Source organism: Pseudomonas sp. HP_08 (assembly GCF_055284095.1).
Genome location: NZ_JBTOQC010000052.1, coordinates 1 through 115,343, shown reverse-complemented (window position 1 = coordinate 115,343; position 115,343 = coordinate 1). Strand labels below are relative to the sequence as shown.

Annotated in this window: 86 protein-coding genes, 2 tRNA genes and 1 riboswitch (1 of these 89 running past the window's edge); of the genes, 59 read left to right on the top strand and 29 right to left on the bottom strand. The window is 62.4% G+C overall.

Annotated features, from left to right (window positions below):
* The 6 genes from ACYAS9_RS28305 to ACYAS9_RS28280 form a co-directional block, all read right to left on the bottom strand.
* Nucleotides 1–1,179 carry the 5' portion of a TldD/PmbA family protein gene (locus ACYAS9_RS28305; RefSeq protein ID WP_463571811.1) on the bottom strand. It extends 147 nt beyond the left edge of the window, so the window shows 1,179 of its 1,326 coding nt (coding positions 1–1,179); it begins with the start codon at nt 1,177–1,179; its stop codon lies off the left edge, out of view.
* Nucleotides 1,179–2,621 carry a TldD/PmbA family protein gene (locus tag ACYAS9_RS28300; protein WP_463571810.1) on the bottom strand — a complete coding sequence of 481 codons (1,443 nt, stop codon included), beginning with the start codon at nt 2,619–2,621 and terminating at the stop codon, nt 1,179–1,181. The genes ACYAS9_RS28305 and ACYAS9_RS28300 overlap by 1 nt, the downstream gene beginning before the upstream one ends.
* A gap of 34 nt (nt 2,622–2,655) precedes the next feature.
* Nucleotides 2,656–3,249 carry a transcriptional regulator BetI gene (gene betI / locus ACYAS9_RS28295; protein WP_463571809.1) on the bottom strand — a complete coding sequence of 198 codons (594 nt, stop codon included), beginning with the start codon at nt 3,247–3,249 and terminating at the stop codon, nt 2,656–2,658.
* A 244-nt stretch (nt 3,250–3,493) separates the two neighbouring features.
* Nucleotides 3,494–4,672: a choline ABC transporter ATP-binding protein gene (choV, locus tag ACYAS9_RS28290; RefSeq protein ID WP_463571808.1), complete on the bottom strand. Its 1,179-nt coding sequence runs from the start codon at nt 4,670–4,672 to the stop codon at nt 3,494–3,496.
* Nucleotides 4,669–5,517 (bottom strand): choline ABC transporter permease subunit, encoded by an 849-nt coding sequence (choW, locus tag ACYAS9_RS28285; RefSeq protein WP_463571952.1) that lies wholly within the window; start codon nt 5,515–5,517, stop codon nt 4,669–4,671. Before choW ends, choV begins: the two co-directional genes overlap by 4 nt.
* Before the next feature lie 63 nt (nt 5,518–5,580).
* Nucleotides 5,581–6,528, bottom strand: a complete 948-nt coding sequence (locus ACYAS9_RS28280; protein WP_463571807.1) for a choline ABC transporter substrate-binding protein — start codon at nt 6,526–6,528, stop codon at nt 5,581–5,583.
* Nucleotides 6,529–7,034: 506 nt separating this feature from the next.
* On the opposite strand from ACYAS9_RS28280, the gene ACYAS9_RS28275 reads away from it, so the two are divergent.
* Nucleotides 7,035–8,411, top strand: a complete 1,377-nt coding sequence (locus ACYAS9_RS28275; RefSeq protein WP_463571806.1) for an L-serine ammonia-lyase — start codon at nt 7,035–7,037, stop codon at nt 8,409–8,411.
* 381 nt (nt 8,412–8,792) lie between these two features.
* On the top strand, nt 8,793–9,896 hold the full coding sequence (gene gbdR, locus ACYAS9_RS28270; protein WP_463571805.1) for a choline metabolism transcriptional regulator GbdR: 1,104 nt from the start codon (nt 8,793–8,795) through the stop codon (nt 9,894–9,896).
* A 57-nt stretch (nt 9,897–9,953) separates the two neighbouring features.
* Here the strand turns inward: gbdR and ACYAS9_RS28265 are convergent, their stop codons facing one another.
* The gene (locus ACYAS9_RS28265) at nt 9,954–10,214 is read right to left on the bottom strand and encodes a hypothetical protein (RefSeq protein WP_463571804.1); all 261 of its coding nucleotides are present in this window, start codon (nt 10,212–10,214) and stop codon (nt 9,954–9,956) included.
* Nucleotides 10,215–10,490: 276 nt separating this feature from the next.
* Between ACYAS9_RS28265 and ACYAS9_RS28260 the strand changes: the two genes are divergently transcribed.
* Nucleotides 10,491–11,330, top strand: coding sequence for a 23S rRNA (adenine(2030)-N(6))-methyltransferase RlmJ (locus tag ACYAS9_RS28260; RefSeq protein WP_463571803.1), 840 nt, complete (start codon nt 10,491–10,493; stop codon nt 11,328–11,330).
* Between the two features lie 43 nt (nt 11,331–11,373).
* On the opposite strand, the gene msrA is transcribed toward ACYAS9_RS28260, so the two are convergent.
* From msrA to aceE, 4 genes are all read right to left on the bottom strand, one after another.
* Nucleotides 11,374–12,021 carry a peptide-methionine (S)-S-oxide reductase MsrA gene (gene msrA, locus ACYAS9_RS28255; protein WP_463571802.1) on the bottom strand — a complete coding sequence of 216 codons (648 nt, stop codon included), beginning with the start codon at nt 12,019–12,021 and terminating at the stop codon, nt 11,374–11,376.
* 101 nt (nt 12,022–12,122) lie between these two features.
* Entirely contained in the window at nt 12,123–14,810 is a 2,688-nt protein-coding gene (locus ACYAS9_RS28250) for a putative bifunctional diguanylate cyclase/phosphodiesterase (RefSeq protein ID WP_463571801.1), read from the bottom strand.
* A gap of 350 nt (nt 14,811–15,160) precedes the next feature.
* Nucleotides 15,161–16,819: a dihydrolipoyllysine-residue acetyltransferase gene (gene aceF, locus ACYAS9_RS28245; RefSeq protein WP_463571800.1), complete on the bottom strand. Its 1,659-nt coding sequence runs from the start codon at nt 16,817–16,819 to the stop codon at nt 15,161–15,163.
* A 119-nt stretch (nt 16,820–16,938) separates the two neighbouring features.
* On the bottom strand, nt 16,939–19,584 hold the full coding sequence (gene aceE, locus ACYAS9_RS28240; protein WP_463571799.1) for a pyruvate dehydrogenase (acetyl-transferring), homodimeric type: 2,646 nt from the start codon (nt 19,582–19,584) through the stop codon (nt 16,939–16,941).
* A 381-nt stretch (nt 19,585–19,965) separates the two neighbouring features.
* Here aceE and glnE point away from each other — a divergent pair, with 381 nt between their 5' ends.
* The 8 genes from glnE (at nt 19,966) to ACYAS9_RS28200 (ending at nt 30,048) form a co-directional block, all read left to right on the top strand.
* Nucleotides 19,966–22,920 carry a bifunctional [glutamate--ammonia ligase]-adenylyl-L-tyrosine phosphorylase/[glutamate--ammonia-ligase] adenylyltransferase gene (glnE, locus tag ACYAS9_RS28235; RefSeq protein WP_463571798.1) on the top strand — a complete coding sequence of 985 codons (2,955 nt, stop codon included), beginning with the start codon at nt 19,966–19,968 and terminating at the stop codon, nt 22,918–22,920.
* Between the two features lie 144 nt (nt 22,921–23,064).
* On the top strand, nt 23,065–24,099 hold the full coding sequence (gene waaF / locus ACYAS9_RS28230; protein ID WP_463571797.1) for a lipopolysaccharide heptosyltransferase II: 1,035 nt from the start codon (nt 23,065–23,067) through the stop codon (nt 24,097–24,099).
* 2 nt (nt 24,100–24,101) lie between these two features.
* Nucleotides 24,102–25,166 carry a lipopolysaccharide heptosyltransferase I gene (gene waaC, locus ACYAS9_RS28225; RefSeq protein WP_463571796.1) on the top strand — a complete coding sequence of 355 codons (1,065 nt, stop codon included), beginning with the start codon at nt 24,102–24,104 and terminating at the stop codon, nt 25,164–25,166.
* Nucleotides 25,166–26,290: a glycosyltransferase family 4 protein gene (locus tag ACYAS9_RS28220; RefSeq protein ID WP_463571795.1), complete on the top strand. Its 1,125-nt coding sequence runs from the start codon at nt 25,166–25,168 to the stop codon at nt 26,288–26,290. Before waaC ends, ACYAS9_RS28220 begins: the two co-directional genes overlap by 1 nt.
* Nucleotides 26,287–27,093: a lipopolysaccharide core heptose(I) kinase RfaP gene (gene rfaP / locus ACYAS9_RS28215; protein ID WP_463571794.1), complete on the top strand. Its 807-nt coding sequence runs from the start codon at nt 26,287–26,289 to the stop codon at nt 27,091–27,093. Before ACYAS9_RS28220 ends, rfaP begins: the two co-directional genes overlap by 4 nt.
* Entirely contained in the window at nt 27,093–27,827 is a 735-nt protein-coding gene (locus ACYAS9_RS28210; RefSeq protein ID WP_463571793.1) for a lipopolysaccharide kinase InaA family protein, read from the top strand. The genes rfaP and ACYAS9_RS28210 overlap by 1 nt, the downstream gene beginning before the upstream one ends.
* Nucleotides 27,824–28,600 (top strand): lipopolysaccharide kinase InaA family protein, encoded by a 777-nt coding sequence (locus ACYAS9_RS28205; protein WP_463571792.1) that lies wholly within the window; start codon nt 27,824–27,826, stop codon nt 28,598–28,600. Before ACYAS9_RS28210 ends, ACYAS9_RS28205 begins: the two co-directional genes overlap by 4 nt.
* Nucleotides 28,600–30,048, top strand: a complete 1,449-nt coding sequence (locus ACYAS9_RS28200; RefSeq protein ID WP_463571791.1) for a lipopolysaccharide kinase InaA family protein — start codon at nt 28,600–28,602, stop codon at nt 30,046–30,048. Before ACYAS9_RS28205 ends, ACYAS9_RS28200 begins: the two co-directional genes overlap by 1 nt.
* Here the strand turns inward: ACYAS9_RS28200 and ACYAS9_RS28195 are convergent.
* On the bottom strand, nt 30,045–36,107 hold the full coding sequence (locus ACYAS9_RS28195; RefSeq protein WP_463571790.1) for a dermonecrotic toxin domain-containing protein: 6,063 nt from the start codon (nt 36,105–36,107) through the stop codon (nt 30,045–30,047). The two genes, ACYAS9_RS28200 and ACYAS9_RS28195, sit on opposite strands and share 4 nt — an antisense overlap.
* A 279-nt stretch (nt 36,108–36,386) precedes the next feature.
* On the opposite strand from ACYAS9_RS28195, the gene ACYAS9_RS28190 reads away from it, so the two are divergent.
* The 7 genes from ACYAS9_RS28190 (at nt 36,387) to ACYAS9_RS28160 (ending at nt 44,666) form a co-directional block, all read left to right on the top strand.
* A complete protein-coding gene (locus ACYAS9_RS28190; RefSeq protein ID WP_463571789.1) occupies nt 36,387–38,141 on the top strand; it encodes a carbamoyltransferase family protein in 1,755 nt (584 codons plus the stop codon).
* 129 nt (nt 38,142–38,270) lie between these two features.
* Nucleotides 38,271–39,401, top strand: coding sequence for a glycosyltransferase (locus tag ACYAS9_RS28185; RefSeq protein ID WP_463571788.1), 1,131 nt, complete (start codon nt 38,271–38,273; stop codon nt 39,399–39,401).
* On the top strand, nt 39,401–40,297 hold the full coding sequence (locus ACYAS9_RS28180) for an antimicrobial resistance protein Mig-14 (protein ID WP_463571787.1): 897 nt from the start codon (nt 39,401–39,403) through the stop codon (nt 40,295–40,297). The genes ACYAS9_RS28185 and ACYAS9_RS28180 overlap by 1 nt, the downstream gene beginning before the upstream one ends.
* On the top strand, nt 40,294–41,700 hold the full coding sequence (locus ACYAS9_RS28175) for a PIG-L deacetylase family protein (RefSeq protein ID WP_463571786.1): 1,407 nt from the start codon (nt 40,294–40,296) through the stop codon (nt 41,698–41,700). The genes ACYAS9_RS28180 and ACYAS9_RS28175 overlap by 4 nt, the downstream gene beginning before the upstream one ends.
* Nucleotides 41,701–41,737: 37 nt before the next feature.
* Nucleotides 41,738–42,694: a glycosyltransferase family protein gene (locus ACYAS9_RS28170; RefSeq protein ID WP_463571785.1), complete on the top strand. Its 957-nt coding sequence runs from the start codon at nt 41,738–41,740 to the stop codon at nt 42,692–42,694.
* A 30-nt stretch (nt 42,695–42,724) separates the two neighbouring features.
* Nucleotides 42,725–43,498 carry a glycosyltransferase family 2 protein gene (locus ACYAS9_RS28165; RefSeq protein ID WP_463571784.1) on the top strand — a complete coding sequence of 258 codons (774 nt, stop codon included), beginning with the start codon at nt 42,725–42,727 and terminating at the stop codon, nt 43,496–43,498.
* Entirely contained in the window at nt 43,488–44,666 is a 1,179-nt protein-coding gene (locus ACYAS9_RS28160) for an O-antigen ligase domain-containing protein (RefSeq protein WP_463571783.1), read from the top strand. The genes ACYAS9_RS28165 and ACYAS9_RS28160 overlap by 11 nt, the downstream gene beginning before the upstream one ends.
* 12 nt (nt 44,667–44,678) lie before the next feature.
* On the opposite strand, the gene ACYAS9_RS28155 is transcribed toward ACYAS9_RS28160, so the two are convergent.
* Entirely contained in the window at nt 44,679–45,317 is a 639-nt protein-coding gene (locus ACYAS9_RS28155) for a phosphotransferase (protein ID WP_463571782.1), read from the bottom strand.
* A gap of 112 nt (nt 45,318–45,429) precedes the next feature.
* Here ACYAS9_RS28155 and msbA point away from each other — a divergent pair, with 112 nt between their 5' ends.
* The gene (msbA, locus tag ACYAS9_RS28150) at nt 45,430–47,232 is read left to right on the top strand and encodes a lipid A export permease/ATP-binding protein MsbA (RefSeq protein WP_463571781.1); all 1,803 of its coding nucleotides are present in this window, start codon (nt 45,430–45,432) and stop codon (nt 47,230–47,232) included.
* Between the two features lie 81 nt (nt 47,233–47,313).
* Nucleotides 47,314–48,735 carry a bifunctional D-glycero-beta-D-manno-heptose-7-phosphate kinase/D-glycero-beta-D-manno-heptose 1-phosphate adenylyltransferase HldE gene (gene hldE / locus ACYAS9_RS28145; protein WP_463571780.1) on the top strand — a complete coding sequence of 474 codons (1,422 nt, stop codon included), beginning with the start codon at nt 47,314–47,316 and terminating at the stop codon, nt 48,733–48,735.
* 266 nt (nt 48,736–49,001) lie between these two features.
* Here the strand turns inward: hldE and ACYAS9_RS28140 are convergent, their stop codons facing one another.
* The 4 genes from ACYAS9_RS28140 to ACYAS9_RS28125 form a co-directional block, all read right to left on the bottom strand.
* Nucleotides 49,002–49,964, bottom strand: a complete 963-nt coding sequence (locus ACYAS9_RS28140) for a metal ABC transporter ATPase (RefSeq protein ID WP_463571779.1) — start codon at nt 49,962–49,964, stop codon at nt 49,002–49,004.
* 36 nt (nt 49,965–50,000) lie between these two features.
* On the bottom strand, nt 50,001–50,816 hold the full coding sequence (locus tag ACYAS9_RS28135; protein ID WP_463571778.1) for an aldo/keto reductase: 816 nt from the start codon (nt 50,814–50,816) through the stop codon (nt 50,001–50,003).
* Nucleotides 50,813–51,988: an NAD(P)/FAD-dependent oxidoreductase gene (locus tag ACYAS9_RS28130; protein ID WP_463571777.1), complete on the bottom strand. Its 1,176-nt coding sequence runs from the start codon at nt 51,986–51,988 to the stop codon at nt 50,813–50,815. Before ACYAS9_RS28130 ends, ACYAS9_RS28135 begins: the two co-directional genes overlap by 4 nt.
* A gap of 216 nt (nt 51,989–52,204) precedes the next feature.
* The gene (locus ACYAS9_RS28125; protein ID WP_463571776.1) at nt 52,205–52,537 is read right to left on the bottom strand and encodes a DMT family transporter; all 333 of its coding nucleotides are present in this window, start codon (nt 52,535–52,537) and stop codon (nt 52,205–52,207) included.
* Between the two features lie 87 nt (nt 52,538–52,624).
* On the opposite strand from ACYAS9_RS28125, the gene ACYAS9_RS28120 reads away from it, so the two are divergent.
* Nucleotides 52,625–53,515 (top strand): LysR family transcriptional regulator, encoded by an 891-nt coding sequence (locus tag ACYAS9_RS28120; protein ID WP_463571951.1) that lies wholly within the window; start codon nt 52,625–52,627, stop codon nt 53,513–53,515.
* A gap of 37 nt (nt 53,516–53,552) precedes the next feature.
* Nucleotides 53,553–54,824 carry a lipid IV(A) 3-deoxy-D-manno-octulosonic acid transferase gene (waaA, locus tag ACYAS9_RS28115; protein ID WP_463571775.1) on the top strand — a complete coding sequence of 424 codons (1,272 nt, stop codon included), beginning with the start codon at nt 53,553–53,555 and terminating at the stop codon, nt 54,822–54,824.
* Nucleotides 54,825–54,927: 103 nt separating this feature from the next.
* On the opposite strand, the gene ACYAS9_RS28110 is transcribed toward waaA, so the two are convergent.
* A complete protein-coding gene (locus ACYAS9_RS28110; RefSeq protein ID WP_463571774.1) occupies nt 54,928–56,367 on the bottom strand; it encodes a TolC family outer membrane protein in 1,440 nt (479 codons plus the stop codon).
* Nucleotides 56,368–56,519: 152 nt separating this feature from the next.
* Nucleotides 56,520–56,624: riboswitch (TPP riboswitch) on the top strand.
* A 160-nt stretch (nt 56,625–56,784) separates the two neighbouring features.
* On the opposite strand from ACYAS9_RS28110, the gene thiC reads away from it, so the two are divergent.
* On the top strand, nt 56,785–58,674 hold the full coding sequence (gene thiC, locus ACYAS9_RS28105) for a phosphomethylpyrimidine synthase ThiC (protein WP_463571773.1): 1,890 nt from the start codon (nt 56,785–56,787) through the stop codon (nt 58,672–58,674).
* 182 nt (nt 58,675–58,856) lie between these two features.
* Nucleotides 58,857–60,146: a putative hydroxymethylpyrimidine transporter CytX gene (gene cytX, locus ACYAS9_RS28100; protein ID WP_463571772.1), complete on the top strand. Its 1,290-nt coding sequence runs from the start codon at nt 58,857–58,859 to the stop codon at nt 60,144–60,146.
* Here cytX and ACYAS9_RS28095 read toward each other — a convergent pair.
* Nucleotides 60,115–60,861 carry an RsiV family protein gene (locus ACYAS9_RS28095; protein WP_463571771.1) on the bottom strand — a complete coding sequence of 249 codons (747 nt, stop codon included), beginning with the start codon at nt 60,859–60,861 and terminating at the stop codon, nt 60,115–60,117. The genes cytX and ACYAS9_RS28095 overlap by 32 nt on opposite strands.
* Before the next feature lie 209 nt (nt 60,862–61,070).
* On the opposite strand from ACYAS9_RS28095, the gene ACYAS9_RS28090 reads away from it, so the two are divergent.
* The 9 genes from ACYAS9_RS28090 to ACYAS9_RS28050 all read left to right on the top strand — a co-directional run bounded on the left by ACYAS9_RS28090 (nt 61,071) and on the right by ACYAS9_RS28050 (nt 70,353).
* A complete protein-coding gene (locus tag ACYAS9_RS28090; protein ID WP_463571770.1) occupies nt 61,071–61,691 on the top strand; it encodes an NUDIX domain-containing protein in 621 nt (206 codons plus the stop codon).
* Complete coding sequence (locus tag ACYAS9_RS28085) at nt 61,682–62,134, top strand: DUF1249 domain-containing protein (RefSeq protein WP_463571769.1); 453 nt, start codon at nt 61,682–61,684, stop codon at nt 62,132–62,134. Before ACYAS9_RS28090 ends, ACYAS9_RS28085 begins: the two co-directional genes overlap by 10 nt.
* Before the next feature lie 109 nt (nt 62,135–62,243).
* On the top strand, nt 62,244–63,053 hold the full coding sequence (cpdA, locus tag ACYAS9_RS28080; protein ID WP_463571768.1) for a 3',5'-cyclic-AMP phosphodiesterase: 810 nt from the start codon (nt 62,244–62,246) through the stop codon (nt 63,051–63,053).
* A gap of 80 nt (nt 63,054–63,133) precedes the next feature.
* Nucleotides 63,134–63,751, top strand: a complete 618-nt coding sequence (locus tag ACYAS9_RS28075; protein ID WP_463571767.1) for a YqiA/YcfP family alpha/beta fold hydrolase — start codon at nt 63,134–63,136, stop codon at nt 63,749–63,751.
* Nucleotides 63,752–63,805: 54 nt separating this feature from the next.
* Nucleotides 63,806–65,710: a DNA topoisomerase IV subunit B gene (gene parE / locus ACYAS9_RS28070; RefSeq protein WP_463571766.1), complete on the top strand. Its 1,905-nt coding sequence runs from the start codon at nt 63,806–63,808 to the stop codon at nt 65,708–65,710.
* Nucleotides 65,707–66,678 carry an esterase-like activity of phytase family protein gene (locus tag ACYAS9_RS28065; protein ID WP_463571765.1) on the top strand — a complete coding sequence of 324 codons (972 nt, stop codon included), beginning with the start codon at nt 65,707–65,709 and terminating at the stop codon, nt 66,676–66,678. The genes parE and ACYAS9_RS28065 overlap by 4 nt, the downstream gene beginning before the upstream one ends.
* Complete coding sequence (locus tag ACYAS9_RS28060; RefSeq protein WP_463571764.1) at nt 66,675–67,196, top strand: retropepsin-like aspartic protease family protein; 522 nt, start codon at nt 66,675–66,677, stop codon at nt 67,194–67,196. Before ACYAS9_RS28065 ends, ACYAS9_RS28060 begins: the two co-directional genes overlap by 4 nt.
* A 13-nt stretch (nt 67,197–67,209) precedes the next feature.
* Nucleotides 67,210–69,465 (top strand): DNA topoisomerase IV subunit A, encoded by a 2,256-nt coding sequence (gene parC, locus ACYAS9_RS28055; RefSeq protein WP_463571763.1) that lies wholly within the window; start codon nt 67,210–67,212, stop codon nt 69,463–69,465.
* 183 nt (nt 69,466–69,648) lie between these two features.
* Complete coding sequence (locus ACYAS9_RS28050) at nt 69,649–70,353, top strand: PqiC family protein (protein WP_463571762.1); 705 nt, start codon at nt 69,649–69,651, stop codon at nt 70,351–70,353.
* A 54-nt stretch (nt 70,354–70,407) separates the two neighbouring features.
* On the opposite strand, the gene ACYAS9_RS28045 is transcribed toward ACYAS9_RS28050, so the two are convergent.
* Entirely contained in the window at nt 70,408–71,943 is a 1,536-nt protein-coding gene (locus ACYAS9_RS28045; RefSeq protein WP_463571761.1) for an AhpA/YtjB family protein, read from the bottom strand.
* Nucleotides 71,944–72,073: 130 nt separating this feature from the next.
* Between ACYAS9_RS28045 and serB the strand changes: the two genes are divergently transcribed.
* Nucleotides 72,074–73,288: a phosphoserine phosphatase SerB gene (gene serB / locus ACYAS9_RS28040; RefSeq protein ID WP_463571759.1), complete on the top strand. Its 1,215-nt coding sequence runs from the start codon at nt 72,074–72,076 to the stop codon at nt 73,286–73,288.
* On the opposite strand, the gene ACYAS9_RS28035 is transcribed toward serB, so the two are convergent.
* From ACYAS9_RS28035 to ACYAS9_RS28020, 4 genes are all read right to left on the bottom strand, one after another.
* Entirely contained in the window at nt 73,285–75,063 is a 1,779-nt protein-coding gene (locus ACYAS9_RS28035) for a molecular chaperone (RefSeq protein ID WP_463571757.1), read from the bottom strand. The genes serB and ACYAS9_RS28035 overlap by 4 nt on opposite strands.
* A 271-nt stretch (nt 75,064–75,334) precedes the next feature.
* Nucleotides 75,335–76,204, bottom strand: coding sequence for an archaetidylserine decarboxylase (gene asd / locus ACYAS9_RS28030; protein ID WP_463571950.1), 870 nt, complete (start codon nt 76,202–76,204; stop codon nt 75,335–75,337).
* Between the two features lie 49 nt (nt 76,205–76,253).
* Nucleotides 76,254–77,069 carry a rhodanese-like domain-containing protein gene (locus ACYAS9_RS28025; RefSeq protein WP_463571755.1) on the bottom strand — a complete coding sequence of 272 codons (816 nt, stop codon included), beginning with the start codon at nt 77,067–77,069 and terminating at the stop codon, nt 76,254–76,256.
* An 85-nt stretch (nt 77,070–77,154) separates the two neighbouring features.
* Complete coding sequence (locus ACYAS9_RS28020) at nt 77,155–78,684, bottom strand: HDOD domain-containing protein (protein ID WP_463571753.1); 1,530 nt, start codon at nt 78,682–78,684, stop codon at nt 77,155–77,157.
* A 216-nt stretch (nt 78,685–78,900) separates the two neighbouring features.
* Here ACYAS9_RS28020 and motA point away from each other — a divergent pair, with 216 nt between their 5' ends.
* Together motA and motB are read left to right on the top strand one after the other, a co-directional pair.
* Nucleotides 78,901–79,752, top strand: coding sequence for a flagellar motor stator protein MotA (motA, locus tag ACYAS9_RS28015; RefSeq protein ID WP_463571752.1), 852 nt, complete (start codon nt 78,901–78,903; stop codon nt 79,750–79,752).
* A gap of 3 nt (nt 79,753–79,755) precedes the next feature.
* Complete coding sequence (gene motB, locus ACYAS9_RS28010) at nt 79,756–80,769, top strand: flagellar motor protein MotB (RefSeq protein WP_463571750.1); 1,014 nt, start codon at nt 79,756–79,758, stop codon at nt 80,767–80,769.
* A gap of 36 nt (nt 80,770–80,805) precedes the next feature.
* On the opposite strand, the gene rsgA is transcribed toward motB, so the two are convergent.
* A complete protein-coding gene (rsgA, locus tag ACYAS9_RS28005) occupies nt 80,806–81,837 on the bottom strand; it encodes a small ribosomal subunit biogenesis GTPase RsgA (protein WP_463571748.1) in 1,032 nt (343 codons plus the stop codon).
* 140 nt (nt 81,838–81,977) lie between these two features.
* On the opposite strand from rsgA, the gene orn reads away from it, so the two are divergent.
* Together orn and ACYAS9_RS27995 are read left to right on the top strand one after the other, a co-directional pair.
* Entirely contained in the window at nt 81,978–82,511 is a 534-nt protein-coding gene (orn, locus tag ACYAS9_RS28000) for an oligoribonuclease (RefSeq protein WP_463571746.1), read from the top strand.
* A gap of 117 nt (nt 82,512–82,628) precedes the next feature.
* Nucleotides 82,629–83,240, top strand: coding sequence for a trimeric intracellular cation channel family protein (locus ACYAS9_RS27995; protein ID WP_463571745.1), 612 nt, complete (start codon nt 82,629–82,631; stop codon nt 83,238–83,240).
* A gap of 73 nt (nt 83,241–83,313) precedes the next feature.
* On the opposite strand, the gene queG is transcribed toward ACYAS9_RS27995, so the two are convergent.
* Nucleotides 83,314–84,435 carry a tRNA epoxyqueuosine(34) reductase QueG gene (queG, locus tag ACYAS9_RS27990; RefSeq protein ID WP_463571743.1) on the bottom strand — a complete coding sequence of 374 codons (1,122 nt, stop codon included), beginning with the start codon at nt 84,433–84,435 and terminating at the stop codon, nt 83,314–83,316.
* Between the two features lie 63 nt (nt 84,436–84,498).
* On the opposite strand from queG, the gene ACYAS9_RS27985 reads away from it, so the two are divergent.
* From ACYAS9_RS27985 to ACYAS9_RS27930, 12 genes are all read left to right on the top strand, one after another.
* Nucleotides 84,499–85,995 carry an NAD(P)H-hydrate dehydratase gene (locus ACYAS9_RS27985; protein ID WP_463571741.1) on the top strand — a complete coding sequence of 499 codons (1,497 nt, stop codon included), beginning with the start codon at nt 84,499–84,501 and terminating at the stop codon, nt 85,993–85,995.
* A complete protein-coding gene (tsaE, locus tag ACYAS9_RS27980; RefSeq protein WP_463571739.1) occupies nt 85,983–86,453 on the top strand; it encodes a tRNA (adenosine(37)-N6)-threonylcarbamoyltransferase complex ATPase subunit type 1 TsaE in 471 nt (156 codons plus the stop codon). The genes ACYAS9_RS27985 and tsaE overlap by 13 nt, the downstream gene beginning before the upstream one ends.
* A gap of 26 nt (nt 86,454–86,479) precedes the next feature.
* Nucleotides 86,480–87,901 (top strand): N-acetylmuramoyl-L-alanine amidase, encoded by a 1,422-nt coding sequence (locus ACYAS9_RS27975; protein ID WP_463571737.1) that lies wholly within the window; start codon nt 86,480–86,482, stop codon nt 87,899–87,901.
* Nucleotides 87,898–89,859, top strand: coding sequence for a DNA mismatch repair endonuclease MutL (mutL, locus tag ACYAS9_RS27970; RefSeq protein ID WP_463571735.1), 1,962 nt, complete (start codon nt 87,898–87,900; stop codon nt 89,857–89,859). Before ACYAS9_RS27975 ends, mutL begins: the two co-directional genes overlap by 4 nt.
* Nucleotides 89,860–90,831 (top strand): tRNA (adenosine(37)-N6)-dimethylallyltransferase MiaA, encoded by a 972-nt coding sequence (miaA, locus tag ACYAS9_RS27965; RefSeq protein WP_463571733.1) that lies wholly within the window; start codon nt 89,860–89,862, stop codon nt 90,829–90,831. It abuts the gene before it with no gap.
* A gap of 92 nt (nt 90,832–90,923) precedes the next feature.
* Entirely contained in the window at nt 90,924–91,184 is a 261-nt protein-coding gene (gene hfq, locus ACYAS9_RS27960) for an RNA chaperone Hfq (protein WP_056840661.1), read from the top strand.
* A 12-nt stretch (nt 91,185–91,196) separates the two neighbouring features.
* Entirely contained in the window at nt 91,197–92,498 is a 1,302-nt protein-coding gene (hflX, locus tag ACYAS9_RS27955; RefSeq protein ID WP_463571731.1) for a ribosome rescue GTPase HflX, read from the top strand.
* 96 nt (nt 92,499–92,594) lie between these two features.
* Nucleotides 92,595–93,782: an FtsH protease activity modulator HflK gene (hflK, locus tag ACYAS9_RS27950; protein WP_463571729.1), complete on the top strand. Its 1,188-nt coding sequence runs from the start codon at nt 92,595–92,597 to the stop codon at nt 93,780–93,782.
* On the top strand, nt 93,782–94,651 hold the full coding sequence (gene hflC / locus ACYAS9_RS27945) for a protease modulator HflC (RefSeq protein ID WP_463571727.1): 870 nt from the start codon (nt 93,782–93,784) through the stop codon (nt 94,649–94,651). The genes hflK and hflC overlap by 1 nt, the downstream gene beginning before the upstream one ends.
* Nucleotides 94,652–94,921: 270 nt before the next feature.
* Nucleotides 94,922–96,106 carry an ATP phosphoribosyltransferase regulatory subunit gene (locus ACYAS9_RS27940; RefSeq protein ID WP_463571725.1) on the top strand — a complete coding sequence of 395 codons (1,185 nt, stop codon included), beginning with the start codon at nt 94,922–94,924 and terminating at the stop codon, nt 96,104–96,106.
* 54 nt (nt 96,107–96,160) lie between these two features.
* Nucleotides 96,161–97,453: an adenylosuccinate synthase gene (locus tag ACYAS9_RS27935; RefSeq protein WP_463571724.1), complete on the top strand. Its 1,293-nt coding sequence runs from the start codon at nt 96,161–96,163 to the stop codon at nt 97,451–97,453.
* 151 nt (nt 97,454–97,604) lie between these two features.
* Nucleotides 97,605–99,539 carry a methyl-accepting chemotaxis protein gene (locus ACYAS9_RS27930; protein ID WP_463571722.1) on the top strand — a complete coding sequence of 645 codons (1,935 nt, stop codon included), beginning with the start codon at nt 97,605–97,607 and terminating at the stop codon, nt 99,537–99,539.
* A 131-nt stretch (nt 99,540–99,670) separates the two neighbouring features.
* Here the strand turns inward: ACYAS9_RS27930 and ACYAS9_RS27925 are convergent.
* Both ACYAS9_RS27925 and ACYAS9_RS27920 read right to left on the bottom strand, forming a co-directional pair.
* Nucleotides 99,671–99,757: transfer RNA gene (locus tag ACYAS9_RS27925), tRNA-Leu, on the bottom strand.
* A gap of 79 nt (nt 99,758–99,836) precedes the next feature.
* A tRNA-Leu gene (locus ACYAS9_RS27920) sits at nt 99,837–99,923 on the bottom strand.
* A gap of 226 nt (nt 99,924–100,149) precedes the next feature.
* Here ACYAS9_RS27920 and rnr point away from each other — a divergent pair.
* The 7 genes from rnr (at nt 100,150) to dnaB (ending at nt 107,331) form a co-directional block, all read left to right on the top strand.
* A complete protein-coding gene (gene rnr / locus ACYAS9_RS27915; RefSeq protein ID WP_463571720.1) occupies nt 100,150–102,762 on the top strand; it encodes a ribonuclease R in 2,613 nt (870 codons plus the stop codon).
* The gene (gene rlmB / locus ACYAS9_RS27910) at nt 102,759–103,517 is read left to right on the top strand and encodes a 23S rRNA (guanosine(2251)-2'-O)-methyltransferase RlmB (protein WP_463571718.1); all 759 of its coding nucleotides are present in this window, start codon (nt 102,759–102,761) and stop codon (nt 103,515–103,517) included. The genes rnr and rlmB overlap by 4 nt, the downstream gene beginning before the upstream one ends.
* Nucleotides 103,518–103,729: 212 nt before the next feature.
* Nucleotides 103,730–104,155 (top strand): 30S ribosomal protein S6, encoded by a 426-nt coding sequence (gene rpsF, locus ACYAS9_RS27905; RefSeq protein WP_109512918.1) that lies wholly within the window; start codon nt 103,730–103,732, stop codon nt 104,153–104,155.
* A gap of 28 nt (nt 104,156–104,183) precedes the next feature.
* Nucleotides 104,184–104,414: a 30S ribosomal protein S18 gene (gene rpsR, locus ACYAS9_RS27900; protein ID WP_002551829.1), complete on the top strand. Its 231-nt coding sequence runs from the start codon at nt 104,184–104,186 to the stop codon at nt 104,412–104,414.
* A gap of 39 nt (nt 104,415–104,453) precedes the next feature.
* Nucleotides 104,454–105,350, top strand: a complete 897-nt coding sequence (locus ACYAS9_RS27895; protein ID WP_463571717.1) for a YybS family protein — start codon at nt 104,454–104,456, stop codon at nt 105,348–105,350.
* An 18-nt stretch (nt 105,351–105,368) separates the two neighbouring features.
* Entirely contained in the window at nt 105,369–105,815 is a 447-nt protein-coding gene (rplI, locus tag ACYAS9_RS27890) for a 50S ribosomal protein L9 (protein WP_056840673.1), read from the top strand.
* Nucleotides 105,816–105,936: 121 nt separating this feature from the next.
* Entirely contained in the window at nt 105,937–107,331 is a 1,395-nt protein-coding gene (gene dnaB / locus ACYAS9_RS27885) for a replicative DNA helicase (protein ID WP_463571715.1), read from the top strand.
* Between the two features lie 36 nt (nt 107,332–107,367).
* Here the strand turns inward: dnaB and ACYAS9_RS27880 are convergent, their stop codons facing one another.
* Nucleotides 107,368–108,990 (bottom strand): ATP-binding cassette domain-containing protein, encoded by a 1,623-nt coding sequence (locus tag ACYAS9_RS27880; RefSeq protein ID WP_463571714.1) that lies wholly within the window; start codon nt 108,988–108,990, stop codon nt 107,368–107,370.
* Nucleotides 108,991–109,334: 344 nt separating this feature from the next.
* Here ACYAS9_RS27880 and ACYAS9_RS27875 point away from each other — a divergent pair, with 344 nt between their 5' ends.
* Both ACYAS9_RS27875 and ACYAS9_RS27870 read left to right on the top strand, forming a co-directional pair.
* Nucleotides 109,335–111,647 (top strand): YgiQ family radical SAM protein, encoded by a 2,313-nt coding sequence (locus ACYAS9_RS27875; RefSeq protein WP_463571713.1) that lies wholly within the window; start codon nt 109,335–109,337, stop codon nt 111,645–111,647.
* Between the two features lie 265 nt (nt 111,648–111,912).
* A complete protein-coding gene (locus tag ACYAS9_RS27870) occupies nt 111,913–115,182 on the top strand; it encodes a transglutaminase family protein (RefSeq protein WP_463571712.1) in 3,270 nt (1,089 codons plus the stop codon).
* The last annotated feature ends 161 nt before the right edge of the window (nt 115,183–115,343 follow it).

Sequence of the window (115,343 nt, the reverse complement as noted above, 5' to 3'; positions counted from 1 at the left end):
GTCGTCGAAGCGCATGGTGCTGACGGGCGCAACAATCCGACCGTCCTCGACCCAGAAGGTTGCGAAGCGGGTCATGCCGGTCATGCGCGCCGCCGGCATGTCGGAGAAGTTCAGGTACCAGAGGTTGCCGATGTACAGGCCGGTGCCGAGCCGCGCCAGAATCTGCTCATGTTCCAGGTCGCCACCGGCCATGCTCAGCGCGCTGGGCCATTCGCCGGCGTTGGCGCCGTTGGCCGGCAGGCGGTATTCGGCGGCGCTGCTGGAGTCGACCAGCCGCTCGCCGGCCTTGCCATGGGTGATCAGCGCCAGGTCGCGGCGCGGGTAGCCTTCGCCGGAAAATGCCGGTGACAACGAGCCGCTGACCTGTTCGTCCAGTGACACCGCGGCATTGAAGCGTGCCTCGCCGTCGTACAGGCGCTGTAACGGGCTGTGCTTGCTGGCAATCGCCTGCGCGGAAAAGCCGCCCCAACTGAGCATGCCGATAATCTCGTCCAGCGCGGCCGGCGCCAGATAGGCACGGTACTGCCCCGGCGCGAGGGTGATGGCGGGCCGGCCGAGGTATTCCAGCTGCTCGCGGGCCTGCTCGAACTGGCGCTGAAACGCCGCGTTGTCCCAGTGATGGCCGGCGTAGTTGGCTTTTACCGCCTGGCCGTTTTCGTGGAACAGGCTCCAGTCGAGGTTGAAACTATTGGCCTGGTGCCAGCCCAGCGCGCCCCATGAACTGGCAAAGCCGCGATAAATCGGGCCGGCGGCATAGATGCCGACCAGGTCCAGGTCGCGGGCACGCTCGCCGATCTGCGCCACCACATCGCTGCTGTCGGGCAGCGGCGGGGTTTGCCAGCTTTCGCTGTGCCAGGCTTCGTTGTTGGGCAGCAAATACGGGTCTTCAGGCAGCAACGGCAGGGCTTCACGCACCTGGCGCACAGCCTGTTGCAGGCGCAGGCGGTCTTCGTCCGGGTCGTCGGCCAGGGTCAGCGTCAGGTCGGCATGCCGGCCTGCGTCGATCAGTTTGAGGCTGACGCTGGCCTGCTGCACAGAGCCTGCCTGGCGCACCTGGCCGTGGTTGAAGCGAATGAAGTCCGAGGCTTCGGCGTCATAGGCCAAGGTGAACTGCTCGCCCGCCTGCAGGGCCGCCTTGAGTACGGCGACCAGCGTTTCAAACTGTTGTTGACGGTCCATCAGGCGTCTCCTCCGAACACATCCACCGCACTGAACACACAGGCCGGCGACGCATGCCCGACGCGCACCACCTGGTTGGGCTCGCCCTTGCCGCAATTGGGCGTGCCCAGCACTTCGACGGTACTGGCATTGCCGACCGCGCTGAGGTTGCGCCAGAACTGCGCCGACACGGCACGGTAGTTGGGGTTCTTGACCACGCCCTTGAGCTGGCCGTCTTCGATCAACTGGCCCCATTCGCAGCCGAACTGGAACTTGTTGCGCGCGTCATCGATGGACCACGAACGGTTGGTCGACATCAGGATGCCGCGCTCGATGCCGCCCACCAGTTGCTCGAACGACTGATCGCCGGCCTCGATATTGAGGTTGGCCATGCGGTCGATGGGCGCGCGGTTCCAGTTGCAGGCGCGGCTGTTGGCAACGCCCGGCAGGCCGCTGCGGTATTGCGACAACGCACCACCGAGCGGACGCTCCAGCAAGCCGTTGCGGATCAGGTAATGCTTGCTGGCGGGGCTGGCGTCGTCGTCATGGCTGTAGCTGGCCAGTTGTTCTGGAATGTCCGGGTCGAAGGTCACGTTAAGCAGCGCCGAGCCGTATTGCAGGGTGCCGAAGTCGGCGGCCTTGACGAAGCTGGTGCCGGCGTAATTGCGCTCGTCGCCCAGAATGCGGTCCAGTTCCAGCGGGTGGCCGATGGACTCGTGGATCTGCAGGGTCATCTGGTCGGGCATCAACAGCAGGTCGCGTGGCCCGCTCGGAGTATTGGGCGCCTGGATCAGTTGCAGCGCCTGATCGGCAATCTTCGGTGCCGCGCCGATCAGCCCGCAGCGCTCGATGACTTCTGCGCCGCCCTGCTGGCCGAAATTGCTGCCGCCCAGGCTGCGGATCTGGCTGTCGTGGCCGTCATAGGCGGTGACGCTCATGCCCGGATAGACGAAACGCTGGGCCTGGCGAATCTGCGCGCCGGCATTGTTGAGGTAAATCTGCTCGACCGTTTCCAGGCCCAGGCTGGTTTGCCAGTCGACCAGGCGTTCATCGCTGGGCACGGCGGCGGATTCGTCCTGCAGCAGTGTCAGCACATCGCCCAGGGACGGAAACGCGGCGTCCAGTTGCGGCGACAGGTAGTCGGCGCAGGCGCTGGACACCGGCTGCTCGCGCAGGTCCAGCAGCGCATGCGGCGCCAATTGCCGGGCCAGCGCTTCGGCGCGCTCCAGCGCCGTTTGCAGGCCGCGCTGCGACAGGTCGTGGGTTGCGGCGTAGGCTTCGACGCCATTCAGGCGCACGGTGATCATCGCGCCCTGATCGAGGCCTTGCGACAACGGCTGCGCCACATTGCGGCGCACCGACAGGTGCTGATGGGTACGGCGCACATGGCGTATGGAATAAAACGACGCTTCACTGCTGAGGGCTGCAAAGCGCTGTTTGAGCGTGGCATGGAAGTCGAACATGCGGGCGGGGCTCCTGGGCAGGGATAAAGGCTATTCAGCCCTGCGCCTTGGCCAATTGCAAATCGACATACTCCAGCGCAATACGCTGGGCCTGCTCGGTATCGAACGCATCCCCGGACAAGGCGCCGCGCAGCCACAGGCCGTCGACCAGTGCGGCAAGACCGCGTGCGGCGCTGCGGGCCTGTTGTTCAGGCAGCACGCGGCGGAACTGCCAGCACAGGTTCGAATACAGGCGGTGGTCGTTGATGCGTTGCAGGCGGTGCAGGGAAGGGTGGTGCATGCTGGTGGCCCAGAATGCCAGCCAGGTTTTCATCGCCGGGCCGTTGACCTGGCTGACGTCGAAGTTGCCCTCGATGATCACCCGCAAATGCGCGCGCGGGCTGTCGTCGGCCAGGGCCTGGCGGCGGCTGGCGGTGTTGCTGCTCAAGGCGCTCATCAAGTGACGCATGGTGGCCTCGATCAGGCCGTTCTTGTCTTTGAAATAGTGGCTGATGATGCCATTGGAAACGCCGGCCAGGCGGGCGATCAGGGCAATGCTGGCGTCGCCCATGCCGACTTGATCAATGGCACTCAAGGTGGCTTGAATCAGTTGCTGGCGACGAATGGGTTGCATACCGACCTTGGGCATGAAGCAGAGTCTCCTGACGTGCAATGGGCTAAAAACGGCCCAGCAGTCTAGGTTTTTTCGGCGGGTCGATAAAACAATAAAAAAATTAAGGACAAAGAAGCATGGGACACGGTAGGAGCGCGCTTGCCCGCGACTGAGTGCGCAGCGCTCACAGAAATCTGTGAAACGCTGACATTTTACGACTGCTACGCAGCCGGTCGCGGTGGTCCGGCATCCCGGCAAGCGCGCTCCTACAGCGGGGTTATCAGCCGTGATTCTTGCCCAGCAGTGCGTGGTACAGCTCGGTGTCGCCGAGAATGCCGACCACCCGGTTGCCGTCCTGCAACACCAGCTTGTTGCCGGTCTGGTAGCGGATCTGCAAGGCGTCGCGCATGCCGATGCCCGAGTCGACCAGTGTCGGACGACGTTCCAGGTGGCCGACGCCGTCGCCGGACTGCCAGTTCTGTAGCTGGATGGGCGCTACGCCCTGGCGGGCGCCCTTGATCACGTTGCCTTCGGCCAGGTCCAGCCACGAGTCGCCGCCCGGGTCCAGGCATACCGAGCCGTTGATGCGCTTGCAGTTGTCCAGCGTGCGCATCAGGCTGCGGCCGCACAGCACATTGAGCGGGTTGGTGTGGGCGACGAAGTTGCGCACGTACTCATCGGCCGGGTTGAGCACGATCTCTTCCGGCACGCTGTACTGGATGATCCGCCCGTCTTTCATGATCGCGATGCGCGTGCCCAGCTTGAGGGCCTCGTCCAGGTCGTGGCTGACGAAGACGATGGTCTTGCTGAGCTTTTGTTGCAGGCTCAGCAGTTCGTCCTGCAGGCCCTGGCGAATCAGCGGGTCGAGGGCCGAGAACGGTTCGTCCATCAGCAGGATATCGGCGTCCATGGCCAGCGCACGGGCCAGGCCCACACGCTGTTGCATGCCGCCCGACAGCTCGTCGGGCTTCTTGTTGCGCCACTGGGTCAGGCCCACCAGCTCAAGCTTTTCATCGACCAGCTTGCGCCGCTCTTTCTCCGGACGACCCTGCATTTCCAGGCCGAAGCTGATGTTCTCGCGTACGGTCAGCCACGGCATCAGCGCGAACTTCTGGAACACCATGGCGATGCGCTTGGTGCGCATCATCTTCAGTTCTGCCGCCGTGCAGTGGGCGATGTCGATCTGCGAGCCTTCGTGCTCGACGAACAACGAGCCACGGCTGACGGTGTTCAGGCCGTTGATGCAGCGCAGCAGGCTCGATTTGCCTGAGCCGGACAGGCCCATCAGCACGCAGATCTCGCCCTTGTTGATGTCCAGGTTGGCTTTTTCGACGCCGACGATCTGGCCGATCTGCTTGAGGATCTCGCCACGGCTCTTGCCCTGGTCCAGCAGCCTGAGCGCTTCGCGCGGGTCCTTGCTGAAGATCACGTCTACGTTTTCGAACTTGATGATACTCATGCGTCGGACCCTGCCTTGGCTTCAGGTTGTTTGCAGATACGGTCGAGCATGATTGCCAGCAACACGATGGCCAGACCGGCTTCGAAGCCCACCGAAATGTCGGCGGTGTTCAGTGCGTTGACCACTGGTTTCCCCAGGCCGTCGGCGCCGACCAGTGCGGCAATCACCACCATCGACAGCGACAGCATGATGCACTGGGTGATACCGGCGGCGATGCTTGGCATGGCGTAAGGCAGTTCGATACGGGTCAGCAACTGGCGTCGCGACGAGCCGAATGCCTTGCCGGCATCGAGCAGCTCCTGCGGCACATCGCGAATGCCCAGATAGGTCAGCCGCACCGGCGCTGCGATGGCGAAGACCACCGTGGAAATCAGCCCCGGCACCACGCCCAGGCCGAACAGGGTCAGGGTAGGGATCAGGTAGACGAAGGTCGGTACGGTCTGCATCAGGTCCAGGACCGGACGGATGCAGGTGTAGAACAGTGGCTTGTGCGCCGCGATGATGCCCAGCGGCACGCCGATGATTACGCACACCAGGGTGGCGAACAGCACCTGGGCGAGGGTTTCCAGGGTTTCCTGCCAGTAATGCAGATTGAGGATCAGCAAGAACGACAGGATGACGAAAAGGGTCAGGCCCCATTTGCGCTGGATGAAGTGCGTCAGCGCGGCAATCAGGCCGATCAGGACATACGGGTTGAACCATGCAAGGCCGGAAGTCAGGCCGTGAATCATCAATTCCAGGGAGTAGGCGATTGCATCGAAGTAGTTTGCGCCATGGCGTATCAGCCAGTCGACGAAGGCAGCAATGTAATCGCCCAAAGGGAGTTTGTGATCAGTGATCATGATGTCGGGTGTCCGCTTGCGGGGTAGGAAAGGATCGCAGGCGGAGGTTGGCCGCCTGCCATCGTGTTACTCAGCCAGTTTGGCTTTGGCCGCTTCCAGGCCCGGTTTACCGTCCACGGTAGTCACGCCGGCCAGCCAGGTGTCCAGCACCTGAGGGTTCTGCTTGAGCCAGGCGCGTGCGGCGGCGTCAGGCTTTTGTTTGTCGTCCAGCACTTTGCCCATCAGGGTGCTTTCCATTGCCAGCGTGAACGACAGGTTCTTCAGCAACTGTCCGACGTTGCTGCATTGCTCGCTGTAGCCCTTGCGGGTGTTGGTATAAATGGTCGCCTGGCCGAAGTTGGGGCCGAAGAACTCGTCGCCGCCGGTCAGGTATTGCAGCTTGAAGCGGGTGTTCATCGGGTGCGGTTCCCAGCCCAGGAACACCACGTCGGTGCCGCGGCGGCTGGAACGGTCGACCTGCGAGAGCATGCCGGCTTCGCTGGACTCGACGACCTTGAAGCCTGCGTCTTTCAGGCCGAAGGCGTTCTTGTCGATCATGCTCTGGATCAGGCGGTTGCCGTCGTTACCCGGCTCGATGCCGTAGATCTTGCCGTCCAGCTCTTTCTTGAATTTGACGATGTCCGAAAAATCTTTCAGGCCCTTGTCGTACAGGCTCTGGGGCACGGCCAGGGTGTACTTGGCGTTCTCCAGGTTGGCGCGCACGGTTTCGACGGTGCCGGCCTCGCGGTAGGACTTGATGTCGTTCTCCATGGTCGGCATCCAGTTACCCAGGAAAACGTCCATGTTCTTGCCTTCGGCCAGCGACTTGTAGGTCACGGGCACCGAAATCATTGTGGTCTTGGTCTTGTAGCCGAGCGCTTCGAGCACTTCGCTGGTCACCGCAGTGGTGACGGTGATGTCGGTCCAGCCGACATCGGAGAAGTTGACGGTGTGGCATGCCTGGGGTTCTACGGCCTGAGCCAGCAACGGCAAGCCGAGCATGGCGGCCAACAATAACGACTGTGAACCTTTCATGGGTAAGCTCCTGTGATTTTTCTTCTCATCGTCATCGTTCATGGGGATGACGCGGCTATATCGGCGAGGCTTGGGTAAGCCCATCACGGTGCCGTGCGAACTGTCTGTGGGCGACATGGATTCGATCATCTACCAGCCAAAATCAAACGCCTACAGGGGGAGTCGTATCCAGTACAGGAGGGGTCGTATCCAGTGTGCGCAAGGTCGTTTCCAGTTTCTTTTGGCCTGCGGTGCCCCTGTTCGGGTAGTGAAAGCGGCCCGGTTACGCCGTTTTACGGCGTGCAATTGCCCATTACAGACGGCGGCGTTGCTGAGCATGATTGCGTCGGTGTGGAGCGGCGCGCAGTGCCTGAAAACCCCGATGATGCCGGTATAACCGCGAACGGCGACGCACTGTTCGATCCCTGCCGGCCAGCATGTGCTGGCGCCGGGACAGATCCAGCGTAGCAGTTACGCCCATAAAAGCGCTGCAGTATGGCGCGACCTGATGATGGAGCTTTGCAGCAATGGCAATCAGCGTTTTCGACCTGTTCAAAATTGGTGTCGGCCCTTCCAGCTCGCACACCGTAGGCCCGATGCGCGCAGGCGCCCTGTTTGTCCAGGGCTTGCGCGACGCCGATCGGTTGCACAGCATCGAGCGCATCGAGGTGCGCCTGTACGGCTCGCTGTCGGCCACCGGCATCGGCCATGGCAGCGACAACGCGGTGATCATGGGCCTGATGGGCGAATGGCCCGACGCTATTGATCCGTCGAAGATCGATCCGGCCATCAAGACCCTGAAGGCGAGCGACACGCTGCTGCTCGACGGTGATCTGCCGATCTCGTTCGTCTGGTCGCGGGACATGCTGCTGCTCGACGAGAACCTGCCGTTCCACCCCAACGCCATGACCCTGATTGCCGAAGGCAAGAGTGGCGAAGTGTTCCGCGAGACCTATTACTCGATTGGTGGCGGTTTTGTGGTCGACGAGGCCCAGGCGCGCAGCGGCGAGCTGGACAGCGACAAGACCGTGCAGCCCTACGAATTTTCCAGTGCCAAAGAGCTGTTGCAGCTGTGCCGCCGGCACGGCCTGCGGGTGTCGCAATTGATGATGGCCAACGAAAAGGCCTGGCGCAGCGAGGCTGAAATCAATGCCGGCATCATGAAACTCTGGCGCGCCATGCAGGACTGTGTCGAAAGCGGCCTCAAGCACGAAGGCATTCTGCCCGGCGGGCTTAACGTACGCCGCCGCGCCGCCAGGCTGCACCGCAGCCTGCAAGAGCTGGGCAAGCCCAACGTGATCGGCTCGACCCTCAGCGCCATGGAATGGGTGAACCTGTTTGCCCTGGCCGTCAACGAAGAAAACGCCGCCGGCGGGCGCATGGTCACCGCGCCGACCAATGGCGCGGCGGGGATCATTCCGGCGGTGCTGCATTACTTCGTCAAGTTCAGCCCCGATGTCAGCGAGGCCAACGTCGTCGACTATTTTCTCGGCGCGGCGGCGGTGGGCATCCTGTGCAAGAAGAATGCGTCGATCTCCGGTGCCGAAGTCGGTTGCCAGGGCGAGGTCGGCTCGGCCTGTGCCATGGCCGCCGCCGGGCTGGCCGATATCCTCGGCGCGACGCCTGAACAACTGTGCAACGCCGCCGAAATCGGCCTGGAGCATAACCTGGGCCTGACCTGCGACCCGGTGGGCGGGCTGGTGCAGGTGCCGTGCATCGAGCGCAATGCGATTGCCGCCGTAAAAGCCATCAATGCCGCGCAAATGGCGTTGCGCGGCGACGGCGAACACTTCATCTCGCTGGACCGGGTGATCCGCACCATGCGCGACACCGGCGCCGACATGCACGACAAATACAAGGAAACCTCACGCGGAGGATTGGCGGTCAACGCCGTCGAGTGCTGACCCCGAGGGCGGCGCCGGTTGAACATGAGCCCGTGCCGCCCGCTTTTTGCTCACACCCTGTCCATTTCGCCTTTTTATGGCGCGCTTATTCCCCCGCCAATCGTGCTTGCAGTGACACCTCTTTCTGTAGGGTTGTTTCTTCAGCTGTCCGAGTGCTACCAAATTGCTCATTGCGACACCCCGGCGCGGCGGTTTGTCGCATTTGAATAAGCGGGTCGCTGTCGTGCGTACGCTCAGCGACGTCGTTTTTGGTTTTTTTGTAAGGGGATTTGATTTTCAGGCATGGGAATTGCGATGCAATGGCACAGCCCTAAGGATTACAGGGCAATAAAAAGAGCCTCGTTGCAGGCCACCCCCGCTTATGTGTGAGGAGATTCCGTGATGACATCGTTCAACCCAGGGGCCGGCCCCCAGAACCGCACGCCACAGTCCATCGGCTTCCTGCTGCTCGACAATTTCACGCTCATCTCTCTCGCCTCGGCGGTCGAACCCCTGCGCATGGCCAACCAGCTATCGGGCCGCGAGCTGTATCGCTGGACCACCCTGAGCCTGGACGGCAGCCAGGTCTGGGCCAGCGACGGCTTGCAGATCACCCCCGATGCCGCGATGCAGAAAGCCCCGGCGCTGGACACCGTGATCGTCTGCGGCGGCGTCGGCATCCAGCGTACCGTCACCCGTGAGCACGTCAGCTGGCTGCAATCGCAAGCCCGCCAGTCGCGTCGGCTGGGCGCGGTGTGCACCGGCAGTTGGGCGCTGGCCTGCGCCGGCCTGCTCGACGGCTTCGATTGCAGCGTGCACTGGGAATGCCTGGCCTCGATGCAGGAAGCCTTCCCGCGCGTCAGCATGAGCACCCGGCTGTTCACCCTCGACCGCAACCGTTTCACCAGCTCTGGCGGCACCGCGCCGCTGGACATGATGCTGCACCTGATCAGCCGCGATCACGGCCGTGAACTGTCGGCGGCGATTTCCGAGATGTTCGTCTACGAACGCATCCGCAACGAGCAGGACCACCAGCGCGTGCCGCTCAAGCACATGCTGGGCACCAACCAGCCCAAACTGCAGGAAATCGTCGCGCTGATGGAAGCCAACCTCGAAGAGCCGATCGATCTCGACGAACTGGCGGTGTATGTCGCGGTTTCGCGTCGTCAGCTGGAGCGACTGTTCCAGAAATACCTGCACTGTTCGCCGTCGCGCTACTACCTCAAGCTGCGCCTGATCCGTGCCCGGCAACTGCTCAAGCAGACGCCGATGTCGATCATCGAGGTGGCGTCGGTGTGCGGTTTTGTCTCCACGCCGCACTTCTCCAAGTGCTACCGCGAATACTTCGGCATTCCACCACGCGACGAGCGCGTCGGCTCCAATACCGCGCAACAGGTGGCCATGCTGCCGATTCCGCAGGCCATGGTCCTGGCCCCGCTGTCCGGGCCGTTGTCGGCACTGAATCAGGCCCGCAACGAGTCGACGTTTGCCAGCGTAAGGGTTTGATCGACCCGGCTTGCCTGGCCATGCGCAATTGCCCCCGCTCACGGGGGCGATTGCGTTTCAGGCATGGCTCTGTTTGTACGCCGCCAGCGCCGGCAACAGTTGCTGGTCGATGGCCTGGCGTACGGCCGGCAGAATCGTCGCGTTGCTGCCCAGCACACTGACCACCAGCCCCTTCAAGGCACTGGCGCGCTCTTCATTGAGGCCGCGCACCGCGTGTGAGCAAGCCTCTTCGGGGGTAGCGCCCGAAGGCGTCGAGAAGCCCAGCGCCCGGAGTTTGCCAATCAGGTCGTCCTGGTCAATCAGGTCTGCGTGCATCATGACGGTGTTCCTAAAAGAGGATTGGTCAGCCGATTCTGTAAGGGCTTCACAGCCCCCGCAATAGCCACTGTCGCAGATGGCAGGATTACCTAAGAACAGGTCGTTTTCGGCTAACCGCCGTGTGCAGCGCGCGGGCAGACTGGCCCTGCAAAATGTGTTGCCATGGTTTGGTCACCTTCGGTCGCACGGATGTTTCAGGCCCGGTTTTGTAACGGCTTTACCGGGCCTTTTCATGCCCACATTTTGTTAAACTGCGCGGCCTTGCCTGGAGCTGCCATGAATTACCGTCACGCCTTCCATGCCGGCAACCACGCCGACGTCTTGAAACACATCGTTCTGACTCGCCTGCTCGCCTTGATGTCGCGCAAGGAGCAGCCGTTCGCCTACCTCGATACCCATGCCGGCATCGGTCTGTATGACCTGCGCGGCGATGAAGCCTCGCGCACCGGTGAGTGGATCGACGGTATCGGCCGCCTGTGGGACGCCACCGACCTGCCGGCCGCTGCCGACGGTTACATGGAGGTGTTGCGCCACATGAACCGCAAGACCGGCGAGCTGCGCTATTACCCTGGCTCGCCGGAACTGGCGCGGCGCCTGAGTCGTGAACAGGACCGCGTGCTGCTCAACGAGAAGCACCCTGAAGACGGCCAGCTGCTCAAGGACAACATGAAATATGACCGCCGCGTGGCGGTGCACCTGGGTGAAGGCTGGCATGTGCCGCGTGCGCTGCTGCCGGTGGCTGAAAAGCGTGCGGTGATGCTGATCGACCCGCCGTTCGAGCAGCTCGACGAACTCAAGCGCTGCAGCGTGGCGCTTAAAGAGACCATCAGCCGCATGCGCCAGACCGTGGCGACCATCTGGTACCCGATCAAGGACCCGCGCCTGCTCAAGAGTTTCTATCAGGACCTGGCCGAAACCGGCGCGCCCAAGCTGCTGCGTGTCGAGCTGTACGTGCACCCGCTGGACACCCCGGCGAGCCTCAACGGCTCGGGCCTGGCGATTGCCAACCCGCCATGGGGTCTGGAAGAGGAGCTGCGTGAGCTGTTGCCGTACCTGGCCGAGAAACTCGGCCAGACCAGAGGCGACTGGAAAATGGACTGGCTGATCGCCGAATAACCGGACGCCGCGCCCGCAGGAGCCAGCGCAAGGCGTGCAGTCTTTACGCTGGCAGGCAAACGCCCGTACCGCCCAGCCCGCAATAGCCCTGCGGGTTCTTGGCCAGGTATTGCTGGTGGTAGGCCTCGGCAAAGTACACGGTCGGAGCCTGTTCGATTTCGGTGGTGATGGTGCCCAGCCCGGCTTTGTCCAGTTCGGCCTGGAAAGCTTTCTGGCTGGCCAGCGCCGCCTCAAGCTGTTCAGGTTTGGTGGCATAAATCACCGAACGGTACTGGGTGCCGATGTCGTTGCCCTGGCGCATGCCCTGGGTCGGGTTGTGCACTTCCCAGAACACTTTGAGCAGTTGCTCATAGCTGATCTTTGCAGGCTCATAGACCACCAGCACCACTTCGGTGTGGCCGGTCAGGCCCGAGCAGACTTCTTCGTAAGTCGGGTTGGGGGTCAGGCCGCCGGCATAGCCGACCACGGTGCTGACCACGCCAGGCTGCTGCCAGAAGCGGCGTTCGGCGCCCCAGAAGCAACCCAGGCCGAAGATGGCAAACTCAACGTCCTCAAAGAACGGGCCGAGCAACGGCGCGTCATTGACGAAGTGCTTTTCTGGCAGTTGCATCGGCGTTTCGCGGCCCGGCAAAGCCTGGTCGGCAGTAGGCAGTACGTTCTTGTTCACTAGAATTTCCGAGCGCAGGGTCATGGACCAATCCTCTGGATAAAGACGCGCCCTTATCGATACCTGGCGCTGTCATGAAACGGGCAAACAGTGTGCCCCAGACGATTGAGGCAGGGAAGACCCGCTCAAGCCTGTGGCTTGCGCGGGTAACGATTGAGTTGCTCGATCAGGTGTTGGCTGCTGATAGGTTTGTCAAAAAGATAACCCTGGCCCACATCGCAACGATGGCGGCGCAGAAACGCCAGCTGGGCGGCGGTTTCGATACCTTCGGCGACGACCTTGAGCTTGAGGTTGTGGGCCATCGCAATCACGGCCGAGGTGATCTCCATATCGCCTTCGTCATCCGGAATGTCGCGGATGAAGCTACGGTCGATCTTGATCACATCAATGGGGAATTTCTTCAGGTAGCTCAGCGATGAATAGCCCGTGCCGAAATCGTCCATCGCCAGTGACAGGCCCAGGCGCTTGAGCGACTCCAGTTGCAGGCGCGTGTCTTCGGTGGCTTCCAGCAGCAGGCCTTCGGTCAGCTCCAGCTCCATCAGTGCCGGGTCCAGCGCTTCTTCCTTGAGAATCGCGGCGATGGCCGGCACCAGCTCAGGGTCCGAAAACTGTTTGGGTGAGACATTGATCGCCACTTGCAGATGGCCAAAGCCCGCGGCGGTCAGGGCCTTGCTCATCTGGCAGGACTGGCGCACCACCCATTTGCCGATAGGGATGATCAGCCCGGTTTCTTCGGCAACGCTGATGAACTGGTCCGGGCGGATCATGCCCTTTTCCGGGTGGTTCCAGCGCAGCAGCGCTTCCAGGCCGTTGAGGCGTCCGGTCAGCAGGCACAGCTTGGGCTGATAGAACACCTCCAGCTCATTCTGGGCCAGCGCGCGGCGCAGGTTGTTTTCAACGAACAGCTTGTAGCTGGCCTCGGCATTGAGGGCTTCGGTAAACACCTGGACCTGATGCTTGCCGTTGGCCTTGGCCTTGTGCAGCGCCAGGCCTGCGTTGCGCATCAGGGTTTGCGGGTCGCGGCCATGCAACGGCGCGCAGGCCAGGCCCACAGAGGCGGTGACGCTGATCAACTGGTTGTCGACGAACATCGGCTTGTCGAGCGTCGCCAGGACCTGGCTGGCGATGCTTTGTCCGGCCTCGGGGCCGGTCTGGTCGAGCAATACGGCAAATTCGTTACTGGCAAAGCGTGCCAGCACATCGGCCGGGCTCAGCGTATTGCGCAGGCGCCGGGCCAGGCTGATCAGCAGTTTGTCGCCGGTCTGGTGGCCGAGGCTGTCGTTGATGCGCTTGAAGTTGTCGATGTCGACCAGCAACAGGCTCATGGGCGTGTCGCTGTCGCGGGCAAAGCGCTCATCCAGATGGCGGATAAACGCCGGGCGATTGCCCAGGCTGGTCAGGTTATCGGTGTAGGCCAGGCGCTCGATACGCTGCTGGGCCAGCTTGTTCTGGGTGATGTCTTCATAGATGCCGATGTAGTGCGTCAACTCGCGGTGGTCGCCATACACCTTGGAGATCGACAGCTGGCCCCAGTAAGGCTCCAGGTTTTTGCGCCGGCTCTTGAACTCGCCCTGCCAGCTGTTGCTGTTGGCCAGGCTGGACTGCGCATCGAACAGGTTGCTGAGGTTTTCCAGTGCCGGCAGTTCCGCCAGTTTGTGGCCATGGACCTCGTCGGCGCTGTACTGAGTGATGGCCGTGAAGCTGGGATTGACGTATTCGACCACGCCATCGCAGTTGACCAGCAGAAAGGCGTTGGCGCTCTGCTCTACGGCGCGCTGGAACAGGTGCAAGGCACTGGTGGCGGCGCGCCGGTTGTGGTTGTTGATCACCTGCGCGAACTGGTCGGCCAGCTCACCGGCGAAGGCGACCTCATCGGGCAACCAATGGCGGGTGGCGCCGACCTGTTCCAGGCACAGCACGCCGACCAGCTGGCCGTCGATGCGGATACTGGCGTCGAGCAGGGCGCGAATGTCACGTGTTTCCAGGGTCGCGACCAGTTCACGGGTGCGCGGATCCTGCGCGATGTCACCGGCATCGATCGCGCGGCAGTCCTGCAGGGCGCCGAGGTAGTTCGGTAGCTCGGTCAGGTCCAGCGGCTTTGGGTGCTGGTAGTCACCGCTGAGGCGCACGTACTCGGTCACCGGCTGCAGCAGAGGGCCGTCCAGATTCCAGATACTGGCGCAGGCCACATCAAAGATTTCGCACGCACTGCGGGTAATCAGTTGCGCGGCTTCGAGCAGCGAGCCCGCGGTAAAGCGGTGCCGGGTCAGGCGCAGGATCAGCTCTTGCTGGGCGCGGGCGCGCTCCAGGTGGGCAAGCTGGTCGCGTTGGGTGCGCTGGTTGAACTCCAGGGTCGCCTGCAGGCGCGAATGGCGAATCTGCAGGTCGGTCTCGTTGTCTGGCTCGCCATGGGTGTTCGGCCAGTCCAGCACGGTGAAATAGCCGCGTAGCAATTGACGGTTGTGTTGCTTGAACGCTTCGCCGGTTTCCAGCAGGCCCAGTGGGCCGTTGCTGGTGTGCAGGGTATAGCGAATCAGGTAGTGCGAAGCCTTGCTCAGTTGCAGCTGGATATCGTCGTGCAGCCTATAGCGTGCTTCGGGTTCCATGAGGCTGGCGTAAGGCGAGCTGATCAGCGAGCACAGTTCGGTCGGAGGCAGGCCAAAGGCCTTTTCGCAATTCGGATCGAGATACAGCAGCGCCCAACTGGCTTCGTTAAGCCGCTCGAAACGCAGCATGCCCAGGCGCGAAGGCACAGGCAATTGCGTCACTACCTCGGCTGCCGTTCTGCCGGCAGCATCGGTCTGGCTTTTCATGAACAAACTCGCTTCCCGAATACTGATCGCACGGGCACGCCGCCCGGACTATTTTCGCGTGTGGCAAGGTTGCATGATGCCGCCCGGCCTTACAAGAGAAGCCACTGGCTTAATGCCATAAATGTAGCGGCCAAATGCATCCATTTCACACAGTGTTGGGACAAGGCCTGACGAGCGGGGTTTCATGTGCCAACACCGTATCTGCTTTGTAGCGCATCGCTACGTTGCAGCGTGTGATGTAACGCAAATTTTGCGCAAAAAAAGCCCCGCCTGGGGCGGGGTTGAGGTTCGAGCGCGGGCGCTCGCAATCGATCGGCAGGCTCGCCGGTTGGCGAGCCTGCGCGTACTGCTTACAGCAGGATGGTGCGGATATCGGCCAGCAGGTCGCTCAGGCGCTTGGTGAAGCGTGCAGCGGCGGCGCCGTTGATGACGCGGTGGTCGTAAGACAACGACAGCGGCAGCATCAGGCGTGGCTGGAAAGCCTTGCCGTCCCAGACCGGCTGGATCGTGGCCTTCGAAACACCCAGGATGGCCACTTCCGGCGCGTTGACGATCGGCGTGAAGCCGGTGCCGCCAATGTGCCCGAGGCTGGAGATGGTGAAGCAGGCGCCCTGCATGTCGTTGGCGGTCAGCTTCTTGTTACGCGCTTTTTCAGCCAGGGCTGCGGCTTCGGCAGCCAATTGCAGCAGGCTCTTCTGGTCGACGTCGCGGATGACCGGGACCAGCAGGCCTTCCGGGGTGTCCACGGCGAAACCGATGTGCACGTACTTCTTGCGGATCACAGCCTTGCCGCTCGGTGCCAGGGAAGCGTTGAACTCTGGCAGTTCCTTGAGCAGGTGCGCGATCGACTTGAGCAGCAGCGGCAGCACGGTCAGCTTGACGCCGGCTTTTTCGGCAACGGCTTTCTGCGCGACGCGGAAAGCTTCCAGGTCGGTAATGTCGGCCTGGTCGAATTGCGTGACGTGCGGAATGTTCAGCCAGCTGCGGTGCAGGCCGGTGGCGCCCAGTTGCATCAGGCGGGTCATCGGCACTTCTTCGATTTCGCCGAAGCGGCTGAAATCGACTTCCGGGATCGGCTGGATGCCTGCACCACCGGTTGCGCCGCCGGCGGCCGGTGCTTCCTTGGCCTTGAGCAGTTGCGCCTTGACGTAAACCTGCACGTCTTCTTTCAGCACGCGGCCGTGCGGGCCGGTGGCAGCGACTGCGCTCAGCTCGACGCCGAACTCGCGGGCCAGTTGACGAACGGCAGGGCCGGCATGGACCTTGGCGCCGTCTTTGGCAGGCGCCGCCGGTGCCGGTGCAGCTTCGGCTTTCGGGGCAGGCGCCGCTGCAGCAGGCGCTGCGGCCGGAGCAGGAGCGGCTTCAGCCTTGGCCGGTGCGCTGGCAGCAGGTGCCGGTGCAGCAGCGGGTGCAGCGCCGGCGACTTTCAGGCGCAGGATCAGGTCGCCGGTACCGACTTCCTGTTCCAGCTTGACTTCGACACTCTCGACCACGCCGGCAGCAGGCGATGGAATTTCCATGCTGGCCTTGTCGGATTCGAGGGTGATCAGCGACTGGTCGGCTTCGATGCTGTCGCCTGGCTTGACCAGCAGTTCGATGATCTTGGCCTTGCCCGACGAACCGATGTCCGGCACGTGGATGTCCTGGACGCTGGAAGCTGCCGGGGCGGCTTCTGGCGCAGGCGCGGCAGCAGGTGCTTCGGCTGGCTTCTCGGCCGCAGCCGGTGCGGCGGCAGCAGGAGCAGCGGCAGGTTCGGCAGCCGGGGCAGCCGCGTCGCCTTCGCTTTCCAGCTCAAACAGTTCGTCGCCTTCTTTCAGGCGGTCGCCCAGCTTGACCTTCAGCGCCTTGATCACGCCACCCTTGGGTGCCGGGATTTCCATGCTCGCCTTGTCCGACTCAAGCGTCAGAACGCTCTGTTCGGCTTCGATGCGGTCACCGACCTTGACGAACAACTCAATGACTTCGCCTTCACCGTTGCCGATGTCGGGTACACGAATTAACTCACTCACAATGTGTCTCCTTCGGAGAACCTGTTCGTTGTCGCAGGCTACAGGCATGTGCAACGAAACAGCCTCGCAGGCTGTTTCGTGCAGCAGGCCCGTGTCCGAATGCGATTCGGCGCAGGGTCTTAGCAGTCCAGTGGGTTGCGTTTTTCCGGGTCGATACCAAACCGGGCAATGGCTTCAGCCACGACTTTCGGTTCGATGTCGCCACGGTCGGCCAGGGCTTCCAGGGCGGCCAGCACCACGAAGTTGCGGTCCACTTCAAAGAAGTGACGCAGCTTCTTGCGGCTGTCGCTACGGCCGAAGCCGTCGGTGCCCAGCACCTTGTATTCCTTGGACGGTACCCACTGACGGATCTGGTCGGCGAACAGCTTCATGTAGTCGGTCGATGCGATCACAGGACCTTTACGGCCGCTCAGGCATTGCTCGACATACGTCTGCTGAGGCTTCTGGCCCGGGTGCAGACGGTTGGAACGCTCGACTGCCAGACCGTCGCGACGCAGTTCGTTGAAGCTGGTGACGCTCCACACGTCGGCACCGACGTTGAACTCTTCACGCAGAATCTTCGCCGCTTCACGGACTTCACGCAGGATGGTGCCCGAACCCAGCAACTGCACGTGGTGCGCGGCCGCCTTGGTGTCTTCTTCGAGCAGGTACATGCCCTTGATGATGCCTTCCTCGGCGCCGGCCGGAATGGCAGGCTGGGTGTAGGCTTCGTTCATCACGGTGATGTAGTAGAAGATGTCCTGTTGTTCTTCGGTCATCTTCTTCATGCCGTCCTGGATGATCACCGCCAGCTCGTAGCCGTAGGTTGGATCATAGGTGCGGCAGTTCGGCACGGTGGCGGCCAGGATGTGGCTGTGACCGTCTTCGTGCTGCAGGCCTTCGCCGTTCAGCGTGGTACGGCCGGCAGTACCGCCGATCAGGAAGCCACGGGTGCGGCTGTCGCCGGCAGCCCAGGCCAGGTCGCCGATACGCTGGAAGCCGAACATCGAATAGAAGATGTAGAACGGCAGCATCGGCTGGTTGTGGCTGCTGTACGAGGTCCCTGCGGCAATGAAGGACGACATGGCGCCGGCTTCGTTGATGCCTTCTTCCAGGATCTGGCCTTTCTTGTCTTCGCGGTAGAACATCACCTGGTCTTTATCGACTGGCTCGTAGAGCTGGCCGACCGAGGAGTAGATGCCCAACTGACGGAACATGCCTTCCATACCGAAGGTACGGGCTTCGTCCGGGATGATCGGCACGATGCGGTGACCGATTTCCTTGTCCTTGACCAGCTGCGCCAGGATGCGCACGAACGCCATGGTGGTGGAAATTTCACGGTCGCCCGAACCGTCCAGAATCGCTTTCAGCGTTTCCAGTGGCGGTGTCGGGATGCTGAAGCTCTTGGCGCGACGCTGTGGCACGAAACCGCCCAGCGCTTTGCGGCGCTCGGCCAGGTAACGGGCTTCGGCGCTGCCTTCTTCCGGACGGTAGAAAGGCAGGCTTTCCAGATCGGCGTCCTTGATCGGCACGTCGAAACGGTCACGGAAGTGACGCAGGCTGTCGACGTCGACCTTCTTGGTGTTGTGCGCGGTGTTCTTGGCTTCGCCGGCACCGGTGCCATAACCCTTGATGGTCTTGGCCAGGATGACGGTTGGCTGGTCTTTGTGGTTGACCGCCTGGTGGTAGGCCGCGTAGACCTTGTACGGGTCGTGGCCACCACGGTTGAGTTTCCAGATCTCGTCGTCGGACAGGTCTTCGACCATGGCCTTGAGTTCAGGCGTGTTGAAGAAGTGCTCGCGAACGAATGCACCGTCCTTGGCCTTGTAGTTCTGGTATTCGCCGTCGATGACTTCGTCCATGCGGCGTTGCAGCGCGCCGTTGGTGTCCTTGGCCAGCAGCGGATCCCAGAAACGGCCCCAGACCACCTTGTTGACGTTCCAGCCACCGCCACGGAACACGCCTTCGAGTTCCTGGATGATCTTGGCATTGCCGCGAACCGGGCCGTCGAGGCGCTGCAGGTTGCAGTTGATGACGAAGATCAGGTTGTCCAGCTTCTCGCGGCCAGCCAGGGCGATAGCGCCCAGCGATTCTGGCTCGTCGGTCTCGCCGTCGCCCAGGAAGCACCAGACTTTCTGCTTGCTTGCAGGGATATAGCCACGGCTTTCCATGTACTTCATGAAACGCGCCTGGTAGATCGCCTGGATCGGACCCAGACCCATCGAAACGGTCGGGAACTGCCAGAAATCAGGCATCAGCCATGGGTGCGGATAAGACGACAGGCCATTGCCATCCACTTCCTGACGGAAGTTGTTCATCTTGTCTTCGCTGATCCGGCCTTCCAGGAATGCGCGGGCATAGATGCCTGGCGACGCATGGCCCTGGTAGTAGATCAGGTCGCCGCCGTGTTCTTCGGTAGGCGCCTGGAAGAAATAGTTGAAGCCGATGTCATACAGCGTCGCACTGGAGGCGAAGCTGGAGATGTGGCCGCCCAGATCCGGGTCGTTCAGGTTGGTCTTGACGACCATCGCCAGCGCGTTCCAGCGAACCAGCGAGCGGATGCGGCGTTCCATGAACAGGTCGCCAGGCATGCGTGCTTCGTGGGTCACAGGGATGGTGTTGCGGTACGGCGTGGTGATGGCGTAGGGCAGTTGCGAGCCACTTCGTGTGGCCAGTTCGCCCATGCGGGTCATCAGGTAATGGGCACGGTCTTCGCCTTCTTTGTCGATAACCGATTCCAGGGCGTCCAGCCACTCCTGGGTTTCGACGGGATCAAGGTCTTGCATGGCTTGCTCCAGAGCGGAAAGGCTTCCAGAATCGGACGCCTGAGTTCGCGACTGGCCTTGTGGGCAGTCGACATAAATTCTTGGATGGCCGGCGGTTGTGCCGGCGGCGTGTAGTTTTACTACAAATCGCCAACCATTTCAGCCTCTCGAATGATCCACCCAGTAGTAAAACTACAGAGAAATGGCCAAAACGCCCCTCTGATGTTGTGAAGTAAATCGTTACCGTTGCGCGTAAGTGAACCCGCAAGGGTGTAAGTTGCCATTTTCTGCCAATAAATCGAGTTTCTCAGCAATTTATTACTTTTGTTCGACAGCCGGTGCTGTCACTGAAATCTTACATTCATGGCACATAGCCCGTTGTTTGCCGATCAAGGATAGACCATGAGCCTCCCTTTGCTGGCCCCGATTGCGGCCATCCTGCTGCCTTCAGTTACCCGTGCGCAACAGACCTTTCGTACCGCCCTTGCCGGTGTGTCCGACGCTGAACAGGCCGCTTTCGATGCCTGGCCTGCCGAACGACACGCCGCCTTCGACCGCGTGTGCGCGGCCAGTGACTTTTTGACCGAACAGGTGTGCCGCGACCCGCAAATGCTGCTGGCGCTGGCCGACAGCGGCGAGCTGGAACGCCGTCTCGAGACCGGGCAATTGCGCCGGCAACTGGCCGACGCGGTGCTGATGGCCACCACCGAAGATGAACTGGGGCGTAATCTACGTCGTCAACGCACGCGCCAGCAAGTGCGCATCATCTGGCGCGACCTGACCCGCCAGGCCGACCTGATCGAGACCTGCCGCGACCTGTCGGACCTGGCCGATGCGAGCATCGACCTGGCCTATGAATGGCTTTACGTGCGCCTTTGCCAACAATTCGGCACCCCGACCGGCCGGCGCAGCGGCCAGGCGCAGCACATGGTCATTCTGGGCATGGGCAAGCTGGGCGCGGTCGAGCTGAACCTGTCATCGGACATCGACCTGATCTTCGCCTACCCCGAAGGCGGCGAAACCGTGGGCGTCAAACGCCCGCTGGATAACCAGGAGTTCTTCATTCGCCTGGGCCAGCGGCTGATCAAGGCGCTGGACCCGGTGACCGTCGACGGTTTTGTGTTCCGGGTCGACATGCGCCTGCGCCCGTATGGTTCCTCCGGTGCGCTGGTGCTGAGCTTCAATGCGCTGGAGCAGTACTACCAGGACCAGGGCCGCGACTGGGAACGCTACGCGATGATCAAGGCCCGCGTGGTCGGTGGCGATCAGGCCGCCGGTGCGCAATTGCAAGAGATGCTGCGCCCGTTCGTGTACCGGCGTTACCTGGACTTCTCGGCGATCGAAGCGCTGCGCACCATGAAGCAGCTGATCCAGCAGGAAGTGCGGCGCAAGGGCATGGCCGAGAATATAAAGCTGGGCGCCGGCGGCATTCGTGAAGTCGAGTTCATCGCCCAGGCCTTTCAGTTGATTCACGGCGGCCGCGACCTGAGCCTGCAACAACGCTCGCTGTTCAAGGTGCTCAAGACCCTGGAAGGCCAGGGCTACCTGCCGGTCGCGGTGACCGACGAGTTGCGCGAAGGCTATGAATTCCTGCGCTACACAGAGCATGCGATCCAGGCCATCGCCGACCGCCAGACCCAGATGCTGCCCGACAACGAACTGGATCAGGCGCGCATCGCCTTCATGCTCGGCTTTGCCGACTGGGCCAGCTTTCATGAGCGGCTGATGCACTGGCGCGGCCGGGTGTCGTGGCATTTCCGCCAGGTGATCGCCGACCCCGATTCTGATCCCGACGACGAGCAGGCCGACAGCGAAGTGGTGGTGGGCGGCGAATGGCTGCCTTTATGGGAAGAGTCCCAGGACGAAGAAGCCGCCTGCCGCCAGTTGCAGGAAGGCGGCTATCTGGATGCGCCCAAGGCACTCAAGCACCTGCACAACCTGCGTTCCAGCCCGCAATTGCGCTCGATGCAGCGCTTGAGCCGCGAGCGCCTGGACGCCTTTATCCCACGCCTGCTGGCCCAGGCGATCGAGCACGACAACCCAGATCTGGTGCTGGAGCGGGTACTGCCGCTGGTCGAGGCGGTGGCGCGGCGTTCGGCGTATCTGGTGCTGCTGACTGAAAACCCCGATGCCCTGCGCCGGCTGTTGACCCTGTGCGCGGCAAGCCCGTGGATCGCCGAGCAGATCGCGCGTTTCCCGCTGCTGCTCGACGAACTGCTCAACGAAGGCCGGCTGTTCAGCCCGCCCCAGGCGCCGGAGCTGACGGCCGAGCTGCACGAGCGGCTGATCCGCATCCCCGAGGATGACCTGGAACAGCAAATGGAGGCCTTGCGGCACTTCAAGCTGGCCCACGGCCTGCGCGTGGCCGCCTCGGAAATCAACGGCAGCTTGCCGTTGATGAAAGTCAGCGATTACCTGACCTGGCTGGCCGAAGCGATCCTGCAGCAAGTGCTGGCCCTGGCCTGGCGCCACACCGTGGCCCGCCACGGCACACCGCTGCGCCCGGACGGCACGCCGTGCGATCCGGCGTTTGTGATCGTCGGCTATGGCAAGGTCGGCGGCATCGAGCTGGGCCATGGTTCGGACCTCGACCTGGTGTTCATTCACGATGGCGACCCGCAAGCTGAAACCGACGGTCCCAAGCCGATCGACGGCGCGCAGTTCTTCACCCGGCTCGGGCAGCGGATCATTCATCTGATCACCACCCAGACCAACTCCGGCCAGCTGTATGAAGTCGACATGCGCCTGCGCCCGTCGGGCGCTTCAGGGCTGCTGGTCAGTTCGGTGGGGGCGTTTTCGCGTTATCAGGAAAACGAAGCCTGGACCTGGGAACACCAGGCGCTGGTGCGCGCGCGGGTGCTGGTCGGCAGCGCCGATGTGGGCGCCGCCTTCGAGCAGGTGCGGGCCTCGATTCTGGGCCGCGAACGTGACCTGGCCACCTTGCGCGCCGAGGTCAGCGAGATGCGCGCCAAGATGCGCGATAACCTCGGCAGCAAGGCCACCGCCGCCGGGCGCGCGGCCAATGCCTTCGAGGCGAACATGCCGTTCGACCTCAAGCAGGATGCCGGTGGTATCGTCGATATCGAATTTATGGTGCAATACGCGGCCCTGGCGTGGTCGCGAGAACATCCGCAACTGCTGCGTCATACCGACAACATCCGCATCCTTGAAGGCCTTGAAGAGGCCCGATTGCTGCCCGGCGCCGATGCCGGCCTGCTGCGCGAAGCCTACAAGGCCTACCGCTCGGCGGCCCACCGCCAGGCATTGCAGAAACAGGCAGGGGTTGTCGGTGGCGACCAGTTCCATGACCAGCGCCGCGAAGTGATGCGGATCTGGACAGCGCTGGGGTTGAGTTGATTGTTGGGGGCGCTCTTGAGAACGCTGGTCGGTTAAAGACTCCCACAGCTGAACGAATTGCATATTTATAGACAGGGAGGCGGCAGGTTGTGTGTTCGTATCACGCAGCCTGCCCGGCCTCCCTGATCGTTTGTGGATTTGGCGATGAACATTTTGATCGTTGGACCTAGCTGGGTCGGTGACATGGTGATGGCGCAAACGCTGTTCCAGTGCCTGAAACAGCGCCATCCCGAATGCGCCATCGACGTGCTGGCCCCCGAGTGGAGCCGGCCGATCCTTGAGCGCATGCCCGAAGTGCGCGCCGCCCTGAGCTTTCCGCTGGGCCATGGCGCCCTGGAACTGGCGACCCGGCGGCGCATCGGCAAGTCGCTGGCCGGCCAGTACGACCAGGCGATTCTGCTGCCCAATTCGCTCAAGTCGGCGCTGGTGCCGTTCTTTGCCGGCATCCCTAAGCGCACCGGCTGGCGCGGCGAGTTTCGCTACGGCCTGCTCAACGATGTGCGGCGCCTCGACAAGCAGCGCTACCCGCTGATGATCGAGCGCTTCATGGCGCTGGCGTATGACAAGGACGCCGAGCTGCCCACGCCGTACCCGCGGCCGAGCCTGCGCATTGATCCGGCCACCCGTGCGGCGGCGCTGGCGCGTTTTGGCCTGGCCCTTGAGCAACCGGTGCTGGCTTTGTGTCCGGGCGCCGAGTTCGGCGAGGCCAAGCGCTGGCCCAGCGAGCATTACGCCAGGGTGGCCGATGCACTGATCCGTCAGGGCTGGCAGGTCTGGCTGTTCGGCTCGAAAAAGGATCATCCGGTCGGCGAGAGCATTCGCCAGGACCTGATCCCCGGCCTGCGCGAAGAAGTCACCAACCTGTGCGGCGAGACCTCTCTGGCCGAGGCCATCGACCTGTTGTCGTGCGCCCAGTCAGTGGTGTCCAACGATTCGGGCCTGATGCACGTGGCCGCCGCGCTGAACCGGCCGCTGGTGGCCGTCTACGGTTCGACCTCGCCGGGCTTTACCCCGCCTTTGGCCGATGAAGTCGAAATCGTCCGCCTGGGCCTGGAATGCAGCCCGTGTTTTGACCGCACCTGCCGCTTTGGCCATTACAACTGCCTGCGCCTGCTCGAACCCGATGCGGTGATCGAGGCGCTGACCCGCCTGGTCGGCACGCCGATCGAGGTGACCTGATCTTGCGGGTTCTGCTGATCAAGACCTCGTCGCTGGGCGATGTGATTCATACCTTGCCGGCCCTCACCGATGCGGCCCGTGCCGTGCCGGGCATTCGCTTCGACTGGGTGGTCGAAGAAGGCTTTGCCGAGATTCCGACCTGGCACCCGGCGGTCGACAAGGTGATCCCGGTGGCGATTCGCCGCTGGCGCAAGAACCTCTGGCAGACCTTCAAGAATGGCGAGTGGCAGGGCTTCAAAAAACGCCTGCGCGAGACTTCCTACGATGTGGTGATCGACGCTCAGGGCCTGTTCAAGAGTGCCTGGCTGACCCGCTATGTCAGCGCCCCGGTGGCCGGGCTCGACAGCGATTCGGCGCGCGAACCTGTCGCCAGCCGCTTTTATGACCGGCGCTACCCGGTGCCCCGTGGTCAGCACGCGGTCGAGCGTTTGCGCCAGTTGTTTGCCCAGGCTTTGAACTATGAGCTGCCCAAAGGCCTGGGCGACTACGGGCTTAACCCGTTGCAAGCCCCTGATGCCGGTCTCGAAGCGCCTTATGTGCTGTTTTTGCACGGCACGACATGGGCCACCAAACACTGGCCGGAACTGTACTGGCGGCAACTGGCCGAGCTGATGGCCGCACGCGGCCTGAATGTGCGCCTGCCATGGGGCAATCCTGCTGAAAAGGCCCGCGCCGAGCGCATCGCCGAAGGGCTGGGCAACGCGCAGGTGCTGCCCAAGCTCAATCTGGCCGGCGTCGCCCGCGTACTGGCCGGCGCCGAAGCCTGCGTTGCCGTCGACACCGGTATTGGCCATTTGGCTGCTGCGCTGGATGTGCCGACCATTTCGCTGTTCGGCCCGACCAATGCCGGGCTGACCGGCGCCTATGGTCCGTCGCAGGTGCACCTGGCCAGCGACTGGCCGGCCTGTGCGCCGTGCCTGCAAAAGAAATGCACCTACAACCCGAGCCCCGACGACCAGTCGCGGTTTGATCTCAAGCGCGAGTGGCCTTTGTGCTTCACTCGTCTGAATCCCGAGCGAGTAGCGAGCCAGTTGGGCGCGCTGTTGCTGGCAAAGGAACCTGGCTGATGCAACTGGCTTTTGTCCTCTATAAATACTTCCCGTTTGGCGGCCTGCAACGCGACTTCATGCGCATTGCCCAGGAGTGCCAGGCGCGCGGTCATCAAATCCGTGTCTACACCCTGATCTGGGAAGGCGATGTGCCGCCCGGTTTCGAGGTGCTGGTCGCGCCGGTCAAGGCGCTGTTCAACCATCGGCGCAACGAAAAGCTCAGCGCCTGGATGGCCGAAGACCTGGCCAAGCGCCCGGTCGACCGTCTGGTCGGCTTCAACAAGATGCCTGGCCTGGACGTTTACTACGCCGCCGACGGCTGCTTTGAAGACAAGGCACAAAACCTGCGCCACTCGCTGTACCGCAAGTGGGGCCGCTACCGGCACTTCGCCGAGTACGAGCGCGCCGTATTCGCCCCTGAGGCCAAGACCCAGGTATTGATGATCTCCGAGGTGCAGCAGCCGCTGTTCATCAAGCACTACAACACCCCGTTGTCGCGCTTTCACCTGTTGCCGCCGGGCATTTCCCAGGACCGCCGGGCGCCGGCCGACGCGCCGCAGATTCGTGCAGCGTTTCGCCAGGAATTCGGCCTGGGCGAGCATGATTTGCTGCTGGTGCAGATCGGTTCCGGGTTCAAGACCAAGGGCGTCGATCGCAGCCTCAAGGCGCTGGCCGCCTTGCCGGCCGAGCTGAAGAAGCGCACCCGGCTGTTTGTCATCGGCCAGGACGACCCCAAGGTCTTCCAGTTGCAGAGCAAGGCGCTGGGCCTGGGCGAGCAGGTGACCTTCATGAAGGGCCGCAGCGACATCCCGCGTTTTCTGCTGGGCGCCGATGCGTTGATTCACCCGGCGTACAACGAAAACACCGGCACGGTGCTGCTCGAAGCGGCGGTGGCCGGGCTGCCGGTGCTGGTCAGTGCGGTGTGCGGTTATGCCCATTACATCAGCGAGGCCGATTGCGGCCTGGTGGTCGACGAGCCGTTCGAACAGGCGCAGTTCAACCGCGCGCTGGTAAACATGCTCGACGATGACGCTGCGCGCCAGCGCTGGGCACGCAATGGCCTGGCCTTTGCCGACAGCGCCGACTTGTACAGCATGCCGCAGCACGCGGCCGATGTGATTCTGGCGGAGCATGATGAATGAAGCTGTTCCTCGCTGAACCCTTCAAGACCCTCTGGGCCGGGCGTGATGCCTTTGCCGAGGTCGAGCGTCTCGAGGGGCAGGTGTATCGCGAGCTGGAAGGCCGTCGCACGTTGCGTACCGAAGTCGACGGGCGCGGTTACTTCGTCAAGATTCACCGTGGCATCGGCTGGGGTGAAGTGGCCAAGAACCTGTTCAGCGCCAAGCTGCCGGTGCTCGGCGCCGGCCAGGAATGGAAAGCCATCGAGCGCCTGCACCAGGCCGGTGTCGCGACCATGACCGCCGTGGCGTACGGCGAGCGCGGCGGCAATCCGGCGGCCCAGCACTCGTTCATCATTACCGAAGAGCTGGCGCCGACCCTGAGCCTTGAAGACATCAGCCTCAACTGGCGTCAGGAACCGCCCGAGCCACGCCTCAAGCGCGCCTTGATTGCCGAGGTGGCGAGCATGGTCGGCGGCATGCACCGTGCCGGCGTCAATCACCGCGACTGTTATATCTGCCACTTTTTGCTGCACACCGACAAACCGGTCACGGCGGACGATTTCCGCCTGTCGGTGATTGATCTGCACCGCGCCCAGACCCGCCGGGCGATTACCCCGCGCTGGCGCAACAAGGACCTGGCGGCGCTGTATTTCTCGGCGCTGGACATCGGCCTGACCCGGCGCGACAAGCTGCGCTTTCTCAAGGCCTATTTCCGCCTGCCGCTGCGGCAGATTCTCAAGCAGGAAGCCGCCTTGCTGCGCTGGCTGGAGAAAAAGGCCGACAAGCTCTACCAGCGCAAACTGCGCTACGGGGATGCACTCTGATGGCGGGCTGGACACTGGAGCCCGAATACGCAGCGCTGGCAGACGACTTTGGCAGCCTGGACACGGTGTTTGCCCTGCAAGGCGAGCGCCTGACCCGCGACCCGTTATCGGAGGTGATCCGTATCGAGCGTGGCGGCGTGCAGTATTACGTCAAGCGTTACTCCGGCGCGGGCAAGGGTTTGCGCCGCTATCTGGGCCGACCACGGGTCAAGTCCGAGTGGCAGAACCTCAAGCGCTTCGCCAAGTGGGGCATTCCCACCGCCGACGTGGTCGCCTGGGGACTGGAGCGCAATGGCGCGGTGTATGAGCGCGGCGCGCTGATCACCCGCGGCTTGCCCAATACCGAAGACCTGCTGGCGCTGGCGCAACGCGACGATGCGCGCCTGAGCGACCCGGCGTGGGTCGACGGCATCAGTCGGCAACTGGCGCGCTATACGCGCATCCTGCATGACCAGCACTTCACCCATAACGACTTGAAGTGGCGCAACCTGCTGGTCGACGATCAGGCACGCCTGTTCCTGATCGACTGCCCGAACGGTGCGTTCTGGTGGGGTTTTCTGCTGCGCTACCGCATTACCAAAGACCTGGCCTGTCTGGACAAGGTTGCCAAGTACAAGCTGTCGACCACCCAGCGTCTGCGCTTCTATCTGCAATACCGCGAGCGTTCGCACCTGAATGCGGCTGACAAGAAGCGCATCCGTCACGTGGTCAGTTTTTTCGAGGGCCGCGAATGAGCGTGTTCATTGCAAGCGACGAGCAGGCGCTGCTGGAGCGTCATGGCCTCAGCGACTTTCAGTCGCTGTGGGACCTGGCGCTCGATGCGGTGGACGAACCCAACACCGGTCGCGGCGGCTGGAGCAGCGTGTTTCGTCTGGACCTTGAAGGCCAGGGTTTCTACCTCAAGCGCCAGAGCAACTACCTGACCCACACGCTGCACCGTCCGTTTGGCGAGCCGTCGTTTTCGCGGGAATTTCGCAACATCAGCCGCTACCGGAAAATGGGTATTCCAGCGTTACAGGCGGTGTTCTATGGCGAGCGCAAGGTCAACGGCGAGCGCCGGGCGATCCTCATGACCCGCGCGCTGGACGGCTGGACCGACCTTGATGCGCTGTTGCAGCGCTGGAGCGAGGTGCCCGACGCCGAGCGCCGGGCGATCCTGCGTGCTTGTGGACAACTGGCGCGCACGCTGCACGGCGCCGGACAGATTCACGGCTGCTTTTACCCCAAGCACATCTTTGTCCAGGCCCAGCCCCATAGCCAGAATCAAGGCGCCGCGTACAGCGCCCAGCTTATCGACCTGGAAAAGACCCGGCCGTCGTTGTTCGGCCAGCGTGACCTGACCAAGGATCTGGAGCCGCTGTTTCGTCGTGCGCCCATGTGGAACGAGGCCGAACAGCGTGAGTTGCTGGGGGCTTACTTGCAGGCGCCCGGCGACAGCCCGGCGGTGGATGCCTGGCGCGAACGCCTGAACCGGCGTGGTAAACACAAGCAGAAAGAGAGCCGTTGATGCGCCTTAGCGAACTGGAACATGCCGGCCGCAGCCCGGCCTTGCCGCTTAACCTGACCCTCGCCGATGCGGCTGGCCCCGCCGAGCTGCAACTGCTGAGTCTGTTGCGCGTACTGCCGGGCCAGCGTTATGTCGGCGCCGGCGTCTGGCGCGGGCGCACGGTGCTGGCCAAGCTGCTGGTCGGCAACAAGGCGGCGCGGCACTTTCAACGCGAGCGCGACGGCGTGCTGCTGCTGGCTGAGCTGGGTGTCACCACGCCGCTGCTGCTGGCCGACGGTCTGCAGGACGGTGAGGGCGGCTGGTTGCTGTTCGAACTGCTTGAGGAGGCTCCAAGCCTGGGCGCTGCCTGGGAACAGGTGCAGCATTTACCGGCCCTGGCTGACGAACAACAGGTGGTGCTGGGCGAAGCGCTGGCAGCGATCGGCCAATTGCATTTGAAGGGCTTGTGGCAAGAAGACCTGCACCTGGACAACCTGCTGCGTCATGCCGGCAAGCTGTACTGGATCGACGGCGCCGGCATTTGCGTCGAACAGCCCGGCCAGCCGCTGTCACGGCAAAAGGTGCTGGACAATCTCGGCGTGTTCTTCGCCCAGTTGCCCAAGCGCTTCGAGCCGTTTACCGAAGAGTTGCTGGTGCATTACCTGCTCAGCAATGGCGAGCATGGCCTGCCGATGGAAGCCCTGCAAAAGCAGATCGACAAGGTGCGCCAGTGGCGCATGAAGGACTTCCTGAGCAAGACCTGCCGCGAGTGCAGCCTGTTCAGCGTGGTGGATAACGCCTCGCGCTTTCAGGCGATTCGCCGCGAAGAAGTGGCGGCAATGTTGCCGGTGCTTGATCGCGCCGATGAGTTGCTCGACGCCGGGCACCTGTACAAGACCGGCGGCGCGGCGAGTGTCGGGCGGGTCGAGGTGCAGGGCCGGCCGTTGGTCATCAAGCGCTACAACATCAAGAATTTCAGCCACTGGCTCAAGCGCTTCTGGCGCCCGAGCCGGGCCTGGCATTCATGGCGTGAAGCCAATCGGCTGATGTTTCTCGACATCGCCACGCCCAAGCCGCTGGCGGTGCGCGAGCAGCGCTTTCTGGGTTTGCGCCACAAGGCGTGGCTGGTCACCGAGTTTCTGCCGGGGCCGGACATCATCGAACGCTTTGCGCCGTATGTAACCACCGGCGAAGTCCCCGAGGCCGAGTTGCAGGCGCTGGAGCAGTTGTTTGCACAACTGATCCGCGAGCGCATCAGCCACGGTGATTTCAAGGGCCATAACCTGTTCTGGCATCAGGACCGCTGGGCGCTGATCGACCTCGATGCGATGCAGCAGCACAGCTCGCAGGCGGCGTTTGCCGCAGCCTTTGCCCGCGACCGCGCGCGCTTTATGCGCAACTGGCCAGAAGGCAGCGCGCTGCGCCAAATGCTGGAGCAGCGCCTGCCGAACGAGGGCGGTGTGGTTTAGCCCACGCGCGTCAGGTTGATCTCCTCAAGTCCCACCACCAGCGCGTCCATGTCGTCGTAAGGCGTCAGATGGACGCCGGCCCAGGTTGACCGGTCCAGGTACAACTTGCCTTCGGCATTGACCTGTACCGGGGTGCGGTGAATCTGCAGGTCGCGAGAGCGATGCACGACCGTGTGCAGGTTGCCCTCGTCTTGCTCGACCAGAAATTTTCCAGGGCGGTTAAGGCGCTCCCCAAGCGACATGGGTTGAGGTGGGCGAATGGTGGTGATGGGCCTGACCACCTCGATGTCTACCCGATAGTCGCCTTTGATGTGCGCGGTTTTCTCACCCAGGTCAATCCGGACAAACTCACCCGGATCGCGGAACACGCCGGTTGTATGCCCGGCCGGCACATCGACCACGTTCAGGCCGATGCCGCCTTGCAGTTCCGCCAGGCCCGGCACCAGGTTCTGGTAAGTGTTGGAGTGGCTGTTGCCGACCAGTGCAATCCACTTGTGCGCGCCGATGACTTGCTGATGCCTGTCGATGGTGCGCGAGGCAAAGTAATTCATCATCTGCTGGCGGGTCGTGGGCGCCGGTTGATCGATTGACTTGATGTAGTAACTGGCCGAGCAATCGATGGCGCGCACCTCCAGGCCGTGCTGGCGTGAGGCGAGTACCAGCCGCTCGAAGGTGTAGATTCCTCCTGGATCGGTATGGTGGCCGCGATCCAGCTTCTTCAGGTCATACAGCAGCGCTTTGCTCATCTCTCCGGTTTCAAAGAAACGGTCCAGGTCGGCCTGATGAAAGTCGCTCAGCAGATGTTCCATGTACAGCGTCTTGACGTTTTGCTGCGACAACAGCGGCAGGTGGTCGATGATCAGTTTTTTGCTGGCAATGGAGGCGTGCGACTCGCCCACCACCACGGCATGGCTGTGCCGATACAGCGTTGCAAGAAAGTCGCCCAGGTCTGTTTGCGCCTCGATTGCCGGCAGCGTGGGCCGAGCCGGCAGCTCGGTCGCGATGATCGTGCGGGCATCGGCTTGCAGTGTGCTGCGCAAGGTAAAGAACTCTTGGCGCACCCGGTTCAACGCCGGGTCTCCGAGGGCGTAGGCCTGATCGAGACCTTTGGACTCGAAGTTCGCCAGCTGGTGCAGGATGCTGCGCTGTGGCACCGGCATATCGTAGGTTGTGTCGAGCAAGGACTGCTCGATGGCGGTCACTGGTTTGTTGGTTGCCCAGTGCTCGGGTTCTATCTGCAGCCAGCCATCGGTGTCGCTCCAGCGAAATCCGTACTCGCCGGCCCAGCGCTCTGCGGCCTCGGGGCTCTGCTTGCTGCCCAGCGTATTGAACAGGGCCAGGTCCAGTGCCGTGCGGGGTGGCAGCGGTGCGGCAATGATCAGCGGGTTGGCAAACTCAAGGATGAAATCGAAGCGGTTGTCCGGGGTTTGCGCGGCCTGGGTGATGCGCATGGCGCGCCCGCCGGCAATGTCCTTGATCTGCACGCTGGGCACTCCCTGCAACTCGGCAAGGCCGGGCAGCGAATCATCCGAAACCGCCAGCGTCTCATCGAGCAAGGCTATCCAGCGTCTTGACGGGTCGTTCGCCGCGTCGCTGCTGATGAGCGTGTGGCCGAAGAAGTTGCTCATCTTTCGACCGGCCACGGGGTCTTCGGCGGCCGCGACAACGGCATGATCGACAAATGGATAACTGATCGAGGAGTTGAAAGGCCGGACTTCAATGCCTTGCCGGTGTGCGGCCTTGATCAGGTGGTAGTAGTCGTATTCGCTGGTCTGGTTCGCCAGCGCGCCTGCGTTCAGGCGCTCAAGGTGATGTTTGATTGCATGTGAGCCCGCCCGGCTTTTATTGCCTGCCTGGCGATAGCGGGCGAGTTTGTGCAAATGCTTGTCGAGCAGCACATGCTCGATGTAGAGAATCTCGACACGCTGTTCGGCCCACAAGGGCATGTTGAGCATCAGCAGCCGCTTGCTGGCGACCGATCTGGGGGCTTCGCCCAGCACCATGCCGTTGCTGTGGGCGAAGATGTTTTCGACCAGTGCACCGAGCGTTGCAGGCGATGGCAGGGCGGGCAGCGCCCGCCTGGGCGGCAATGGCGGGTTCAGGAAAAATGCATGGGCGTCCCGATAAAGCTTGTCGCGGCGCGCGGCAAATGTCTCACGCACGCTCTTGAACATCGCTTCGAAATAATCCTCAAGGCCCATCTCGGTCGGGTCATAGCGCTCTTTACTCAGGATGACCTCCAGGTGCGTTTGCATGTGCGTGGGCATCTGGTAGTCATCCAGCCGTGTGAGGGCGGCAGTGTCCGTACCTGATTGATCGGGCAAAGGGCTGTAGCGTTTCGGGCTGTTGGGGCGGCCGCCGCGTAACTGCTGGCGGTCGAGCAACTGCCAGGTGCCCTGATCGTCCAGGCGCACGGGCTGCTTGCCGAAAAAGGCGAACGGGTTGTGCGGATCGATGATCTGCCAGCAGTTGAGCGGCGCCTCGTATTGCACCTGCCAGGTCTTGCCGGAAAATTCGATGTAATGATTGCCGTCGACCACGCAGACACCTTTGCCGTGCGCCATCTTCATGCGCGGTGCATCGCGCAACGAAAGCTCGACCGGACGGCCATTGCGCACGCCCGCGACGCTGAGCGCCGGGTCATCGGACGGCGCGCCCAGCGCTTGCCAGCGGCCGCGGCTCGTCGGGCTGGCGAAATGCCCGGTGGCACGCAGCTCTGGCGTGGCGGCGTCGACCGTGCGCAGCACCGGAAAATGACCGTTGCTGTCGGCCTTGCCGAGCAGAAACGGTTCGTCCTGCAGGGTCACGGGAAACAGGTCGTCATAACGCGGCAAGGAAACATGATGCTGCAACGGCGGCAGCATCGAGGCGGTGCGCGGCGCGTGACCGGACGGGCGCAACCAGCCGCCAAACCCCTTGAGTCCCGAATGCAGGTCGCCTGCCGCGCCCAGGCCATTGAACATGGCGGTCAGCAGATAGGCGCTGGCGACGTCGCTGTCACCTTCGCGCAAGGCCTTGAACGCGCGCACGGTGTCATGCAGGGACAACAGCGCGCCGACGGCAAAGCTGGCCGGTGGAAAGGGCAGCGTGACCACCGTGGCGATCACCTCGACGGTGGTCCAGATCAGCCTGGCGAGCATGTCATTGCGCCCGGTCGCGGTCTCTTCCACTTCACGCAGCGTGCGCATGACCCGCCGGTTGAAACAGGTGTCGGCAAAGTCGGCGATCGACTCTTTCGGCAGGAACGGCGGCTTGTTGGCGTTGCCCTTGTGCATATCGCGCAGAAAGAACGCCAAGGTCTTGCGGGCCTTGCTGCGGCAGCGGTCCTTGTAGTAATCGATCATGCCCGGCGTGCCCAGCGATTCGGTAAAAGTGCTGAACAGCCGCCACTCGATGCCGTCCGGTGCCTGCGGCGTATACAGCAGCGCCGACTGGCGCACGGTGGTCGGCAGCACGGCAATGCAGCCTTGCACGGTCTCGATATTGATCAGTTGGGTGGTGGGGATGACCAGTTGATCGATGCCGCTCACTTGTGAGCCGATAAAGGGTTTGTCCACATGAATCTGCAACGGATAGAGCGGGTAGTGCTCGCGTGTCTGCGCGTCATTCAGGTGGGCATGCTCGATCGAATCGCGCAGCCACTGGTACTGCGTTGCATTGATATGGCCCTTGAGCAGGCTGCGCAAGGCGGCGCCCTTCATCTGCAATTGAGTGATCAGCAGGCTGGCCTCGCGCCGGTATTGATAGCCGTCCGACAGGGCATTGAGCAGCGTGGCCCTGACCCGCGCAATGTAATCGTCGGCCAGCCATTTGCCGCGTATCGACGCGGTGACGCTGACGGGCGACAGCAGGCTCAGGTTCACGCCCGGCGGGCCACTGAAGGTTGCCTGGGTGTCGGCGCCGGGGTTGATGAAATCAATGCTGTCGTCGTAGCCCTTGAGCAGCATATCGGTGTAGCTGAGGGTTTCGCGCGCGCTGGTGATGGTGATGAAGTCCGGGTCTGCGCGGCCCAGTGGCAACATCAGCAACTCGCTGATCTGCTGGCTGGCGCGGGCGTGCACATAGTCGCTGAACGGTTGCAGGCGGGTATGTGCTTTGGCCTCGTAGTTGTTCAACGCGCCGGCGGCGGTGTCCTCCAGGGCGAGCAGTTCCTGGCGCTGGGCAAGGCTGGCGTCTCGATACCAGTCGGGGGTGTGTTGCGCCTGTTCGGAGAGTGCTACTTGCACGTGCTCCTCGGCGAGGAGGCGCAAGCCGGTGTCGAAGTCCGCCAGGCTGATCAACTGCATGAAGTCCCAGGCCGGCTGCGGCTTGAGCTTCAGCTCGGCATAGGTCTGGGCCAGGCCTGAGCGGGCCTCGACTGCCAGTTGACTGAGCAGATACTGGGTCATCACATCCGAGGACGACCAGCCGACCAGCTCATGCAGCAGTTGGTTTTCGTTGCTGAATGCCTTGAAGCGCTGTGCCTGGGGCGCGTCGGTGGCGACCAGGATCAGGCGCTCCGGTTGGCCGGCGGGCGTCTGTTGGCGAAACACCAGCAGTTTGCTCAGCACCTGGCCGCCCAGTTGCACGTGCTGGACACTCAGGCCGGGCGCGGGGGTGGCGCTTTTCAGTTCGGTGATGGCCTGCACCGTCGCAAAGTCTTCAGGCGCGATGTGCCCTTGCATCCGCGCTGCAAAGGCCTGCGCGGCAATGTGTCGGCGAGTCAGCAGGCACATCAGGTGCAGGTTGTCGGCTTTCTGATAATGCGTGTGCTGGAATGCCTTGAAGGCCAGGCGCAGGTCGAGCTCTTCGATCACCTGGGCAAGATAAGCCGGGGTCAGCGATGACCAGGCGCCGGGCAGTGCTGCGCCGGCCACTGTCAGCGTGGTGTGTTCGAGAAAGGCCGACCCCGCCGTGCGGTCGTCCGGGTGCAGGCCGTACAGGGCCAGCTCTACCAGCGAACGTGTCACGGTGCAGGTTTCGCCGGTCACCGCCAGGGGGCGCCGGGTGCTGACGGTCAGCGTGGCCGGGTCTGGCGCGTAGCCCAGGTCGTTGCTCAGGCGGGTGCGCAAATGTGCCTGGGCGAAATGCTCAGGGGATGCGGCCGCGCCCAGCACACTGAGCAGGGCGCGGCAGGCCTCATCATACTGTTGCAGGTGTTGGCCATAGCGGTTCAGGTCATCGCTGTGCGCATTCTTGATCCAGTCCGGCAGGCTTTGCCGGTGGCGGCTTTCAAGGCCGGCCAGTTCGCGCAGCGCGAGCATCGCGGCCGGGCCGAGCAGGCCTTGCATGGCGATGGCCCGGTTGATCGAGGCCTCATGCTCGACGCGGCCTGCCAGTGTGCAGGCGTAGCGCACGTCCTCACGCTGTTTATGCCGCAGCCGGGCGATGGCGTGGGCATAGGGCGCTGCGCTGATCGGCCGCAGCAACAGGTGCGCGGCCGTGAACGGCTCAAGGTACAGGTCCGGGTCCAGGTCGATGCTGCTCAGCAGGTCCTGATGCTGCTGTTCGACACAGTTGAGCAGCGCATTGCGCGATTGCAGGTCATTCAGCCAGCGCGCCAGCCCGGCATTCATTTCATCGCGGCTGGCAAAGCCCGTGGCGCCGAGTCCGGGCAGCACCAGCAAGGTATGGCCTTGCTCATGGCTCATGACCAGCGCGCCGGCCACCTCGACGTCGATGCCTGTCTGGAACTGCACATGCAGGGCAAAGTGCTGCGTGGCCGTTGCGGGTTGATCGGCAGCACCTGGCAGGCACTGGGCGTATCTGGCCTCAAGATTACCTTCATGAATCTTGAGGCTCAGTTCATCGTGCAGCGCCTGTTGCAGGCCATGGAGAAACAGCGCGTTACGTTTTGTCTCCCAGTAATCGTCAAGGCGTTGCAGCAGGCTGGCCAGCTCTTGGGTTTGTTGCGCGGTGTTCGAGGTGCCGAACGCATCGAGCAAGGCCGCGGGCGCCGCAGGCAGGGCATTCAGTTCGGCCTGCAGGCGGACAGTCAGGTCGGCGAGGCTTTGCAGCGCAGCGACGGCGGCCGGCACGGTATCGGCAGGCAGGTTCGGGGGTGGCGTAAAGGTTTGCATCGCAGGGAGTTTCCATTGAGCGCAGGGGGGCGATGGCCATCGGGCCGGTGGAGATGGGCTCAATCAATCAAAAGCGCGGGGCGCCGGGGTACTAGATAGTTAGTGCATGTTCACGGGCGTGAAGTGGTGGGGCTACAAACGGCATTCGTCCCCGCGCAGCCAAAATTCCAGTCATTAGGCTATAATCCCGCGCTTTAGCTGTCCCGGCCCGCTGTGCGGGGGGCACTCCTTTTCTCGGGCGCACAGCGCCCGCAAGCAGACTAAAGAGGCTAGACCCTAGTGGCATTGACGATCCTTGGCCTGTCTGGCGCCCTTAGCCATGATCCTTCCGCGGCCCTGTACATCGACGGCAAACTGATTGCCGCCGCCGAAGAAGAGCGCTTCGTGCGCGACAAGCACGCAAAGAACCGCATGCCTTACGAGTCGGCGAAGTTCTGCCTGGAGCAGGCCGGCATCAAGCCGTCGGACGTCGACGTGGTGGCGATTCCGTTCGCGCCGATCAGCCTGTTCGGCAAGGCCCGCTGGCACTACGCCAAGCGTTACTGGTACGCGCCGGACCGCGCCCTGGATGCGCTGCTGATGGGCAACCGTCGCTACAAGCGCTACCGCAACAAGATCGTCTGGTGCCTGGAGCAACTGGGTTTCGATCCGAAAAAGATCAAGATCGAGCCGGTCGAGCACCACCTGGCCCACGCTGCCAGCGCCTATCACTGCTCGGGCTTCACCGAGAAAACCGCGATCCTGGGCATCGACGGCAAGGGCGAGTACGCCACGACCTTCTTCGGTTATGGCGAGCACGGCAAGATCCACAAGATCAAGGAATTCTATGACCCTGACTCGCTGGGCGGCCTGTACGGCGCAATCACCGAGTTCCTCGGCTTCGAGATGCTCGACGGCGAGTTCAAGGTCATGGGCATGGCGCCGTATGGCGATGCCAGCAAGTACGATTTCTCGCGTCTGGCCACTTTTGAAAACGGCGAGCTGGTGATCAACACCGAACTGGCCAACGTCATCGGCTTGCGCCGCTATAAAGAGAAGGGCAAGGGCTTCTACTTCTCGCCCAAGCTGATCGAATGGCTGGGCCCCAAGCGAGTGGGCGATGTCGCCGACGAGCCGTATATCCATTACGCGGCCAGCATGCAGGCGCTGTTTGAAAAGCTCGCCTTGCAGATGATGGCCCACTACCTGGGCGACATCCTCAAGCAGACCGGCAAGATCGCCTTTGCCGGCGGCTGTGCGTTGAACGTCAAGCTCAACCAGAAAATCATCGCCCGTCCCGAAGTCAAAGAGCTGTTCGTGCAGCCGGCTTCCGGCGACGCCGGCACGGCGGTCGGTGCCGCAGCTTACGTGTCGCATGCCCGTGGCGTGCCGGTCGAGAAGATGGAACACGTCTACCTCGGCCCCTCGTACAGCAACGAAGACGTGATTGCGGCCTGTGCCCGTCACCCGAGCCAGCCCAAGTGGCGCAAGATCGACAACATGCCCGAGCGCATCGCGCAGATCATGGTCGACGGCAACCCGGTGGCCTGGTTCCAGGGCCGCATGGAGTTCGGTCCGCGCGCCCTGGGCGGTCGTTCGATCATCGGCTGCCCGAGCGTGCCGGGCGTCGCCAACCGCATCAACGAGCAGATCAAGTTCCGCGAGCGCTGGAGACCCTTCTGCCCGTCGATGCTCGACACCGTTGCACCGCAGATGATCACCATCGATCACCCGGCGCCGTTCATGACCTTCACTTTCGAAGTCGCCGAAGAATGGAAGACCCGCGTGCCGGAAGTCGTCCATGAAGACGGCACCTCGCGGGCCCAGGTGCTCAAGCGCGAATACAACCCGCGCTACTACGACATGATGAAGGCGCTGGAAAACCTCACCGGCAACGGCGTGTCGCTGAACACCTCGCTGAACCGCCGTGGCGAACCGATGATCTGCTCGCCGACCGATGCGCTGAACATGTTCTTCGGCTCGGACCTGGAATACCTGATCATGGAAGATATCCTGGTGGTCAAAGACGGTGTGAAGGCTTATGAGCAGCTCTAAAAACTACCTGCGTTGTCATCGCTGCGTTAAAAACAGCCTCGGAATGCTCACTTACTCCAGTAAGCTCCGCTTCCTCGCCTGTTTTTGCCTTGCGCTGACTGCCTCGCCTACGTTTTTAGAGGCGCTCAAATGACACTGCCGGCTGAGCGCCATGTGTTGCAGTTCTGCCACGGCTATGACGGGCCGTTCCTGGACTGCGCACGGCAGTACGCCAGTCTGTTCGCCGGCAAGGGCTATCGGGTGACCACGGTCTTTCTGACCGGCGACTACAACCCGGACGTGATTGCCGACTGCGGTTCTGACGAAGTGCTGTTCATGCAGTTCAGCTCCAGCGCCATTCGTGGCCTGAAGCTGGGCGCCATCGCGGCCCTGCGCAAGATCGCCGCCACCCGGCGCTTTGATTTCTGCATCGCGCACCGCTTCAAGCCGGTGTACATCGCCTTGCTGGCGACCCGATTGCCGGTCATCGGTGTACACCACGCTTTCGGCGACTATCAGCGCGGCAGCCGCCGGCTGTTTGCCAACCTGTTCCGCCAGCGCCTGAGCCTGCTCGGGGTGTCGGATGCGGTGCGCGACGACATGCGCAAAAGCCTGCCCAAGTGGCCGGCCGAGCGCATCGAGACGCTGTACAACCGCATCGATGTCGAACAACTGCAAGGCAGCCAGTTCAGCCGTGAAGATGCCCGTCGCGAGCTGAAACTGGCAGACGATGCCTGGATTGTCGGCAATGTCGGGCGCCTGCACCCCGACAAGGACCAGGCCACGCTGCTGCGCGGTTTTGCCCACGCGCTGCCGAACCTGCCGGCAGGCAGTCAACTGGTGATTCTCGGCAAGGGCCGCCTGGAGCAGTCGCTCAAGGACCTGGCGCTGGAACTGGGCATCGGCCCGCAAGTGCTGTTTCTTGGCCAGGTCGCGGACGCACGGCGCTATTTCAAGGCCTTTGATGTGTTTGCCCTGAGCTCCGACCACGAGCCCTTCGGCATGGTATTGCTGGAAGCCATGGTCGCCGGCCTGCCGCTGCTGGCCACGTCTTGCGGCGGTGCCAAGGAAGTGGTCGAGGGCGTGGGCGTATTGTTTCCGCTGGGCGATGCCGAGCACATGGCCCAAGGGCTGGTGCACCTGTCGCAGCTCGATGACGGCCAGCGCCAGGCGTGCGCCGACCAGATGCTGCAACGGCTGCAAGAACGCTTTTCCGATCATGCGGTGCGCAAGGTGTTCTGGCACCTGCCGCAGGTCAACCGGCTGGCCGTGGAGTCTTGATGCTCAATTTCTTTCAGGGCTTTCGCGAGCGCGGCTGGACCGCTGTCGATGCTGCCACGTATGAACAGACCTGGCAGCGTTACGGCGGCAGCGTGGCCACTCACCCGCAAGTGGTCGAGCGGCTGTCGGCACTGGCCGGCATTCCCGTGCGCTACCTGGCCTGGGAACAGGGCGGCGAGCTCAAGGCGGCGATTGCCACCTGGGGACGTGCGCTGGCGCTGGACAAGGGTGAACTCAAGCGGCATGGCAAAAAAGGTTTGTTCGACCTGGGCAACGCCGAGCTGATCGTGCCGGTGGCCGAGGATGCCCACATCGCATTGCGCCATCGCGGCCGCTACCTTTCTGCCCTTAATGAGGGGCGTATCAGCACCTATAAGCCGCAGGCCGAATCCTTGGCCATGGCCCGCGAGCCTGAAGACCTGTCAAAAAAGTTTCGTTATAACCAGCGCCGCGAGCTGCGCCTGCTCGAAGAAGCGGGCGGCACGGTGCACGCGGTCAGCGAGTTCGACAGCACCACGCTGGCGCGCATCTACTGCGATCTGTTTCAGCGCCGCTGGGGCTTTGCCGCCACCGGTGCCGAGCGCATGAGCGATGTGATCGAGCTGCTGCGCGAATGGCTGATCGGTTCGGTGCTGTTTCTCGACGGTGCGCCGATTGCGATCCAGCTGGTGTACCGCGTCGAAGCGCCGCGCTGGGTCAGCGTCGAGTACGTCAATGGCGGCGTCGACCCGGAAAACCGTGCGTTCAGCCCTGGCAGCGTATTGAGCTTCATCAACACCCAGAGCGCCTGGGAAAGCGCTCGGGCCCTGAACAAGCCGTTGCGCTTCTCGTTCGGCCGCGCCGACCGTGAATACAAGGACCGTTGGTGCAACCCCGTCCCGGTATTTCAGGTGTGAGCCGCAAACAACAGTTACTCAAGCGCCATCGGCGCAACAAACGCATGGCCTTGCTGGTCGTCCTGCTGGTACTGATCAGTGCCGGTGTGTTGCTGGCCTGGTGGCTGGTGCCGCTGCTGGCGGTGGCGGTATGGATGGCCCATGAAGCCTGGTTTGCCGACCACCTGTTCTATGCGCCGGGCGACGATTACCATTACCGGTTTGCCGACCGTGACGAAGTGCCGGGCGTGCGCCTGGACAAGGGCCGCTTGAACGTCGAGCTGCCCGGCCCGCTGCACGGCGATGAAACCCTGATCCTGGCAGTGACTGTGCGCAGCCACTGGCTGGGGCGCTTTCTTGACCCAGCCGTGCAACTGATCGGCAGCGACGAGGGCGATGTGCAGACCTTCGAGCGCGGCGTCGATGGCGTGCGCTATCTGAACCTGACCGGCCTGGGCCGCTCGCTGGGCGAAGGCCGCCTGCACCTGCGCGGGCGCTATTGCACCGTGGGCGGTACGCCGCGGCTGTGGCTGTCACGGCATGCCGACGTTCGCCAGCAGCGGGTCATGGTCATCGCCCCGCATGCCGATGACGCGGAGCTGGCGGCCTATGGCTTGTACAGCCAGGCCGATGAAGCCTGGATCGTGACCCTGACGGCCGGCGAAATCGAGGCAGAGCATTACCGGCGCATGGGTTTGAGCACCCGCGAGGCGGCGCAACTCAAGGGCCGTTTACGTGCCTGGGACAGCATTGCGGTGCCGCGCTGGGCCGGCGTGCCCGAGGCGCATTGCGTGCAACTGGGCTATTTCTGCCTGCAACTGCCGGCCATGCAGGCAGCCCCCGATCAACCGATTGCCTCGCGCGAAGCGGAACTGGCCGATACCCGGCTGTTTCGCCAGTTCAACAGCCTGGCGCTGCCCGGCGATGACGGCGTGCCGAGCTGGAACAACCTGCTGGCCGACCTGCGCGCCGTGATCATGCAAGCCCGCCCGCAGGTGCTGGTGATGCCGCAACCGAACATCGACCCGCACCCGGACCATATCTGCGCGCAGGCGGCGGTGCGTGAGGCCTTGCAAGGCCTGGCCTGGCAGCCGGAGCTGATTCTGGGCTACGCCAATCACCTGCATGACAACGACCGCTGGCCGATGGGCAATGCCCACGAGGGCGTGAGCCTGCCGCCGGTGTTCGATGCGCAACAAACGCTGACGCCGTACAGCCTGGTGCTGCCGGCCGATGTGCGGCGCGACAAGGCCATGGCGCTGGGCATGATGCACGACCTGCAACCGCCGATGCCGTTCAAGCGCAAGCTGCGCAGGCTGTTGCAGCGTGTGCTGGCCGGGCGGCGAGTGCCTGCCGAGGGCGAGAACGAATTTTTCCGTAAGGCTGTGCGGCGACATGAGTTGTTCTGGCGCAGCGATATCTGATTCAGCTTCAGCAGGCACTCCGACTGCAAGGAAACCCATGAGAGTTCTATTTCTGGTCCAGAAGGAACAGCGCGCCATTCTCGACCGCCTGTACGAAGGCATCGCCGCGCACTGCGAATGTGACCTGCGCTGGCTGAGCTCCGAAGAGCAGCGCGACCTGCGCGGGTATTTCCGCCGCGAAGTGGACGTGACCCGCTACGACCGGATCGTGTTCTTTTTGCGCTTCAAGCAGGAAGTGCGGCAGGTGGGCTTTATCCGCAGCCTGCCCAACCTGGTGATCCTGGAGCACGACGCCTACCAGAATTACATTCCGTGCAAATACACCGGCAAATTCAGCGCGCACTACCGCAAGTTGCCGTGGGCGCGGGTGATTACCTCGGGCTTTGTGGTCACCGAGCGCCTGCGCGCCGAGGGCTTCGATGCGGTGTTCGTGCCCAAGGGCTACGACCAGGGGCTGGTACAAGGCCAGGGCCGTGAGCGCGATATCGAACTGGCCTTCGTCGGCAGCACCAAAAGCGTGGCCTACAGCGGCCGCAAGGCCTTGCTCGATGAGCTGGCCAAGGTCGAGCCGCTGCTGGTGACCCGCACCAAGTCGGGTGAGGAATATTGCGCGACGCTGAACCGCATCCGCTTTTTCGTCAGCGCCGATGTCGGCATGGGCGAATACATGATCAAGAACTTCGAGGCCATGGCCTGCGGTTGCGTGCTGCTGGCCTTCGATCAGGGCAGCGAGGAAAACCGCGCGCTGGGCTTTGAAGACATGCGCAACATCGTGCTGTACCGCGATATCGAAGAGCTGCGTAGGAAATTACGCCAATTACGTGAAGATTCGTCTCTGGCTGATGAAATTTCGCGTAATGGGCAGACGCTGGTAGAGCAACGCTATACATTTCATGCCCTTGGCAAGACCATCGTCGACGCCTTGCAGCCCCCGTTGAGGGCTCGCCCGGCCCCCGGCCTGCTGGATCGCGTGCGGAGCTGGTTCGGTGTGTGACGTCCAAAAACCTACAAAGATTGGGAACCCATGATGGTATTCAGCGAAAACAGCGAGATCACACTGGTTGTCACCAGCTGTGGCCGTTTCGACCTGTTGAAGCGCACCCTGGAAACGTTCGACCGTTTCAATACCGCGCCCATCCGCCACGTGCTGATTACCGAAGACTCCGGTGACGAACAGGTCAGGGCCTGTATTCCCGAGCATTGGCAGGCGCATACCCGGTTTATCGTCAACAACCCCAAGCTGGGCCAGATGCGCTCGGTCGATGCCGCCTACGCGCTGATCGAAACCACGTGGGTGTTTCATTGCGAAGACGACTGGGACTTCTACCGCCCAGGCTTTATCGAAGAATCGATGACCCTGCTGGTCAACGACCCGCAGGCGTTGCAGGTCTGGCTGCGCAGCTACAATCACGATTTGTTGGTGCACAGCCCTTACGTGTTCCTCAACGAGCGCGAAGTGGTGCAAGGCATCCCGTTCTACAAGCTGGGCTCGCACAAAGCGGAGTGGCAGGGTTTTTCCTTCAACCCGGGTTTGCGTCGTCTTGCCGACTATAAAGAGCATGCTCCGTATGCTGACCACGGCGGCGAAAAGAAGCTGTCCCAGGTCTATGCTTCGCAAAACCGCTATGCGCTTATTCTGGAAAACGACGCCGTTCTGCACACCGGCTTCGGTAGCCATGTCGTGGTGTCCCAGGAGCGCGTAGACAAACAACGCCGCAAACGCCGCGAACGGGTCAAGCTGATCGCCATGCTGGTCGCGGGTCTGATAACAGGTTGGTTACTCCATAATGTCGGTTGATGGCCTGCGTGCCCCGTTCAGCAAGAGCCAGCTCTATTTTGGCGCCGCCCTGTGCGCCTTTTTGCTGAGCTTCATCCTGCACGACTCGGCCAAGTTCACCAATAATCTGTTCTACGGCACCATGGCGCTGCCGGGCCTGTTCTTCCTGATCAAGGCCCGTGGCGCAAAAGTCTTCAGCCAGCCATTGGGGCGAGTCTGGGCCGCCTTCATGCTGTGGTTTCTGGTGCCGGCGGTGTTCTCGGCCGACTTCCAGTTCTACAAGCACATTGTTTACGTCAGCCTGTTCGTGTTCATCATCGCAGGGCTTACGCCCATGGCGCTGTTCAACGGCGGGGTGTTCGTGCGCGGGCTGTTCTGGACCGTGTGCCTGTATATCTTCGCCGGCAGCCTGCACAGCTGGACGACCGGGCAGTTCGTGCTCGGCGAGCGGGTGGCGATACTGCCGGGGCGTGTCGATAACGTGATCTACAGCAGCGCCTGGCTGGTCTGTGCGCTGGCCCTGGCCTTGCCGTTATGGGTCCGGCAACGACGCTGGATCGAGGCCGCCTGCGCCATCGCCCTGACCTTGCTGGCCGCCGCCTATGTGGTACAGACCCGCACGGCGCTGGTTGGCCTCGGGCTGCTGGTGGGGTTGTGGGGCTTGTACACCCTGTACCGTTTTCCGCGCATGGCCAGCCTGGCCTTGCTGGCGGTGGCGCTGGTCACCGGCCTGACGCTGTGGCTGTGCTGGGAAGAGCAGTGGGTCAGGCTGTTGTTCGTGCGCGGCGATTCGTACCGCATCGAACTGTTCGAGATCATGACCGCCGAGTGGGGCCACTGTGGCTGGGTACTGGGTTGCGGGGTCGACTTCCAGACCACCCGCACCTTGACCGGCGGCATTCCGATCCAGCACCCGCACAACATCTTCGTCGCGATGGGCCTGTACACCGGCGGCGTATCGCTGGTGCTGTTCGTGGTGGTCATGGCCATGAGCCTGTGGCAAGCCTGGCGCCAGCGCGATGCCTGGGGTTGCTACCTGGCCTGTGCGCTGGTGATGCTCAACTTCGACGGCAGCAAGCTGGTGGGCAACCCCGACGAGCTATGGCTGCTGGTGCTGCTGCCCGCCGCGATGATTCTGGGTCGCCGCGTCCAGCGCGGGCCTGTGCCGATCATCGCGCCAACGCCGTAAAGCGGTCGGGCATCAGCCCACCGCTTGCCTCAGCTCCGCCTCGCTGCACACACTCTGCGCCGCCAGATAGGCTTCGATAAACGCAGGATTGCCTTCACCCAGCAGCCACTGGCGGTCCTGGGTGTAGCGCAGCATGTGTTTGAAGTTGCGCAGGCGCAGGGCTTTACGCAAGGGTTGCCGGTAGGTCTTCATGTCGGCGATGTCGATCAGGCCTAGCGCGCCTTCAGGCGTCAGCACCACATTGCCCAGGTGCGCCGAGCGAAAGTAGATGCCTTTGTGATGCAGGTCGGCGATGAAACGCCCCAGCTGGCGACGCAGTTCGTCGTCACGGCCGGCATCGTCGAGCAACTGGCGCAAGGTCTTGCCGGGCAGTGGCGTGTAATGCACCGCATCGCGCTCGATGGCGGCAATACGGAACACGCAGCGCACCTGCGGGCACGGCACCGCCCGTTGTGCCAGGGCCTGGCAGTTGTCGGCAAAGCGGGTGGCGTAGGGATACCAGGCGGCCGAGCTGATCAGGCGCTTGCGGCGGAACAGCTTGAGCATCGAACCGTCGGACAGGCGCAAGACCTTGTCGCCCGTGCCGTCGGCTTCGAGTACTTCTGCGCCCTGGACCAGGTCAAGGTAGCGGGCATGGTCAAGCGCTTGCATCGATACTCCGGATTCTGCGTCAGCCTTTTGAAGTCGGCCATGTTACCCCAGCAGGCGGCCACAAAAAGCGCTTGTGATACAATTCGGCCTCTTTTTGACTCGACGGATTCCCATGGCAACTTCCGAATCGTCCGCGCCGTCCAGCGTGAAGATCTATCTGCGCCTGTTGACCTATGTGCGTCCGTATGTGGGCATCTTTTTGCTCAGTATCGTCGGCTTTGTGATCTTTGCCTCCACCCAGCCCATGCTGGCGGGCATTCTCAAATACTTCGTCGATGGCCTGACCAACCCTGAAGTGGTGCTGTTTCCCAACGTGCCCTACCTCAACAAGCTGCAATTGTTGCAGGCGGTGCCGCTGCTGATCGTATTGATTGCGGCCTGGCAAGGACTGGGCTCGTTTCTGGGTAACTACTTTCTGGCCAAGGTATCGCTGGGGCTGGTGCACGACTTGCGCGTCGAGCTGTTCAACAAGCTGCTGGTGCTGCCGAACCGCTATTTCGACACCCACAACTCCGGCCACCTGATCTCGCGCATCACCTTTAACGTGACCATGGTCACCGGTGCCGCCACCGATGCAATCAAAGTGGTGATCCGCGAAGGGCTGACCGTGGTGTTCCTGTTCATCTATCTGTTGTGGATGAACTGGAAACTGACCCTGGTGATGCTCGCCATCCTGCCGCTGATCGCGGTCATGGTCGGCAGCGCCAGCAAGAAATTTCGCAAGCAGAGCAAGAAAATCCAGGTGGCCATGGGCGATGTCACCCATGTGGCCTCCGAGACCATCCAGGGCTATCGCGTGGTGCGCAGCTTTGGCGGCGAGCAGTACGAGCAGGAGCGCTTTGCCAAGGCCAGCGACAGCAACACCGAGAAGCAACTGCGCATGACCAAGACCGGCGCGGTCTACACGCCGATGCTGCAACTGGTGATCTACACCGCGATGGCGACCCTGATGTTCCTGGTGCTGTTGCTGCGTGGTGACGCCACGGCGGGCGATCTGGTGGCATACATCACCGCCGCCGGCCTGCTGCCCAAGCCGATTCGCCAGTTGTCCGAAGTCAGCTCGACGATCCAGAAGGGCGTCGCCGGTGCCGAAAGCATCTTCGAACAGCTCGATGTCACGCCGGAAGTCGATACCGGTACGTTCGAGCGCGAACGTGTGCAAGGCCGTCTTGAGGTCAAGAACCTCACCTTTGCCTATCCACAGACAGACCGCGTGGTGCTCGACGACATCAGCTTCGTCGCAGAACCCGGTCAGATGGTGGCGCTGGTGGGGCGTTCGGGCAGCGGCAAGTCGACCCTGGCCAACCTGATTCCGCGCTTTTATGGCCATGAAAACGGGCAGATCCTGCTCGATGGCGTCGATATCAACGACTATCGCCTGCGTAACCTGCGTCGGCACATTGCCCAGGTCAACCAGAACGTCACCCTGTTCAACGACAGCGTGGCCAACAACATCGCCTATGGCGACCTGGCCGGCGCGCCACGTGCCGATATCGAACAGGCTGCCGCTGCGGCCTATGCCAAGGAATTCATCGACAAGTTGCCAGAAGGCCTGGACACCCAGGTCGGCGAAAACGGCGTGCTGTTGTCCGGCGGCCAGCGCCAGCGCCTGGCGATTGCCCGGGCATTGCTGAAAAACGCACCGCTGCTGATCCTCGACGAAGCGACGTCGGCACTCGATACCGAGTCGGAGCGGCACATCCAGGGCGCACTGGACCAGGTCATGGAAGGGCGCACCACGCTGGTCATCGCGCACCGCCTGTCGACCATCGAAAAGGCCGACCTGATTCTGGTCATGGACGGCGGACGCATCGTCGAGCGTGGCACCCATCCCCAACTGCTGGCGCAGAACGGTTATTACGCCCGCCTGCACGCCATGGGGCTGGATGAACCGGCGCCCAGCGGGGCGATTTGATTACCGCAGCGGGCCGTTCCAACAGATTAAAAGCCCTGTGCTAAGATTCGGCCCCTGTTCAGTTCTGGTACGAGTTTTTCTATGAAGTTGTCCATGCCGCGTTTCGACCAAGCGCCTGTCCTGGTGGTGGGTGATGTCATGCTCGACCGTTACTGGCATGGTGGCACCTCGCGTATCTCCCCCGAGGCCCCGGTGCCGGTGGTCAAGGTCGATCAGATCGAGGACCGTCCCGGTGGTGCGGCCAACGTGGCGCTGAACATTGCAGCCCTTGGCGCGCCGGCATCGCTGGTCGGCGTCACCGGCGCAGACGAGGCGGCCGACAGCCTGGCCAACAGCCTCAAGGCTGCCGGTGTCGTGGCGCGCTTTCAGCGCATCGCGCACCAGCCGACCATCGTCAAACTGCGGGTCATGAGCCGTCACCAGCAATTGCTGCGCATCGATTTCGAAGAACCCTTTGCCACCGACGGCCTGGCCCTGAGCGAGGAGGTCGATCGCCTGCTCGAAGGCGTCAAGGTGCTGGTGCTGTCCGATTACGGCAAGGGTGCGCTGAAAAACCACCAGGTGCTGATCCAGGCCGCCCGCGATCGCGGCATTCCAGTGCTGGCCGATCCCAAGGGCAAGGATTTCTCGATCTACCGTGGCGCCAGCGTGATTACGCCGAACCTCAGCGAATTCGAAGCCATCGTCGGCCATTGCAGCGACGAGAGCGAGCTGGTCGCCAAGGGCGCGCAGTTGATGCACGAGCTGGAACTGGGTGCTTTGCTGGTGACCCGTGGCGAGCACGGCATGACCCTGTTGCGCCCCGAGCATGCAGCCTTGCACCTGCCGGCGCGTGCCCGTGAAGTGTTCGATGTCACCGGTGCCGGCGATACGGTGATTTCCACACTGGCCGCTGCCCTGGCGGCTGGCGAAGAGCTGCCCAACGCGGTGGGCCTGGCCAATCTGGCGGCCAGCATCGTGGTCGGCAAGCTCGGTACGGCGGCGATCAGCGCGCCTGAGCTGCGCCGCGCTATCCAGCGTGAAGAGGGCTCGGAGCGCGGCGTACTCGGCCTGGAGCAGTTGCTGCTGGCGGTGGATGATGCCCGTGCGCACAACGAGAAGATCGTCTTCACCAACGGCTGCTTCGATATTCTGCATGCCGGCCATGTCACCTATCTGGAACAGGCCCGCGCCCAGGGCGACCGGCTGATCGTTGCCATCAACGACGACGCTTCGGTCAGCCGCCTGAAAGGTCCGGGTCGGCCGATCAACAGCGTCGACCGGCGCATGGCGGTGCTGGCAGGTTTGGGCGCGGTGGACTGGGTGATCAGCTTTGCCGAAGGCACCCCTGAAAACCTGCTCGGGCACATCAAGCCCGATGTACTGGTCAAGGGCGGCGACTACAGTGTCGACCAGGTGGTCGGTGCCGATATCGTCAGCGCTTACGGCGGCGAAGTGAAAGTGCTGGGGCTGGTCGAGAACAGCTCGACCACCGCCATCGTCGAGAAGATCCGCGGGCAATAACCCCGCCGTCGTCGTAGGCGCCTCGCCCTTATCAAACATAAAATAAGTTATTGATTTTATTGAGTTTTAAATTCACCCCTGTAGGAGCACGCTTGCCCGCGACCGAGTGCGCAGCGCTCGCAAAATCTCGGAAACACTGAAAATTGACGACTGCTAGCGCAGCCGGTCGCGGTGGTCCGGCATTCCGGCAAGCGCGCTCCTACAGATTCGGTGCCAGAAGAAGTATTGGCGAAATCCGGCTTAACCAGAGTGCCGGCCAGTCGTTCTTATTTGGCCAGTCGCGAGCGCGCTCTTTGCAGCAGCTCGCGGGCCTTGCCGGTCAGGCGCGTCAGCCCGGTGGTTTTGGGCGGCGGCGTCAGGCCCTGCTGGCGCAGCCAGTCCTTCCAGCGAATCCGCTCTTCACTGACGACCCAGCCTTCCTGACGGGCGAAGCTTTCGGCCAGGTACAAACCGCGTGTGCCCACTGGCGTCAGCCGGTCGCGCTTGAGGGTGTACAGCTCCGGCAGCGGGCTGCCGTTTTCCAGCGGCATCAGGTACAGGTCCGGCTTGCTGCGGTTCAGGCGCGCGACCAGGTGCTGGTCTTCAAGGCTCTCATCGACGTGGAACAGGCTCACCGGCCGGGCTTCACGCGGGATTTCCAGGCGCATGTCGTAGATCAGTTGCAGCGAGGCGGTGGGCAAGTGCACATAGGCGCGGGGTCGTTCGATCAGCGTCAGGCTGCCGCTGCGCACCGGCCTGGCGGCGCCCGACAACGGACTCAGGCTGAACGGCATGGCCTCGCGGTAATGCAGCGCTGCGGCATACGGCGCCGGCAGCCAGGTGTCTTTGTAGCGCCCGCTGAGCCAGCCTTGCGGCGTCTCGATCAGGCATTCTTCGGCCACTTCCTGAATGGCGGTGTGCAGCGGCAGGCTCAGTTCGTGGGCCGGCACATAGCCGGAAATCAGCTTGAGCACCACATCGCCGCGATCCTTGCGCCGTTGGCGGACCAATACCCAGTAGTCGCGGTTCTGCCAGCTGAGCGTCAGGCGGATCGACACCCCAAGGTTGGCAAGCTCCGTGGTAAAGCATTCGTTATCCGGCACCTCGATCTTGCGCCGGCGTTGCAGGGTCTGGGCGAAGTTGAGCGGCATGCCGACACTTTCATAACTGAGGCCTTCGGCGCTGGCCTCGACCAGCAGCGAGAGGGTCTTGAAGTTGCTGGGGTTGTTGCGGATCAGGGTTCGCGGCATATCGGCTCCTTCTTGCGTTGGGGTCGGCCGCCGGCGTCAGGCTTGACGACGAATCACGGCTGCGGCACTGGCCACGTTGTGCGCCAGGTGTACAGGGTTGATGGTCCCGACGATTGCACTGGCCACGCCTGGATGTGCGAAGAGTAAACCGAAGCTGGCCCGTACCGGGTCGACACCCGGTTCCAGACAGATGTGACCACTGGCCAGCGCCTTTTTCACCAGAATCGCTTTACCGTGAGCGGCAGCGTAGTCCAGAACCGGTTTTTCGCTTTGTTCATTGAGGTTGTAGGTGACCATGGCGCAGTCGCCTTCACGCAACGCCAGCAGGCCGCCTTCGACGGTTTTGCCAGAGAAGCCGAAGCTGCGAATCTTGCCTTCACGCTTGAGTTCAGCGAGGGTCTGGTACACCGGCGTGTCGTTGAGAATCGCCAGGTCGTTGCCGTCGGAATGCACCAGAACCATGTCGATAAAATCAGTTTCGAGACGTTTCAGGCTGCGCTCGATGGAGTGCCGGGTGTGTGCAGCACTGAAGTCGTGGTGCGACAGGCCATTGGCGAATTCTTCACCGACCTTGCTGACGATCACCCAGTCCTGACGCTGGCCGCGCAGCAGCGGGCCGAGGCGTTCTTCGCTGATGCCGTAGGCGGGCGCGGTGTCGAGCAGGTTGATGCCCAGCTCACGCGCCTGGCGCAACAGGCTGGCGGCTTGCTGGTCATCGGGGATGCTGAAGCCGTTGGGGTATTTCACCCCTTGGTCGCGGCCCAGCTTGACGGTTCCCAGGCCCAGCGGTGAAACGCTCAGGCCGGTGTTGCCCAACGGGCGATGCAGGTCATGCAGGGTCGGCAGGGTCATGGCAGCAGTTGATCCCAGACAGGTATGGCCAACGGTGGCTTGGGCAGGTCGGCAGGCAGGGCGTGCGCGGTCGGCTGGATGCCGTCTTTGCTCAGCGCAGCCAGTACCCGGTCGGCAAAGTCCGGGGCCAGCGCCAGTTTGGTCGGCCAGCCGACCAGCAAAGGACCCTGCACATCGACAAAGGCGTTGTCGGGGCGCACCAGGCCCGATTGCGCGGGCTCGGCGCGGTCGACCCGCAAGGTCGCCCATTGCGCCTGGTCGAGGTCGATCCACGGCAACAGCTTTTGCAGTTCTTCGCGGGCGGTCGCAATCTGCGCGGCCGGCTCGCGGGCCACGCCATCGGCTTCGGCGATGTCGCCGCCCAGGTACCAGACATGCTGGCCATCGGCGGCCGGGTGAGTGGTGACGGTAATGCGCGGCTTGGGTCCGCCGCCCAGGCAGTGGGCGAATAGCGGCTTGAGGGTCGGGCCCTTGACCAGCACCATGTGCAGCGGCCGGCGTTGCATTTGTGGCTGGCGGATGCCCAGCGCTTCGAGCAACGACGCGGTGCCGGCACCGGCGCTGAGCACGATGCGTCGGGCATGGATCTCGCGGCCATCCACGCGCAGGCCGATCAATTGCTCGCCGGCATGCAGCGGTTCGATCGTCTGGCCGGCCAGCAGGCTGTCGCCGGCCAGCTGCGCCAGGCGCTCGATCAGGCTCGGGACATCCACCACCAGTTCGGCCAGGCGATAGACCTTGCCCTTGAATTTTGGGTGCTGAAGCGCAGGCGGCAGGGCATCGCCCTTGACCTGATCGACCCGGCCACGAACGGCCTTGCTGGCAAAGAAGCTGGTGAGGTTGCCGGCCAGGGTGCCCGGCGACCAGAGATAGTGCGCGTCGGACAACAAACGCACGCCGGCCAGATCGATCTCGCCCTGGCCGTCCAGCGCCTCGCGCCAGCGCCGCGGCATGTCGGCAATCGCCTCGGAGGCGCCGCTGAGCGCGCCATGCAGCGCGTACTTGGCGCCGCCATGAATGATGCCCTGCGATTTCAGGCTTTGCCCGCCACCCAGAGGGCCGCTTTCTACCAGCACGGTGGAAAACCCCTGGCGACGCAGGCGGGCATTGAGCCAAAGACCGGCAACACCACCGCCCACGATCAGGACGTCGGTGGAAATAACAGATGGCATGGGCACCTCTTAGCTAAACGATGCCCGCCAGTATATAGGGCACCTCTAAAAACTACCTGCGTTGTCATCGCTGCGTTAAAAACAGGCTGGAGCGCCAGCCCGGTCAAATGCTCATTTACAACTCGTAAAGTCGAACGCGACTCCGACCGTTGCTCGCCTGTTTTTGCCTTGCGTTGACTGCCTCGCCTACGTTTTTAGAGGCACCCTATGGGGCAATCAGTGCCCTGCGGTTTTCGAAAACAACTGGATCACCACCACGCCCAGCACGATCAGGCCCATGCCAAGCATGGCTGGCAAGTCGAGTTTCTGGCCGTAGATAAACAGCGCGGCAATGCTCACCAGCACAATGCCCATGCCCGACCAGATGGCGTAGGCGATACCCACCGGGATGGTGCGCACCACGATGATCAGCATCCAGAAAGCGATGGCATAACCACAAATCACCAGCAGCAGCGGCAGCGGGGTGCTCAGGCCTTTGACGGCTTTCATCGAGGTGGTGGCAATGACTTCGGCGCAGATGGCGATGGCCAGCAGGTAATAGGCATTCATGGTCGGACTCCTTCTTTGGGTGCCCGGCATTTTAGGCGTTGGCCAGATGGGGTAAAGTCATTACCCATCTGATAAAGAGATAGGATGATGGCCGAACAGTGGAATCTTGAACAGCTGCGAATGTTTCTGCGTGTGGCTGAATTACGCTCGTTTTCGGCTGTGGCCCGTGAGCAGCGCAAGGCGCAATCTGCGATCAGCAATGCCATTGCCCTGCTTGAAGCGGATTTGGGCGTGACCCTGTTCGAGCGCAGCAGCGGGCGTCAGCCGCGCCTGACCGACAATGGCGAGGCGCTGCTGGCCGATGCCCGCGAGCTGCTGCGCCAGTGCGAACGTCTGGACGGCCGGGCGCTGGCGCTGATGCGCGGCCAGGAAGCGCTGCTGCGCATCGCGCAGGACGAAGCCATGCCTTACCAGCCGGTGATCGACAGCCTGAAAGAGCTGTCCAGCCGCTTCCCGTACCTGCAAGTGCAACTGGCCAGCAACGCCCAGGGCGATGTGGCGCGCAAGTTGGTGGAGCGCCGCGCTGACCTGGGCCTGTTCTTTCACCATGAACACATCCCGTCATCATTGGAGCGCCGCACACTGGGCAGTGTCGAGATGGTCACCGTGTGCGCGGTCGATCACCCGCTGGCCCGTGAGCGGCAGGTCACCCGCCAGCAACTGGCCTGTCATCGCCAGTTGCTGATCACCCCGCAGCACAGCGATTACCCCGGTGGCGAGGCGATCAGCCCGCTGATCTGGCGCGCCGACAGTTTCTACGCCATGGCCGAGTTGCTGATGCGCGGCCTGGGCTGGGCCTGGCTGCCGCGCCATGTGGTGCAGTACCCGACCTACCAGGCGCAGATGGTCGAACTGGCCAGCGAATGGCGCCCGCCGGCGCTGGTCACCGAACTGGCCTGGCGCCGCGACGAACCTTTGGGGCCGGTCGCGCAATGGCTGGCCGAACGCTTCGCCGTGCATTTGCAGGCCATCGGATAGGCGCGGGCGGACGCAGATCCTTGTAAACTTCGCCGCCATGAACAGAACCCTTTATACCCTGCTGTTTCACCTGGGCCTGCCGCTGGTTGCGCTGCGCCTGTTATTGCGTGCGCGCAAGGCGCCGGCGTATCGCCAGCGCATCAAGGAGCGCTTTGCCTTTGGCCTGCCGCCCATGCAGCCGGGCGGTATCTGGGTGCATGCGGTGTCGGTGGGCGAGAGCATCGCCGCCGCGCCCATGGTGCGCGCCTTGCTCAAGGCCTACCCGGACCTGCCCATCACCATCACCTGCATGACGCCCACCGGTTCCGAACGCATCCGCGCGCTGTTCGCAGGCGAGCCGCGCATTCAGCACTGTTATCTGCCATACGACCTGCCCTGGGCGGCGGCGCGTTTTCTCGATCATGTGCGGCCACGGCTGGGCATCATCATGGAGACTGAACTGTGGCCCAACCATATTCACCAGTGCGCCCGCCGTGGCATCCCGGTGGTGCTGGCCAATGCCCGCTTGTCCGAGCGTTCGGCACGCGGCTACGGGCGGTTTGCCGGGCTGACCCGGCCGATGCTGGCCGAGATGAACGGCTTTGCCGTGCAGACCGAAACCGAAGCCGAGCGTTTCCGGGTGCTGGGCGCGCGGCCTGAATGCGTGACCGTGACCGGCTCGATCAAGTTTGACCTGAGTATTGACCCGCAACTGCTGGTGCAGGCGGCGCAATTGCGCGAGCAATGGCAGGCCGGCGCGCGACCGGTGTGGATCGCGGCCAGCACCCATGCGGGTGAGGACGAAAGTATTCTGGCGGCGCATCGACTGGTGCTGGCCCGTCATCCTGAGGCGCTGCTGATTGTGGTGCCGCGCCACCCTGAGCGTTTCAACAGCGTGCATGAGCTGTGCGTGCAGCAGGGCTTCAATACCGTGCGCCGCTCAAGTGGTCAGGCTGTCGAGGCATCGACCACCGTGCTGCTCGGCGACACCATGGGCGAGCTGCTGTTTCTCTATGCGCTGGCCGACTGCGCCTTTGTCGGCGGCAGCCTGGTCGCCAATGGCGGGCATAATCTGCTGGAGCCCGCGGCGTTGGCAAAGCCGGTGCTCAGCGGGCCGCACCTGTTCAACTTCCTCGAAATTGCCGCCATGCTGCGCAGCGCCGGCGCCTTGCTCGAAGTCAGCGACCCGCAGGCGTTGGCGACGGCGGTGCAGGGTCTGTTCGATGACCCTGAAAAGGCCCGCCGCATGAGCGATGCCGGGTTGCAGGTGATGAAAGCCAACCAGGGCGCGCTGCAGCGATTGCTGGATTTGATTGCCCGGTTGATGTGACGGGCATCGACCGTAGGACCGGCTTTAGCCGGGAACTGTGGCGTTGCAGTTCGCAGCTAAAGCAGCTCCTACGGGTGCGGTGCCAGACGCGATGTGCGTGGTATCAGCGTTTAGCCGGGCGCTCGAAGTTCTTGCGTGCGGCCTCGGCCAGGTCTGGCGGCAGGAAGTCCTTGTCCGGGTTGTAGTCGGGCTTGAGATAGCGGGCCAGGTCCTGCAAATCATCCGGGCTCAATGTGCCGGCGGCCTGCTTCAGGCGCAGGCTGTCGAGGATGTAGTCGTAGCGGGTGTTGTTGTAGTCGCGCACCGAGGCATACAACTGACGCTGGGCATCCAGCACATCGACGATGTTGCGGGTGCCGACCTGATAGCCGATTTCCGTGGCTTCCAGCGCGCTCTGGTTGGAGATGATCGACTGCTTGCGCGCCTGCACCTGTTCGACATCGGTGTTCACCGCGCGGTGCAGGTTGCGGGTGTTCTCCACCACCTGGCGGCGCAGGCTCTCGCGACGCTGCTCGCTCTGGGTCAGGCGCGCGTAGGCTTCACGCACTTGCGAGCTGGTCAGCCCGCCGCTGTACAACGGAATGTTCAACTGCACACCGATCGTGCGCTGCTCGACATCGCCGCCGTAGTTCTGCCCGGTGTAGTTGGGGTTGGTCAGGCCCAGTGCGTCGTTGTCGCCGCGCTGGTAAGTGGCCACGGCATCGACGGTCGGCGCATGCCCGGCCTTGCGCTGGCGCACGGTCTGCTGCGCGGCTTCCACGGCATGATTAATGGCTTGCAGATCGAGATTCTGTTGGGCGGCGGTATCGACCCAGGTCTTGGCGTCGTTGGGCGAGGGCGGCAGCACCGGCAGGCTGTGGACCATGCCCTCGATAGCGCTGTACTGGCGATTGGTCAGGGTCACCAGGGCCTGGAAGGCGTCGTCGACCTGGCGCTGGGCGATGATGCGGTTGGCCCGCGAGGTGTCGTGGCTGGCCTGGGCTTGGAGCACGTCGGTCTTGTCCGACAGGCCGACGTTGAAGCGCTCGTTGGCCTGATCCAGTTGCCGTCTGAGGGCCGATTCCTCGGCCTTGGTGGTGGCCAGGTTGTCCTGGGCCCGCAGCACCGTGAAGTACAGCTGCGCCGATTGCAGGATCAGGTTCTGCTCGGTGGCCGACAACTCCAGCGCGGCCTGCTCGTTCACCGCTTCTGCGGCCTGCAACTGGAACCAGCGGTCGGCGCGGAACAGCGGCTGGCTCAGGGTCGCCTGATACACCGTGCCGCTGCGGCTGATGGTCGCCCGCGGCTGGTCGATGCGCGTGCGGGTGTTGTTGTTCTGCGCGCTGGCCGACAGGTTCGGCAACAGGCCGGCGCGGGCCTGCGGTACGCCTTCGCTGCGTGCCTGGTAATCGGCGCGGGCCGCCGCCAGGTCGGCATTGTTGTCCACCGCCTGCTGGTAGACATTGACCAGCCCGGTGCTGGCGGTGAGCGGGGCATCGTTGGCCCAGGCGTGGGGGCTTGAAGCAAACGACACAGCAATGACCCACGACAGTTTGCGCAGCATGAGGCGTTTCCTTTTCCTGTAAATAATGCAGTCGGACCGGGTCCGCGAGTGTAGAGCCTGGCGTCGGGCGCAACAATCCGGCATATCGGCCATTTATCGCGGGGCATGCACATGGGGCTGGCGTTTGGCCCCCGGTGCGGCATAGACTGGCGCCGTTCTTGTCGGGGTGCCTTGATATGAGGCTGAGATCGGTTAAACCGGATCCCGTTGAACCTGATCAGGTTAACGCCTGCGTAGGGAACAAGATTGCTCGCTCCCGGCGAGTCCTCTTGAGTGTCGTCCGGGGTCGTGCGTTCAATTTATTCGAACACCCGCCTTCTTGCGATGCTCTGCGTCTTTGCTTTTATAAGGCGCGCCCCCCGTTTATTCAGGTCACTCCGACAATCAATCCGCCACAGGATGTCAGGAGAGACCATGATGAGTACAAAATCAAAAAACGCACCCCATCTGAGTGAATCGGCCCAGGTCGACTCGGGCTCGGTACTGCCCTTCACCCGTTCGCAGAAAATCTATGTTCAGGGCTCGCGGCCGGACATTCGTGTGCCGATGCGCGAAATCAGCCTGGACGTGACCCCGACCGACTTCGGCGGCGAAATCAACGCGCCGGTCACCGTCTACGACACCTCCGGTCCCTACACCGATCCCAATGTGGTCATCGATGTGCGCAAAGGCCTGGCCGATGTGCGCACGCCATGGATCGAGTCGCGCAACGACACCGAACTGCTCAGCGGCCTGAGCTCGAACTTTGGCCAGCAACGCCTCAACGATGCCGAACTGACCGCGCTGCGCTTTGCCCATGTGCACAAGCCACGCCGCGCCAAGGCCGGCGCCAACGTCAGCCAGATGCACTACGCGCGTCAGGGCATCATCACCGCCGAGATGGAATACGTCGCCATCCGCGAAAACATGAAGCTGCAAGAGGCCCGCGCCACCGGCCTGTTGCAGCAGCAGCACGCCGGGCACAGCTTCGGCGCCAGCATCCCCAAGGAAATCACCGCTGAGTTCGTGCGCGAAGAAATCGCCCGCGGCCGGGCGATCATTCCGGCCAACATCAACCACACCGAGCTGGAGCCGATGATCATCGGCCGCAACTTCCTGGTGAAGATCAACGGCAACATCGGCAACAGCGCGCTGGGTTCGTCGATCGAGGAAGAAGTCGCCAAGCTGACCTGGGGCATTCGCTGGGGTTCGGACACGGTCATGGACCTGTCGACCGGCAAGCACATTCACGAAACCCGCGAGTGGATCATCCGCAACTCGCCGGTGCCGATCGGCACGGTGCCGATCTATCAGGCGCTGGAAAAGGTCGGCGGCGTGGCTGAAGACCTGACCTGGGAATTGTTCCGCGACACGCTGATCGAGCAGGCCGAGCAGGGCGTCGACTATTTCACCATCCATGCCGGCGTGCTGCTGCGCTATGTGCCGCTGACCGCCAAGCGCGTCACCGGCATCGTCAGCCGGGGCGGCTCGATCATGGCCAAATGGTGCCTGGCGCACCATAAAGAGAACTTCCTCTACACCCATTTCGACGACATCTGCGAAATCATGAAGGCCTACGACGTCAGCTTCTCGCTGGGCGACGGCCTGCGTCCGGGCTCGATTGCCGACGCCAACGACGCGGCGCAGTTCGGTGAGCTGGAAACCCTCGGCGAGCTGACCAAGATCGCCTGGAAGCACGACGTGCAATGCATGATCGAAGGCCCGGGCCATGTGCCGATGCAGTTGATCAAGGAGAACATGGACAAGCAGCTGGAGTGCTGCGACGAAGCGCCGTTCTACACCCTTGGCCCGCTGACCACCGACATCGCACCGGGTTACGACCACATCACCTCGGGCATCGGCGCGGCCATGATCGGCTGGTTCGGCTGCGCGATGCTTTGCTATGTCACGCCCAAGGAGCATTTGGGCCTGCCGAACAAGGATGACGTGAAGACCGGGATCATCACCTACAAGATCGCAGCCCATGCCGCCGACCTGGCCAAGGGTCATCCGGGCGCGCAGATCCGCGACAACGCCTTGAGCAAGGCGCGCTTCGAATTCCGCTGGGAAGACCAGTTCAACCTCGGCCTGGACCCGGACACGGCACGCGCTTACCACGACGAAACCCTGCCCAAGGACTCGGCCAAGGTCGCGCACTTCTGCTCGATGTGCGGGCCGAAATTCTGCTCGATGAAAATCACCCAGGAAGTGCGCGAATACGCCGCCAACCAGCGCATCGACAGCGTCGATGTGTCGGTGCAAGAAGGCATGCGCGAACAGGCCGAACGCTTCAAACAGGAAGGCAGCCAGCTTTACCAAAAGGTCTGAAACGCACCCCCCCCGTAGGAGCGCGCTTGCCCGCGACCGAGTGCGTTAGCAGTCGTAAATTTTCAGCGTTTCGCAGAATTTACAGCCGTAAATTTTCAGCGTTTCCGAGATTTTGCGAGCGCTACGCACTCGGTCGCGGGCAAGCGCGCTCCTACTGGTCACCCTTTCATTGAGGCTCTGATGTGAATACACCCGGCACCTATTCCCCCGATCTGCCTGTCTCTGCCGAGCGGCGCGTATTCGGTGGGCGCGATCTGTTTTCTCTGTGGTTTTCCCTCGGCATCGGCCTGATGGTCCTGCAAACCGGCGCGCTGCTGGCGCCGGGGCTGGGCATGAGCGGTGCGTTGCTGGCCATTGCGCTGGGAACGCTGGTCGGTGTCTTGCTGCTGGCCAGCGCCGGGGTCATCGGCACCGACACCGGGCTTTCGTCGATGGCCTCGCTCAAGCTCAGCCTCGGCCGGCGCGGGGCGGTGTTGCCGGCGATCCTCAACCTGCTGCAACTGGTGGGCTGGGGCTCGTTCGAGATCATTGTCATGCGCGATGCCGCCAGCCTGTTGGGCGCACGCGCATTTGGCGAAGGCGGCCTGTGGACCAGCCCGCTGCTGTGGGCGCTGTTCTTCGGTGGTCTGGCCACTTTGCTGGCCGTCAGCGGGCCGCTGACCTTTGTGCGCAAGATCCTGCGCCAATGGGGCATCTGGCTGTTGCTCGGTGCCTGCCTGTGGCTGACCTGGAACCTGCTGGCCAAGGCTGATCTGGCGGCGCTTTGGGCGCGTGGCGGCGACGGTTCGATGCCGTTTGCGACCGGGCTGGACATCGCCATTGCCATGCCGCTGTCGTGGTTGCCGCTGATTGCCGATTACTCACGCTTCGGGCGCAAGGCGAAACCGGTGTTCTTCGGCACGGTGCTGGGTTATTTCATCGGCAATTGCTGGCTGATGAGCCTGGGCGTCGGCTACACCCTGGCATTCGCCGCCGATGGTGAAGCCAATGCCTTGCTGCTGGCGCTGGCCGGCGCCGGGATGGGCATTCCGCTGCTGCTGGTGCTGCTCGATGAGTCGGAAAAGGCCTTTGCCGATATTCATTCGGCGGCGGTGTCGAGCGCCATGCTTTCGGGGCTCAAGGTCGAGCACCTGGCCTTTGCGATTGGTGTGCTCTGCACGCTGATCGCCTGCTTTGCGCCGCTGGCGCAGTACGAGAGCTTTTTGCTGCTGATCGGCTCGCTGTTCGCGCCGTTGTTCGGCGTGGTGCTGGTCGACCACTTCGTGCTGCGCCGGCGCCGGTCGCCAGCGCAGGTGCCTGGCGTGCGCGGCCTGAGCCTGCTGGCCTGGCTGGGCGGGGTCAGCACCTATCACCTGCTGGCCAGTCTGTACCCGGAGGTCGGCGCTACATTGCCGGCGCTGTTCACCGCCGGCCTGTTGCAGATGGTGCTGGGGCGCGGTGTCAGCCGCGACCGGGGAACAGCTCCGGCTTGATCACGCCATTGAGCTGCGGATAAGGAATCTTCAGCTCGATATGGCCCATGGCGTAGGGCGCAATGGTGGTCACCGGGTACTTGAGGATCACCGCGCCGTAGGTCAAAGCCACGTTGGGGGTGCGCTTGAATGGCCAGGTCTTGATGAATTCAGGGTCTTCATTGACCTTGGTCGACACCATCCAGGCCTGGTGGGCGAGCTGGGCCTTGTCCCAGAACTCGGCTTCCTTGCCCGGCACGACCATGTCGGCCAGGGTCAGCACCTTCTGTTGCTGGCGCGAGTAGCTGAACACCGCGCGACCCGGATCGCCATGCGCGCCGCCGGTGTCCAGGTAGCTCGACAGCTCGATCACCACAATGCCGTCATGTTGCTCGCGTACCTTGGCTTGCAAGTAACTGCTGTTGCGGCCCTGGGCACTGCTCAAAAACTGTTGTTCATAGGCCTTGAGCGTGGCGGCAGGCGCCGTACCTGCTTCGCTGCCGGCCATTTGCAGCAGGTTTTTCTGCACGATGGCGTCAAGCCGCGGTTCGGCGGGAAAATGCACGGTATCGATATTCACCAGCGGGCAATCGTCGCTGCTGCAGCCCGGCTTGATCTGCTCCCAGGCTTCGCGCTCCACTTGCAGCGGGGCACGCATGTTGGGCTTGAACAGGCTTTGGCAGGCACCCAGCGTAACGGCCAGGCAAGCCAGTGCGGCGATCTTCGATAACGACATTGATGATCCTTGGCGGTGTCGGAAAAAACGCATGCGACGTGCGTATGCAGGCTGCTTGGACTGCAAACCCGGCTTTCGGTTCGCCGCTGGGCGGATTAGAAATGCTTTGGCGCTTGCGCGTCTACCCTGCATTTTGAAGGGGGGCTGCATCCGGTGGTCGATGCGCGTTAGGATGGCCCGAAGCCAAAGCGTCCTGCAGCGAGACCTCCATGACCCAGACCACTACCCGATCGACCCCGACGGCATTTGAAATCACCCGGCGTGAAAACTGCTTTCAGGGGTTCTACAAACTCGACAAGCTTTACCTGCGCCATGAGCTGTTCAATGGCGGCACAGGCCGTGAAATCGGCCGCGAACTGTTCGTACGCCACGACGCGGTGTGCGTCCTGCCGTACGATGCCAAACGTGACGAAGTGGTGCTGATCGAGCAGTTCCGCGTCGGCGCGCTGGAGAAAGTCGGCAACCCGTGGCTGATCGAGCTGGTCGCCGGATTGATCGACAAGGATGAGCAACCGGAAGAGGTTGCTCATCGCGAAGCAGAAGAGGAAGCTGATCTTGCATTCCAGGCCTTGTGGCCGATTACCCGGTACTTTCCTTCGCCGGGCGGCAGCGATGAATACGTTCATCTTTTCCTGGGACAATGCGACAGCCAGGGCGCCGGTGGCGTACATGGGCTGGAGTCGGAAGGGGAGGACATCCGGGTAACGGTCTGGTCGTTCGACGACGCATTGCAGGCCGTGGCCGATGGCCGGATCATGAACGCGGCAACCATCATTGCCTTGCAATGGCTGGCCTTGAACCGCGCTGAAATCAGGGGGCTATGGTCGTGAATCTCTTGCGCGAGCGCTATCGTGTCGATCTTGCCGGCCTGCAGGCAGCATGCGAGGCCAACTATGCCCGCCTGATGCGCCTGTTACCCGACATGCGCACACAAAAAAGCTCGCGTCGGGTGGCGGTCACTCAAGGCGAGCAAATGCTCGGCGTGCTGACCGTCGAAGTGCTGCTGGACTGCCCTTACACCACTACCTTGCAGGTCAGCCAGGAGCACAGCCTGCCCTGGCTGCCGGTGCCGCGCCTTGAAGTGCAGGTCTACCACGACGCACGCATGGCCGAAGTCATCGGCGCCGAACACGCCCGGCGCTTTCGCGGCATCTACCCGTACCCCAATACCCACATGCACCAGCCCGACGAAAAGGCCCAGCTCAACCTGTTTCTGGGTGAGTGGCTGAGCCATTGCCTGGCGTGCGGGCATGAGTATGAAGCGGTGCGCTAGACATAATGGCCTTTCAATCACCATCACTGTGACCGGCTGCTCATTCCCGGTTTGCCGTACCCGATATCACCCACCATAATCGCAACGTATCGTTCCAGGGAGACGGCCGTTGCCGAGTTCATCAATCAAGGACTCCTCAGTCCTGCTGGTCCAGCTTTCCGACAGCCACCTGTTTGCCGAGGCGAGCGGTACGCTGATGGGCATGAAAACCCGTGACGGCCTGGAAAAAGTGCTTGAGCTGGTGCAGGCCGAGCAGCCAGAAATCGATCTGTTGCTGATGACCGGGGATATTTCCCAGGACGGCACGGTGCAGTCGTATCAGACCTTTCGCCAGATGAGCGAACCACTGGGCGCCCCGGTGCGCTGGCTGCCGGGCAACCATGACGAATGGGCGCAGATGGCCGAGGCAGCAGAGGGCAGCGATGTGCTGGTGCCGGTGACCGACATCGGTCGCTGGCGGGTCACGATGCTCAACTCCGAGGTCGAGGGCTCGGTGTTCGGTCACTTGGAAGATGATCAACTGCAACTGCTTGAGCAATCGTTGAGCGAGGCACCTGACCGGCATCATCTGGTGTGCCTGCATCATCACCCCGTGCCGATTGGCTGCGCCTGGATGATCCCCATCGGTCTGCATAACGCCGTGGCGCTGTTCGCGGTGCTGGACCGTTATCCACAGGTGCGTGCGCTGTTGTGGGGGCATGTGCATCAGGCGTTCGATCAGGTGCGCGAGGGCGTGCGGCTACTGTCTACGCCGTCGACCTGCATCCAGTTCGCGCCGGGCAGCGAGGAGTTTGGCCTCGACACGGCCGCGCCCGGCTATCGCTGGTTGCGCCTGCACGACGACGGACGGCTTGAAACCGGAATCAGCCGTCTGGCCGGGGCGGATTTCGGGGTCGATTACACCGGCACTGGCTATTGATACAGTTGCCATGCGTTTCTACCCGCTGACTCCTGTAAACTACGCGGCTTTGTTCTGCTGCGAGTTTGCGGAGGCATGGCATGACCGGCGATAACCCCACACTGCTTTATATCCATGGCCTGAACAGTTCGGCCCTGTCGAAGAAGGCGACCCAGCTGACGGCGCTGATGCGCTCGCTGGGTCTTGAGGCGCAGGTACGCGTGCCTGAACTGCATCATCACCCCCGTGAGGCCATCGGCCAGCTGGAACAGGCCATTGCAGCCCTGGGTCGGCCACTGCTGGTCGGCAGCTCGCTCGGCGGCTACTATGCGACCCATCTTGCGCAGCGCCACGGGCTAAAAGCCGTGTTGATCAACCCGGCGGTCAATCCGCACCAGTTGTTCGACGGCTTTGTGGGCACCCAGCAAAACCTGTACACCGGCGAGCGTTGGGAGCTGACTCTGGACCATGTGCAGGCCCTGGCTGACCTGCAAGTGCCGGCCCCCAGCGACCCGCAGCAGATTCGGGTGTGGTTGCAGACCGGCGACGAAACCCTGGATTACCGCCGCGCTGCGTCGTTTTATGCACGTTGCAGCCTGGATATTCAGGACGGCGGCGACCACAGCTACCAAGGCTTTGCCGCGCGTCTGCCAGAGTTGCTGGCGATTGCCGGTTTTGCACCGCACGTGTTGCAAGCGATCGACCTTTCACACCTGTGAAAAGGACGGCATGTGAACATGCGACATTTCATGAACCATTGATGACGAGACCCCATGGCCACTCCCAGCGCTAGTTCTTATAACGCCGATGCCATCGAAGTCCTCTCGGGCCTCGACCCGGTTCGCAAGCGTCCGGGTATGTACACCGACACCTCGCGGCCCAACCACCTGGCTCAGGAAGTCATCGACAACAGTGTCGACGAAGCCCTGGCCGGTCACGCCCGCTCGGTGCAGGTGATTCTTCACGCCGACCATTCCCTGGAAGTCAGCGACGATGGTCGCGGCATGCCGGTGGACATTCACCCCGAAGAAGGTGTGTCCGGGGTCGAGCTGATCCTCACCAAGCTGCATGCCGGCGGCAAGTTCTCCAACAAGAACTACCAGTTTTCCGGCGGCCTGCACGGCGTGGGCATTTCGGTGGTCAACGCGCTGTCGACCCAGGTGCGGGTCAAGGTCAAGCGCGATGGCAACGAATACCAGATGACCTTCGCCGACGGTTTCAAGGCCTCGGATTTGCAGGTTGTCGGTACGGTGGGCAAGCGCAACACCGGCACCAGCGTGTATTTCAGCCCGGACCCGAAGTATTTCGACAGCCCCAAATTCTCCGTCAGCCGCCTCAAGCATGTTCTCAAGGCCAAGGCCGTGTTGTGCCCGGGCCTGCTGGTCAGCTTCGAAGACAAGTCCAGCGGCGAGAAGGTCGAGTGGCATTACGAAGACGGCCTGCGTTCTTACCTGCAGGATTCGGTCACCGAATTTCTGCGCCTGCCCGACGAGCCGTTCTGTGGCAGCTTCGCCGGCAATAAAGAGGCCGTCGACTGGGCCTTGCTGTGGTTGCCTGAGGGCGGCGACAGCGTGCAGGAAAGCTACGTCAACCTGATTCCCACCGCTCAGGGCGGCACCCACGTCAACGGTCTGCGCCAGGGCCTGCTTGATGCCATGCGTGAGTTCTGCGAATTCCGCAGCCTGCTGCCGCGTGGCGTCAAGCTGGCCCCGGAAGACGTCTGGGAACGCATCGCCTTTGTGCTCTCGACCAAGATGCAGGAGCCGCAATTCTCCGGCCAGACCAAAGAGCGGCTGTCGTCGCGTGAAGCGGCGGCGTTTGTCTCGGGTGTGGTCAAGGATGCCTTCAGCCTGTGGCTCAACACCCACTCCGATCTGGGCATGCAACTGGCGGAGCTGGCGATCAACAACGCCGGCCGGCGCCTGAAGGCGAGCAAGAAGGTCGAACGCAAGCGCATCACTCAAGGCCCGGCGTTGCCCGGCAAGCTGGCCGATTGTGCCGGCCAGGATCCGGCGCGCTCCGAGCTGTTTCTGGTCGAGGGTGATTCTGCCGGTGGTTCGGCCAAGCAGGCACGCGACAAGGAATTCCAGGCCATCCTGCCGTTGCGCGGCAAGATTCTGAATACCTGGGAAGTCGATGGCGGCGAAGTGCTTGCCAGCCAGGAAGTGCACAACATTGCCGTGGCCATCGGCGTCGATCCGGGTTCGACCGACATCAGCCAGTTGCGCTACGGCAAGATCTGCATTCTGGCCGACGCCGACTCCGACGGTTTGCACATCGCGACCTTGCTGTGCGCGTTGTTCGTCCAGCATTTCCGTCCGCTGGTGGATGCCGGGAATGTCTATGTGGCCATGCCGCCGTTGTACCGCATCGACCTGGGCAAAGAGATTTTCTATGCCCTGGACGAAGCCGAGCGCGATGGCATCCTCGACCGGCTGGTGGCCGAGAAGAAACGCGGCAAGCCGCAGGTCACGCGATTCAAGGGCCTGGGCGAGATGAACCCGCCACAGCTGCGCGAAACCACCATGGACCCCAACACCCGGCGTCTGGTCCAGCTCACCCTGGAGGACTTTGCCGCGACCTCGGAAATCATGGACATGCTGCTGGCCAAGAAGCGCGCCCCGGATCGCAAGGCCTGGCTTGAAGCCAAGGGCAACCTGGCCGAGGTCCTGAGTTGAGGCTAGCCTGTCTTGCCGCGTTGATCCTGCTGGCGGCACCGGCCTACGCGCTGGTGCCGCTTGAGCAACTCCAGCTGGTGTCCGAGCATCCGGTGGACGGCATGGTGGGCGGCAATCTTTCGGGGCTGGCGTTGTGCAACGGGCAGTTGTGGACGGTGTCGGACCGCGATGACCGGCTGATCTATCGCCTGGACCGTACCAAAACCGTATGGCAGGCCGAGGCCGAGCACATCGAGGTGCCCGAGCCGCCGAGCAATCTGCCGGTCAGCCTGCGTGCGCTGGCCAGCATGTCGACGGTGGTGCGCGGCGGTGGCATGGACTACGAAGGCGTGAGCTGCGATGCCGCAGGTAATCGCTATCTGGTCAGCGAAGCCCACGCCGCCGTGCTCAAGGTTCCGCCGCAAGGCGCTGCCAGCTGGCTGGCCTTGCCGCCTGCGCTGGTCGAACAGGCCCGCGCCAAGGGCATGCTGCAACGCTTCAATGCGATCTTCGAAGGCATCGCGGTCAACCCGCAGGGCGACCGCATCTGGCTGGCGGCAGAGCGTGAGCAACGCGGCTTGCTGGTGGTCAGCCGCGACGCTGACAAATGGCACTGCCAGCCGACCTGTGTGCTGTATGCCGAGGTCGATCGTGTGCAGCCAGATACGCGTCATCGTGACAGGTCGAGCGATTTTGCCGACCTGTCGTTGTACAACGGCAAGCTGTACACGCTTGAGCGCTCGGTGTACCGGATATGCCGGCGTGACCTGGAAGACGGGCAGATCGAACGCTGCTGGGCATTCAGCCGCGAAGCACGCCAGCCGCAGCGCCGCTACGATCAGCCGTATGGCTTGACCGAGGCGCTGGTGGTCGACGAAACCGGTGCCTGGATCGGCACGGACAACAACTTCGGTGCACGCGCCGATGGTGAAAAACGACCCGTCGTGTGGCGCTTCGCAGCGCCGGCACGCGGCTGGAGTGCGCCATGAGTCAAGCGGTTCCCGGCCGGCGCGCCGGCAAGATCCTGATGATTGTGGCCTGGGCGGCAGGGCTGTTTCTGGCCACGCGCTTTTTCGGCGAGTGGGAAGACAAGCAGCACAACCCCAATGGCAGCCTGGTGTCCGAACACGCCAATGGCGTTATCGAAGTGCGTCTGGCAGGTAATCGCCAGGGGCATTTTGTCGGTACCGCGAAAATCAACGGCCGGGACGTGCAGTTCATGATCGACACCGGCGCCACCGATGTCGCGATTCCCGGCGAGCTGGCTGACGAACTGGGCCTTGAGCGCGGCGTGCCGGTCACCGTCAGCACCGCCAATGGCCGCGTACAGGGTTTTCGCACCCGGCTGGACCGCGTGCAACTGGGCGATATCGTCCTGCGCGACGTCCGTGCCCTGGTCACCCCCAGCCTGGATGGCAACGAGATCCTGCTGGGCATGAGCGCCATGAAACAACTCGAATTCACCCAGCGTGGCGGCACCTTGCTGCTGCGCCAGACGACCCAATAATGACGAGGCCCGCATGAGCGACTCCCTTGACCTCAGCCTGGATGGCGTAGAACGCCGTTCCCTGGCGGACTTCACCGAACAGGCCTACCTCAACTATTCCATGTACGTGATCATGGACCGCGCACTGCCGCACATCGGCGACGGCCTCAAGCCGGTGCAGCGCCGTATCGTGTACGCCATGAGCGAGCTGGGCCTGGGCGCCGATGCCAAGCACAAGAAGTCGGCGCGTACCGTCGGTGATGTGCTCGGCAAGTTCCACCCGCACGGCGACTCGGCCTGCTATGAAGCCATGGTGCTGATGGCCCAGCCGTTCAGCTACCGCTACACCCTGGTCGACGGCCAGGGCAACTGGGGTGCGCCGGACGATCCGAAGTCGTTCGCGGCCATGCGTTATACCGAAGCGCGCCTGTCACGTTATTCCGAAGTGCTGCTCAGCGAACTGGGTCAGGGCACGGCGGACTGGGTGCCGAACTTCGACGGCACCCTCGATGAGCCTGCGGTACTGCCGGCCCGCTTGCCCAACATCCTGCTCAACGGCACCACGGGTATCGCCGTGGGCATGGCCACCGATGTGCCGCCGCACAACCTGCGCGAAGTGGCCAATGCCTGCGTGCATTTGCTTGACGAGCCCAAGGCCACCGTCGAAGAACTGTGCAGCTTCATTCAAGGGCCGGATTATCCGACCGAAGCGGAAATCATCACGCCTCGTGCCGACCTGCTGAAGATTTACGAAACCGGCAAGGGCTCGGTGCGCATGCGCGCCGTGTACCGGGTCGAAGACGGCGACATTGTGGTCACCGCGCTGCCGCACCAGGTATCCGGCGCCAAGGTGCTGGAGCAGATCGCCGCGCAGATGCAGGCCAAGAAGCTGCCGATGGTTGCCGACCTGCGCGACGAGTCTGACCATGAAAACCCGTGCCGCATTGTCATCATCCCGCGTTCCAACCGCATCGATGCCGCCGAACTCATGCAGCACCTGTTCGCCACCACCGATCTTGAATCGAGCTACCGGGTCAACATCAACATCATTGGCCTGGACGGCAAGCCGCAGCTCAAGAACCTGCGGGTGTTGCTCAGCGAGTGGCTGACGTTCCGCATCGGCACCGTGCGCCGCCGCTTGCAGTTCCGCCTGGACAAGGTCGAGCATCGCCTGCACCTGTTGGACGGTTTGCTGACCGCTTACCTGAACCTGGATGAAGTGATCCACATCATCCGCACCTCCGAGCAGCCGAAGGCCGAGCTGATCGCGCGTTTCGAGCTGTCGGAAATTCAGGCCGACTATATTCTCGACACCCGCCTGCGGCAGTTGGCGCGTCTGGAAGAAATGAAGCTGCGCAGCGAGCAGGATGCCTTGCGCAAGGAACAAGCCAAGCTCAAGGCCCTGCTGGGCAGCGACACCAAGCTGCGCAAGCTGGTGCGTACCGAGCTGATTGCCGATGCCGAAACCTATGGCGACGATCGCCGCTCGCCGATCGTCGAGCGTGCCGAAGCCCGCGCGCTGTCGGAAAACGAGCTGATGCCGACCGAGCCGGTCACGGTCGTGATGTCCGAGAAGGGCTGGGTGCGCTGCGCCAAGGGCCACGACATCGATGCCACCGGGCTGTCGTACAAGGCCGGTGACGGCTTCAAGACCTCGGCCATCGGTCGCTCGAATCAGTTTGCAGTGTTCATCGACTCCACCGGGCGCAGTTATTCGGTGGCGGCGCACACCTTGCCTTCGGCCAGGGGCCAGGGCGAGCCGTTGACCGGCAAGCTGCAACCACCGCCGGGCGCCACCTTTGAATGCGTGTTGCTGCCTGAAGACGATGCGCTGTACGTGATTGCCTCGGATGCCGGCTATGGGTTCGTGGTCAAGGGCGATGACCTGCAAGCCAAGAACAAGGCCGGCAAGGCCTTGCTGACCTTGCCGGGCGGCTCGAAAGTCATTCCACCGCGACCGGTCGGCGACCGCGAAAGCAACTGGCTGGCGGCGGTGACCACCGAGGGCCGGCTGCTGGTGTTCCGCGTCAGCGATTTGCCGCAACTGGGCAAGGGCAAGGGCAACAAGATCATTGGCGTGCCGGGCGAGCGGGTGGCCAGCCGCGAAGAGTACGTCAGCGATCTGGCGGTTATCCCGAACGGCGCGACCCTGGTGTTGCAGGCCGGCAAGCGCACGCTGTCGCTGAAGGCCGAAGATCTCGAGCACTACAAGGGCGAGCGTGGCCGGCGTGGCAACAAGCTGCCACGGGGCTTTCAGCGCGTGGACGCGCTGTTGGTGGAAAACGGCTGAAAAACGCCGTTTGCTGTCAGCGATCTTCGTTTTGCGCCGAAGATCGCCGCAGAATCGCTGGAGTCATAGCCGATATTCACGGATGATATGGAGTCTTTAAATGCAGGCGTGGCTCTGTGCCTGCATGACTCTGATGAGTTTTCAATTTGTAACCTGCCCGCATGCAGGTTCCTGGACGGGACGATGAATTTCCTACGCCTTCCCCTTATTCTGCTGATGACCGGTGTACTCGGCCTGGCCGGTTGCAGTGTGCATCAGCCTGCCGCGCTGTATCAGCTCGACAGCGGTGCGCCGGGCCAGCCCAAGCAAAGCGCCGGTCTTGCAGTGTTGCTGGGCCCGGTTTCGATTGCCGACTACCTGCAACGTGAAACCCTGCTGCAACGCCAGCCCGACGGTACCCTGACCGCTGCCGCCGATGGCCGCTGGGCCGGTAACCTGTCATCCGACATCGATCAGTTGCTGTTGCGCCAGATCGCCTGGAAGCTCGACAGCCAGCGCGTGGTACTGGCGCCTGCGCCGGGTGCCAGCTTCTCGCCTGATGTACAGATTCTCTTGTCCATCACCCGTCTCGACTCGGGGACCAAACAGCCTGCCATCCTCGACGCTCAATGGCGCCTGCTGGACCGCAAGGGCAATGTCCGCGACAGCCGTCTGGTGCATCTGGAAGAGGTACACAGCGGCACGACTGCCGCACAGGTCAAGGCGCAGGGCCTGCTTTTGCAGCGCCTGGCCGATCAGGTCAGCACCGCGATCAAGCCGATCGCCTGGCAGCCGGTCGAAGAGCCGAAAAAGGCAGCACCTGTCGTGCGCGCCAAGCCGCAGGCCGACAAGCCAAAAATCCCCATGGCTGCGCCTATCCGTACCGATCTGGAAGTGTTCCGCTTCTGATTGCGTTGCTGCGTGCATAACCCGAGAGGGTTATGCACGGCTTTCGAATCGCCCTTACAAGTCGTGCATGCGTGCCAGCTGGCGCTCGAGCATCGACGGGTAGGGCTCCATCAGACGTTCCACACAGCAAGCGCCTTCCGGGCTGGCGATGGGGCGGATGCGTGCGCGCTGGCGAATCAGCTCGTCGTCGTTGACCGAGCGCTCGACCAGCAGCAGGTTGCGGCTGTGTTGCGACAGGGCCAAGGCGTCCTGGGCCTTTTCGGTCAGCAGCAGGTCGATCTGACTCAGGCCTTTCAAGCCTTCGCCCAGCGTCAGACCCAATTGCAGTTGCAAGGTGATGCCGCTGTCGGCGACTTCGACCTGCAAGGCATGGCTCAGGGCACGCAGCAATTCGCCACAGCAAATGGCATTGGTGAGGTAATCCTCGCCGCTGACCTGGCTATGGAACAGCAGCAGCGTGCTGCCGTCGTTGAGGGTGTGAATTTCTCCGTCGTACAGCGAGGCGGCCTGTTCCAGGCAATCGCGATAACGCTGCAGCAGGTCGGTCAGGCGCGCGCGCGGCAGGCGTCGCAGTTGGTCCTGGGCACCGAGTTGCGCTGCCAGAATCGCACTGTGCTGCGGTTCGTTATAAGCCGGTGCGACATAGGCCGGCGCCGCCGCAACCGGCAGCGTGGCCGGGCGTGCGGCTGGCGCTGCGTGCTCGCGCAGGTCGGCGAATGCATCGTCATCGTCCAGGTCTTCTTCGGCAACGATCCGGCGCGGCACCGGCGCAGGCGGCAAGCGCGGTTTGGCCGGTTGCTCGATGATTTCGTCGTCGCGGGCCGAGAACGATGAATCGTCGAGATCGTCGTCGACAAGTTCAGGGTCGTACTCGGGCTCCGGTGGCTGTTCAGGCTCGGGCGGCGCGAACGAGGCGCGCAGCTGACGGGCCAGATCGCCGACTTCATCCTGGCGCTCGGTGCCCGGCGTATAAGGGTCGATATTGCGCAGCCACAGGCGCAATTGCATCAGCGGCGTGGAGATGTGCCGGCCCAGGCGCAGGCTCAGTGCCAGCGCCAGCGCCAGCAGAATCCCGGCCAGAATGCCCATGCTTTGCAGGCTGATGGTCAACGGCTGCTGAAACTGCGACATGTCCAGGCTGATGCGCAGATGACCCGCCATCACATCCTGGAAGGTGATCTTGATTTCATACAGGCCTTCGGTTTCGCCCAGCAGGCCGCTTCTGGGGCGCTGCCCGGCTTCGGCGAGGATGCGGTTGTCGACGCTGTAGATCGCCGCATGTGCCACCAGCGGGTTCTTCACCAGATTGCCCAGCAGCACATTGAGACTGAGGATGTCGTTGGACACCAGCAGCTCGGTGGCCGAGGTCGCGGTCTGGGTGGTCAGCGCCTGACCCAGCGCATCGGCCTGCTCATGCATGGCCTGCTTGAACTGCAAGCCCATGACGCCGGCATAGATCACCAGCGCCAGGGCCACCAGAATCACGTTATGGCTGGCGATACGCAGGGCAATCGGTACGCGGCGATGACGCAGGGCACGAAAGATCAGCAGGAAGAAGTTATCGGATTTGACGGGCGTGGGCCGGTTCACAGAGCACGGCTCTTTCGAAGAAGTTGCCGCGCAGTATAGCGACCGGCCTTGAGACGGCAAAGCGCTGGCTGTGCCCGATAGGCCTTGAAAGCAGGTAGAATGCGGTTTTTTTCCATAGCGGGGGTGCGCCTTGCGCGAAATCGTCCTGATTAACATCACTGGTGAGGATCGTCCCGGTCTCACCGCAGCCATTACCGGCGCTCTCGCCCAGGGTGGCGTGAACATTCTCGATATTGGTCAGGCAGTGATCCACGACACGCTGTCGTTTGGCATCCTGGTTGAGATTCCGGATACCGTACAGGGTTCCTCGGTGCTCAAAGAGGTTTTGTTCACCGCCTACAAACTCGACCAGCAAGTGCGTTTTACCCCGGTGTCCGAAGACGATTACCAGCACTGGGTCGACGGCCAGGGCAAGGCCCGGCACATCGTGACGCTGTTGACCCGCAAGGTCACCGCCGAGCAACTGCAATGCGTCAGTTCGATCATTGCCCGCTATGGCCTGAACATCGATCAGATCGATCGCCTGTCCGGGCGCACGCCGCTCGACACGCCGGCCGACAAGAGCAAGGGCTGCATCGAGTTCTCGGTGCGCGGCGAAGCCGGTGACCTCAAGGCCATGCAGGCCGAGTTCCTCAGCGTGGCTCAAGAACTGAACGTCGACATCGCCTTCCAGCAGGACTCGCTGTTCCGCCGCAACCGTCGTCTGGCGGTGTTCGACATGGACTCGACGCTGATCGAGGCCGAGGTCATCGACGAACTGGCCAAGGCCGCAGGCGTCGGTGAACAGGTCTCGGCCATCACTGAGCGGGCCATGGCCGGCGAGCTGGATTTCCGGGCCAGTTTCAAGGAGCGCCTGGCGCTGCTCAAGGGCCTGGACATCAGCGTGCTGGATGAAATCGGCGCGTCGCTGCGCCTGACCGAAGGGGCTGAAACCCTGTTCGCCGAACTCAAGCGCCTGGGTTACAAGACCGCGATTCTGTCCGGCGGCTTCACTTACTTCGCCAGGCAGCTGCAGGAAAAACTCGGCATCGACTATGTGTTCGCCAACGAGCTGGAAGTGGTCGACGGCCGCGTAACCGGCGTTGCCGTCGAGCCGATCGTCGATGCCCAGCGCAAGGCCGATTTGCTGCGCGAGCTGGCGCACAAGGAAGGCCTGAGCCTGGAGCAGACCATCGCCGTGGGCGACGGCGCCAACGATCTGCCGATGCTGGCGATTGCCGGTTTAGGTGTGGCATTCCGTGCCAAGCCACTGGTCAAGCAATCGGCCAAACAGGCGATTTCAACCCTGGGGCTGGACGGCATCCTCTACCTGCTGGGCTTTCGCGACCGCGAGGGCCGTCATTAAAGCGTGCCCCACAACGATTCGAATTCTTCGCCGGCCCGGGCCTTGTCCTGGCCGGCGGCTTTCGGCGCTTCGAACACCTGATATTCGTACTGGTTGTAACTGGCGCTGGCGATGTGGCGGCCTTTCAGGGCAGCGCGTTTTTCGTCGCCATTGACGTTCATCATCACCTTGCTGCCCTCCTTGAAGGGCAGTCGCGGCGCCAGCACGGTGGGCGGTTTCTCCATCGGGCGTATCTCGGGCAGCATCAGGCTGCGCAGGTACTGGCTGTTCTGCACCTCACCAATCAACTGCATGCCGCAGGGCTGGGCGAACGGCGCGATCAGTTCGATGCCCATTTGCGTGCCGCCGCTGCGCACCTGGCGAATCCAGCGCACGATGGCAACGCTCCAGCCTTGTCCGCTTTCATCCTGCAAACCGATCACCTCGCCAGCCTGCAATTGGCTGGGGACCTCTTTTTGCCAGGCCAGGCAATAGCCGCCGGGGCTGTGGTTGACGATATTCAATTCATAGGTCGGGAAGTCTTGCTGGGCATTGCTGGCGTCGGCATCGACCTCGGCGTTCGGGTATTCGATCTGCTCGAAGGGCAGCAAGGACGATGACGTGTTGCCGCGCTGGGTATCGAACGCCTGCGACCACGGGTCGTCGTTGTCGTTGGCGACCTTGAGGCTGAAGTCTGCTGCCTTGATCACCGCCGGCAATTGCAGTTGCTCGCTGAACGATTTGCGCCCGCCCAGATAGTAGTGCAGGGCGCTCATGCCCAGGCACAGCTTGAGAGTGCCTTGGCCCGGGGTGCGTTGAAAGGTCCGTTCGGCCACATCGCCCCAGGCGACCGCCAGGTGCTGCAACAGGTCGGTGCTGACGCCGGGCGGCACCGTCAGCCGGGCTTGTGCGCGTTGTTCGATCGGCAGTTCCAGGTATTGATGGATCGCACTGGCCAGCTCCAGCGGGTTGATGCCGAGCAGGCGCGGCAGCAGCTCTTCGCCAAACAGCGTGCGGTAGCGTGCCGGCTTGTCGGCGCCAGGGTCCAGGGCAAACAGGCTGCCTTCTTCATGGCTGTCCTGCAGGCGTACCAGGCTGCTCCAGGCTTCCAGCGCCTCGGCCAGCTTGCCGATATTGAGCTGGCGCATCTGGTTGCAGCGCGCATTGCCCATCATCAGGGCGATGATGTAGGTCTGCTCGACACTCAGGCTGCGCATGTGCAGCGCCTGAGGATCAGGCACTTGCGTGGTGTGCAGCCGGTACTGGCGAGCGATCTGATAAATCTGGTGCAGTTCAAGCCACAGGCCGTCCTGCACCGGGCAGTACAGCTGGCTGGCGCGCACCAGCGGCCCGTTGAGGCAGTGCAAGGCACGTTGCAGCGCAGTGGTCAGCAGGCTGGCGCGTTCGCGGGTGTATTTTGGCACCACGCGATGGATGATCAGTTTGTAACCGGTGGCCAGATGGTTTTGCAGGGCCTGGCACAGGTTGGCAACCTTGCGCGGGCGCTCATCCAGAACGATGGACTGATTGAGAAAGTGGCGTTCCAGGTGCTTGCAGACGAAATACACTTCCGGGCGCAGCAACTCCAGCAGTTGCAGGCGGTTTTCGCTGGGGGTGAGTAACAGATTGAGCTCTGTAAGACCTTGATACAATTGCCGGGCCATTTCGCCCAGATTCGCTTTGGGCAGGGTCGAGATCCAGCGTTTCAAATCGCGCGGGTTGGCTTCACAGAAGGTCAGGCTCGACTGTGTCGGTGCTGGAACACGCAACAACAAAGGAAAGCTCAAGTTACTCATGCGACAGTCAAACTCCTTTGTGTTACTGACCCGAACGGTGGCATTCAGCTGTTTATCCGCGTTGCCGCCTTGAGTCAGGCAGCGTGCGAATACCCATTAAATACAGAGTGTCCTACAACACCGAGGGGTCGACTGTAACAGCATCGACCTGACATCGCAGCTAAATCTGGCTTATGGCCATAACCATAACGGGTAACAAACCGGACACTTGATCCGGGTCAGGTGACCGGCCAGAAAAGGTTCCAGGAACCGTCCTGACCGGCCCGGTAAATCAAACTGCCGTTGTATGGGCCAGTGCCTGACCCATGCTGACCGCTGATCCGGCCGCCAGGTTTTCAGCCCATTTCACCTGCTCGGGGCCGAACAGCACGATGACGGTGGAGCCCAGTTTGAAGCGGCCCATCTCGGCGCCTTTTTCCAGATGGATCGGCGCGCGGGCGGCTTCGTCGTAGCGCACGGTTTTCAGCGTGCGCTTGGGTGGCGTGACCAAGCCGGCCCAGACGGTTTCGACCGAGGCGACGATCATTGCGCCCACCAGCACCATGGCCATCGGGCCGCGTTCGGTATCGAAAATGCAGACCACGCGCTCGTTGCGGGCAAACAGCTCCGGCACGTTTTCGGCCGTGGTCTGGTTGACCGAGAAGATGCGGCCGGGCACATAGACCATTTCACGCAGGGTGCCGGCCAGTGGCATGTGCACGCGGTGGTAGTCCTTGGGCGACAGGTACACGGTGGCAAACTCGCCGCCCATGAACGGTGCCGACAGGGCCGGATCGCCGCCCAACAGTTCCAGCACGCTGAAGCTGTGACCTTTGGCCTGGAAAATACGGCCTTGTTCGATCGGGCCCAGCTGGCTGATGGCGCCGTCGGCAGGGCTCAGAATCGCGCCGGGTGTGGTGTCCAGCGGGCGGGCGCCAGGCTTCAGGGCGCGGGTGAAGAAGGCATTGAAGTGTTCATAGCCGTGTACGTCTTCGACCTGGGCCTGGGACATGTCGACCTGATAGCGACGGGCGAACCAGGCGGTGAAGGCGTTCTTGAACCAGGTAACGCGGCACTCGGCGATGCAGCCGGCCAGGCGCGACAGCAAATGATGCGGCAGCAGGTACTGACTCAGGATAAACAGACGCTCTTTCATGAATATTCCTAACACTTGATGGAGGCCTGCACGCACCGGACGGCAGGCTGCAGGTTTATTGTTCGACAGGGGTGTCGGGGTGATTGCCCCATTCGCTCCACGAGCCGGCATAAGCCTTGACCCGCGGGTAGCCCAGCGCCTTGGCGGCCAGATAGGTAAAGCCGGAGCGGCGATGGCTCTGGCAGTGGGTGATCACTTCCTTGTCCGGGGTAATCCCCAGGTCTTCCAGCACCTGGCGCAGGTCATGGCGAATGCGCAACTGGCGCGCCTTGTCCATGCCGGCGGTCCATTCGAAATTGACCGCGCCGGGCACATGCCCGCCTTTGGCCGACAGCACCTTTGCCCCGGAAAACTCTTCCGGCGCGCGGGCGTCCCAGATCGCCAGGTCGTCGGCGCCCAGGCGGCTTTGCAGGTATTCGCGGGTGGCGGTGGGTTGCTCGTGCAGTTCCAGGCTCACAGGCGTGATGCCTGGCGCCGGAGTGTCGGTGGACAAGGCCAGGCCGTCTTCGGCCCATGCCAGAACACCGCCGTTGAGGTAGTGGTAGCGGCTGTGGCCGATAACGTCGAGCAGCCAGATAAAGCGCCCGGACCAGCCGCCGCCTTCGTCGTCGTAGACCACGTAGACCGCATCGCTGCGATGGCCCAGTTCGCCGAACAGGCGCTCCAGGTCGGTCTGGCTCGGGGCAAGTCCAGGGGCCGGTGGCTGACCCAGCTGGGTGCGCTTGGGCTCGATGAAGCGCGCACCGGGAATATGTCCTGCGTCATAGCGGGCCTGATTGGTCAGGTCCACGAGAATCAGTTCCGGCGCCGTCAGGCGTGCCTGCAGGTCGCTGGGTTCGATGACCAGCGGCAAGTCGTTGAACACGGACATTTCCAGCCTCCCTTGATGAGCAAAGGCGCAAATTGTAGCCCAGGCGAGCGCTGAAAAGTGTCGTTGCGTCGATAACCCTGCCGCGTCAGGACTTGACCTGGACGAAATTGACCAATGCCCGCTCGATGCACTGCGAGGTTTTGGCAAACGCCTGCACGGTGATCTCCGACAGCGGACTGCCGCCCTGATCGGCGACGGCCAGCATCAGCACCTTGCCATTGCAGCTGAGCGAGCGGATCAACAGGTGCTGGCCCTTGAACAGAACCTTGAACACCGGCGGCAACAGCGCGGCGAACTGCGCATGGTTCGCGGGGGTCAGGCGCAATTGCGTCGGTTGTCCAAGCAGGCGCGCCAGCACCTTGCTGTCCTTGAGCGGGAACTGCAAGGAAGCGTTGTCGGTGCTCATGCCGGCCAGTTGGTGTACACGCAACAGGCTGGCGGTCTTGTCGGGCATCAGCAGCATGACCCGCTGCATGCCACAGGCCACCAGTGCATCGCGGGCCAGCGTGGTCAGGTGCATGGCGTTATTGAACGGGCTGGGCTCGACCAGAAGCTCTGCGCACAGCGTGCGCCAGCGTTGCAAGGCATCGGCGGAGGGCGGCGGTGCCGGTTCGTGATTATTGGTGATGCGCCTGAAATCCCAGGGCCACAGCAGGGATTCGGCCGGGTGCCACAAATCCTTGCTCGCATGCTGGCGCGCGCTGCTGCTGGCGTTCTGGTGAACCTGTTGCTGGACATCCTCCAGTGGTTGCTGCAAATACAGGCTGCTGAGCAGTTCCCAGCGCAGGCAGTGCGGGCTGTTCCAGGCCTGCTGCGCGGCCAGTGCCAGGCCGTTGCCCATCAACACCGTATTGGCCGGCTGGTTGAACCAGCGTTGCAGGGCCGGGTCGGCGTCCATGTTGCGCTGTTGCTGCAGCGGGTCGTGGTTCTCGCGGGCGATGCGCAGGGCCTTGACCCACTCGCGGCGTTCCTTGATCAGGACGGTGTAGCCGCGGGTCACCCACAGCGGCAGGCGCCAGGTTTCGGCCAGGGCCAGGCACAGGTCCAGCAGATTGATACCGAACAGTTCCTGTTCGACGTTGCGGCTTGATTCGCCCTTGTGGATAACCCGCAGCTCCCATTCTTCGAGCAGCTTGGGATGTGCCAGCGCCATCGGCCACAGCGGTGCGAGAAACAACAGGCTGCCCAGATGGATGTCTTGCCACAGGCGCGCCAGGCGGCTGGCGAACAGGCCGCTGGCCTGCTGGGTCGCGTGCTGGCTGATGAGGATCAGTTGCCGATAAGCCTTGGGAATTTCATCGGCCGGCTTGGCCGGCAAGCGATTGAGCAGCACCTCGGTGCGCGCCAGTCCCAGACGATTGAGCGCCACTTCCAGGCTCTCGGCCTGCTCGGTCAGGCCATGGGCATGTTGATTGGCTTCGCGCAGGACGCTGAGCACCAGTGCCGGGCTTTCCTGCATCATGTCGGCAATCTCGCGCAGCGAACGACGGCTGTCGTTCAGTGCCGAACGCACATGCGCATGGTTGTGCTGCGGGATCGGCAGCGCAAGGCCATCCAGTTGCTTGACCCAGGCATCGAGCGTTCGTGGGCGAGGGAAGTGTGGCGTTGTCGGCATACGGGTTGGCCTGTGCGGCTAAGAGTCTGTCAGTGATGGGTTACGCTTATTCAGACCTTGCAATGTCATGTATTGTTACACCCTGCGTCGATGGCGAAACAGGTTTTTCACGCGAGCAGGCTACAGTCTGGCTCAGTGACGCCGATAAGTAGAACAACAGTTTCACCGTTGCACCGCACATATCCCTGAATCCGACTGAACAAGTATTTTTTACCTATGGCTAAAATCATCGGCATTATTGTCGTTTTCGCGAGCGTTCTCAGCGGATACGTGCTGTCTCACGGTCAGATCATGGCGTTGTTCCAGCCGTTTGAAGTCCTGATCATCGGGGGCGCGGCACTGGGTGCCTTCTTGCAGGCCAACCCGGGTCATATGACCATGCATGTGTTTAAAAAGTCGCTGAAGATGTTCAGTACGCGCTTTACCCATGCCTATTACCTTGAAGTGCTGGGGCTGATCTACGAGATCCTCAACAAGAGTCGCCGCGAAGGCATGATGGCCATCGAAGGTGACATTGAAGAGCCGGCGTCCAGCCCGATCTTTGCCAAATACCCAGGTGTTCTCAAAGATGACCGCATGACGGCCTACATCTGCGATTACCTGCGCATCATGTCCTCCGGCAACATGGCCCCGCACGAGCTTGAAGGCCTGTTCGACATGGAATTGCTGAGCATGAAGGAAGAGCTCGAGCATCCTTCCCATGCAGTGACCGGGATCGCCGACGGCATGCCCGGCTTCGGTATCGTCGCGGCGGTACTCGGTATCGTGGTGACCATGGCCTCGCTGGGTTCCGGCGACAAGGCCGCGATCGGTCAGCACGTGGGTGCGGCGCTGGTCGGTACCTTCTTCGGTATTCTGGCGGCCTACGGCTTCTTCGGCCCGCTGGCCACTTCCCTGGCACACGATGCCAAGGAAGAAATGAACGTCTACGAATGCATCAAGGCGTCGCTGGTGGCCTCTGCTTCCGGCATGCCGCCTTCACTGGCCGTCGAGTTCGGCCGCAAGGTTCTGTACCCGGCACATCGCCCCAGCTTCAGCGAGCTGGAACAAGCTGTACGCGGTCGTTAAGCCATGGAAAATAATCAGCCGATAATCGTCAAGCGGGTCAAGCGCTTCGGTGGTGGACACCACGGCGGCGCCTGGAAAATCGCCTTTGCCGACTTTGCGACGGCGATGATGGCGTTCTTCCTGGTGCTGTGGCTGATGTCGGCCGCCACCCCGGAAGAGCTGGTGGCGATTGCCGGCTATTTCAAGGACCCGGTCGGCTTCAGCGACAGTGGCTCGCCGTACGTGATTGACCTGGGCGGCTCGCCGGAAATGGCCCCGGACCGCTCGCTGAACCCCGAGATCAAAAGTACCCCAAGCCCGGACACCGTGCCGATCGAGTCCGACGACGCCGAGGCCAAGGCCGATCAGGTCGAGAAAGAGCGTCTTGAGATGCTCCTGCAAGAACTGCAGAACAAGGTCGAACAAAGCCCGCAACTGCAGAAATTCAAGGACCAGATCCTGCTTGAAATTACCCAGGACGGCTTGCGTATCCAGATTGTGGATGCCGACAACCGGCCGATGTTCGACTCCGGCAGTGCGCGGCTCAAGCCGTATTTCGAAGACATCCTGCTGGCCCTGGCCGACACCATCAAGGATGTGCCGAACAAGATCAGCGTCAGTGGTCACACCGATGCCAAGCCTTTTGTCGGCAGTGGCGAATTCGGCAACTGGGAGCTGTCGTCCAACCGTGCCAACGCTGCACGTCGGGCGCTGGTGGCGGGCAGCTATCCGGAAGCGCAAGTGGCGCGGGTGGTGGGTTATGCCTCTTCGGCCTTGTATGACCGTAATCAGCCGCAGAACCCGATCAACCGCCGCATCGACATCGTGGTGCTGACCAAAAAGGCCCAGCAGCTTATCGACGGCGATCAGGGAACCGGTACCGCGCCTGCAGGTACGCCGGCTGCGCCTGCAACACCGGCGCCGCCGGGTGCCTCGAACGCTGCGCCGGTCGACCCGCAGGCCGGCGCCCAGCCGCATGAGGTTCGCCAGCGGCTGAACCTGTTCGAGCAGGGCAACGCACGGGCACCGGGTCAATAACGGTTGTAAAGGACCGGCCGGGCGCCGGTCCTGCGATCAATATTCTTCTTGCGGCAGGCTGGCCAGAATCGAACGGTAGCTGTGCATCCGCTGCGCTGAAATACGACCCTCTTCCAGTCCCTTGAGCAGCGCACAGCCCGGCTCGCGATCATGCTTGCAATCGCGAAAGCGGCAGGTGCCGATCAGGTTGTTGAACTCGATGAAACCCGCTTCGACATCGTGACGGCTGACATGCACCAGGCCGAATTCGCGGATGCCCGGTGAGTCGATCAGCTCGCCGCCATTAGGGAAATGGAACAGGCGTGCGGTGGTCGTGGTGTGCGTGCCTTGCCCGGAAAACTCCGACAGCGGCCCGACCCGGGTGCCGACTTCCGGCAGCAGGCTGTTGACCAGCGAAGATTTACCCACACCGGACTGGCCGACAAATACGCTGACCTGCCCGTTCAGGCGCTCTTCGAGTTGCTGCATGCCGTCGCCTTGATGGGCGGACACTTCCAGCACCGGATAGCCCAGGCCGCGATACACCGACAGCAGCTCGTTGAGGAAGACCGAGTTCTGCTCGTTGATCAGGTCGGCCTTGTTGAGCAGCAGCAGCGGATGAATGCCGGCATGCTCGGCGGCCACCAGATAGCGGTCGATCAGGTTGGCGTGCGGCTCGGGCATCGGCGCGAAGACAATCACGATCAGGTCGACGTTGGCCGCCACCGGCTTGAGCTGGCCGCGTGAATCGGGCCGGCACAGCTCGGTGCTGCGCGGCAATTGCGCAACGATGACGCCGATGCCCTGGTTGCCGGCTCGCCACACCACCTGGTCGCCGGTGACCAGCGCCGGCAGGTTGGCGCGCAGGTGGCAGCGGTAGGTCTGACCCTGTTGCTCGCCTTCCTGCGCTTCGACTTCGACCTGAACGCCGAAGTGGGCAATCACCAGGCCGACCTGTTCAGGGCCCAGATCGCCCCCTTCGAGGATTTCGACCGCCTGGGATTCCCGTTTGGCGGCGCGAGCGGCGCGCTCGCCCTGGATCTTTTCGATGCGCCAGTTCTGGCGGCGATTGAGTTGGCGTTTGGCCATGGATACTTCCGATGTGTGAGGCCCGAACCGCGCCGTGTGGCTGCGTTCGGCCCGCAAAAATGAACAGCTTGGGATGCAAGGGGCCGATACTAGCACGCCGGGCTAGGCTAAACTGCGCGCCTACGCTGAGGAGCCCAAACATGCAGAGCAAGAGCAACCTGATCTGGATCGACCTGGAAATGACCGGTCTCGATCCCGACCATGACGTCATCATCGAGATGGCCACCATCATTACCGACAGCGAGCTCAACACCCTGGCCGAAGGCCCGGTGATCGCCATCCACCAGAGCGATGAAATCCTCGCCGGCATGGATGAATGGAACACTCGCCAGCACGGCGGTTCCGGTCTGACCCAGCGGGTGCGCGAGAGCACGATCAGTAACGACCAGGCCGAAGCCCTGACCCTGGACTTCATCAAGCAATGGGTGCCGGAGCGCAGTTCGCCGATCTGCGGCAACAGCATCTGCCAGGACCGCCGCTTTCTGTACCGGCACATGAAAGGCCTGGAAAACTACTTCCACTACCGCAATCTGGATGTCTCGACGCTCAAGGAACTGGCCGCGCGCTGGTCGCCGGAGCTCAAGTTCAAGAAAGGCAGCACCCACCTGGCACTGGACGACATTCGCGAATCCATCGCCGAGCTGCGTTTCTATCGCGAACACTTCATCAAGTAGCCGCCGGGTTTACAGAGGCGAACGGGTTCACAGGTGCAGCGAATAAACATCGCTGCACCCTTTCAGTGCGCCGGGCGGCTGGGTAGACTGCGCGGCTTTGTCGCCGGGACTGCCGCCATGTTGTTGATGCTTTATCTGATTGCCATCACTGCCGAGGCCATGACCGGCGCACTGTCTGCCGGGCGTCGCGGCATGGACTGGTTCGGCGTGGTGCTGATTGCCTGTGTCACCGCGCTGGGTGGCGGCTCGGTGCGCGACGTGCTGATCGGCCATTACCCGCTGACCTGGGTCAAACACCCGGAATACTTGGTGCTGACCAGCGTGGCGGCGCTGGTGACCATCTTTATCGCGCCCTTGATGCGTCATTTGCGCTCGCTGTTTCTGGTGCTCGATGCCCTGGGGCTGGTGGCGTTCACGCTGATCGGCTGCATGACCGCACTGGAAGCCGGCCACGGCATGTTGATCGCCTCGGTGTGCGGCGTGATCACCGGCGTCTTTGGCGGCATCCTGCGCGATATTTTCTGTAACGATATCCCGCTGATCTTCCGCCGCGAACTGTACGCCAGCGTCTCGTTTCTGGCGGCGTGGTGTTTTCTGTTATGCGGCTACTTCAACGTGCCGAGCGAGCAGGCGATTCTGATCACCTTGTCGGGCGGGCTGCTGCTGCGTTTATTGGCCATCCGCTTCAAATGGGAAATGCCCAAGTTTGTTTATAAGGATGATCATTAGTAGGAGCGCGCTTGCCCGCGACCGAGTGCGCTAGCGCTCGCAAAATCTCGGAAACGCCACACATTTACGACTGCTAACGCAGCCGGTCGAGGTGGTCCGGCATTCCAGCAAGCGCGCTCCTGCTGGCGTGCTGCCCGATAGCCCACTCCACGTGTTCTCTGACCATTTCGGAGGGATAGTCGCGGCGCGCTTCAAGGGCTTGCAGCACGCTTATAGTCGAAGGCGCGTTGCCCAGGCCGACGGCGAGGTTGCGTAGCCAGCGTTCGTAACCGGCGCGGCGCAGTGGCGAACCTTCGGTGCTGGACAGAAAGCGTTCTTCGTCCCACATGAACAATTCGGCCAGGCCTGCATTGTCCAGGTTGTGGCGCGGCTGAAAGTCGCTTTGCTCGGTCGGCTTGGCGAAGCGGTTCCAGGGGCAGACGATCTGGCAGTCGTCGCAGCCGAACACCCGGTTGCCGATCAGCGGCCTCAGTTCCTCCGGAATGGCGGTCTTGAGTTCGATGGTCAGGTACGAAATGCAGCGCCGCGCATCCAGCACATAAGGGCCGACGAAAGCGTTGGTCGGGCAGATGTCCAGGCAGGCGGTGCAGCGTCCGCAGTGTTCGCTGGCATGCGGCGCGTCGACCGGCAAAGGCATGTCGACGAACAGTTCGCCCAGAAAAAAGAAGCTGCCGGCCTTGCGGTTGAGCACCAGGGTGTTCTTGCCGATCCAGCCTAGACCGGCCTGTTCGGCAATGGCCTTCTCCAGCACCGGCGCGCTGTCGACGAAGGCGCGAAAGCCGAATGGCCCGATGTCCTGCTGAATGCGCTCGGCCAGTTGTTGCAGGCGCTTGCGCACCAGCTTGTGGTAATCGCGGCCCAGGGCGTAGCGCGACACATAGGCTTTTTCCGGCTCGCCAAGCCGCTGGTTCATCTCGGTGTCGCCCGGCAGATAGTCCATGCGCAGCGACACCACGCGCAAGGTGCCGGGCACCAGTTGCTCGGGATGGGAACGTTTGCTGCCGTGAGCGGCCATATAGTCCATCTCGCCGTGGTAGCCCGCGTCGAGCCAGCGCTGCAAGTGCTGTTCGTGCTCATCCAGCGCCAGCCCGCTGATGCCGACTTGCTGAAAGCCCAGTTCACGGCCCCAGGTCTTGATCGACTGGGCAAGGGCGGCAAGATCGTCGTCGGTCAGGTGTGCAGTAGTAGCGGGCATGCGAAAGGAGAAACCAGGGCCAAGGTGCGTATAATTCTGCCAGACATTGGAGTCCATAAGCGCATGCCAGACACTCAAGCCCATTTACCCGACGCGCTGTACAGCGCCGCACAGGTGCGCGACCTCGATGCGCGGCTGATCAATGCCGGTACGCCGGGGCTGGAACTGATGCAGCGCGCCGCCCACGCCACCTGGCGCGCGATGCGCCGGCGCTGGTCTGATCCGGCCGTCCTGAGCGTGCTGGCCGGGCATGGCAACAATGCTGGCGACGGCTATCTGGTCGCCGGGCTGGCGCACAAGGCCGGCTGGTCGGTGCGAGTGCTGGCGGTCGGTGATCCGGCGGCCCTGCGCGGCGATGCGGCGGCCGCTCATGCCGAGGCGCAGGCCCTGGGCGTCGAGATCGTGCAGTGGCTCGGCCAGCCGCTGGTCGGCATAGTGCTTGATGCGCTGCTCGGCACCGGGCTGGCCGGTGACGTGCGCGAACCCTACAAAAGCGCTATCGAAGCGATCAATGCCGCCCACCTGCCGGTGGCCGCTGTCGATATTCCCTCGGGCCTGTGTGCCGACACCGGGCGGGTATTGGGCTGCGCGGTGCGCGCCGACCTGACGGTGACGTTTATCGGCCTCAAGCTTGGCCTGTTTACCGCCGAGGCGCCGGATCTGGTCGGGCACCTGGTATTCGATGATCTGCAGGCGGACCCGCAATCAATCGCTGATGTGCCTGTCAGCGCCACGCGCCTGGACAGCTTTAACCTGCCGCCGCTGGCGCCACGCCCGCTTACTGCGCATAAGGGCCAATACGGCCGGGTGCTGGTGATCGGTGGCGACCACGGTTTCGGCGGTGCCGCGTTGTTGAGCGCCGAGAGTGCCCTGCGCAGCGGCGCCGGCATGCTGACCCTGGCGACTCGCCCCGAGCATGTGCCGGCAGCGCTGGTGCGCATGCCCGAGGTGATGAGTGCCGGGGTAAGTTCGGCCAATCAATTGATGGGCCTGATTGATGCGGCCAGCGTGCTGGTGGTCGGGCCGGGACTGGGACAGGGCAGTTGGGGGCGTAGCCTGTTATCGGCGGCAGCCAGTAGCAACAAGACGCAGGTCTGGGATGCCGATGCGCTTAACATGCTCGCCGTCGGCCAGGCCAGTATCCCGCACAAAGGCGTGATCACTCCGCACCCTGGCGAGGCCGCGCGCTTGCTGGGCATCGAAACCGCTGAGGTCCAGGCCGATCGACCCGCCGCCGCGCGGGCACTGGCGAAAAAGTATCAGGTTGTGTGTGTATTAAAGGGCAACGGCAGTCTGATCGCCGATCCTGAAGGGCGTCTGGCCCTGTGTGATCGTGGCCATCCGGCCATGGCCAGTGCCGGGCTGGGCGATGTGCTGGCCGGCTTGATCGGCGCATTGCTGGCCCAGCACATGGCGCCGTTCGAGGCGGCCTGTCTGGGTGTCTGGCTGCATGCCAGGGCCGGTGAAGAGTCAGGTCAGGCGGGCCGCGGCCTGCTTGCCAGTGACCTTGTCGCTGTTATTCGTCGCTTGTTGGAGGAGCATCAACCGTGTCTGAAATAACCCTGCAGGTGAATGGCGAAGACGCCATGACGGCCTTGGGTGCGCAGCTTGCGCAGTGTGTCGGCGCCAAGGGCGTGATTTTTCTCGAGGGGGATCTGGGGGCAGGCAAGACCACCTTGTCACGCGGTATGATCCGCAGCCTGGGGCATCAGGGCGCGGTGAAAAGCCCGACCTTTACCTTGGTCGAGCCCTATGAAATCGGTGCGTTGCGGGTCTTTCACTTCGACCTGTATCGGCTGGTCGACCCCGAAGAACTTGAGTTCATGGGCATCCGCGATTACTTCGACAGCGATGCGGTGTGCCTGATCGAATGGCCGGCACTGGGTGCAGGCTTTTTGCCAAAGCCCGACCTGACCATTACCATTAGGCACCAAGGCCAGGGTCGCGCTGTGACCCTGAGCCCGCAAGGCTCGCGTGGCGAGGGCTGGTGCACGGCTCTGGCCACGGAACTCAATTAGAAATGCCAATAGATATGGGGAAAAGTATGCGCATGCGCGCGCCGCTGGCGGTGCTTGGTTTGCTGTTGATGGCCCTCGCCGTGGATGTATGGGCGGCGGCCACCCAGGTACGCAGTGTTCGCCTGTGGCGTGCACCGGATAACACCCGTCTGGTGTTCGACCTGACCGGGCCGGTGCAGCACAGCGTCTTCACGTTGACTTCGCCGGACCGGCTGGTGATCGATATCAATGGCGCCACGCTGGGCGGGCCGTTGAATATCGCCACGGCCAATACGCCGATCACCAGCATGCGTTCGGCGCAGCGTACGCCGACGGACCTGCGCGTGGTCATCGACCTGAAAAAGGCGGTGACCCCCAAGAGCTTTACCCTGGCGCCCAACCAGCAGTACGGCAACCGTCTGGTGGTCGACCTGTTCGATGACGCCGCCGATGCCAATCCGGCGCCGACCCTGCCTGAAACCACGGTAGCGACGGCGCCGGCGGTGCCGATCAGCCCGGCCAAGCCGGAGATCAAGCTGACCCCGCTGCCTAGCGGCAAGCGTGACATCGTGGTGGTGATCGACGCCGGTCACGGCGGCGAAGACCCTGGCGCTTCGGGCGGCAAGGGGCAGATAGAAAAACACGTGGTGTTGTCCATCGCCAAAGAGTTGCAGCGCCAGGTCAACGCCGAAAAAGGCTATCGCGCCGAACTGACCCGCACCGGCGATTACTTCATTCCGCTGCGCAAACGTACCGAGATTGCCCGCGCCAAGGGGGCTGACCTGTTCGTGTCGATTCATGCCGATGCCGCGCCGTCCAAAGCCGCATTCGGTGCTTCGGTGTTCGCCTTGTCGGACCGTGGTGCGACGTCTGAAACCGCGCGCTGGCTGGCCGACAGCGAAAACCGCTCCGACCTGATCGGCGGGGCCGGCGCGGTCAGCCTGGACGACAAAGACCGCATGCTGGCGGGCGTGCTGCTGGACCTGTCGATGACCGCTTCGCTGTCGTCGAGCCTTAACGTGGGCCAGAAGGTATTGAGCAGCATCGGCCGGGTGACCTCGCTGCACAAGTCGCGGGTCGAGCAGGCCGGCTTCATGGTGCTCAAGTCGCCGGACATTCCGTCGATTCTGGTCGAGACCGGCTTTATCTCCAACGCCAACGAGGCCAACAAACTGACCTCGGCGTCGCACCAGCAGGCGCTGGCGCGCTCGATCAACACGGGCGTCAAGCAGTTCTTCCAGCAGAACCCGCCCCAAGGCACGTACATCGCCTGGCTGCGCGACAACGGCAAGCTGGCCCAAGGCCCGCGCAACCATGTCGTAACCTCCGGCGAAACCCTGGCCATGGTTGCGGCACGCTATGACATGAGCGTCGCCACCCTGCGCAGCGCCAATTCGCTGAAGACCGATGAGCTGCGCGTCGGCCAGGACCTGCGTATTCCCAGCTCCGAGGTTGCTGCCCAGCCATGACCGATCTGCTTGCCGACAGTGTGCCTGTCGAAGAAAGTGACAGCGCAACCGAGGCGGCGCGTATCCAGTTGCTCAGCCCGCGGCTGGCCAACCAGATCGCCGCTGGCGAGGTGGTCGAGCGCCCGGCGTCGGTGATCAAGGAACTGCTGGAAAACAGCCTCGACTCCGGTGCCCGGCGCATCGATGTGGATGTCGAGCAGGCCGGTGTCAAATTGCTCAAGGTGCGTGATGACGGGCGCGGCATTGCGGCCGATGACCTGCCGCTGGCCCTGGCCCGTCACGCAACCAGCAAGATTCGTGAGCTAGAGGACCTGGAGCGGGTCATGAGCCTGGGCTTTCGCGGTGAGGCACTGGCGTCGATCAGTTCGGTGTCGCGCCTGACCCTGACCTCTCGCACCCAAGGCGCCGATCAGGCCTGGCAGGTCGAGACCGAAGGCCGTGAAATGAATTCGCGGGTCCAGCCTTCGGCGCATCCGGTCGGCACGTCGGTTGAAGTGCGCGACCTGTTCTTCAATACGCCGGCCCGGCGCAAGTTTCTCAAGGCCGAGAAGACCGAATTCGATCACCTGCAAGAAGTCATCAAGCGCATGGCGCTGGCGCGTTTCGATGTCGGCTTTCACCTGCGTCACAACGGCAAAAGCGTGTTGAGCCTGCACGAAGCCCATGACGAAAACGCCCGGGCGCGGCGCGTCGGGGTGATTTGCGGGCCGGGCTTTCTGGAGCAGGCGCTGCCGATCGATATCGAGCGCAATGGCTTGCACCTGTGGGGTTGGGTCGGTCTGCCGACGTTTTCCCGTAGCCAGGCCGACTTGCAGTATTTCTTCGTCAACGGCCGTGCGGTGCGCGACAAGCTGGTCGCCCACGCCGTGCGTCAGGCGTACCGCGATGTGCTGTTCAACGGTCGTCACCCGACCTTCGTGTTGTTTCTGGAGGTCGATCCGGCCGCTGTGGACGTCAATGTCCACCCGACCAAGCATGAAGTGCGCTTTCGTGACGGGCGCATGGTGCACGACTTTCTTTATGGCACCTTGCACCGTGCGCTGGGTGATGTGCGCCCGCAGGATCATCTGGCCGACACCCAGGCCGAGCCCGAGGCGCCGCGGCCTACCGGTGTTGCGGCCGGTGAATTCGGCCCGCAGGGTGAAATGACCCTGGCAGCCCATACGCTGGAGCGTCCGCAAGGCTCGGCTTATGCGGGCGGTGCAGGTTCGGCCCCTGGTTCGGGAGCCGGGGCGGGCTATCAATACACCCCGCGCCCGACCTCCGGGCTGCCGACGGCTGAAACGCAAAACGTCTACCGTGAATTCTTTTCGCCGCTGCCAGGCGCAACCTCCGCGCAGGCGCCTGCCGCGCTGCCGGAGTCCGGTGGCGATGTCCCGCCGCTGGGCTACGCCCTGGCGCAGCTCAAGGGGATTTACATCCTCGCTGAAAACGCCCATGGCCTGGTGGTGGTCGACATGCATGCCGCTCACGAGCGGATCATGTACGAGCGCCTCAAGGTGGCGATGGCCCAGGAAGGCCTGAGCGGCCAGCCGCTGCTGGTGCCCGAATCGCTGGCGGTCAGCCAGCGCGAAGCCGATTGTGCCGAAGAGCATCTGGAAACCTTCCGGCAACTGGGCTTCGAGCTGCATCGCCTGGGCCCGGAAACCCTGGTGATCCGGCAGATTCCGGCGCTGCTCAAGCAGGCCGAAGCCAACCGGCTGGTCAGCGATGTGCTGGGCGACCTGATGGAATACGGCACCAGCGACCGGGTGCAGGCGCACCTGAACGAGCTGCTCGGCACCATGGCCTGCCACGGCGCTGTGCGTGCCAACCGGCGCCTGGCCATCCCGGAAATGAACGCCTTGCTGCGCGACATGGAACACACCGAGCGCAGTGGCCAATGCAACCACGGACGGCCCACCTGGACCCAGATGGGTCTTGATGATCTGGACACACTCTTCCTGCGCGGTCGTTGAATGAACGCTTTACCTCCGGCCATCTTTCTCATGGGGCCAACCGCCGCAGGCAAGACCGACCTGGCCATCGAACTGACCAAAGTCCTGCCTTGCGAGCTGATCAGCGTCGATTCGGCGCTGGTCTATCGCGGCATGGACATCGGCACCGCCAAGCCTTCGAAAGAGCAACTGGCACAGTATCCGCACCGGTTGATCGACATTCTCGACCCGGCGCAGAGCTACTCGGCGGCCGATTTTCGTCGCGATGCACTGGAGGCCATGGCGCAAATAACCGCACGCGGCAACATTCCTTTGCTGGTCGGCGGCACTATGTTGTATTTCAAGGCTCTACTGGAGGGCCTGGCCAACATGCCATCCGCCGATGCCGAGGTCCGGGCCCGGCTCGAAGCCGAGGCAAAGGCGCATGGCTGGCAGGCATTGCATGATCAGTTGGCAGCGGTTGACCCGGTGTCCGCTGCACGCATCCATCCCAACGACCCGCAGCGTCTGATCCGGGCGCTTGAGGTGTATCGGGTCAGTGGAATGAGCATGACTGCGCATCACGAGCAACAAATTGCGCAAAGTGCCGATGGATCAGCATCGGGACAGGGGCAATTGCCCTATACTGTCGCCAACCTCGCGATAGCACCGGCTGATCGCAAGGTCTTGCATGACCGAATCGCATTACGTTTTGTGCAAATGCTGGAACAGGGATTTCTGGATGAAGTACTGGCATTGCGCTCAAGGACTGACCTGCATGCAGGGCTGCCCTCTATAAGAGCCGTTGGTTATCGCCAGGTCTGGGATCATCTGGATGGAAAGCTGACACGTGAAGAAATGCAGGAGAGGGGCATCATTGCCACGCGCCAACTGGCCAAGCGGCAGTTTACCTGGCTACGCAGCTGGGAAAATCTGCACTGGCTTGACAGCCTGGATCGCGACAATCTGCCACGCGCCTTGAAATACCTGGGATCGGTCTCCATATTGAGCTGAGTCCTTGCAATTGCCGTCTATCCTTGGGGGGTGGCGGCCCAAGCCTATCGAATTCGTTTTTATCATTATTGATCCTTAAAGGAGTGCGGCACATGTCAAAAGGGCATTCGCTACAAGACCCTTACTTGAATACCCTGCGTAAAGAGAAGGTCGGCGTCTCGATCTATCTGGTCAACGGTATCAAGCTGCAAGGTACGATCGAGTCGTTCGATCAGTTCGTCATTCTGCTGAAAAACACTGTCAGCCAGATGGTCTACAAACACGCTATTTCCACCGTGGTGCCGGTTCGTCCAATCCGTCTGCCAAGCGCTTCGGAAACCGAAGCCGGTGATTCCGAGCCCGGTAACGCCTGATAGGAGCCTGCCTTGTTCTTTGAGCGCCACAGCGGTGGTGAGCGGGCGATCCTCGTTCATCTGGAAGGTCAAGACCCTGAGGCGCGTGAAGATCCGCAGGAGTTTCAGGAGCTGGCTCTCTCGGCAGGTGCCGATACCGTCGCGTTTATCAACGTGCCGCGTCATCGGCCATCGGCCAAATACCTGATCGGAAGCGGTAAGGTCGAGGAGCTTCGCGACCAGATCAAATCCGGTCATGTCGATCTCGTGATTTTCAATCACACCCTTACGCCCAGCCAGGAGCGTAACCTCGAACGTGTCTTCGAATGCCGGGTGCTCGACCGCACCGGGCTGATCCTCGATATCTTTGCCCAACGCGCCCGTACCCATGAAGGCAAGCTGCAGGTCGAACTGGCCCAGCTTGAGCACATGAGTACGCGTCTGGTTCGCGGCTGGACTCACCTTGAGCGCCAGAAGGGCGGTATCGGCCTGCGTGGTCCGGGTGAAACCCAGCTCGAAACCGACCGTCGTCTGCTGCGGGTTCGCCTGCGGCAGATCAAGGGCCGGCTGGAGAAGGTGCGCAGCCAGCGTGATCAGGCGCGGCGCGGGCGCAAGCGCGCAGACATCCCGTCGGTCTCGCTGGTGGGTTACACCAACGCCGGCAAGTCGACGCTGTTCAATGCCGTCACCGACTCGGATGTCTACGCCGCCGATCAGTTGTTCGCAACCCTCGACCCGACCCTGCGCCGTCTGCAACTCGACGACCTGGGGCCGATCGTGCTGGCCGACACCGTAGGTTTCATCCGGCATCTGCCGCACAAGCTGGTAGAGGCCTTTCGGGCGACCCTTGAAGAATCGAGCAACTCCGATCTGCTGCTGCATGTGATCGACTCCCATGAGCCCGAGCGCATGGCGCAGATCGAGCAGGTCATGGCGGTGCTGGGCGAGATCGGTGCCGAGGGCTTGCCGATCCTTGAGGTGTATAACAAACTCGATCTGGTTGAGGGCGTCGAGCCGCATATCCAGCGCAATGCCGAGGGCAAGCCCGAGCGTGTATGGTTGTCGGCACGCGATGGTCGCGGTCTTGGGCTGCTTAAGCAGGCTATTGCCGAGTTGCTGGGCGAGGATCTTTTCGTTGCCACCTTGCGCTTGCCGCAGGGGCTTTCGCGTTTGCGGGCACGGTTTTTTGAACTGGGCGCCGTGCAAAGCGAAGAGCACGACGATGAAGGGTCGAGCCTGCTGGCCGTTCGCTTGCCGCGTGTCGAACTCAATCGACTGGTGAGTCGCGAAGGATTGCAGCCGCTGGAATTTATTGAACAACACACTTTGCAATAAAAGCCCGGGAAAGCGATTACACGGCTTTCCCGGGCATTCTGTAGCATGGGGCGGCGCGCCGAGGGCGCGTCTTTGCTTTATCAGATGGAGAGCGCTATGGCTTGGAATGAGCCGGGTGGCAACTCGAATAATCAGGATCCCTGGGGTGGCAACCGTCGTGGTGGCGACCGCAAGGGGCCGCCGGATCTCGACGAAGCCTTCCGCAAGCTGCAGGACAGCCTGAAGGGGTTGCTCGGTGGTGGTAAGAAACGTGGTGGCGATGGCAGTGGCAGCGGTGGCGGCGGCTCGAACAGAGGCGGCGGTTTCGGCTTGCTCGGCATCGGCCTGTTCGTGGTCCTGGCCTTCTGGCTGTACAACGCCATCTATGTTGTGGATGAACAGGAGCAGGCTGTCGTCCTGCGGTTCGGCAAGTACTACGAAACCGTAGGGCCGGGCCTGAACATCTATTTCCCGCCGTTCGATCGCAAGTACATGGAAAACGTCACCCGCGAGCGCGCCTACAGCAAGCAAGGTCAGATGCTGACCGAAGACGAAAACATCGTCGAAGTGCCGCTGACCGTGCAATACCGGATTTCCAACCTCCAGGACTTCGTGCTCAACGTCGACCAGCCTGAAATCAGCCTGCAGCACGCCACTGAAAGTGCGTTGCGTCATGTCGTGGGTTCCACGGCGATGGACCAGGTCCTGACCGAAGGCCGTGAACTGATGGCCAGCGAAATCAAGGAGCGCCTGCAGCGCTTCCTCGACACTTATCGCACCGGTATCACCATCACCCAGGTCAACGTGCAGAGCGCGGCAGCCCCGCGTGAAGTGCAGGAAGCGTTCGACGACGTGATCCGCGCCCGTGAAGACGAGCAGCGTTCGCGCAACCAGGCCGAAGGCTACGCCAATGGCGTGATCCCCGAAGCCCGTGGTCAGGCACAGCGCATCATCGAAGACGCCAACGGATATCGCGATGAAGTGATCTCCCGCGCCAAGGGTGAGGCCGACCGCTTCACCAAGCTGGTTTCCGAATACCGCAAGGCACCGGAAATCACTCGCGAGCGTCTGTATCTGGAAACCATGCAGCAGGTCTACAGCAATACCAGCAAAGTGCTGGTGAGCGGCGACAAGGGGCAGAACAACCTGCTTTACCTGCCGCTGGACAAGATGATCGACAACACCCGCAGCGGCAACAACACCGCGTCGCCTGCGACCGGTAGTTCGTCTTCCGCGAACTCCGATGCCGGCACCCGGGCGACCGAGATCCAGCAGCGTGAGACGCGTACCAGGGAGAGCCGCTGATGAGCAATAAATCACTGTTCGCACTCATCGTGGGCGTGGTGCTGGCGATCGTCGCCTGGAACAGCTTCTACATCGTGTCGCAGACCGAGCGTGCCGTACTGCTGCAATTTGGTCGTGTTGTTCAGGCCGATGTCCAGCCGGGTCTGCATGTGAAGGTGCCTTACGTCAACCAGGTGCGCCGTTTCGACGCCCGCCTGCTGACGCTGGATGCGCCGACCCAGCGGTTCCTGACCCTGGAAAAGAAAGCCGTGATGGTCGATGCCTACGCCAAGTGGCGGGTCAAGGACGCCGAGCGTTTCTACACCGCGACCTCGGGTCTCAAGCAGATTGCCGACGAGCGCCTGTCGCGTCGTCTGGAATCGGGCCTGCGTGACCAGTTCGGCAAGCGCACCCTGCACGAAGTCGTGTCGGGCGAGCGTGACGCACTGATGGCTGATATCACCGGCTCCCTCAACCGCATGGCGGAGAAAGAGCTGGGTATCGAAGTCATCGATGTGCGCGTCAAGGCCATCGACCTGCCCAAGGAAGTCAACCGCAGCGTGTTCGAGCGTATGAGCACCGAGCGTGAGCGTGAGGCTCGTGAGCACCGCGCCAAGGGTAACGAGCTGGCTGAAGGCATCCGTGCCGATGCTGACCGTCAGCGCCGTGTACTGCTGGCTGAAGCCTATCGCGAGTCTGAAGAGGCGCGTGGTGAGGGTGATGCCCAGGCCGCTGCGATCTACTCCAAGGCTTACGGCCAGGATCAGGAGTTCTACTCGTTCTATCGCAGCCTGATGGCTTACCGCGAAAGCTTCTCGAGCAAGAACGACGTGCTGGTGCTGGACCCGAAAAGCGAGTTTTTCCGCTACCTGGAAAAGGTCAAGCCTTGATCTGAATCACCCCGCTGGGCGGCAAAACCGTCCGGTGGGGTGATCGGATGCAAAAACGTGTGTATGATGCGGCAGCCGGGAATTTCCCGGCTTTTTTGCGTCTGCACGATTGATTGGTCGCAACCCTGTGGGTATGCGGCAGGATTTTTCGAGGAGAGTGGTCCGAGGCCTGTTCTCGGGTATTTGTCGTGCCCGTCGTATGGCTCCTGCTCTCTGCTTTACTCAAGGCTTGCCGCACGGCTTGCCGCCCGCACAAAGGGGAATGGCTTAATGGCAACGGTTGACCGCTGGCTGCTACCAGATGGCATCGAAGAAGTACTGCCACCGGAAGCTGCGCGTATCGAAGTCGCGCGGCGTCGGGTGTTGGATCTGTTCCAGAGCTGGGGCTATGAATTCGTCGTCACTCCGCATATCGAATACCTGGAGTCGCTGCTGATCGGCGCAGGTTCCGACCTGGACCTGCGCACCTTCAAAGTGATCGATCCGCAATCGGGTCGGCAGATGGGCTTTCGGGCCGACATCACGCCGCAGGTGGCGCGCATCGACGCCCATACCCTCAAGCGCGAAGGGCCGACCCGTTTGTGCTATGCCGGCAGCGTGCTGCACGCCAAGCCGCGGGCGTTGTCCAATTCGCGTAGCCCGATCCAGTTGGGCGCCGAGTTGTATGGCGATGCCAGTACAAGCAGTGACGTTGAAGTCATCAGCCTGATGCTGGGCATGCTGCAACTGGCCGAAGTGCCGGATGTGCACATGGACCTGGGGCACGTCGGCATCTATCGTGGTCTGGCGCGTGCGGCCGGTTTGTCCGGTGAGGTCGAGCAGCTGCTGTTCGATGCGCTGCAGCGCAAGGCCATCGATGAGGTCGTGACATTGACTGCCGGCCTGCCGGCTGACCTGGCGACCATGCTGCAGGCGCTGGTTGACCTGTGCGGTGGCCGCGAAGTGCTGACAGCCGCGCGCGAGCGTCTGGCTGCAGCGCCTGCGCCAGTGCTGGCGGCCCTGGACGACTTGCTGGTGGTGGCCGAGCGCCTGACGGCACGTTTCCCGGAGCTGCCGTTGTATTTCGACCTCGGCGAGTTGCGCGGCTACCACTACCACACCGGTGTGGTGTTCGCAGCGTTCGTACCGGGCGTCGGCGAATCCATCGCGCAGGGCGGTCGTTACGATGACATCGGCGCAGACTTCGGTCGCGCCCGCCCGGCGACGGGCTTTTCCACCGACCTGAAAACCCTGGTGACTCTGGGGCAGGCTGAAATCGAACTGCCGTCCGGCGGTATCTGGGTGCCGGACAGTACCGATTCGACGCTCTGGCAGCAGGTCTGCCAGTTGCGCAAAGACGGGCAGCGTGTGGTCCAGGCCTTGCCTGGGCAGCAGGTGAGCGCCGCGCGAGAAGCTGGCTGCGACCGGCAATTGATCCAGCAGGGCGAGCACTGGCAAGTATTGCCGCTGGCCTGAGTTATTCCTGCCGGCGCCGCCGGTACCAAGTTTGCGTGAATGAGGACAAGTGTTATGGGTAAGAATGTCGTAGTCCTGGGCACCCAATGGGGTGATGAGGGCAAAGGCAAGATCGTTGATCTGCTGACCGAACATGCTACCGCCGTAGTGCGTTACCAAGGTGGCCACAACGCTGGCCACACGCTGGTGATCGACGGTGAAAAGACCGTATTGCACCTGATTCCGTCCGGTGTGCTGCGTGAAGGCGTGCAGTGCCTGATCGGTAACGGTGTCGTGGTCGCACCCGACGCGCTCATGCGTGAAATCACCAAGCTCGAAGAGAAGGGCATTCCGGTTCGCGAGCGCCTGCGCATCAGCCCGTCCTGCCCGCTGATCCTGTCTTACCACGTCGCGCTGGACCAGGCGCGCGAGAAAGCTCGTGGCGAACTGAAGATCGGTACCACCGGTCGCGGCATCGGCCCGGCTTACGAAGACAAGGTTGCCCGTCGCGGTCTGCGCATCGGTGACCTGTTCCATCGCGAGCGTTTCGCCGCCAAGCTGGGCGAGTTGCTGGACTACCACAACTTCCAGCTGGTCAATTACTACAAAGAGCCGGCCATCGACTTCCAGAAAACACTCGACGAGTGCATGGAATACGCCGACCTGCTCAAGCCGCTGATGCTCGACGTCACTGCCGCCCTGCACGAATTCCGTCGTGACGGCAAAGACATCATGTTCGAAGGTGCCCAGGGTTCGTTGCTGGACATCGACCACGGTACTTACCCGTACGTGACCAGCTCCAACACCACCGCCGGCGGCATCGCCACCGGTTCCGGTTTTGGTCCGCTGTACCTGGATTACATTCTGGGCATCACCAAGGCCTACACCACTCGCGTCGGTTCCGGTCCTTTCCCGACCGAACTGTTCGACGACATCGGTGCGTTCCTGGCCAAGCGTGGTCACGAGTTCGGTTCGACCACCGGCCGTGCGCGTCGCTGCGGCTGGTTCGATGCCGTGATCCTGCGTCGCGCCATCGAAATCAACAGCATCTCGGGCATCTGCCTGACCAAGCTGGACGTGCTCGACGGTCTGGAAACCATCAACATCTGCGTCGGCTACGAAAACGAAGACGGCGCAGTGATCGATGCGCCGACCGACTCTGACAGCTACATCGGCCTGCGTCCGGTGTACGAGCAGATGCCGGGCTGGAGCGAGTCGACCCTGGGCGCCAAGACCCTGGAAGACCTGCCGGCCAATGCGCGTGCCTACATCAAGCGCATCGAAGAGCTGGTCAACGCACCGATCGACATCATCTCCACCGGCCCGGACCGCAACGAGACCATCGTGCTGCGTCACCCGTTTGCCTGATTGATCGCTGCTGTAAAACACAAAGGGCCGCTATTGCGGCCCTTTGTCGTTTCTGCTTGATCCACGTCTTGTTAGCGGCATGGCAATTGCTGTAGAAACGTCAGAAAAAGTGCCATCACTTTAATGGCGTTTAGTGCTGGGGGTGTCTCCTGTGTCAGCTGTCCTTTCTCTTCTACGTAGTCGCTTGCTGCGCCCGGTATTCATCGCGCTTGGTATCGCTCTTTTGGTGCAGGTTCTGATCGCGGTTGCGCTGACGCGAAGCACGGTCACTGCGCTGGAGGCTGATCTGGCGCAGAGCCTGGGTGTAGATTCGCAACAGCTGTCTTCGCAGCTGGAGCAAGCCAGTAACGAAGTGGCGTCCAGCCTCAATGCGTTGTCGGTCAATACCCAGCAGCGTCTCAGTCAGGGGCTGTCCACTCGTCTGAAGGATGAGCAGGCGCAATTGCGTGCCACGCTGGAAAAGAACCTGCGCGAATCGACCAACGACATGGCCGAGCTGCTGGCAGCCGTGGCGCCGCGGGCCATGTGGGACAACGACACGCCAACCCTTTCGGAGTTTGCCCGGCGTGCGCAGCGCAATCCCAATGTGCTGTTCGTGGTCTACGACGATGCGGCGGGTGAGCACTTGACCCGTTATCTGGATCGCGACAATGCCACGATCAAGATGTTGCTGACCAAGGGGCAGGGCGAGCGGGCCATGGACAAGGTGCTCGATGCCGCCAGGACCGATCCGGCGGTGTATTACGTCGAGGCCCCGATCAGTCCTAATGGGGTCGAGATCGGCAAGGTGCGCATGGGCGTATCGACCACCGCTGTCGAAGAAAGCCTGGTCGCGCTGGACAAGCGTTTTGCCGCCCTGATTACCAGTGGCGAGCAACTGGTGTCGGCCAGCCTGACCAGTGCCTCGGCTGATAGCTCGGCCGCCTTGCGCAGCCGCTTGCAGGCTGCACACAGCACCGCCGACACCATGGCTAGTAATACCCGGCTGGCAGTCAAGGAAGCGGCAGAATCGCTGCGCTGGAGAATTGGCTTGAGCCTGGCTCTGGTCGGGCTGGGTGTGCTGCTGTTGGTGGCGGTCGTGCTGGGTCATCGAGTGGTCAACAAGCTGCGGCTGCTGATTGCGGCGCTGAATGATCTGGCCGCTGGCGAGGGCGACCTGACCAAGCGTGTGCGGCTCGACAGCAATGACGAAATTGGCGACATGTCGGCGGCGGTCAACCGTTTCGTCGACAAGCTGCAGCCTATCGTGCGCGAGGCTGGCGAAGTGGCGCAACGTACCGGTGTCGAGATCGGCGTGATGAGCGAGCGCAATGCCGGTGCCGATGCGGCCGCCGAGTTGCAGCGCGATGAAGTCGCGGCCAGCCTGCAGGCGCTGGAGCGCATGGCCGATGAGGCGCAGAACGAAAGCCAGGCCATGCAGGCGGCGTTGCGCCAGGTGGTCGACATCAAACAGGCGACCGACGAAAACACTCGCACCTCCAATCAGGTCGGCGGCCTGATCGAGGCGTTGGCCGGGCAGGTCGAGACCGGTGCGCAGGTCATCGAGCGTCTGGCTCAGCAAAGCCAGCAGATCGAAGTGGTACTTGAAGTGATTCATGGAATCGCCGAGCAGACCAACTTGCTGGCCCTGAACGCGGCCATCGAAGCGGCACGCGCCGGTGAGACCGGGCGCGGCTTCGCGGTGGTGGCCGATGAAGTGCGCGCCCTGGCGAGCAAGACCCAGAGTTCGACCGGCGACATTCAGGCGCACATCGGCGCGTTGCAACGTGGCGCCAAAGAGGCGGTGGCAGCCATCGATCAAGCCGGTCGGCAGGCCAAGGAGGGGCTTGCGGTGCTGCGTGACAGCACGCGCTTGCAACAGTCGGTACAGGAGTCGGTCGAGCAGGTGCATGCGGCGATTGGTCTGGCGACCCAGGCCGCCGTGCATCAGGCGCAAGGCGCGCAAGCGGTGCGTGGCCGGGTCGAGGTGATTCATGCCCAGGCAGAGCGCGCCGCCAAGGCGGTGTCGGAAACCACGGCCAGCGGCAAGGTGCTCAATGGTCTGGCGGCGCAACTGAAGGCCAGCCTCGGGCAGTTCCGGGCCTGATCGAATGCACTGTCCGGCGTGGCCCATGGCTGCGCCGGATCCTGTTTGCGAGGTTGGGCGGGAAGAGTGGGGCAGAAAACCCATATCCCGGAAAGCACAAAACCGAGCGCTTGGCTCGGTTTTGTTTGAATTGGTGCCCAGGAGAAGACTCGAACTTCCACGACCGTAAGGTCACCAGCACCTGAAGCTGGCGTGTCTACCAATTTCACCACCTGGGCGGATGTAGCATTTACTGCTTTCAACCGGGATGTGAATCCTGGTCTACTTTTAAAACAAAGCGATGCTCTGTTTTTGAATTGGTGCCCAGAAGAAGACTCGAACTTCCACGACCTTGCGGTCACCAGCACCTGAAGCTGGCGTGTCTACCAATTTCACCATCTGGGCAACTCGTTGCTTTCAACAGCCTTTTCGTTTGAGAATGCTGTCTGTTTCAACTCAACACAGCCTTGGCTGTCGTTGTGGTGCGCATCTTAGGGATGGCCTTATGGCCTGTAAAGCTCTTTTTTATGATTTTTGAAAAAAAGTGATTGAGAGGGGCTGAAACGGCTTTTTCGCGTTTCAATCCTGTATATGCGAAACTGCGCCCTTCCGAAAAGGTGAATGAATACTAATGGCCGATTGGCAGTCCCTCGATCCCGAGGCCGCTCGTGAAGCGGAAAAATACGAAAACCCCATTCCCAGCCGCGAGCTGATCCTGCAGCACCTTGCCGAGCGTGGTTCGCCGGCCAGTCGCGAGCAACTGGTCGACGAGTTCGGCCTGGTCACCGAAGATCAATTCGAGGCCCTGCGCCGCCGCTTGCGCGCGATGGAGCGCGACGGTCAATTGATCTACACCCGTCGCGGCACCTACGCGCCGGTCGACAAGCTGGACCTGATCCTGGGCCGCATCAGCGGTCACCGTGACGGTTTCGGCTTCCTGATTCCCGACGATGGCTCCGACGACCTGTTCATGAGCCCGAGCCAGATGCGTCTGGTCTTCGATGGCGACCGTGCCCTGGCGCGGGTTTCCGGTCTGGACCGTCGCGGTCGCCGTGAAGGTGTGATCGTCGAGGTCATTTCCCGCGCGCACGAATCCATTGTGGGTCGCTATTTCGAAGAAAGCGGCATTGGTTTCGTCACCCCCGACAACCCCAAGATCCAGCAGGAAGTGCTGGTGACTACCGGCCGCAATGGCGGCGCGAAAGTCGGTCAGTTCGTCGAGGTGAAGATCACCCACTGGCCAACCCCGCGCTTCCAGCCGCAGGGCGATGTGGTCGAGGTCGTGGGCAACTATATGGCGCCGGGCATGGAAATCGACGTTGCCCTGCGCAGCTACGATATTCCCCATGTGTGGCCACAAGGTGTTCTCAAGGAAGCGGCGCGGCTCAAGCCCGAAGTCGAAGAGAAGGACAAGGCCAACCGCATCGATCTGCGTCACCTGCCATTCGTGACCATCGACGGTGAAGACGCCCGCGACTTCGACGATGCCGTTTACTGCGAAGCGCGCCCTGGCAAGCTGCGCCTGTTCTCCGGTGGCTGGAAGCTGTACGTGGCGATCGCCGACGTTTCCAGTTACGTGAAAATCGGCTCGGCCCTCGACGACGAAGCTCAGGTACGTGGCAACTCGGTGTACTTCCCCGAGCGCGTCGTGCCGATGCTGCCTGAAGAGCTGTCCAACGGCCTGTGCTCGCTGAACCCGCACGTCGACCGGCTGGCGATGGTCTGTGAGATGGACTTCTCCAAGACCGGCGAAATGGTTGATTACGTCTTCTACGAGGCGGTCATCCACTCGCATGCGCGCCTGACCTATAACAAGGTCAGCACCATCCTTGAGCACGGCCGTACCTCCGAAGCGCGCAAGTTGCGCGACGAATACAACGAAGTGGTGCCGGACCTCAAGCAGCTTTATGCACTGTATAAAGTGCTGCTGGGCGCGCGCCATGCGCGTGGCGCAATCGACTTCGAAACCCAGGAAACGCGGATCATCTTCGGTGCAGAGCGCAAGATTGCCGAGATTCGCCCGACCACTCGCAACGATGCGCACAAGCTGATCGAAGAGTGCATGCTGGCCGCCAACGTGGCCACTGCCGAGTTTCTCAAAAAGCATGAGATCCCGGCGTTGTACCGCGTCCACGACGGCCCGCCGCCAGAGCGTCTGGAAAAGCTCAGCGCTTTCCTTGGCGAGCTGGGACTGTCGCTGCACAAGGGCAAGGACGGTCCGTCGCCCAAGGATTATCAGGCCCTGCTGGAAACCGTGCGCGAGCGCCCGGACCATCACCTGATCCAGACCGTGATGCTGCGTTCGTTGAGCCAGGCGGTATACACCGCCGACAACAACGGCCACTTCGGCCTGAATTACGAGGCCTACACGCACTTCACCTCGCCGATTCGCCGCTACCCGGACCTGCTCACCCATCGGGCGATCCGCAGCGTGATCCGCTCCAAGCGCGAGACCTCGCACGTGCGCCGTGCCGATGCCGCCACGATTCCGAAAGCGCGCATCTACCCGTACGACGAGCCGCAGCTTGAGCAACTGGGCGAACAATGCTCGATGAGCGAGCGCCGTGCCGACGAAGCCACTCGCGATGTCGTGAACTGGCTCAAGTGCGAGTTCATGAAAGACCGTGTGGGCGAGTCCTTCCCGGGCCTGATCACTGCTGTGACCGGTTTCGGCCTGTTCGTCGAGCTGATCGACATCTATGTCGAAGGCCTGGTGCACGTCACCGCGCTGCCGGACGACTATTACCATTTCGACCCGGTGCACCATCGCCTGGCCGGTGAGCGCAGAGGTCGCAGCTACCGTTTGGGCGACACCGTCGAGGTCAAGGTCATGCGTGTCGACCTGGACGAGCGCAAGATCGACTTCGAAGTCTCGGCCAAGGCCACTTCGATTGCGCCAGCCAGCCGTGGCAAGCGTCGTTTGCACGACACCACGCCGCCTGCCGAGACCAAGCAGACTGCAACGCCGGTACCGCCTGCTCGCAGCGATCGCCGCAAGACGACCGACAAGTCCTCGGACAAAGCCTCGGGCAAGCGCGCTGTCAGCGATGCGTATTACCCCAGCGACGCAGTGGCCAAGAATGCCGAGGTGCGTAAAAGTCGGGAATTGAAACAGGCGTTGCTGGCTGAAGCCAAGGGGGCCGGCAAATCGTCGGGCAAGCCTTCGCGCAGTGAAGAGTCGTCTGCCAAGCCCAGCAAGCACCGCAAGGGGCCGTCACGGTCCAAAACCAAGGCCAAGTCATGAGTGATCTGGAAAAAGTCTACGGCGTGCATGCCGTAGAAGCGTTGTTGCGTCATCACCCCAAGCGGGTCAAGCAGATCTGGCTGGCTGAAGGACGCAGCGAGCCGCGCGTCCAGACGCTGGTCGAGCTGGCCGGGCAGAACCGTGTCCAGATCGGTCAGGCCGAACGCCGCGAGATGGATGCCTGGGTTGAAGGCGTTCATCAGGGCGTCGTGGCCGAAGTCAGCCCCAGCCAGGTCTGGGGCGAGGCGATGCTCGATGAGCTGCTTGAGCGTCATGAAGGCCCGCCGCTGTTGCTGGTGCTCGACGGCGTGACCGACCCGCACAACCTTGGCGCTTGCCTGCGTACCGCCGATGCGGCCGGTGCGCTGGCAGTGCTGGTGCCCAAGGATAAATCGGCGACGCTCAATTCGACCGTGCGCAAGGTTGCCTGCGGCGCCGCTGAAGTGATTCCGCTGGTGGCCGTGACCAACCTGGCCCGGACCCTGGAAAAACTCCAGAATCGCGGGCTGTGGATCGTCGGCACAGCCGGCGAAGCCGAGCAGGAACTGTACGAGCAGGACCTGACCGGGCCGATCGTGCTGGTCATGGGCGCCGAAGGCAAAGGCATGCGCCGCCTGACCCGCGAGCATTGCGATTTTCTGGTGCGCCTGCCGATGGCGGGCAGCGTCAGCAGCCTCAATGTCTCGGTGGCCACCGGTGTGTGCCTGTTCGAAGCGCTGCGCCAGCGCGGCGCCAAGGCGGCCGGCAAGAAATAAGCCGCTCCTCTGCTGGCTGTCATCTCTGCGGGCAAGGACATTGTTCAAATATTCACCAATGTCCTTGCACCGCTATCGCCCCTTCTCTACAATTGCGCCCCTTGCTGCCACGGCAGGCCATCATGTGCCCGTGCGTGAGCAAGGCAAACACGAGTCATTCACTCCTTGTCTGACCACATTTCGTGGCAGGCTACAACCCGTAAGGAGCATTCATGCGTCATTACGAAATCATCTTTTTGGTCCACCCGGATCAAAGCGAACAAGTCGGCGGCATGGTTGAGCGTTACACCAAGCTGATCGAAGAAGACGGTGGCCAGGTTCACCGTCTGGAAGATTGGGGCCGTCGTCAACTGGCCTATGCAATCAACAATGTTCACAAGGCTCACTACGTGATGCTGAACGTTGAGTGCACTGGCAAGGCTCTGGCCGAGCTGGAAGACAACTTCCGTTACAACGATGCCGTGATCCGTAACCTGGTCATCCGTCGCGACGAAGCCGTCACTGGCCAGTCCGAGATGCTCAAGGCTGAAGAAAACCGCAGCGAGCGCCGTGAGCGTCGTGACCGTCCTGAGCACTCTGACAGCGCCGATGGCGATGACAGCGACAACAGTGACGTTAGCGATAACGCTGACGAGTAATCCACGGACCTTTTGAGGAGCCTATTACATGGCACGTTTCTTCCGTCGTCGTAAATTCTGCCGCTTCACCGCTGAAGACGTGAAAGAGATCGATTACAAGGATCTCAACACTCTGAAAGCCTACGTATCGGAAACCGGCAAAATCGTTCCAAGCCGCATCACCGGTACCAAAGCTCGTTATCAGCGTCAGCTGGCCACCGCTATCAAGCGCGCCCGCTTCCTGGCCTTGCTGGCTTACACCGACAGCCACGGCCGCTGAGACCGGGTAGTCGACAAGACGTAACAAGGGATAGATCGCATGCGCGCCTTAGCTGAATTGATCATGCGCGGTCGTATGCAGGCCACTTTGATCGTGGCCGGATGTGCGGCATTGCCGCTGCTGTTCTGGTTGAGTGCTGCCGCAGGGTGCCTGGTGCTTCTGCGACGCGGGTTCAGTGATGCCGCCGGCATCCTGGCCTGGGCTCTGCTGCCGGCTTTGGTCTGGTGGTATTTCGGTGAACCGCGCACCGCTATGGTGTTGGTCGGTTCGCTAGGCCTGGCAATGGTTTTGCGTGCCAGCGAGTCCTGGGTCCGTGTGCTGCTTGCAAGCGTAGCGTGGGGATTGTTGTACGCAGTGATCCTGGGTTCGGTGTTCCATGAACCCATAGAGATGTTGTCGCAGGAGCTTCAGAAGCACCTGCCGGCAATGCTCCCCGGAATCTACGATCAGATGAGCGTAGAAGAACGGGCCCGTCTGGGATCCCTGATTGCACCGGTCCTCAACGGCCTGATAGCGGCTTTGTTGCAGATCGTCAGTGTGCTGACCCTGATGCTGGGGCGTTACTGGCAAGCGTTGTTGTACAACCCCGGTGGTTTCGGGCGTGAATTTCGCGCCGTGAGATTGCCGCTGATACCGATGCTGGTGCTGTTGGTGTGCATGCTGGTGGGGCCGAACTTCGGTCCGCACATGGCTATGTTGACACCGTTGTGCAGCGTGCCACTGGTGTTCGCGGGTGCCGCCCTGATTCATGGCCTGGTCGCTGAAAAGCGCCTTGGCAAGTTCTGGCTGGTGGGGATGTACATCACGCTGCTGTTGTTCATGCAGCTGATCTATCCGTTGCTCGTGGTCTTGGCCATTGTCGACAGCCTGATTGATTTTCGCGGCCGCCGGGGGTCGAAAGACGCCGGTAACGGTTCTGCGAACGGTGAAGGTTAAAAGTTAGAGGATTTCCACATGCAACTGATCCTTCTGGAAAAAGTCGCCAACCTGGGCAACCTGGGCGACAAAGTAAACGTTAAGGCCGGCTACGGTCGTAACTACCTGCTGCCTTACGGCAAGGCCACTCCTGCGACCGCTGCCAACCTGGCTGCGTTCGAAGAGCGTCGTGCCGAGCTGGAGCAGCTGGCTGCCGACAAGAAAACTTCGGCCGAAACCCGCGCCGCCCAACTGGCCGAGCTGGAAGTGACCATCACTGCCACCGCTGGCGACGAAGGCAAGCTGTTCGGTTCGATCGGTACTCACGATATCGCTGACGCACTGACCGCCTCGGGCGTTGAAGTGTCGAAAAGCGAAATTCGTCTGCCGAACGGCACCATCCGTAACGTCGGTGAATTCGATGTTGCCGTGCACCTGCACAGCGACGTTGACGCAACCGTTCGCGTTGTCGTGGTGGCTGCTTAAGCTGCACATGATCGTCTGGCGGCCTGGCCGTCAGAGGATTAACATCGGGCACGATCCTGTTCACAGGTCGTGCCCTTTGTCTTTCTGCAAGCCTGACTGAGTACCCCGAATTCCCGTGGCCATGAACGATATCTCCGCCCCCGAGCAATACGATCTGCAAACCGCTGCCCTCAAGGTGCCGCCTCACTCCATCGAAGCCGAACAGGCTGTACTCGGTGGTCTGATGCTGGACAACAACGCCTGGGAGCGCGTGCTCGATCAAGTGTCCGATGGCGATTTCTATCGACATGACCACCGTCTGATCTTCCGTGCCATCGCGCGTCTGGCCGATCAGAACCTGCCGATCGACGTGGTGACCCTGTCCGAACAGCTGGACAAGGAAGGCCAGGCCTCACAGGTCGGTGGCCTGGGCTATCTCAGTGAGCTGGCCAAGAACACCCCGTCGGTGGCCAACATCAAGGCCTATGCCCAGATCGTCCGCCAGCGGGCCACGCTGCGCCAGTTGATCGGCATCAGCACCGAGATCGCCGACAGCGCGTTCAACCCGGAAGGCCGCACCGCCGAAGAAATTCTCGACGAGGCCGAGCGGCAGATCTTCCAGATCGCCGAGGCGCGGCCCAAGACCGGTGGTCCGGTGGGCGTCAACGACCTGCTGACCCGCGCCATTGACCGCATCGACACCCTGTTCAACAGCAACAACGCCATCACCGGTCTGTCCACCGGCTACACCGACCTGGACGAAATGACCAGCGGCATGCAGCCGGCCGACCTGATCATCGTGGCCGGTCGTCCGTCGATGGGTAAGACCACCTTCGCCATGAACCTGGTGGAAAACGCCGTGTTGCGCAGCGAAAAGGCCGTACTGGTCTACTCGCTGGAGATGCCAGGCGAATCGCTGATGATGCGGATGCTGTCCTCGCTGGGCCGTATCGACCAGACCAAGATCCGCTCCGGGCAACTGGACGACGACGACTGGCCGCGCCTGACGTCGGCGGTCAACCTGCTCAACGACCGCAAGCTGTTCATCGATGACACCGCCGGTATCAGCCCGTCGGAAATGCGTGCCCGCACGCGCCGGGTGGCCCGTGAGCATGGCGACATCGGCATGATCATGATTGACTACCTGCAATTGATGAAAGTCCCGGGCGCCGCCGGCGACAACCGTACCAACGAGATCTCCGAGATCTCGCGCTCGCTCAAGGCGCTGGCCAAGGAATTCAACTGCCCGGTCATCGCCCTGTCGCAGCTCAATCGCTCCCTGGAGCAACGTCCGAACAAGCGCCCGATCAACTCCGACCTTCGTGAGTCCGGTGCAATCGAGCAGGACGCCGACGTGATCATGTTCGTCTACCGTGACGAGGTGTATCACCCGGAAACCGAGTACAAGGGCATTGCCGAAATCATCATCGGTAAACAGCGTAACGGCCCGATCGGCACCTCGCGCCTGGCGTTCATCGGTAAATATACCCGCTTCGAAAACCTGGCACCGGGCAGCTATCAGTTCGACGACGATTGACCGGCGGGTTCAAGTCGTTCATAGAGACGGCAGGCGCTAAAGATAATGGCTGCCTGCTTCTATCGAGGTTATTTGCCCGCCCTCCATCCAGATCACCCGGTCAAATCGCGCCAGCGCGCTCCGGTCATGGGTGACGCAGATCAGCCCGCGGCCCTCAAGCGTCTCAAACAACAGATCCCATGTCTGTCGAGCCAGCGCCGTATCCAGGCCGCTGGTGGGCTCGTCGAACAGATTGAATTCGCCGGGCCGATTCAGAATCCGCAGCAATGACAATCGCCGCGCTTCTCCTCCGGAAATGCGTTCACCGCGCCCATCTATTTCTCGCCCGTACCACGCATGGCCTAGCCCGAGACGATTGAGCCACTGTTCAATGTGCGCCGGCTCATGAGGCTGGTCGAACAAGACCGCACGCGGTAATGGGCCCGGAATGAAACGCGGGCCTTGGGGGCAGAGGCGTAGCCGCGCAAGCTGGCTTGATGCATCGAGATGTTCTATCGCCTGCCCGGCCAGTTGAAGATGCTGGCGCAATGGCTGAAGAGTGCCGGCAAGTGCATGCAGCAGCGTCGACTTGCCGGCGCCGCTGGGGCCTGCCAGTGCAACCCGCTCGCCCCTGTATATGGTCAGAGGCGCTGAGAGCTGCAGGCGTAACTCGTCGCGCTCCCATAAGGAACAGGCCTCCAGGTGCAGGCTTGCCTCGCGATCGGTTATGCACAAAGGTGCCGGTGAAGATGAGCCAAACGCTGGCAATCCTAGCCAGTGATCGAGCTTTTGCCGGTCGGCGCGGAACTGGTCAAGCATCCGCCAGGCCTCGGCCAGTTGTGCAACGCCTGCCAACAAGCCGCTGACCAGTGTGAACAGTGCAACGAGTTCGCCCAGGCTGAGTAGCGGCGAGGCCTGGGCCCGGTCATTGATCCCCCAGGCCAGCAGCGCACCGCTGCCCAGTCCGATGAACAGAATCCGCGCTGCCTGCAGTGCGCCGCCGGAACCGGCCACCCGCACGGCTGCATCGGCGTAATGGCTCAAGGTTTGCTCCACCGGCGTCATCGCGGCATCCTGCGCCCGCTCAAGTTTCACCGTGGCGGCGCTGGCGAATGTGTCCACCCATTGCTCGGCCAGATCGTCTTCGCGGGCATTGACGGCCTCGATCTGCGGGCGCCGCCAACGCACCAGCAGGCTGTTCACCCACAGATAGGCCAGGCTGAGTGGCAACAGGCCCAGCAGCACTTGCCCCGCACCCAGATAAACAAACAGTCCGCCAAGCACCAGCGCTTCGGCCAGCACAGGCCATGCAGAACCTATCAAAAAGCCCAGCCAGCGTTCCTGGGCGGTGATACCGCGGTCCAGTACCTTGACCAGCGTGCCACCGTGCAGTTTTCCGTAGGCCTCGAAGCGTTTGTCCAGTAGATCGCGACACCAGCGTGCCGACAGGTTGCGCACCCGATCCTGGCAAAGGCGCGCCAGACACCAGGCCTGCAAGGGCGTTAACAGCGCCTGGACGCCGACCAACACCAGAAACAGCCAAAGCAATGCCGAAAGCGACTGGCCGGGATGCGCAAGGCTGTCGATGATATCGGCCAGTACCAGCGCCGGCACAATCGTTGCGATCTTCAGGAACAGCGTGACTCCCAAGGCGAGGATGAGGCCTTTGACAATAGGCATATTGATCTCTGGTCATTTTCGATAGGCAGGCACAAGCACCTCATTGTCAGAGGTGAGCAGTGCTCGCTCAATGCCGATACGGGCCATGGGCAATGCAGGTGTTGTAGGAAAAGCTTTAAAAAATTGAAGGGATTTTCTTGTGGGGCTGGTCCTGTTCAGGTTTTTGTTCCTAAACAATGACTTGTAGAAAGATCACGTTAAAGGCTTGGGCCAGCGCTGTTTCACAATAAACACAGCCTTGAGCAAGCAAGGACAAATCCGACCATTGCAGTCGGATGTGATCAAAATTTGTGCTATATTCCGCGCCCGCGATTTTCCTGCACAACAACGATCGGTCACCGCCCATGCAAGCAGCCAAGCCGTTATTTGACTATCCCAAGTACTGGGCCGAATGTTTCGGACCAGCGCCCTTCCTGCCGATGAGCCGGGAAGAGATGGATCAGCTTGGCTGGGATTCGTGCGACATCATCATCATTTCCGGTGATGCGTACGTCGACCATCCCTCCTTTGGCATGGCGATCATCGGTCGCTTGCTGGAGTCCCAGGGTTTTCGGGTCGGCATCATTGCCCAGCCGGACTGGACCTCCAAAGACGACTTCATGAAGCTGGGCGAGCCGAACCTGTTCTTCGGTGTCGCGGCCGGCAACATGGACTCGATGATCAACCGCTACACCGCCGACAAGAAGATCCGCTCCGACGACGCCTATACGCCAGGCGGCATGGCCGGCAAGCGTCCTGACCGCGCCAGCCTGGTGTACAGCCAGCGCTGCAAGGAAGCCTACAAGCATGTGCCGATCGTGCTCGGCGGCATCGAGGCTTCGTTGCGCCGCATCGCGCACTACGATTACTGGCAGGACAAGGTTCGTCACTCGATCCTGGTTGACGCCTGCGCCGACATCCTGCTGTACGGCAACGCCGAGCGTGCCGTGGTCGAGGTCGCCCAGCGCCTGTCCTACGGGCAGAAGATCGAAGACATCACCGATGTGCGCGGTACGGTGTTCATCCGTCGCGACACGCCCAAGGGCTGGTACGAGGTCGACTCGACCCGTATCGACCGTCCGGGCAAGGTCGACAAGATCATCAACCCGTACGTGAACACCCAGGACACTCAGGCGTGTGCCATCGAGCAGTCCAAGGGCGAGGTCGAAGACCCGAACGAAGCCAAGGTCGTGCAGATTCTCGAAAGCCCGCACATGACCCGCGACAAGACCGTGCTGCGTCTGCCGTCGTTCGAGAAAGTGCGCAACGACCCGGTGCTTTACGCTCACGCCAACCGCGTGCTGCACCTGGAAACCAACCCGGGCAACGCCCGCGCGCTGGTGCAGAAGCATGGCGACGTCGATATCTGGCTCAACCCGCCGCCGATTCCGATGACCACCGAAGAAATGGACTACGTGTTCGGCATGCCGTACGCCCGTGTTCCGCACCCGGTCTACGGCAAGGAAAAAATTCCGGCCTACGACATGATCCGTTTCTCGGTGAACATCATGCGTGGCTGCTTCGGTGGCTGCACCTTCTGCTCGATCACCGAGCACGAAGGGCGGATCATCCAGAACCGTTCTCACGAATCGATCATTCGCGAGATCGAAGAAATCCGCGACAAGGTGCCGGGCTTCACCGGGGTGATTTCCGACCTCGGCGGACCGACCGCGAACATGTACCGCATCGCCTGCAAGAGTCCGGAAATCGAATCCGCCTGCCGCAAGCCATCGTGCGTGTTCCCCGGCATCTGCCCGAACCTGAACACCGACCACTCGGCGCTGATCCAGCTGTACCGCAGTGCGCGTGCGTTGCCGGGTGTGAAGAAGATTCTGATTGCCTCGGGCCTGCGCTACGACCTGGCGGTCGAGTCGCCGGAGTACGTCAAGGAGCTGGTGACCCACCACGTTGGCGGCTACCTGAAGATCGCCCCGGAACACACCGAGGAAGGTCCGCTCAACCAGATGATGAAGCCGGGCATCGGCAGTTATGACCGCTTCAAGCGCATGTTCGAGAAGTACTCGAAAGAGGCGGGCAAGGAACAGTACCTGATCCCGTACTTCATCGCCGCGCACCCTGGCACCACCGACGAAGACATGATGAACCTGGCGCTGTGGCTCAAGCGCAACGGCTTCCGTGCCGACCAGGTGCAGGCTTTCTATCCGTCGCCAATGGCCTCGGCAACCGCCATGTACCACTCGGGCAAGAACCCGCTGCGCAAGGTCACCTACAAGAGTGACAACCTGACCATCGTCAAGAGCGATGAGCAGCGTCGCTTGCACAAGGCTTTCTTGCGCTACCACGATCCGAAGGGCTGGCCGATGCTGCGCGAAGCACTGGAGCGCATGGGCCGTGCCGACCTCATCGGCTCGGGCAAGGAGCAATTGATTCCGCTGCACCAGCCGGCGACTGACAGCTACCAGAGTGCGCGTCGCAAGAACTCGACGCCGTCGGGCAGCCACAAGGTCGGCAAGGACAGCAAGAAAGACACCGGCAAGATCCTGACCCAGCACACCGGCCTGCCGCCGCGTGCCAGCGACGGCAGCAAGCCGTGGGACAAGCGCGAACAGGCCAAGGCCGCCGCCGAAGCCCGCAACAAACAGGCCGCGCGCGACCGTGCGCAGGCCGGCAAGAAAGGCAGCAACAAGCCTGCGCGGCAGCCGGTAGTGCCGCGCTGACAGTGTTTGCCTGATGCACATGACGCCAGCCTTCGGGTTGGCGTCATGCGTTTGGGGCAGCGAACACGCCAAACCCTGGACGTTGCGCTGCGTCAGCGGCGCCCCTTTTCCGTGCATCACCACGCACACGCAATGAACTCTGGCGCCGTTATGGTGCTCTGCTTGTCTTTAGGCGCATTATCCATGCCTTGGGCGCCGTGCATGTCGCTGGTGGCATAAGTCTTGCGCGGCCCGAGGACTTGTTCAGGCTCGCAGGAGGCACGCCGTGTCGATTCATATCGCCTTGCACCACGTCACGCATTACCGTTACGAACGCGCCGTCGAACTGGGGCCTCAAGTAGTTCGCTTGCGTCCGGCAGCCCATAGCCGCACGCGGGTGTTGTCCTACTCGCTGAAAGTGTTGCCAGAGAATCACTTCATCAACTGGCAACAGGACCCGCAGGGCAATTATCTGGCGCGCCTGGTTTTCCCCGAGAAGACCCGGGAGCTGCGCATCGAGGTCGATCTGGTCGCCGAAATGGCGGTGTTCAACCCGTTCGACTTCTTCCTTGAACCCTACGCAGAAAAGATTCCGTTCACCTACGCCAGCGAAGAGCTGCGCGAGCTGGCGCCGTACCTTGAAAAGCTGCCGCTGACGCCGAAGTTTGCCGAATATCTGCAAGGCATATCGCGCGAGCCGTTGCCCAGCATCGATTTCCTGGTGGCGCTCAACCAGCGGGTCAACAGCGACATCGGTTACCTGATCCGCATGGAGCCGGGCGTACAGACGCCTGAGCAAACGCTGGGTAACGCCTCCGGTTCATGCCGTGACTCGGCCTGGCTGCTGGTGCAGATCCTGCGTCACCTGGGCCTGGCGGCGCGTTTCGTGTCCGGCTACCTGATCCAGCTCAAGGCCGATGTCCAGGCGCTGGACGGGCCGTCGGGCACCGATATCGACTTCACCGACCTGCACGCCTGGTGCGAGGTGTACCTGCCGGGCGCAGGCTGGATCGGCCTGGATGCCACCTCAGGCCTGCTGGCCGGCGAAGGGCACATTCCGCTGGCGTGCAGCCCGGAGCCGTCTTCTGCCGCGCCGATCAGCGGTCTGGTCGAACCGTGCGAAAGCGAGTTCAGCCACGAGATGTCGGTGACCCGTATCTGGGAAGCACCGCGTGTCACTCATCCGTACAGCGATGAGCAGTGGGGCGAGATTCTCGCGCTCGGCCAGCAGATCGACCGTGACCTTGAGCAGGGCGACGTGCGCCTGACCATGGGCGGCGAGCCGACGTTTGTGTCCATCGACGACCGTGACGGCGCGGAGTGGAACACCGCAGCACTGGGGCCGAACAAGCGGCGCTTGTCGGCGCAGTTGTACCAGCGCCTGCGCGAGCACTACGCGACCGGCAGCCTGGTGCACTTCGGTCAGGGCAAGTGGTACCCCGGCGAGCAGTTGCCGCGCTGGTCGCTGAACTGCTTCTGGCGCAAGGACGGCCAGCCGGTGTGGCGCAATCCTGAGCTGATCGCCGATGAGAGCCGCGAATATGCGGTCACCAGCGAGCTGGCTGAACGCTTTCTGGCCAGTGTTGCCGAGCGCCTGGGCGTCGCCTCGCGCTTTGTGTTCCCGGCTTACGAAGACAATTTCTACTACCTGTGGCGCGAAGGGCAACTGCCGGTCAACGTCAGCGCCGAAGACGCCCGGCTGAGCGACGAGATGGAGCGTGCGCGGCTGCGCAAGGTCTTCAATCAGGGGCTGGACAAGGTCATCGGCCAGGTTCTGCCGCTGGCTCGCACCGCTGCCGGCGACCAATGGCAGAGCGGACGCTGGTACCTGCGCGACGAGCACTGCCGGCTGGTGCCGGGCGACTCGGCGCTGGGCTATCGCTTGCCGCTGGCTTCACAGCCGTGGGTCAAGGCTGCCGAGTACCCGTTCATCCACCCCACCGACCTCAACCAGCCGTTCCCGGCGCTGGGCGACGCGCAAGCACCGGCGCCGTCTGCTGCACCAGACGCTGACCGGGCACCCAAGATCGACGAGTCCGCTGACTGGCTGACCCGCACCGCGTTGTGTGCCGAGGTGCGTGACGGGCGCTTGTACCTGTTCCTGCCGCCGTTGCAGAAACTGGAAGAGTTCCTGGAGCTGGTGGCGGTGATTGAAGCCACCGCCGAGGAGTTGGCGTGCCCGGTGCTGCTCGAAGGGTATGAGCCGCCGAGCGACCCGCGTCTGGCCAATTTCCGTATTACGCCGGATCCGGGCGTGATCGAGGTCAACGTCCAGCCGTCCGCTACCTGGGATGAGTTGGTCGAGCGCACCGAGTTTCTGTATGAGCAGGCGCGCCAGACCCGCCTGACCACCGAGAAATTCATGATCGACGGACGCCACACCGGCACCGGTGGCGGCAACCACTTCGTCCTGGGCGGCGCGACACCCGGCGATTCACCGTTCCTGCGCAGGCCAGACTTGCTGCGCAGCCTGATCAGCTACTGGCACAACCACCCATCGCTGTCGTACCTGTTCTCCGGGTTGTTCATCGGCCCAACCTCCCAGGCACCGCGCATCGACGAGGCGCGCAACGATTCGTTGTACGAGCTGGAAATCGCCTTTGCGCAAATGCCTGAACCGGGCGAAGAAGTCGCGCCGTGGCTGGTCGACCGCTTGCTGCGCAACCTGTTGATCGATGTCACCGGCAACACCCACCGCGCCGAGTTCTGCATCGACAAGCTGTATTCACCGGACAGCGCCAGCGGGCGCCTGGGGCTGCTGGAGCTGCGCGCCTTCGAAATGCCGCCGCATGCCCGCATGAGCCTTGCCCAGCAACTGCTGCTGCGTGCGCTGGTGGCGCGCTTCTGGCGCGAGCCTTACCAGCCCGCGCGGCTGGCGCGTTGGGGCACCGAGTTGCATGACCGCTTCATGCTCGCGCACTTCATCGAGCAGGATTTCGCCGATGTCATCACCGAACTCAACGAGGCCGGTTATCCGCTGAAAGCCGACTGGTTCGCCGCGCACCTGGAGTTCCGCTTTCCCAAAGTGGGCGATTACGCGGTCAACGGCATCGAGCTGGAACTGCGCCAGGCGCTCGAACCCTGGCATGTGCTGGGCGAGGAGGGCTCGGGCGGCGGCGCGGTGCGTTACGTCGACTCGTCGCTGGAGCGGCTGCAGGTGCGTCTCAAGGGCCTGGCGCCGCAACGTTACGTGCTGACCTGCAATGGCATTCCCGTGCCGCTGCAACCGACAGGAACGGTCGGCGAGTTCGTCGCCGGGGTGCGTTATCGTGCCTGGCAACCGGCCAACTGCCTGCAGCCGACCATCCCGGTGCATGCGCCGCTGGTTTTTGACCTCGTCGACACCTGGATGCAGCGCTCACTGGGTGGCTGCGAGTATCATGTCGCGCATCCGGGCGGGCGCAACTACGAAACCCTGCCGGTCAACGGTAACGAAGCGGAAAGCCGGCGCCTGGCGCGCTTCTTCCGTTTCGGCCACACACCGGGCAAGCTCAGTGTTGCGGCGCTCAATATTAACGACGAGCTGCCGATGACGCTGGATATGCGCCGCCACTGAACGGAACGTCGGGACTGACTGATCGCGATTGACGGCCCGCCGCCCCGGGGCCCCAACAAAAACGCCGGGGCGGAATTTTGGGGGGCGCCCGCAAAGTAAAAAACGAGGGGTGTAACATGGGGGCCCAAGCCCAAAGACCAGCCCGGAGGGGCGGGTGTGGG

Coding starts and splice junctions, on each gene's coding strand:
- motB (WP_463571750.1), top strand. CDS start 79,756: ATGGAAAATAATCAGCCGATAATCGTCAAGCGGGTCAAGCGCTTCGGT.
- parE (WP_463571766.1), top strand. CDS start 63,806: ATGGCCACTCCCAGCGCTAGTTCTTATAACGCCGATGCCATCGAAGTC.
- ACYAS9_RS28185 (WP_463571788.1), top strand. CDS start 38,271: ATGACACTGCCGGCTGAGCGCCATGTGTTGCAGTTCTGCCACGGCTAT.
- ACYAS9_RS28120 (WP_463571951.1), top strand. CDS start 52,625: ATGGCCGAACAGTGGAATCTTGAACAGCTGCGAATGTTTCTGCGTGTG.
- ACYAS9_RS27880 (WP_463571714.1), bottom strand. CDS start 108,990: ATGCCTATTGTCAAAGGCCTCATCCTCGCCTTGGGAGTCACGCTGTTC.
- rpsF (WP_109512918.1), top strand. CDS start 103,730: ATGCGTCATTACGAAATCATCTTTTTGGTCCACCCGGATCAAAGCGAA.
- ACYAS9_RS28165 (WP_463571784.1), top strand. CDS start 42,725: ATGATGGTATTCAGCGAAAACAGCGAGATCACACTGGTTGTCACCAGC.
- hfq (WP_056840661.1), top strand. CDS start 90,924: ATGTCAAAAGGGCATTCGCTACAAGACCCTTACTTGAATACCCTGCGT.
- msrA (WP_463571802.1), bottom strand. CDS start 12,021: ATGACCCTGCGCTCGGAAATTCTAGTGAACAAGAACGTACTGCCTACT.
- thiC (WP_463571773.1), top strand. CDS start 56,785: ATGAGTACAAAATCAAAAAACGCACCCCATCTGAGTGAATCGGCCCAG.
- rlmB (WP_463571718.1), top strand. CDS start 102,759: ATGAGTGATCTGGAAAAAGTCTACGGCGTGCATGCCGTAGAAGCGTTG.
- ACYAS9_RS28265 (WP_463571804.1), bottom strand. CDS start 10,214: ATGATGCACGCAGACCTGATTGACCAGGACGACCTGATTGGCAAACTC.
- ACYAS9_RS28195 (WP_463571790.1), bottom strand. CDS start 36,107: ATGCAAACCTTTACGCCACCCCCGAACCTGCCTGCCGATACCGTGCCG.
- motA (WP_463571752.1), top strand. CDS start 78,901: ATGGCTAAAATCATCGGCATTATTGTCGTTTTCGCGAGCGTTCTCAGC.
- ACYAS9_RS28075 (WP_463571767.1), top strand. CDS start 63,134: ATGACCGGCGATAACCCCACACTGCTTTATATCCATGGCCTGAACAGT.
- ACYAS9_RS28155 (WP_463571782.1), bottom strand. CDS start 45,317: ATGCAAGCGCTTGACCATGCCCGCTACCTTGACCTGGTCCAGGGCGCA.
- hflK (WP_463571729.1), top strand. CDS start 92,595: ATGGCTTGGAATGAGCCGGGTGGCAACTCGAATAATCAGGATCCCTGG.
- hflC (WP_463571727.1), top strand. CDS start 93,782: ATGAGCAATAAATCACTGTTCGCACTCATCGTGGGCGTGGTGCTGGCG.
- choV (WP_463571808.1), bottom strand. CDS start 4,672: ATGAGTATCATCAAGTTCGAAAACGTAGACGTGATCTTCAGCAAGGAC.
- ACYAS9_RS28275 (WP_463571806.1), top strand. CDS start 7,035: ATGGCAATCAGCGTTTTCGACCTGTTCAAAATTGGTGTCGGCCCTTCC.
- ACYAS9_RS28280 (WP_463571807.1), bottom strand. CDS start 6,528: ATGAAAGGTTCACAGTCGTTATTGTTGGCCGCCATGCTCGGCTTGCCG.
- ACYAS9_RS28090 (WP_463571770.1), top strand. CDS start 61,071: ATGACCCAGACCACTACCCGATCGACCCCGACGGCATTTGAAATCACC.
- ACYAS9_RS28205 (WP_463571792.1), top strand. CDS start 27,824: ATGAGCGTGTTCATTGCAAGCGACGAGCAGGCGCTGCTGGAGCGTCAT.
- mutL (WP_463571735.1), top strand. CDS start 87,898: ATGACCGATCTGCTTGCCGACAGTGTGCCTGTCGAAGAAAGTGACAGC.
- ACYAS9_RS28170 (WP_463571785.1), top strand. CDS start 41,738: ATGAGAGTTCTATTTCTGGTCCAGAAGGAACAGCGCGCCATTCTCGAC.
- ACYAS9_RS28085 (WP_463571769.1), top strand. CDS start 61,682: ATGGTCGTGAATCTCTTGCGCGAGCGCTATCGTGTCGATCTTGCCGGC.
- ACYAS9_RS28025 (WP_463571755.1), bottom strand. CDS start 77,069: ATGTCCGTGTTCAACGACTTGCCGCTGGTCATCGAACCCAGCGACCTG.
- msbA (WP_463571781.1), top strand. CDS start 45,430: ATGGCAACTTCCGAATCGTCCGCGCCGTCCAGCGTGAAGATCTATCTG.
- ACYAS9_RS28200 (WP_463571791.1), top strand. CDS start 28,600: ATGCGCCTTAGCGAACTGGAACATGCCGGCCGCAGCCCGGCCTTGCCG.
- miaA (WP_463571733.1), top strand. CDS start 89,860: ATGAACGCTTTACCTCCGGCCATCTTTCTCATGGGGCCAACCGCCGCA.
- rpsR (WP_002551829.1), top strand. CDS start 104,184: ATGGCACGTTTCTTCCGTCGTCGTAAATTCTGCCGCTTCACCGCTGAA.
- queG (WP_463571743.1), bottom strand. CDS start 84,435: ATGCCCGCTACTACTGCACACCTGACCGACGACGATCTTGCCGCCCTT.
- ACYAS9_RS28220 (WP_463571795.1), top strand. CDS start 25,166: ATGCAACTGGCTTTTGTCCTCTATAAATACTTCCCGTTTGGCGGCCTG.
- glnE (WP_463571798.1), top strand. CDS start 19,966: ATGAGCCTCCCTTTGCTGGCCCCGATTGCGGCCATCCTGCTGCCTTCA.
- parC (WP_463571763.1), top strand. CDS start 67,210: ATGAGCGACTCCCTTGACCTCAGCCTGGATGGCGTAGAACGCCGTTCC.
- ACYAS9_RS27975 (WP_463571737.1), top strand. CDS start 86,480: ATGCGCATGCGCGCGCCGCTGGCGGTGCTTGGTTTGCTGTTGATGGCC.
- aceE (WP_463571799.1), bottom strand. CDS start 19,584: ATGCAAGACCTTGATCCCGTCGAAACCCAGGAGTGGCTGGACGCCCTG.
- ACYAS9_RS28060 (WP_463571764.1), top strand. CDS start 66,675: ATGAGTCAAGCGGTTCCCGGCCGGCGCGCCGGCAAGATCCTGATGATT.
- ACYAS9_RS28125 (WP_463571776.1), bottom strand. CDS start 52,537: ATGAATGCCTATTACCTGCTGGCCATCGCCATCTGCGCCGAAGTCATT.
- orn (WP_463571746.1), top strand. CDS start 81,978: ATGCAGAGCAAGAGCAACCTGATCTGGATCGACCTGGAAATGACCGGT.
- ACYAS9_RS28160 (WP_463571783.1), top strand. CDS start 43,488: ATGTCGGTTGATGGCCTGCGTGCCCCGTTCAGCAAGAGCCAGCTCTAT.
- ACYAS9_RS27875 (WP_463571713.1), top strand. CDS start 109,335: ATGCAAGCAGCCAAGCCGTTATTTGACTATCCCAAGTACTGGGCCGAA.
- rfaP (WP_463571794.1), top strand. CDS start 26,287: ATGAAGCTGTTCCTCGCTGAACCCTTCAAGACCCTCTGGGCCGGGCGT.
- hldE (WP_463571780.1), top strand. CDS start 47,314: ATGAAGTTGTCCATGCCGCGTTTCGACCAAGCGCCTGTCCTGGTGGTG.
- ACYAS9_RS28180 (WP_463571787.1), top strand. CDS start 39,401: ATGCTCAATTTCTTTCAGGGCTTTCGCGAGCGCGGCTGGACCGCTGTC.
- ACYAS9_RS28050 (WP_463571762.1), top strand. CDS start 69,649: ATGAATTTCCTACGCCTTCCCCTTATTCTGCTGATGACCGGTGTACTC.
- ACYAS9_RS28095 (WP_463571771.1), bottom strand. CDS start 60,861: ATGTCGTTATCGAAGATCGCCGCACTGGCTTGCCTGGCCGTTACGCTG.
- ACYAS9_RS27995 (WP_463571745.1), top strand. CDS start 82,629: ATGTTGTTGATGCTTTATCTGATTGCCATCACTGCCGAGGCCATGACC.
- ACYAS9_RS27940 (WP_463571725.1), top strand. CDS start 94,922: ATGGCAACGGTTGACCGCTGGCTGCTACCAGATGGCATCGAAGAAGTA.
- rsgA (WP_463571748.1), bottom strand. CDS start 81,837: ATGGCCAAACGCCAACTCAATCGCCGCCAGAACTGGCGCATCGAAAAG.
- ACYAS9_RS28260 (WP_463571803.1), top strand. CDS start 10,491: ATGAATTACCGTCACGCCTTCCATGCCGGCAACCACGCCGACGTCTTG.
- ACYAS9_RS27935 (WP_463571724.1), top strand. CDS start 96,161: ATGGGTAAGAATGTCGTAGTCCTGGGCACCCAATGGGGTGATGAGGGC.
- ACYAS9_RS27985 (WP_463571741.1), top strand. CDS start 84,499: ATGCCAGACACTCAAGCCCATTTACCCGACGCGCTGTACAGCGCCGCA.
- ACYAS9_RS27895 (WP_463571717.1), top strand. CDS start 104,454: ATGCGCGCCTTAGCTGAATTGATCATGCGCGGTCGTATGCAGGCCACT.
- dnaB (WP_463571715.1), top strand. CDS start 105,937: ATGAACGATATCTCCGCCCCCGAGCAATACGATCTGCAAACCGCTGCC.
- waaA (WP_463571775.1), top strand. CDS start 53,553: ATGAACAGAACCCTTTATACCCTGCTGTTTCACCTGGGCCTGCCGCTG.
- ACYAS9_RS28300 (WP_463571810.1), bottom strand. CDS start 2,621: ATGTTCGACTTCCATGCCACGCTCAAACAGCGCTTTGCAGCCCTCAGC.
- ACYAS9_RS28130 (WP_463571777.1), bottom strand. CDS start 51,988: ATGCCATCTGTTATTTCCACCGACGTCCTGATCGTGGGCGGTGGTGTT.
- ACYAS9_RS28250 (WP_463571801.1), bottom strand. CDS start 14,810: ATGAAAAGCCAGACCGATGCTGCCGGCAGAACGGCAGCCGAGGTAGTG.
- ACYAS9_RS28035 (WP_463571757.1), bottom strand. CDS start 75,063: ATGAGTAACTTGAGCTTTCCTTTGTTGTTGCGTGTTCCAGCACCGACA.
- betI (WP_463571809.1), bottom strand. CDS start 3,249: ATGCCCAAGGTCGGTATGCAACCCATTCGTCGCCAGCAACTGATTCAA.
- ACYAS9_RS28210 (WP_463571793.1), top strand. CDS start 27,093: ATGGCGGGCTGGACACTGGAGCCCGAATACGCAGCGCTGGCAGACGAC.
- ACYAS9_RS28110 (WP_463571774.1), bottom strand. CDS start 56,367: ATGCTGCGCAAACTGTCGTGGGTCATTGCTGTGTCGTTTGCTTCAAGC.
- waaF (WP_463571797.1), top strand. CDS start 23,065: ATGAACATTTTGATCGTTGGACCTAGCTGGGTCGGTGACATGGTGATG.
- gbdR (WP_463571805.1), top strand. CDS start 8,793: ATGACATCGTTCAACCCAGGGGCCGGCCCCCAGAACCGCACGCCACAG.
- ACYAS9_RS28140 (WP_463571779.1), bottom strand. CDS start 49,964: ATGCCGCGAACCCTGATCCGCAACAACCCCAGCAACTTCAAGACCCTC.
- rplI (WP_056840673.1), top strand. CDS start 105,369: ATGCAACTGATCCTTCTGGAAAAAGTCGCCAACCTGGGCAACCTGGGC.
- ACYAS9_RS28020 (WP_463571753.1), bottom strand. CDS start 78,684: ATGCCGACAACGCCACACTTCCCTCGCCCACGAACGCTCGATGCCTGG.
- rnr (WP_463571720.1), top strand. CDS start 100,150: ATGGCCGATTGGCAGTCCCTCGATCCCGAGGCCGCTCGTGAAGCGGAA.
- ACYAS9_RS28135 (WP_463571778.1), bottom strand. CDS start 50,816: ATGACCCTGCCGACCCTGCATGACCTGCATCGCCCGTTGGGCAACACC.